The sequence below is a fragment of the Klebsiella sp. CB_Kp196 genome, assembly GCF_040061575.1.
In the GTDB taxonomy this organism is placed as follows: domain Bacteria; phylum Pseudomonadota; class Gammaproteobacteria; order Enterobacterales; family Enterobacteriaceae; genus Klebsiella; species Klebsiella michiganensis.
Genome location: NZ_JBEAFH010000059.1, coordinates 1 through 113,744, shown reverse-complemented (window position 1 = coordinate 113,744; position 113,744 = coordinate 1). Strand labels below are relative to the sequence as shown.

General features: G+C 56.8%; 97 protein-coding genes and 1 pseudogene. 69 read left to right on the top strand and 29 right to left on the bottom strand.

Annotation, left to right across the window (positions count from 1 at the left end):
• Positions 1-82: 82 nt before the first annotated feature.
• On the bottom strand, positions 83-772 hold the full coding sequence (ung, locus tag ABLU87_RS22055) for a uracil-DNA glycosylase (RefSeq protein ID WP_014230405.1): 690 nt from the start codon (positions 770-772) through the stop codon (positions 83-85).
• Between the two features lie 311 nt (positions 773-1,083).
• Here ung and grcA point away from each other — a divergent pair, with 311 nt between their 5' ends.
• Positions 1,084-1,467: an autonomous glycyl radical cofactor GrcA gene (gene grcA, locus ABLU87_RS22050; RefSeq protein ID WP_004104596.1), complete on the top strand. Its 384-nt coding sequence runs from the start codon at positions 1,084-1,086 to the stop codon at positions 1,465-1,467.
• A gap of 45 nt (positions 1,468-1,512) precedes the next feature.
• On the opposite strand, the gene srmB is transcribed toward grcA, so the two are convergent.
• Positions 1,513-2,844, bottom strand: a complete 1,332-nt coding sequence (gene srmB, locus ABLU87_RS22045) for an ATP-dependent RNA helicase SrmB (protein ID WP_004853282.1) — start codon at positions 2,842-2,844, stop codon at positions 1,513-1,515.
• Between the two features lie 132 nt (positions 2,845-2,976).
• Here srmB and ABLU87_RS22040 point away from each other — a divergent pair, with 132 nt between their 5' ends.
• Positions 2,977-3,717: a tRNA1(Val) (adenine(37)-N6)-methyltransferase gene (locus ABLU87_RS22040; RefSeq protein ID WP_032750910.1), complete on the top strand. Its 741-nt coding sequence runs from the start codon at positions 2,977-2,979 to the stop codon at positions 3,715-3,717.
• On the opposite strand, the gene nadB is transcribed toward ABLU87_RS22040, so the two are convergent.
• Positions 3,702-5,321 (bottom strand): L-aspartate oxidase, encoded by a 1,620-nt coding sequence (gene nadB / locus ABLU87_RS22035; protein ID WP_049082391.1) that lies wholly within the window; start codon positions 5,319-5,321, stop codon positions 3,702-3,704. The two genes, ABLU87_RS22040 and nadB, sit on opposite strands and share 16 nt — an antisense overlap.
• A 424-nt stretch (positions 5,322-5,745) precedes the next feature.
• Here nadB and rpoE point away from each other — a divergent pair, with 424 nt between their 5' ends.
• From rpoE to acpS, 11 genes are all read left to right on the top strand, one after another.
• Positions 5,746-6,321 (top strand): RNA polymerase sigma factor RpoE, encoded by a 576-nt coding sequence (gene rpoE / locus ABLU87_RS22030; RefSeq protein ID WP_004104583.1) that lies wholly within the window; start codon positions 5,746-5,748, stop codon positions 6,319-6,321.
• Between the two features lie 32 nt (positions 6,322-6,353).
• Positions 6,354-7,004 carry an anti-sigma-E factor RseA gene (gene rseA / locus ABLU87_RS22025; protein ID WP_004853279.1) on the top strand — a complete coding sequence of 217 codons (651 nt, stop codon included), beginning with the start codon at positions 6,354-6,356 and terminating at the stop codon, positions 7,002-7,004.
• The gene (gene rseB / locus ABLU87_RS22020; RefSeq protein ID WP_004853278.1) at positions 7,004-7,960 is read left to right on the top strand and encodes a sigma-E factor regulatory protein RseB; all 957 of its coding nucleotides are present in this window, start codon (positions 7,004-7,006) and stop codon (positions 7,958-7,960) included. Before rseA ends, rseB begins: the two co-directional genes overlap by 1 nt.
• The gene (rseC, locus tag ABLU87_RS22015; RefSeq protein ID WP_014230402.1) at positions 7,957-8,436 is read left to right on the top strand and encodes a SoxR-reducing system protein RseC; all 480 of its coding nucleotides are present in this window, start codon (positions 7,957-7,959) and stop codon (positions 8,434-8,436) included. Before rseB ends, rseC begins: the two co-directional genes overlap by 4 nt.
• A gap of 185 nt (positions 8,437-8,621) precedes the next feature.
• Positions 8,622-10,421, top strand: coding sequence for a translation elongation factor 4 (gene lepA / locus ABLU87_RS22010; protein WP_004853275.1), 1,800 nt, complete (start codon positions 8,622-8,624; stop codon positions 10,419-10,421).
• A 15-nt stretch (positions 10,422-10,436) separates the two neighbouring features.
• Complete coding sequence (gene lepB / locus ABLU87_RS22005; protein WP_049083409.1) at positions 10,437-11,411, top strand: signal peptidase I; 975 nt, start codon at positions 10,437-10,439, stop codon at positions 11,409-11,411.
• Positions 11,412-11,637: 226 nt separating this feature from the next.
• Positions 11,638-12,318, top strand: coding sequence for a ribonuclease III (rnc, locus tag ABLU87_RS22000; RefSeq protein WP_004104573.1), 681 nt, complete (start codon positions 11,638-11,640; stop codon positions 12,316-12,318).
• Positions 12,315-13,220 carry a GTPase Era gene (gene era, locus ABLU87_RS21995; protein WP_004104571.1) on the top strand — a complete coding sequence of 302 codons (906 nt, stop codon included), beginning with the start codon at positions 12,315-12,317 and terminating at the stop codon, positions 13,218-13,220. The genes rnc and era overlap by 4 nt, the downstream gene beginning before the upstream one ends.
• A gap of 198 nt (positions 13,221-13,418) precedes the next feature.
• Positions 13,419-14,156: a DNA repair protein RecO gene (gene recO, locus ABLU87_RS21990; RefSeq protein ID WP_004853269.1), complete on the top strand. Its 738-nt coding sequence runs from the start codon at positions 13,419-13,421 to the stop codon at positions 14,154-14,156.
• Between the two features lie 11 nt (positions 14,157-14,167).
• A complete protein-coding gene (gene pdxJ / locus ABLU87_RS21985) occupies positions 14,168-14,899 on the top strand; it encodes a pyridoxine 5'-phosphate synthase (RefSeq protein ID WP_116280724.1) in 732 nt (243 codons plus the stop codon).
• Entirely contained in the window at positions 14,899-15,279 is a 381-nt protein-coding gene (gene acpS, locus ABLU87_RS21980) for a holo-ACP synthase (RefSeq protein ID WP_014230399.1), read from the top strand. Before pdxJ ends, acpS begins: the two co-directional genes overlap by 1 nt.
• Positions 15,280-15,325: 46 nt before the next feature.
• Here acpS and ABLU87_RS21975 read toward each other — a convergent pair whose 3' ends face one another.
• Both ABLU87_RS21975 and ABLU87_RS21970 read right to left on the bottom strand, forming a co-directional pair.
• Positions 15,326-15,586 (bottom strand): YfhL family 4Fe-4S dicluster ferredoxin, encoded by a 261-nt coding sequence (locus tag ABLU87_RS21975; protein WP_004114478.1) that lies wholly within the window; start codon positions 15,584-15,586, stop codon positions 15,326-15,328.
• 166 nt (positions 15,587-15,752) lie between these two features.
• Entirely contained in the window at positions 15,753-16,601 is an 849-nt protein-coding gene (locus ABLU87_RS21970; RefSeq protein WP_014230398.1) for a MurR/RpiR family transcriptional regulator, read from the bottom strand.
• A gap of 209 nt (positions 16,602-16,810) precedes the next feature.
• On the opposite strand from ABLU87_RS21970, the gene yfhb reads away from it, so the two are divergent.
• Together yfhb and tadA are read left to right on the top strand one after the other, a co-directional pair.
• Complete coding sequence (yfhb, locus tag ABLU87_RS21965; protein ID WP_004853258.1) at positions 16,811-17,446, top strand: phosphatidylglycerophosphatase C; 636 nt, start codon at positions 16,811-16,813, stop codon at positions 17,444-17,446.
• A gap of 58 nt (positions 17,447-17,504) precedes the next feature.
• Positions 17,505-18,011 carry a tRNA adenosine(34) deaminase TadA gene (gene tadA, locus ABLU87_RS21960; RefSeq protein ID WP_014230397.1) on the top strand — a complete coding sequence of 169 codons (507 nt, stop codon included), beginning with the start codon at positions 17,505-17,507 and terminating at the stop codon, positions 18,009-18,011.
• Here the strand turns inward: tadA and mltF are convergent.
• Complete coding sequence (gene mltF, locus ABLU87_RS21955) at positions 18,008-19,624, bottom strand: membrane-bound lytic murein transglycosylase MltF (RefSeq protein ID WP_014839219.1); 1,617 nt, start codon at positions 19,622-19,624, stop codon at positions 18,008-18,010. The genes tadA and mltF overlap by 4 nt on opposite strands.
• Before the next feature lie 174 nt (positions 19,625-19,798).
• Here mltF and purL point away from each other — a divergent pair, with 174 nt between their 5' ends.
• The 5 genes from purL (at position 19,799) to glnB (ending at position 28,131) form a co-directional block, all read left to right on the top strand.
• Entirely contained in the window at positions 19,799-23,686 is a 3,888-nt protein-coding gene (purL, locus tag ABLU87_RS21950) for a phosphoribosylformylglycinamidine synthase (protein ID WP_122116711.1), read from the top strand.
• A gap of 562 nt (positions 23,687-24,248) precedes the next feature.
• Positions 24,249-25,685: a HAMP domain-containing sensor histidine kinase gene (locus tag ABLU87_RS21945; protein ID WP_025106584.1), complete on the top strand. Its 1,437-nt coding sequence runs from the start codon at positions 24,249-24,251 to the stop codon at positions 25,683-25,685.
• Between the two features lie 13 nt (positions 25,686-25,698).
• A complete protein-coding gene (gene qseG / locus ABLU87_RS21940; protein ID WP_032750903.1) occupies positions 25,699-26,403 on the top strand; it encodes a two-component system QseEF-associated lipoprotein QseG in 705 nt (234 codons plus the stop codon).
• Complete coding sequence (gene glrR / locus ABLU87_RS21935) at positions 26,390-27,727, top strand: two-component system response regulator GlrR (protein WP_014230390.1); 1,338 nt, start codon at positions 26,390-26,392, stop codon at positions 27,725-27,727. Before qseG ends, glrR begins: the two co-directional genes overlap by 14 nt.
• A gap of 65 nt (positions 27,728-27,792) precedes the next feature.
• Positions 27,793-28,131, top strand: coding sequence for a nitrogen regulatory protein P-II (glnB, locus tag ABLU87_RS21930; protein ID WP_002914032.1), 339 nt, complete (start codon positions 27,793-27,795; stop codon positions 28,129-28,131).
• Positions 28,132-28,189: 58 nt separating this feature from the next.
• Here glnB and hmpA read toward each other — a convergent pair whose 3' ends face one another.
• Positions 28,190-29,380, bottom strand: coding sequence for an NO-inducible flavohemoprotein (hmpA, locus tag ABLU87_RS21925; RefSeq protein ID WP_122116709.1), 1,191 nt, complete (start codon positions 29,378-29,380; stop codon positions 28,190-28,192).
• Positions 29,381-29,705: 325 nt separating this feature from the next.
• Here hmpA and glyA point away from each other — a divergent pair, with 325 nt between their 5' ends.
• Complete coding sequence (glyA, locus tag ABLU87_RS21920) at positions 29,706-30,959, top strand: serine hydroxymethyltransferase (RefSeq protein ID WP_009654385.1); 1,254 nt, start codon at positions 29,706-29,708, stop codon at positions 30,957-30,959.
• 55 nt (positions 30,960-31,014) lie between these two features.
• Here the strand turns inward: glyA and ABLU87_RS21915 are convergent, their stop codons facing one another.
• Positions 31,015-31,437, bottom strand: a complete 423-nt coding sequence (locus tag ABLU87_RS21915) for a DoxX family protein (RefSeq protein WP_014230382.1) — start codon at positions 31,435-31,437, stop codon at positions 31,015-31,017.
• A gap of 73 nt (positions 31,438-31,510) precedes the next feature.
• Positions 31,511-32,707 carry an ROK family transcriptional regulator gene (locus tag ABLU87_RS21910; RefSeq protein WP_122116708.1) on the bottom strand — a complete coding sequence of 399 codons (1,197 nt, stop codon included), beginning with the start codon at positions 32,705-32,707 and terminating at the stop codon, positions 31,511-31,513.
• A gap of 112 nt (positions 32,708-32,819) precedes the next feature.
• Here ABLU87_RS21910 and ABLU87_RS21905 point away from each other — a divergent pair, with 112 nt between their 5' ends.
• From ABLU87_RS21905 to ABLU87_RS21890, 4 genes are all read left to right on the top strand, one after another.
• Positions 32,820-36,095, top strand: a complete 3,276-nt coding sequence (locus ABLU87_RS21905) for a DUF5107 domain-containing protein (RefSeq protein ID WP_122116707.1) — start codon at positions 32,820-32,822, stop codon at positions 36,093-36,095.
• A gap of 70 nt (positions 36,096-36,165) precedes the next feature.
• Positions 36,166-37,602, top strand: a complete 1,437-nt coding sequence (locus ABLU87_RS21900) for a sugar porter family MFS transporter (RefSeq protein WP_025106590.1) — start codon at positions 36,166-36,168, stop codon at positions 37,600-37,602.
• A complete protein-coding gene (locus ABLU87_RS21895; protein WP_122116706.1) occupies positions 37,602-38,438 on the top strand; it encodes an aldose 1-epimerase in 837 nt (278 codons plus the stop codon). The genes ABLU87_RS21900 and ABLU87_RS21895 overlap by 1 nt, the downstream gene beginning before the upstream one ends.
• Before the next feature lie 77 nt (positions 38,439-38,515).
• Positions 38,516-39,649 carry a 3-phenylpropionate MFS transporter gene (locus ABLU87_RS21890; protein ID WP_004853228.1) on the top strand — a complete coding sequence of 378 codons (1,134 nt, stop codon included), beginning with the start codon at positions 38,516-38,518 and terminating at the stop codon, positions 39,647-39,649.
• Here the strand turns inward: ABLU87_RS21890 and csiE are convergent.
• Positions 39,646-40,923 carry a stationary phase inducible protein CsiE gene (csiE, locus tag ABLU87_RS21885; protein ID WP_048260586.1) on the bottom strand — a complete coding sequence of 426 codons (1,278 nt, stop codon included), beginning with the start codon at positions 40,921-40,923 and terminating at the stop codon, positions 39,646-39,648. The two genes, ABLU87_RS21890 and csiE, sit on opposite strands and share 4 nt — an antisense overlap.
• 124 nt (positions 40,924-41,047) lie before the next feature.
• Here csiE and ABLU87_RS21880 point away from each other — a divergent pair, with 124 nt between their 5' ends.
• Both ABLU87_RS21880 and ABLU87_RS21875 read left to right on the top strand, forming a co-directional pair.
• The gene (locus ABLU87_RS21880) at positions 41,048-41,686 is read left to right on the top strand and encodes a DUF1007 family protein (protein ID WP_025106593.1); all 639 of its coding nucleotides are present in this window, start codon (positions 41,048-41,050) and stop codon (positions 41,684-41,686) included.
• Positions 41,677-42,657 carry a nickel/cobalt transporter gene (locus tag ABLU87_RS21875; protein WP_122116705.1) on the top strand — a complete coding sequence of 327 codons (981 nt, stop codon included), beginning with the start codon at positions 41,677-41,679 and terminating at the stop codon, positions 42,655-42,657. Before ABLU87_RS21880 ends, ABLU87_RS21875 begins: the two co-directional genes overlap by 10 nt.
• Before the next feature lie 54 nt (positions 42,658-42,711).
• Here the strand turns inward: ABLU87_RS21875 and suhB are convergent, their stop codons facing one another.
• Positions 42,712-43,515 carry an inositol-1-monophosphatase gene (gene suhB / locus ABLU87_RS21870; protein ID WP_004853221.1) on the bottom strand — a complete coding sequence of 268 codons (804 nt, stop codon included), beginning with the start codon at positions 43,513-43,515 and terminating at the stop codon, positions 42,712-42,714.
• Positions 43,516-43,635: 120 nt separating this feature from the next.
• Between suhB and trmJ the strand changes: the two genes are divergently transcribed.
• From trmJ to sseB, 11 genes are all read left to right on the top strand, one after another.
• On the top strand, positions 43,636-44,376 hold the full coding sequence (trmJ, locus tag ABLU87_RS21865; protein WP_025106595.1) for a tRNA (cytosine(32)/uridine(32)-2'-O)-methyltransferase TrmJ: 741 nt from the start codon (positions 43,636-43,638) through the stop codon (positions 44,374-44,376).
• A gap of 237 nt (positions 44,377-44,613) precedes the next feature.
• Positions 44,614-45,105, top strand: coding sequence for a Fe-S cluster assembly transcriptional regulator IscR (gene iscR, locus ABLU87_RS21860; RefSeq protein WP_004853217.1), 492 nt, complete (start codon positions 44,614-44,616; stop codon positions 45,103-45,105).
• A gap of 176 nt (positions 45,106-45,281) precedes the next feature.
• On the top strand, positions 45,282-46,496 hold the full coding sequence (iscS, locus tag ABLU87_RS21855; protein WP_004134936.1) for a cysteine desulfurase: 1,215 nt from the start codon (positions 45,282-45,284) through the stop codon (positions 46,494-46,496).
• A gap of 26 nt (positions 46,497-46,522) precedes the next feature.
• Positions 46,523-46,909, top strand: a complete 387-nt coding sequence (gene iscU / locus ABLU87_RS21850) for a Fe-S cluster assembly scaffold IscU (protein WP_002913991.1) — start codon at positions 46,523-46,525, stop codon at positions 46,907-46,909.
• A gap of 19 nt (positions 46,910-46,928) precedes the next feature.
• Positions 46,929-47,252: an iron-sulfur cluster assembly protein IscA gene (gene iscA, locus ABLU87_RS21845; RefSeq protein ID WP_004104506.1), complete on the top strand. Its 324-nt coding sequence runs from the start codon at positions 46,929-46,931 to the stop codon at positions 47,250-47,252.
• Between the two features lie 75 nt (positions 47,253-47,327).
• Positions 47,328-47,843: a co-chaperone HscB gene (gene hscB, locus ABLU87_RS21840; RefSeq protein WP_004104505.1), complete on the top strand. Its 516-nt coding sequence runs from the start codon at positions 47,328-47,330 to the stop codon at positions 47,841-47,843.
• Between the two features lie 15 nt (positions 47,844-47,858).
• On the top strand, positions 47,859-49,709 hold the full coding sequence (gene hscA / locus ABLU87_RS21835) for a Fe-S protein assembly chaperone HscA (RefSeq protein WP_032750897.1): 1,851 nt from the start codon (positions 47,859-47,861) through the stop codon (positions 49,707-49,709).
• Between the two features lies 1 nt (position 49,710).
• Positions 49,711-50,046 (top strand): ISC system 2Fe-2S type ferredoxin, encoded by a 336-nt coding sequence (fdx, locus tag ABLU87_RS21830; protein WP_004104503.1) that lies wholly within the window; start codon positions 49,711-49,713, stop codon positions 50,044-50,046.
• 1 nt (position 50,047) lies between these two features.
• Positions 50,048-50,248, top strand: a complete 201-nt coding sequence (gene iscX / locus ABLU87_RS21825; protein ID WP_004104502.1) for a Fe-S cluster assembly protein IscX — start codon at positions 50,048-50,050, stop codon at positions 50,246-50,248.
• 106 nt (positions 50,249-50,354) lie between these two features.
• Entirely contained in the window at positions 50,355-51,641 is a 1,287-nt protein-coding gene (gene pepB / locus ABLU87_RS21820) for an aminopeptidase PepB (RefSeq protein WP_122116704.1), read from the top strand.
• Positions 51,642-51,752: 111 nt separating this feature from the next.
• Positions 51,753-52,529 (top strand): enhanced serine sensitivity protein SseB, encoded by a 777-nt coding sequence (sseB, locus tag ABLU87_RS21815; RefSeq protein ID WP_025106598.1) that lies wholly within the window; start codon positions 51,753-51,755, stop codon positions 52,527-52,529.
• 39 nt (positions 52,530-52,568) lie between these two features.
• Here the strand turns inward: sseB and sseA are convergent, their stop codons facing one another.
• The 3 genes from sseA to ABLU87_RS21800 all read right to left on the bottom strand — a co-directional run bounded on the left by sseA (position 52,569) and on the right by ABLU87_RS21800 (position 55,970).
• A complete protein-coding gene (gene sseA, locus ABLU87_RS21810) occupies positions 52,569-53,414 on the bottom strand; it encodes a 3-mercaptopyruvate sulfurtransferase (RefSeq protein WP_014230369.1) in 846 nt (281 codons plus the stop codon).
• A 124-nt stretch (positions 53,415-53,538) separates the two neighbouring features.
• Positions 53,539-54,723 carry a M20 family metallopeptidase gene (locus tag ABLU87_RS21805; protein WP_025106599.1) on the bottom strand — a complete coding sequence of 395 codons (1,185 nt, stop codon included), beginning with the start codon at positions 54,721-54,723 and terminating at the stop codon, positions 53,539-53,541.
• 35 nt (positions 54,724-54,758) lie between these two features.
• A complete protein-coding gene (locus tag ABLU87_RS21800) occupies positions 54,759-55,970 on the bottom strand; it encodes a hypothetical protein (RefSeq protein WP_048260593.1) in 1,212 nt (403 codons plus the stop codon).
• Positions 55,971-56,370: 400 nt separating this feature from the next.
• On the opposite strand from ABLU87_RS21800, the gene ABLU87_RS21795 reads away from it, so the two are divergent.
• The 13 genes from ABLU87_RS21795 to ABLU87_RS21735 all read left to right on the top strand — a co-directional run bounded on the left by ABLU87_RS21795 (position 56,371) and on the right by ABLU87_RS21735 (position 74,347).
• Positions 56,371-61,317, top strand: coding sequence for an alpha-2-macroglobulin (locus ABLU87_RS21795; protein ID WP_122116703.1), 4,947 nt, complete (start codon positions 56,371-56,373; stop codon positions 61,315-61,317).
• A complete protein-coding gene (gene pbpC, locus ABLU87_RS21790; RefSeq protein WP_122116702.1) occupies positions 61,318-63,642 on the top strand; it encodes a peptidoglycan glycosyltransferase PbpC in 2,325 nt (774 codons plus the stop codon).
• A gap of 170 nt (positions 63,643-63,812) precedes the next feature.
• Positions 63,813-64,244 (top strand): nucleoside-diphosphate kinase, encoded by a 432-nt coding sequence (gene ndk / locus ABLU87_RS21785; RefSeq protein WP_004114414.1) that lies wholly within the window; start codon positions 63,813-63,815, stop codon positions 64,242-64,244.
• 413 nt (positions 64,245-64,657) lie between these two features.
• Positions 64,658-65,824: a bifunctional tRNA (adenosine(37)-C2)-methyltransferase TrmG/ribosomal RNA large subunit methyltransferase RlmN gene (locus ABLU87_RS21780; protein WP_004123586.1), complete on the top strand. Its 1,167-nt coding sequence runs from the start codon at positions 64,658-64,660 to the stop codon at positions 65,822-65,824.
• A 277-nt stretch (positions 65,825-66,101) separates the two neighbouring features.
• Positions 66,102-67,073, top strand: a complete 972-nt coding sequence (gene rodZ, locus ABLU87_RS21775; RefSeq protein WP_049069719.1) for a cytoskeleton protein RodZ — start codon at positions 66,102-66,104, stop codon at positions 67,071-67,073.
• Between the two features lie 26 nt (positions 67,074-67,099).
• Positions 67,100-68,221 carry a flavodoxin-dependent (E)-4-hydroxy-3-methylbut-2-enyl-diphosphate synthase gene (gene ispG / locus ABLU87_RS21770; RefSeq protein WP_128334637.1) on the top strand — a complete coding sequence of 374 codons (1,122 nt, stop codon included), beginning with the start codon at positions 67,100-67,102 and terminating at the stop codon, positions 68,219-68,221.
• A gap of 91 nt (positions 68,222-68,312) precedes the next feature.
• Positions 68,313-69,587 (top strand): histidine--tRNA ligase, encoded by a 1,275-nt coding sequence (hisS, locus tag ABLU87_RS21765; protein WP_025106604.1) that lies wholly within the window; start codon positions 68,313-68,315, stop codon positions 69,585-69,587.
• A gap of 34 nt (positions 69,588-69,621) precedes the next feature.
• Positions 69,622-70,242 carry a YfgM family protein gene (locus ABLU87_RS21760; RefSeq protein WP_025106605.1) on the top strand — a complete coding sequence of 207 codons (621 nt, stop codon included), beginning with the start codon at positions 69,622-69,624 and terminating at the stop codon, positions 70,240-70,242.
• A 10-nt stretch (positions 70,243-70,252) separates the two neighbouring features.
• Positions 70,253-71,431 (top strand): outer membrane protein assembly factor BamB, encoded by a 1,179-nt coding sequence (gene bamB / locus ABLU87_RS21755; protein ID WP_004104478.1) that lies wholly within the window; start codon positions 70,253-70,255, stop codon positions 71,429-71,431.
• Between the two features lie 115 nt (positions 71,432-71,546).
• On the top strand, positions 71,547-73,025 hold the full coding sequence (gene der, locus ABLU87_RS21750) for a ribosome biogenesis GTPase Der (RefSeq protein ID WP_014230361.1): 1,479 nt from the start codon (positions 71,547-71,549) through the stop codon (positions 73,023-73,025).
• 158 nt (positions 73,026-73,183) lie between these two features.
• Entirely contained in the window at positions 73,184-73,561 is a 378-nt protein-coding gene (locus ABLU87_RS21745) for a TonB family protein (protein WP_122116701.1), read from the top strand.
• 58 nt (positions 73,562-73,619) lie between these two features.
• Positions 73,620-74,012: a cell envelope integrity TolA C-terminal domain-containing protein gene (locus ABLU87_RS21740; protein ID WP_048260601.1), complete on the top strand. Its 393-nt coding sequence runs from the start codon at positions 73,620-73,622 to the stop codon at positions 74,010-74,012.
• Between the two features lie 119 nt (positions 74,013-74,131).
• The gene (locus ABLU87_RS21735; protein ID WP_004853184.1) at positions 74,132-74,347 is read left to right on the top strand and encodes a zinc ribbon domain-containing protein; all 216 of its coding nucleotides are present in this window, start codon (positions 74,132-74,134) and stop codon (positions 74,345-74,347) included.
• Here ABLU87_RS21735 and ABLU87_RS21730 read toward each other — a convergent pair.
• From ABLU87_RS21730 to xseA, 3 genes and pseudogenes are all read right to left on the bottom strand, one after another.
• Complete coding sequence (locus ABLU87_RS21730) at positions 74,344-74,688, bottom strand: protealysin inhibitor emfourin (RefSeq protein WP_009654386.1); 345 nt, start codon at positions 74,686-74,688, stop codon at positions 74,344-74,346. The genes ABLU87_RS21735 and ABLU87_RS21730 overlap by 4 nt on opposite strands.
• Complete coding sequence (locus tag ABLU87_RS21725; RefSeq protein ID WP_122116700.1) at positions 74,685-75,713, bottom strand: M4 family metallopeptidase; 1,029 nt, start codon at positions 75,711-75,713, stop codon at positions 74,685-74,687. The genes ABLU87_RS21730 and ABLU87_RS21725 overlap by 4 nt, the downstream gene beginning before the upstream one ends.
• Positions 75,714-75,784: 71 nt before the next feature.
• Positions 75,785-77,168: pseudogene (gene xseA, locus ABLU87_RS21720) on the bottom strand (exodeoxyribonuclease VII large subunit); the annotation flags it as partial.
• Positions 77,169-77,326: 158 nt separating this feature from the next.
• Here xseA and guaB point away from each other — a divergent pair.
• Positions 77,327-78,793: an IMP dehydrogenase gene (gene guaB / locus ABLU87_RS21715; RefSeq protein WP_014230355.1), complete on the top strand. Its 1,467-nt coding sequence runs from the start codon at positions 77,327-77,329 to the stop codon at positions 78,791-78,793.
• Between the two features lie 68 nt (positions 78,794-78,861).
• Positions 78,862-80,439, top strand: a complete 1,578-nt coding sequence (gene guaA, locus ABLU87_RS21710; RefSeq protein WP_122116698.1) for a glutamine-hydrolyzing GMP synthase — start codon at positions 78,862-78,864, stop codon at positions 80,437-80,439.
• Positions 80,440-80,575: 136 nt separating this feature from the next.
• Here guaA and ABLU87_RS21705 read toward each other — a convergent pair whose 3' ends face one another.
• Positions 80,576-81,772, bottom strand: a complete 1,197-nt coding sequence (locus ABLU87_RS21705) for an MFS transporter (RefSeq protein WP_122116697.1) — start codon at positions 81,770-81,772, stop codon at positions 80,576-80,578.
• Between the two features lie 98 nt (positions 81,773-81,870).
• Here ABLU87_RS21705 and ABLU87_RS21700 point away from each other — a divergent pair, with 98 nt between their 5' ends.
• The gene (locus tag ABLU87_RS21700) at positions 81,871-82,758 is read left to right on the top strand and encodes a LysR family transcriptional regulator (RefSeq protein ID WP_122116696.1); all 888 of its coding nucleotides are present in this window, start codon (positions 81,871-81,873) and stop codon (positions 82,756-82,758) included.
• A gap of 14 nt (positions 82,759-82,772) precedes the next feature.
• On the opposite strand, the gene ABLU87_RS21695 is transcribed toward ABLU87_RS21700, so the two are convergent.
• Positions 82,773-82,964, bottom strand: coding sequence for a YfgG family protein (locus tag ABLU87_RS21695; protein WP_183129310.1), 192 nt, complete (start codon positions 82,962-82,964; stop codon positions 82,773-82,775).
• A 370-nt stretch (positions 82,965-83,334) separates the two neighbouring features.
• Between ABLU87_RS21695 and ABLU87_RS21690 the strand changes: the two genes are divergently transcribed.
• On the top strand, positions 83,335-85,554 hold the full coding sequence (locus ABLU87_RS21690; RefSeq protein WP_122116694.1) for an EAL domain-containing protein: 2,220 nt from the start codon (positions 83,335-83,337) through the stop codon (positions 85,552-85,554).
• Positions 85,555-85,593: 39 nt separating this feature from the next.
• On the opposite strand, the gene ppx is transcribed toward ABLU87_RS21690, so the two are convergent.
• Together ppx and ppk1 are read right to left on the bottom strand one after the other, a co-directional pair.
• The gene (gene ppx, locus ABLU87_RS21685; RefSeq protein ID WP_064358819.1) at positions 85,594-87,135 is read right to left on the bottom strand and encodes an exopolyphosphatase; all 1,542 of its coding nucleotides are present in this window, start codon (positions 87,133-87,135) and stop codon (positions 85,594-85,596) included.
• 3 nt (positions 87,136-87,138) lie between these two features.
• Entirely contained in the window at positions 87,139-89,199 is a 2,061-nt protein-coding gene (gene ppk1 / locus ABLU87_RS21680) for a polyphosphate kinase 1 (protein ID WP_004123499.1), read from the bottom strand.
• A 177-nt stretch (positions 89,200-89,376) separates the two neighbouring features.
• Between ppk1 and ABLU87_RS21675 the strand changes: the two genes are divergently transcribed.
• Positions 89,377-91,050, top strand: a complete 1,674-nt coding sequence (locus ABLU87_RS21675) for a hypothetical protein (RefSeq protein WP_025106611.1) — start codon at positions 89,377-89,379, stop codon at positions 91,048-91,050.
• Positions 91,051-91,053: 3 nt separating this feature from the next.
• Here the strand turns inward: ABLU87_RS21675 and ABLU87_RS21670 are convergent, their stop codons facing one another.
• Together ABLU87_RS21670 and ABLU87_RS21665 are read right to left on the bottom strand one after the other, a co-directional pair.
• Positions 91,054-92,151 carry a glycoside hydrolase family 88 protein gene (locus tag ABLU87_RS21670; RefSeq protein WP_025106612.1) on the bottom strand — a complete coding sequence of 366 codons (1,098 nt, stop codon included), beginning with the start codon at positions 92,149-92,151 and terminating at the stop codon, positions 91,054-91,056.
• Positions 92,126-93,580, bottom strand: a complete 1,455-nt coding sequence (locus ABLU87_RS21665) for an MFS transporter (protein ID WP_049083717.1) — start codon at positions 93,578-93,580, stop codon at positions 92,126-92,128. The genes ABLU87_RS21670 and ABLU87_RS21665 overlap by 26 nt, the downstream gene beginning before the upstream one ends.
• Before the next feature lie 421 nt (positions 93,581-94,001).
• Between ABLU87_RS21665 and ABLU87_RS21660 the strand changes: the two genes are divergently transcribed.
• Positions 94,002-95,360, top strand: coding sequence for a glycosyl hydrolase family 28 protein (locus ABLU87_RS21660; RefSeq protein ID WP_025106614.1), 1,359 nt, complete (start codon positions 94,002-94,004; stop codon positions 95,358-95,360).
• A gap of 43 nt (positions 95,361-95,403) precedes the next feature.
• On the opposite strand, the gene purN is transcribed toward ABLU87_RS21660, so the two are convergent.
• Both purN and purM read right to left on the bottom strand, forming a co-directional pair.
• Positions 95,404-96,045, bottom strand: a complete 642-nt coding sequence (gene purN, locus ABLU87_RS21655) for a phosphoribosylglycinamide formyltransferase (RefSeq protein WP_348865988.1) — start codon at positions 96,043-96,045, stop codon at positions 95,404-95,406.
• A complete protein-coding gene (gene purM / locus ABLU87_RS21650; protein WP_004853107.1) occupies positions 96,042-97,079 on the bottom strand; it encodes a phosphoribosylformylglycinamidine cyclo-ligase in 1,038 nt (345 codons plus the stop codon). Before purM ends, purN begins: the two co-directional genes overlap by 4 nt.
• A 265-nt stretch (positions 97,080-97,344) precedes the next feature.
• Here purM and bglK point away from each other — a divergent pair, with 265 nt between their 5' ends.
• The 5 genes from bglK to ABLU87_RS21625 all read left to right on the top strand — a co-directional run bounded on the left by bglK (position 97,345) and on the right by ABLU87_RS21625 (position 102,669).
• The gene (gene bglK / locus ABLU87_RS21645; RefSeq protein WP_009654911.1) at positions 97,345-98,238 is read left to right on the top strand and encodes a beta-glucoside kinase BglK; all 894 of its coding nucleotides are present in this window, start codon (positions 97,345-97,347) and stop codon (positions 98,236-98,238) included.
• Between the two features lie 9 nt (positions 98,239-98,247).
• On the top strand, positions 98,248-99,678 hold the full coding sequence (locus ABLU87_RS21640) for a 6-phospho-beta-glucosidase (protein WP_025106615.1): 1,431 nt from the start codon (positions 98,248-98,250) through the stop codon (positions 99,676-99,678).
• 182 nt (positions 99,679-99,860) lie between these two features.
• Positions 99,861-100,487: a uracil phosphoribosyltransferase gene (upp, locus tag ABLU87_RS21635; protein ID WP_004123492.1), complete on the top strand. Its 627-nt coding sequence runs from the start codon at positions 99,861-99,863 to the stop codon at positions 100,485-100,487.
• 95 nt (positions 100,488-100,582) lie between these two features.
• The gene (uraA, locus tag ABLU87_RS21630; protein ID WP_122116693.1) at positions 100,583-101,872 is read left to right on the top strand and encodes a uracil permease; all 1,290 of its coding nucleotides are present in this window, start codon (positions 100,583-100,585) and stop codon (positions 101,870-101,872) included.
• A gap of 95 nt (positions 101,873-101,967) precedes the next feature.
• Entirely contained in the window at positions 101,968-102,669 is a 702-nt protein-coding gene (locus ABLU87_RS21625; RefSeq protein ID WP_211800913.1) for a DnaA inactivator Hda, read from the top strand.
• A gap of 26 nt (positions 102,670-102,695) precedes the next feature.
• On the opposite strand, the gene arsC is transcribed toward ABLU87_RS21625, so the two are convergent.
• Together arsC and bepA are read right to left on the bottom strand one after the other, a co-directional pair.
• Positions 102,696-103,055: an arsenate reductase (glutaredoxin) gene (arsC, locus tag ABLU87_RS21620; RefSeq protein ID WP_004853095.1), complete on the bottom strand. Its 360-nt coding sequence runs from the start codon at positions 103,053-103,055 to the stop codon at positions 102,696-102,698.
• A 9-nt stretch (positions 103,056-103,064) separates the two neighbouring features.
• A complete protein-coding gene (gene bepA / locus ABLU87_RS21615; RefSeq protein ID WP_004853093.1) occupies positions 103,065-104,528 on the bottom strand; it encodes a beta-barrel assembly-enhancing protease in 1,464 nt (487 codons plus the stop codon).
• A 229-nt stretch (positions 104,529-104,757) separates the two neighbouring features.
• Here bepA and ABLU87_RS21610 point away from each other — a divergent pair, with 229 nt between their 5' ends.
• Entirely contained in the window at positions 104,758-105,825 is a 1,068-nt protein-coding gene (locus tag ABLU87_RS21610) for an AI-2E family transporter (RefSeq protein ID WP_004123481.1), read from the top strand.
• Positions 105,826-105,903: 78 nt separating this feature from the next.
• Here the strand turns inward: ABLU87_RS21610 and bcp are convergent, their stop codons facing one another.
• Both bcp and ABLU87_RS21600 read right to left on the bottom strand, forming a co-directional pair.
• Positions 105,904-106,374 (bottom strand): thioredoxin-dependent thiol peroxidase, encoded by a 471-nt coding sequence (bcp, locus tag ABLU87_RS21605; RefSeq protein WP_004104423.1) that lies wholly within the window; start codon positions 106,372-106,374, stop codon positions 105,904-105,906.
• Between the two features lie 3 nt (positions 106,375-106,377).
• On the bottom strand, positions 106,378-106,947 hold the full coding sequence (locus ABLU87_RS21600) for a glycine cleavage system transcriptional repressor (RefSeq protein ID WP_004123480.1): 570 nt from the start codon (positions 106,945-106,947) through the stop codon (positions 106,378-106,380).
• Positions 106,948-107,100: 153 nt separating this feature from the next.
• On the opposite strand from ABLU87_RS21600, the gene dapA reads away from it, so the two are divergent.
• The 6 genes from dapA (at position 107,101) to ypfH (ending at position 113,628) form a co-directional block, all read left to right on the top strand.
• Positions 107,101-107,979 (top strand): 4-hydroxy-tetrahydrodipicolinate synthase, encoded by an 879-nt coding sequence (gene dapA, locus ABLU87_RS21595; RefSeq protein WP_004853086.1) that lies wholly within the window; start codon positions 107,101-107,103, stop codon positions 107,977-107,979.
• Between the two features lie 16 nt (positions 107,980-107,995).
• Complete coding sequence (gene bamC, locus ABLU87_RS21590) at positions 107,996-109,030, top strand: outer membrane protein assembly factor BamC (protein WP_004853085.1); 1,035 nt, start codon at positions 107,996-107,998, stop codon at positions 109,028-109,030.
• 108 nt (positions 109,031-109,138) lie between these two features.
• Entirely contained in the window at positions 109,139-109,852 is a 714-nt protein-coding gene (purC, locus tag ABLU87_RS21585) for a phosphoribosylaminoimidazolesuccinocarboxamide synthase (RefSeq protein WP_004104417.1), read from the top strand.
• A gap of 120 nt (positions 109,853-109,972) precedes the next feature.
• The gene (locus tag ABLU87_RS21580) at positions 109,973-110,839 is read left to right on the top strand and encodes a neutral zinc metallopeptidase (protein WP_014839185.1); all 867 of its coding nucleotides are present in this window, start codon (positions 109,973-109,975) and stop codon (positions 110,837-110,839) included.
• A gap of 12 nt (positions 110,840-110,851) precedes the next feature.
• On the top strand, positions 110,852-112,852 hold the full coding sequence (locus ABLU87_RS21575; protein WP_196942056.1) for a GNAT family N-acetyltransferase: 2,001 nt from the start codon (positions 110,852-110,854) through the stop codon (positions 112,850-112,852).
• 77 nt (positions 112,853-112,929) lie between these two features.
• Positions 112,930-113,628, top strand: a complete 699-nt coding sequence (gene ypfH, locus ABLU87_RS21570; protein ID WP_004853078.1) for an esterase — start codon at positions 112,930-112,932, stop codon at positions 113,626-113,628.
• Positions 113,629-113,744: the final 116 nt, after the last annotated feature.

The window sequence follows — 113,744 nt, the reverse complement described above, 5'->3', positions numbered from 1 at the left end:
ACCCCACAGCCCCGAAAAAAAGCCAGTCAGTTGCTTAACTGACTGGCATTACAGCGTAATGCTGGCATTTTCATTTTCAGAGCTATTCGCTTTCAGCCGGTAGCCTGGGCAGCCAGTCAATGGGCGCTTCGCCGCGTTCGGTCAGCCACTGATTCGCCTGCACGAAATGATTACTGCCAAAGAACCCGCGGTGGGCGGAGAGGGGCGACGGGTGCGGCGCTTTGAGCACGCAGTGGCGCTGGCGATCGATTATCGCGCCTTTCTTCTGCGCATGCGAACCCCACAGCAGAAAGACGACGCCTTCCCGATGCTGGTTAATCAGCGAAATGACTTTATCGGTAAAAGTTTCCCAACCGAGGCTGGCGTGAGAGTGCGCTTGTCCGGCACGTACCGTTAATACGGTATTGAGCAGCAACACGCCCTGGCGCGCCCAGCTTTCGAGATAACCGTGAGTCGGGCGCTGAAAGCCTGGTATCGTCCCTTCCAGTTCCTTGTACATATTCAGCAGCGATGGCGGGATCTGAATGCCCGGTAGAACCGAGAAGGCGAGGCCGTGCGCCTGCCCTGGTCCATGGTAAGGATCCTGGCCGAGAATCACCACTTTAACGTCGCTTAGCTCAGTATAACGAAACGCGTTAAAGACATCTTTTTGCGGGGGATAGATGGTGATTCCCGATTGCCGCTCGTCAGCAACGGTTTTCAGGGTATTAACAAAATAGGGTTGCTGCTTCTCTTCTGCCAGCACGTCATGCCAGGTTAATGGGGCGGTCATTTTGCTCTCCTGCAAAGTGTCATTGCCATAGCTTAACTGCATCTTTCAACATCACAAAATTTGCCCCACGCGATTGACGCTCTTTATGCAAAAAAAATTGAAAACTTACAAATTTATTTGGTAGGTGGCATGGCGTAACTTGATGTAAAACAATAATATCCGCCTATGACCACTTTTATGATGTGGTTTTTGTTGATTTAAATCAAAGAATGCCGGGTGTACGGCTGATATATATACACTCATAGAACAATGGTTTTACCAATTGGCCGCGAAGGCCAATAATCGAACAAACCCTGCCTGGGAGGCATAAAATGATTACTGGTATCCAAATTACTAAAGCTGCAAACGACGACCTGCTGAACTCTTTCTGGCTGCTGGATAGCGAAAAAGGCGAAGCCCGCTGCCTGTGCGCGAAAGCCGGTTTTGCTGAAGATGACGTGGTTGCAGTGAGCAATCTGGGTGAAATCGAATACCGTGAAATCCCGGTAGACGTGAAGCCTGAAGTCCGCGTTGAAGGCGGTCAGCACCTGAACGTTAACGTGCTGCGTCGCGAAACTCTGCTGGACGCGGTTGAACATCCGGAAAAATACCCGCAGCTGACCATTCGCGTGTCTGGCTATGCGGTACGCTTTAACTCTCTGACTCCGGAACAGCAGCGCGACGTTATCGCCCGTACTTTTACTGAAAGCCTGTAAGATTCCGTTTTAATGTGAAAACGCCGGGATATCCCGGCGTTTTTTTTACTCTTCGTTTGACTTCTGCGGAGCATCCGCTGCGCTTGGTTTACGACGCTTACCAATGTTTTTGGTATCGCGATGGCGTTTTTTCACGCGCGGTTTCTCTTTTTCTTTCTCTTTCTTCTCTGCACGCTTGGCTAAAACCTTCTTGGAAGGTTTACCGGTTTGCTTCTCGCTGGGGGCGCGAGTGGTCGGGCGCAGTTCATCGATGACGCGGGCTTTTAACGGCTCTTCAATATAGCGGCCAATTTTACCCAGCAGCAGATGGTCGTGGGCTTCGACCAGAGAGATGGCCGTTCCCTTTTTACCCGCGCGTCCGGTACGACCGATACGGTGCAGATAGATGTCGGCCGTGCGCGGCAAGTCGAAGTTGAAAACGTGACTGACGTCCGCGATGTCGATCCCGCGCGCGGCAACGTCGGTGGCGATTAACACGTTAATACGGCCATCGGTCAGGCGGCTAATCGCTTCATTACGTTTTGCCTGTACCATCTCACCTTCCAGCCAGCAGGTGTTGATACCCGCTTCACGCAGCCAGCCCGCCAGCTCATGCACGCGCTCGCGCTTACGGACGAAGACGATAGAACGCGTCGCTTCCGGCTGCTTTAGCAGATGGACCAGCAGAGCGGTCTTATGCTTGACGTCATCGGCGCGGTAATACCACTGGTGAATCTTTTTACGCTCGCGGGTGGAGGGAGTCGCAGAGACTTCCACCGGTTCTTCCAGCAGACGCTCAGCAAAATCTTTAATGGCGTCACCTTCGAGGGTGGCGGAGAACAGCATGGTCTGCTTACGCCAGCGGGTTTCACCGGCAATGTGTTCGATATCCTGCGCGAAGCCCATGTCCAGCATGCGGTCCGCTTCATCAAGGATCAGCGTTTCAACGGCGCGGCAATCAAAGTTTTCTTCTTTAATATATTGCAGCAGGCGACCGGTCGTGGCGACCACGATGTCCTGGTTCTCGCTGAACACTTCGGCATGGTTCATATAGGCGACACCGCCGGTGATCGTGGCGATATCCAGATGAGTATGTTTTGCCAGCTCACGCGCATGGTCGGCAACCTGCATCGCCAGTTCGCGCGTGGGGGTCAGGATAAGAATGCGCGGCGGACCAGACTTCTTGCGCGGAAAATCGAGCAGATGCTGCAACGCTGGCAGGAGATACGCCGCCGTTTTACCGGTGCCGGTCGGGGCTGAACCGAGAATATCACGGCCATCAAGCGCAGGCGGAATAGCGGCGGCCTGAATGGCTGTCGGGCGTGTGAAACCTTTATCCTGGAGGGCGTCCAGCAGGTTTTCGTCGAGTTCAAGTTCGGAAAAAGTCGTTACAGTCATGATCTACCTCTGAGTGGACCGCCGATTATAGACGTTACGGACGCAATGTTCATCTGTTTGTAAGGCTATCTGTTCTCCGGTATTGTGCATAGCCTTAAGCTCAGGAGTTTTTTGCCCGCAAGGTTATCGAGGATGTCCCAGTCGAAGTTCGCGCTGCCGCGCAATGGTTTTACGTTTAAGCAGTTTTTTGTCGCCCACGATCGCTGTGCGATGAAAGTGGGTACCGACGGCATTTTACTCGGCGCATGGGCCCCCATCGCTCAGGTTAAGCGCGTGCTGGATATCGGCGCGGGCAGCGGTCTGTTAGCGCTGATGCTCGCGCAGCGAACCGGCGAGACGGTGATTGTGGATGCCGTGGAGCTGGATGAAGAGGCGGCAGAACAAGCGCGAGAAAACGCCGCGGATTCTCCCTGGGCCGAGCGTCTGCAGATTCATCAGGCGGATATTCAGCAATGGCAGCCGCAGCAAACCCGGCGCTATGAGCTGATTGTCAGCAATCCGCCTTTTTTCGCTGAAGGCGTACCTTGCGCCACCTCGCAGCGCGAGCAGGCTCGCTATACCTCCTCCCTCGATCACGCAACATTATTAACCTGCGCCGCCGAGCTTATTACGGAGGAGGGGTTTTTCTGCGTCGTGCTTCCGGTCGACATTGGTAACGCCTTTGTGCAGCGGGCGCAGAATATGGGCTGGCATCTGCGTCTGCGTACCGACGTGGCGGAAACGGAAGTGCGCCCGCCGCATCGGGTTCTGTTGGCTTTTTCGCCGACGGCGGGGGAGGAGTGCTTTAGCGACAGATTGATCATCCGTGGGCCAGAGCAGCAGTATTCCGAAGGATTTACCGCTCTGACCCAGGACTTTTATCTTTTTATGTGAGCCAGCGGCGAGAGCACCGACGCCCCGCTCTCCGGCAACTGGTCAGGATAGTCCAGCGTATAGTGAAGCCCGCGGCTCTCTTTACGCAGCATGGCGCAGCGCACAATCAGCTCGGCAACCTGCACCAGGTTTCGCAGCTCCAGTAAATTATTGGAGACGCGGAAGCGGGCGTAGTATTCGTCCAGCTCCTGCTGCAGCATAGTAATGCGGCGCAGGGCGCGCTCAAGACGGCGGGTGGTGCGCACGATGCCGACATAATCCCACATCAGCAAGCGCAGCTCATGCCAGTTGTGCTGAATCACGACCAGTTCATCAGGTATTTCAACCTGGCTTTCGTCCCATGATGGCAGTTCATTGACCGCCTGCGCGAACGGCAGACGCTTAACGATATCTTCGGCGGCGGACCACCCGTAGACGAGGCACTCAAGCAATGAGTTTGATGCCATCCGGTTAGCGCCGTGTAATCCGGTATAGCTTACTTCACCGATGGCATACAGCCCGTCGACGTCGGTGCGCCCGTGATCGTCAACCATGACGCCGCCGCAGGTGTAGTGCGCGGCAGGAACCACGGGCACCGCTTCTTTTGTCAGATCGATGCCCAGCCCCAGCAGCTTCTCGTAGATCATCGGGAAGTGGTGGCGAATAAATTCTGCCGGTTTATGGCTGATATCCAGATACATGCAGTCAGCGCCAAGGCGCTTCATCTCATGATCGATGGCTCTGGCGACGATATCGCGCGGAGCCAGCTCGCCGCGCTCGTCAAAGTCCGGCATAAACCGCGTGCCGTCAGGGCGTTTCAACAGCGCGCCCTCGCCGCGCAGCGCTTCCGTCAGCAGGAAGTTGCGCGCTTGCGGATGGTACAGCGCGGTTGGGTGGAACTGATTAAATTCGAGGTTGGCGACCCGGCAGCCGGCACGCCAGGCCATCGCGATACCATCGCCGGAAGAGACGTCAGGATTCGTCGTATATTGATAAACTTTAGCCGCGCCGCCGGTAGCCAGCACCACGGCCTTTGCGCTACAGGTTTCAACCGCTTCTTTATTACGATTCCAGATCCACGCGCCCACCACCCGGCGCGTGCCGGGCAGGCCGATTTTATCGGAGATAATAAGGTCAACGGCGTTACTGCGTTCCAGTATGCGGATATTAGGATGGGCCAGCGCCTGGCTCACCAGGGTAGTCTCAACGGCTTTACCGGTCGCATCGGCGGCGTGGAGAATTCTGCGGTGGCTGTGACCTCCCTCGCGGGTCAGATGGTAGCTCTCTTCGCCGTTCGCCTGAACCTGAGTATCAAACAGCACGCCCTGATCGATTAGCCACTGAACGCAGGGTTTAGCGTTGCTCGCCACGAATGAGACCGCATGGCGATCGCAAAGACCCGCTCCGGCTATCAACGTATCCTCGATGTGCGATTCAACGCTATCGGTTTCATCAAATACGGCGGCAATACCGCCCTGAGCGTAGAAAGTAGAACCTTCACTGATAGGGCCTTTGCTGAGAACCGTGACCGCGCAGCGTTCCGCCAGGCGTAAGGCAAGGGATAATCCGGCAGCGCCGCTGCCAATAATCAGCACATCACAGGAGGAATCGGAAGTTGTTTTCATGGCCTTTGTTTAATTTACTAAACACAATAAGCGAACAATAGCACCAGCCAGCGAGAAATCGTACATTTTTTTTACTCAGCGTTGTGAGGACTAAACATAGCGGCGTAATGAGGCGGGCTGTAAATGGAAAAAAGGTTTTGCGAAGCGGCTCGTGAGCTTCAGATTTTATAGTGAAATAAAAGCCGGGTTACGTTACCCTTCTGGCGGGTCTTGCGCTTTTTCTTATTATCTTACATATCGTTTAGCAACCGGGACATATAATGAGAGATAACAATCCGTCAGCCGGTGCCGGACGAAAAACAAAGGCGTAACGGAACTTTATTGTTTTCAGACACTCCAACCCTCTGCTTGCTCACTTGATGCAGTAATTGGGTGGTGTTTTTGAATACGCATGGGAATTGGGTTTGGGGAGACATTACCTCGGATGAGCGAGCAGTTAACGGATCAGGTCCTCGTTGAACGGGTCCAGAAAGGAGATCAGAAAGCATTTAACCTGCTGGTGGTGCGCTATCAGCATAAGGTTGCAAGTCTGGTCTCCCGCTACGTGCCGCCGGGCGATATCGCTGACGTTGTTCAGGAATCGTTCGTTAAAGCATGGCGTGCGCTGGATTCTTTCCGGGGGGATAGCGCTTTTTACACCTGGTTATATCGCATCGCCGTAAACACGGCGAAGAATTATCTGGTTGCTCAGGGACGCCGTCCGCCATCCAGCGATGTTGATGCGAATGATGCTGAAAACTTCGAAAGTGGCGGGGCATTGAAAGAAATTTCGAACCCTGAGAACTTAATGTTGTCAGAAGAGCTGAGACAAATAGTTTTTCGTACCATTGAATCGCTTCCGGAAGATTTACGCATGGCAATTACCTTGCGGGAGCTGGATGGCATGAGCTATGAAGAAATAGCCGCCATCATGGATTGTCCGGTGGGCACAGTGCGTTCGCGCATCTTCCGGGCGCGAGAAGCTATTGATAATAAAGTTCAACCGCTAATCAGGCGTTGACGATAGCGGAATACTGGAAAAGGGTATCAGGCATGCAGAAAGAAAAACTTTCGGCCTTAATGGATGGTGAAACGCTGGATAACGAACTGCTCAACGAGCTGGAGCGTTCATCTGAAATGCAAAAAACCTGGGAGAGCTACCATCTCATCCGCGATACGCTGCGAGGCGATACGAGTGAGGTGCTCCATTTTGATATCTCAGCTCGCGTCATGGCCGCCATTGAAAACGAGCCCGTTCGTCAGACGGTTCCTCTAATTCCTGAATCTCAGCCCGCACCGCACCAGTGGCGTCAGATGCCTTTCTGGCAAAAAGTACGCCCGTGGGCCAGCTCGCTTACCCAGATGGGCGTTGCCGCGTGCGTATCCCTTGCTGTGATTGTCGGCGTTCAGCAGTATAATGGCCAGTCTGATTCATCCCAGCAGCCAGAGGCGCCGGTGTTTAACACCATGCCGATGATGGGTAAGGCCAGCCCGGTCAGCCTGGGCGTGCCGGCGGATGCTTCGGCAGGTAGCGGTCAGCAGGCTCAGGTGCAGGAACAGCGCCGCAGAATTAATGCTATGCTGCAGGACTATGAATTGCAGCGTCGCCTGCATGCGGAACAGCTTCAGTTTGGCCAGGCCCAGACTCAGCAAGCCGCTGTTCAGGTGCCGGGCTATCAAACTTTAGGAACACAATCGCAGTAATGAAGCAACTTTGGTGTGCCATGTCGCTCATGGCAGGCAGCCTGTTCTTCTCCGTCAACGCCTCGGCTGATACATCGTCCGGGGCGTTGTTGCAGCAGATGAACCTGGCCAGCCAGTCCCTTAATTACGAGCTCTCTTTCGTCAGCATCAACAAGCAGGGTGTTGAGTCGCTGCGTTATCGACACGCTAAACTAAACAATCGCACCCTGGCACAGCTGCTCCAGCTTGACGGGCCGCGTCGGGAGGTGGTGCTGCGCGGAACGGAAATCAGCTATTTTGAGCCCGGACTCGATCCTTTCACCCTGAACGGCGACTATATCGTTGATTCGCTGCCTTCATTGGTCTACTCCGACTTTAAACGTCTGTCATCCTATTACGACTTCATTTCCGTGGGGCGGACGCGTATTGCCGATCGTTTATGCGATGTTGTGCGCGTCGTGGCTCGCGATGGCACCCGCTATAGCTATATCGCATGGTTAGATGCTGAAACTAAGCTGCCTCTGCGCGTTGATCTGCTTGATCGCGACGGCGAAACGCTTGAGCAGTTCCGCGTCGTCTCGTTCAACGTTGGCGATAACGTTAGCGCCAGTATGGAAACCCTGTCTAAGGCCAACCTGCCTCCGCAGCTGTCGGTGCCGGAAGGGGGAAATAAGGCCAACTTTAACTGGGCGCCAACCTGGCTGCCGCAGGGCGTGGCCGAAGTCTCCAGCAGCCAGCGTCGTCTGCCCACTTTCGATGGCCCGGTAGAGTCCCGTTTGTATTCCGACGGGCTGTTTAGTTTCTCTGTCAATATCAATCGCGCCACGGCAAATAGCAGCGATCAGCTGCTGCGTACCGGCCGTCGTACCGTGGCGACTACCGTGCGTGATAACGCAGAGATAACCATCGTTGGCGAGCTGCCGCCGCAAACGGCGAAGCGTATTTCCGATAGTATTAAATTCAGGGCAGTACAATGATTAAAGAGTGGGCGACGGTCGTTTCCTGGCAAAATGGCGTTGCGCTGGTGCACTGCGATGTGAAAGCCTCCTGCAGCAGCTGTGCTTCTCGCGCCGGTTGCGGAAGCCGGGTGCTGAATAAGCTTGGGCCGCAAACCAGCCATACCCTTAGCGTCCCCTGCGAACAGCCGCTGTCGGCCGGGCAAAAAGTCGAACTGGGCATTGCCGAAAGCAGCCTGCTCGGGTCGGCGGTATTGGTTTATATGGCGCCGTTAGTCGGTTTGTTCGTGATGGCATCGATATTCCAGGTGCTGTTTGCCAACGACTTTGCCTCGCTTTGCGGGGCAATTTTGGGCGGCGTTGGCGGGTTTCTGGTCGCTCGCGGTCTTTCGCCTGGCTTAGCCTCCCGGCAGTCGTGGCAGCCGGTTATTATCAGCGTCGGTTTACCGCCAGATTTAGTCCGCATCGAGACGCCTTCCTCCCAGCTGGGTCAGTGATTTCACTGGCCCTTATCTTTATTTACAACTCCCGCAAGAACTCATCATTTACTCCGGTTATGCTAGCGGTAAGAGCATTTCCTGGTTTCGTGGATGTAGTGTAGAATGCGGCGTTTTCGGATTAAAAAACGTCAGGCACAGAACAGCGGCCTCATGATTCGCGTAAGGCATAATTAACTCTAAATATGAAGAATATACGTAACTTTTCAATCATCGCTCACATCGACCACGGTAAGTCGACATTGTCTGACCGTATTATCCAGATTTGCGGTGGCCTTTCCGATCGTGAAATGGCAGCCCAGGTTCTGGACTCCATGGATCTTGAACGTGAGCGCGGTATCACTATCAAGGCGCAGAGCGTCACCCTGGATTACAAAGCAACTGATGGCGAAACCTATCAGCTGAACTTTATCGACACCCCCGGCCACGTCGACTTCTCTTATGAAGTTTCTCGTTCGCTTGCCGCCTGTGAAGGCGCTTTGCTGGTGGTTGATGCCGGCCAGGGCGTCGAAGCCCAGACGCTGGCTAACTGCTATACGGCGATGGAAATGGACCTTGAAGTCGTACCGGTCCTGAACAAAATCGACCTGCCCGCAGCCGATCCGGAACGCGTAGCGGAAGAGATTGAAGACATCGTTGGTATTGATGCCACCGATGCGGTGCGCTGTTCAGCGAAGACCGGCGTTGGCGTACCGGACGTGCTGGAGCGCCTGGTGCGCGATATTCCGCCGCCGGAAGGCGATCCGGAAGCGCCGCTGCAGGCTCTGATTATCGACTCCTGGTTTGATAACTACCTCGGCGTCGTTTCTCTGGTGCGTATCAAAAACGGCACCATGCGCAAAGGCGATAAAATTAAGGTGATGAGTACCGGGCAGGTGTATAACGCCGATCGCCTGGGCATCTTCACGCCGAAGCAGGTGGACCGTACCGAGCTGAAATGCGGCGAGGTAGGCTGGCTGGTTTGCGCCATTAAAGACATCCTCGGCGCGCCGGTCGGCGATACGCTGACGCTTGCGCGCAACCCGGCAGATAAAGCGCTGCCCGGCTTTAAAAAGGTGAAACCGCAGGTCTATGCCGGCCTGTTCCCGGTCAGCTCCGATGATTATGAAAACTTCCGCGACGCGCTGGGCAAACTGAGCCTCAACGATGCCTCTCTGTTCTATGAGCCGGAAAGCTCTACGGCGCTGGGCTTCGGTTTCCGCTGCGGCTTCCTGGGACTTCTGCATATGGAGATCATCCAGGAGCGCCTGGAGCGTGAATACGATCTGGATCTGATCACCACGGCGCCGACGGTAGTCTATGAAGTCGAAACCACCTCGAAAGAGGTTATCTACGTCGACAGCCCGTCGAAGCTGCCGCCGCTGAACAATATTCAGGAGCTGCGCGAGCCGATCGCGGAGTGTCACATGCTGCTGCCGCAGGAGTTTTTGGGCAACGTCATCACCCTGTGTATCGAAAAACGCGGCGTACAGACCAACATGGTCTATCACGGCAATCAGGTTGCGCTGACTTATGAAATCCCGATGGCGGAAGTGGTGCTCGACTTCTTCGACCGACTGAAGTCTACCTCCCGCGGCTATGCGTCGCTGGACTACAACTTCAAGCGCTTCCAGGCTTCCAACATGGTGCGTGTGGATGTGTTGATTAACGGCGAGCGTGTGGATGCGCTGGCGCTGATTACGCATAACGACAATGCGCCGTACCGCGGCCGCGAACTGGTAGAGAAGATGAAAGAGCTGATCCCGCGTCAGCAGTTCGATATCGCTATCCAGGCTGCCATCGGCAACCATATTATTGCCCGCTCAACCGTCAAACAGCTGCGTAAAAACGTCCTGGCGAAATGCTATGGCGGCGACGTCAGCCGTAAGAAAAAGCTGCTGCAGAAGCAGAAAGACGGTAAGAAACGCATGAAGCAGGTCGGTAACGTTGAGCTTCCGCAGGAAGCGTTCCTCGCCATTCTGCACGTTGGTAAAGACGGCAAATAACCCTAAGGAGTTGGCATGGCGAACATGTTTGCCCTGATCCTGGTCATCGCTACTGTGGTGACGGGTCTGTTGTGGTGCCTGGATAAGTTTATCTTTGCGCCAAAACGTCGCGAAAGTCAGGCCGCTGCGCAGGCAGCGACCGGCGACCAGTTGGACAAGAAAACGCTGAAAAAGGTCGGCCCGAAACCGGGCTGGCTGGAAACCGGCGCGTCAATCTTCCCGGTACTGGCGATTGTGCTGGTGGTTCGCTCATTCATTTATGAGCCCTTCCAGATCCCCTCCGGCTCGATGATGCCGACGCTGCTGATCGGCGATTTTATTCTGGTTGAGAAGTTTGCCTACGGCATTAAAGATCCGATTTACCAGAAGACGCTGATCGAAACCGGACATCCGAAGCGCGGCGATATTGTCGTCTTTAAATATCCGCAAGATCCGCGCCTGGATTATATCAAGCGTGCGGTCGGTTTACCGGGTGATAAAGTGACTTACGATCCGATTGCCAAGCAGGTCACTATCCAGCCGGGCTGTAGTTCTGGCCAGGCCTGCGGCAACGCGCTGCCGGTCACTTACTCCAACGTTGAGCCGAGCGATTTCGTACAGACCTTCTCCCGCAGCAACGGCGGCGAAGCGACCAGCGGTTTCTGGCAACTGCCGAAAGGCGAGACGAAAGCCGATGGCATCCGTCTGACCGAACGTAAAGAGACGCTGGGCGAAGTGACCCACCGTATATTGACCGTACCGATTGCTCAGGACCAGGTGGGGATGTATTACCATCAGTCCGGTCTGCCGCTGGCGACCTGGATTGTCCCGCCGGGGCAGTATTTTATGATGGGTGACAACCGCGATAACAGCGCCGATAGCCGTTATTGGGGCTTTGTGCCGGAAGCGAATCTGGTGGGTAAAGCAACCGCAATCTGGATGAGTTTCGAAAAACAGGAAGGCGAATGGCCTACCGGCGTACGTTTATCGCGTATCGGTAGTATCCAGTAAATTTTTCCTGCTTTATTCACGCTGCCGACGCAATAACGGCAGCGTGAATTATTTAAAATTTAAATCTATTCAAACTAACGACATCCCTTGTCGTTGCGTATAGAATATCCCCCCGAAGTTTTAGGTTGTCTCTCGTAAGATTGACACAGCACACGAAACCGCGTTGGTTTTTACTCAGGTCGGTTTCGTGTGCTGCATTTTTGACGCATTCATCTATTGGTAACGCATGAACCCCATCGTAATTAATCGGCTTCAACGGAAGCTGGGCTACACTTTTCATCATCAGGAGCTGTTGCAACAGGCATTAACTCACCGCAGTGCCAGCAGCAAACATAATGAGCGCCTGGAATTTTTAGGCGACTCAATATTGAGCTTTGTGATCGCGAACGCGCTCTATCATCGTTTCCCTCGGGTAGACGAAGGCGATATGAGCCGCATGCGCGCGACCCTGGTACGAGGCAACACGCTGGCAGAAATTGCCCGCGAGTTCGAATTAGGTGAATGTCTGCGTCTTGGGCCAGGTGAACTGAAAAGCGGGGGCTTTCGCCGTGAATCTATACTGGCGGACACCGTTGAAGCGTTAATCGGCGGGATTTTCCTCGACAGCGATATTCAGAACGTTGAGCGCCTTATTCTCTCCTGGTACCAGAGTCGTCTGGATGAAATCAGCCCGGGCGACAAGCAAAAAGATCCGAAGACGCGCTTGCAGGAGTATCTGCAGGGGCGCCATCTGCCGCTGCCGTCTTACCTGGTGGTACAGGTTCGCGGTGAAGCGCACGATCAGGAATTTACTATCCACTGCCAGGTTAGCGGCCTGAGTGAACCGGTGGTTGGCACGGGTTCTAGCCGTCGCAAGGCGGAGCAGGCTGCCGCCGAACAGGCGCTGAAAAAGCTGGAGCTGGAATGAGCGAAGAAAAGAACTACTGCGGATTTATTGCCATCGTTGGTCGTCCAAACGTGGGCAAATCCACATTGCTGAACAAGCTGCTCGGGCAGAAGATCTCGATCACTTCCCGAAAAGCGCAGACGACGCGTCACCGCATCGTTGGTATTCATACTGAAGGTCCGTATCAGGCGATCTACGTCGATACCCCGGGCCTGCATATGGAAGAAAAACGCGCGATTAACCGTCTGATGAACAAAGCGGCAAGCAGCTCCATTGGCGACGTTGAGCTGGTTATTTTCGTCGTTGAAGGTACCCGCTGGACGCCGGACGACGAGATGGTGCTCAACAAGCTGCGCGATGGCAAAGCGCCGGTGATTCTGGCGGTCAACAAAGTCGATAACGTACAGGAAAAAGCCGATCTTCTGCCGCACCTGCAGTTCCTTGGCAGCCAGATGAACTTCCTTGATATCGTACCGATTTCCGCGGAAACGGGGCTGAACGTTGATACCATCGCCGGTATCGTGCGTAAGCATCTGCCGGAAGCGATTCATCACTTCCCGGAAGATTACATCACCGACCGCTCTCAGCGCTTTATGGCTTCCGAGATCATTCGTGAAAAGCTGATGCGTTTCCTCGGCGCTGAACTGCCGTATTCCGTTACCGTGGAAATCGAACGTTTTGTAACCAACGAGCGCGGCGGCTACGATATCAACGGTCTGATTCTGGTTGAGCGTGAAGGGCAGAAGAAGATGGTGATTGGCAACAAAGGGGCCAAAATCAAAACCATCGGTATCGAAGCGCGTAAAGACATGCAGGATATGTTTGAAGCGCCGGTTCACCTCGAGCTGTGGGTGAAAGTGAAGTCCGGCTGGGCTGATGACGAACGCGCGCTGCGCAGTCTCGGTTACGGCGACGATCTCTAAGTTTGGATACTCTATGGCTTTCGAGGTGCAGGACAAAACACAACGTGTTTTGAACAGCGCTTGCGCTGGCTGCGAAGGAGCGAGGCCAGAGGCTGAGTCACGCGGCAAGACCGCGAGTCCCCGGGAGCTTACTTCAGTAAGTGACTGGGGTGAGTGGGCGCAGCCAACGCACCTGCGGCTTGAAAGACGACGAGTATGATGGAAGGCTGGCAACGCGCTTTCGTACTGCATAGCCGTCCCTGGAGCGAAACCAGCCTGATGCTGGACGTCTTCACGGAAGAATCCGGCCGCGTGCGCCTTGTGGCTAAAGGCGCACGTTCCAAACGTTCGAACCTCAAAGGCGCGCTTCAGCCTTTTACTCCCTTACTGCTTCGCTTTGGCGGGCGCGGCGAAGTCAAAACGCTGCGCAGCGCGGAAGCCGTCTCGCTGGCGCTCCCTCTCAGCGGCATCACGCTCTACAGCGGCCTTTACGTCAACGAACTTCTCTCTCGCGTGCTTGAGCATGAAACGCGCTTTTCCGAACTCTTCTTCGATTATTTGCACTGTATCCAGTCTCTGGCTGGCGCAAGCGGCTCGCCGGAACCGGCGCTACGGCGTTTTGAACTGGCGCTGCTGGGGCATCTGGGATATGGCGTGGATTTCCTGCACTGCGCCGGCAGCGGAGAAGCGGTTGACGACGCAATGACCTATCGCTACCGTGAAGAAAAAGGCTTTATCGCCAGCGTGGTTATTGATAACAACACCTTTACCGGGCACCATCTTAAGGCGCTGGCGAGCCGTGAATTTCCGGACAGCGATGCGCTGCGCGCGGCAAAGCGTTTCACCCGTATCGCCCTGAAGCCCTATCTGGGCGGGAAGCCGCTAAAAAGTCGCGAGCTTTTTCGTCAGTTTTTGCCCGCGCGGGCAGCGCGAGCCGATAAAACAAATAACGATTAACGAGGATTGTCATGGCTGAATTACTGTTGGGGGTCAATATTGACCACATTGCGACATTACGCAACGCTCGCGGTACCGCTTATCCGGATCCGGTCCAGGCGGCCTTTATCGCCGAGCAGGCCGGCGCTGACGGTATTACCGTCCATCTGCGCGAAGATCGTCGCCATATTACCGATCGCGATGTCCGTATTTTGCGCCAGACGCTGGATACCCGCATGAACCTTGAGATGGCGGTGACGGAAGAGATGCTGAAGATTGCCTGTGAGACTCAGCCCCATTTTTGCTGCCTGGTGCCCGAAAAACGTCAGGAAGTGACCACCGAAGGTGGACTGGACGTGGCGGGCCAGCTCGACAAAATGCGCGACGCCTGTAAACGCCTTGCCGATGCCGGTATCCTGGTTTCGCTGTTTATTGACGCGGACAACGCGCAAATTAAGGCGGCAGCGGACGTTGGCGCGCCTTATATCGAAATTCACACCGGATGCTATGCTGATGCGCAAACTGACGCTGAGCAGGCAAAAGAGCTGGAGCGTATTGCCAAAGCGGCGACCTATGCCGCCAGCCTGGGGCTGAAGGTTAATGCCGGTCACGGTTTGACCTACCATAACGTGAAGGCCATTGCCGCGCTGCCGGAAATGCACGAGCTGAACATCGGCCACGCGATTATTGGCCGTGCGGTGATGAGCGGCCTGAAAGAGGCGGTGGCGGACATGAAGCGCTTGATGCAGGAAGCGCGCGCCTGATGGCCATTCTCGGACTGGGTACTGATATTGTAGAAATTGCCCGTATTGAAGCGGTAATTGCCCGCAGCGGCGATCGTCTGGCGCGTCGCGTCCTGAGCGATAGCGAGTGGGCGATATGGGAACAGCATCAGCAGCCGGTCCGTTTTCTGGCCAAGCGTTTTGCCGTTAAAGAAGCGGCGGCCAAGGCGCTTGGTACCGGCATCCGCAATGGGCTGGCGTTTAATCAGTTTGAGGTTTACAACGACGAGCTGGGTAAGCCAAAGCTGCGATTGTGGGGCGAAGCGAAGAGTCTGGCCGAGCGCATGGGCGTAAGCAGCATTCACGTGACGCTGGCCGACGAGCGTCACTATGCCTGCGCCACGGTGATTATCGAAAGCTAGAGTGTTACAGGCCGGAGAGGTCGGTTAACGCCGCCATCCGGCAATATCACAGTTTGTCCGCGTGGTGCAGCAGGACAAACTTATCCCACAGCTGCTCTTCATTTTCGTTATGGGCCGGATCTTTCAGAATGGTATTTGGGATCGGGCACACCTTCTGGCAGGTCGGCGTATCATAGTGGCCAACGCATTCGGTGCAGCGATCGCTGTTAATTTCATAAATGCTATCACCCATGGATATCGCCTCATTCGGGCACTCCGGCTCGCACATATCGCAGTTGATGCATTTTTTGGTGATTAACAGCGCCATCAGGAAATTCTCAGAAACAACACAAACAGGGCGGGCATTATACGCCCATTTTTCGCCCGGGCCAGCTCTTTTCAACCGCGGTGCGACCATCCGCAGCGGAGAAATTTTGCCCGGCCTGAGCCAATAAGAGAGTGTGTGCTTTTGACAGCGGGCAGGGCACTCGGGGTTACACCAGCTTTTTCACCAGCGCTTCGCTATGGCGAATCCGCTCCGGAGCGTGCTCAAGATCCTGCTGCACCAGCCCCATAAACAGAAGATCGGTCAACATCATTTGCGCGCTGGTGGAGGAGATCGCGGCGCTACGCGTGGCCTGCTCTTCCGCAATGGTGTACAGGCACAGCGTCGCCTGCTGCTGAAGCGCGTTGGGGTTAAAGCCGGTGATCGCCAGGATCTGGCTTCCTACCCGCAGCGCTTCACCGGCCGCCATATTGATCTCGCGTCGTTCACCGGAATAGGAGATGGCCAGCAGCAGATCGTCCGGAGACATCGCCTGTACCGTCGCCAGCAGGGCGTGCATATCCTGTTCTGATACCGCGTTAATGCCGATTTTCATCAGCTTCCAGCTAAAGTTTCTCGCCACCAGGCCCGACGCGCCGATGCCGGTAATGATGACCCGACGGGCGTGGCGCAACAGCGTGACGGCTTCCAGCAGCTTCTCTTCGGTGTTGACGTCCAGCGAGGCGTGCATGGCCGCGACGTTATCCTTAATCAGCTTTTCGCCAACCAGGCGCAGGGGATCGTCGCCGCGAATCTGGTTATGCACCGGTACGGATTGCGGAGTCGGCGCGCTTGCCAGGGCTTCGCTCAACGCCAGCTTTAACGCCGGGAAGCCTTTGAACCCCATCTTCTGCGCAAATTTCACTACGCTTGACTGGCTGACGCCGGCTTCGCCCGCCAGCTGCTGCGAGCTGAGGTGGCGGGTTTGATCCGGTTGAGCCAGAATGAAATCGGCCAGTTTTTTATCGCTTGCGGCCAACGTCGGATAGCGCTGGCGAATACGGGTCAAACAGTTCATAGCGGCTCCGGAGGACAGCTTCACCCTCGGCTGAAAGAATTTTGTATTCGATTATAAGAGGATTATCGCGAATTAAAAATTCTGTGCCTAAGATTTCTCGGCAAAGACGTTTTCTTAATACGGATTCAACAGCAGCGTATGTTTTCGCTATTGGCGACGTAAGGCTGTTAAACTATTGGTTATCATGCGATCGTTCAGGGGAGTGGGTTTTGAATAGCAGCACGCGGAGAGTGGTTTTCTTTGATCTGGATGGAACCTTGCATCAGCAGGATATGTTCGGCAGCTTTTTGCGCTATGCCCTGCGCCATCAGCCGCTGAACGCGCTGCTGCTGCTTCCTTTATTGCCGGTTATCGCGGCCGGACTGATGTTATACGGTCGCGCCGCGCGCTGGCCGATGAGCCTGCTGCTCTGGGCATCAACCTTCGGACGCAGCGAGCAGCAGCTTAAACGCCTGGAGGCCAATTTTGTTCGCTGGTTTCGCCAGCACGTCACGGCATTCCCGGTTGTTCAGGCGCGGCTTAAACATTATCTGACCAGCACGGACGCTGACGTCTGGCTGATCACCGGTTCGCCGCAGTCGCTGGTTGAACAGGTCTATTTTGATACCGCCTGGCTGCCGCGGGTGAATCTGATCGCCAGCCGAATGGAGCGACGCTACGGCGGCTGGGGGTTAACCCTGCGCTGTCTCGGTAATGAAAAAGTGACGCAGCTGGAACAAAAGATCGGCGCACCGCTGCGCTTGTATAGCGGCTACAGCGACAGCGAGCAGGACAACCCGCTGCTCTCTTTTTGCCAGCACCGCTGGCGGGTAACGCCGCAGGGCGATCTTCAGCAGTTAGAATAGTGTGTAATACATAGCGCCCATGTATAATGCGCCCCGCTTTTCTGCAGGAGTGCCCGCTTTGTCTGACCATGAATTAAATGATGAATACTGGATGCGTCACGCCCTGACGCTGGCCAAACGCGCCTGGGAAGAGGGCGAGGTGCCGGTCGGCGCCGTGCTGGTGCATAATCATCAGGTCATCGGCGAGGGCTGGAACCGGCCCATCGGCCGCCACGATCCCACCGCGCACGCCGAGATTATGGCGCTGCGTCAGGGCGGGCTGGTGTTGCAAAACTATCGCCTGATTGACGCAACGCTGTACGTTACTCTCGAGCCCTGCGTGATGTGCGCCGGCGCAATGGTGCATAGCCGTATTTCCCGGCTGGTGTTTGGCGCCAGGGATGCGAAAACCGGCGCCGCAGGGTCGCTGATTGATGTGCTGCATCATCCGGGCATGAACCATCGGGTAGAAATAGCGGAAGGTGTTATGGCGGAGGCCTGTTCCGGCATGCTGAGCGATTTCTTCCGCTGGCGGCGGGAAGAGAAAAAAGCGCTAAAGCGAGCTGGCCAACAGGCGCAAGATTAATGCCCCATTCCGGGGATTTTTAATTTTGCGTTATCGACCAGCGTTTCGGCGCGAAAGTTAAAAAAGGACCTGGTGTACTGCTCTTCTTTATCCAGCTCATCCGGCATGACCGCCGGATAGTGTTCGCCTAAGGCCGCCATCTGCGCGTCTTTTTTCTCTTTTTCAGAGAGATAGCCCACGAGGCTAATATGATATTTGCGGATATTTTCGACGTAGGCGTAGGCTTCGTGCCCGCGTGCAAAGCCGTACTTCAGTCGGCTGTAGTAGTTTTTCTGGCTTAGCAGCGGCAGACGCTGCTTCACATCGGCCCAGCTATTCGGGTTGCCTTTCTGCTTTTTGGTCAGCGCCATCGCGTCAAGCATGTGCGCGTAGCCCATATTATAAGCCGCCAGCGCAAACCAGATGCGTTCGTCCTGTGGGACCGACTCCGGCACTTTATTCATCATGTCCTGTAAATAACGCATGCCGCCGTCGAGGCTTTGCTCGGCGTCGGTGCGATCGGTCAGGCCCAGGCTTTGCGCCGTATTGCGGGTCAACATCATTATCCCGCGAACGCCCGTCGGAGAGGTAGCCTGCGGATCCCAGTGCGATTCCTGCCATGAGATAGCCGCCAGCAGCCGCCAGTCTATCTGTCGGGCGTATTTTTCAAACATCGGCTGCAGGTCAGGTAGAACGCTCTCCACGGCGCGCAGGAAGGTGCGGGTGTCAACGTAGTCAAAATCGTTGCCGTGGCCGAGGTATTTCTCCTCCAGCCTCGCCAGGGTGCCATCTTCGTTAATGTTATTGAAGAAATCGAGCATTGCCGCCGGCAGGGAATTATCCTCACCTTTTTCGCTAAACCAGGTGACCGGCTGTTCGTCGCTGATATCGAGGGCGACGGCCAGCTCCGGGTGGACGCGCTGGAACAGACTGACGGCGACCGAATCAGCGACGGTATAGTCGAGTTTGCCATCGATAACCGCCTGCATCAGCGCCGTCGTGCCGCGCTTATCGTCCACGTGCCACTCAAGGTCGGGATATTTTTGCTTTTTCAATGCCTGGAGATCGTTAATCGCCACGTGCCCGGGAGCGATGGCCAGCTGCGCGGCGGTGATGTTTGCCAGGGTGCGCGGACGCAGGTTGCCTTTGCGATACACCAGCTGTTGCGAAACGGAATAGTAGGTCGGCCCGACCTGATAGTTTTTCACCCGCTCGGAGTTGTAGACCAGCCCGGCTGCCAGCATGTCGGCTTTGCCTTCATCGAGGTCGTCGAATAGCTGGCTGATATTCTGCCTGACGGTGACTTTGAGCTCGACGCCGAGGTAGTCGGCAAACTGCTGCGCCAGCTCATAATCAAAACCGTAGGTCTTGTCATTGATGGTCGCGAAGGTCATCGGCGAATTAATGGTGCTGATTCGCAGTTCTCCGCGCGCCATGATCCCCGCCACGCGGTTTTCTGGTTTTCCCATCCACGGGAGAGACGGCCACAGGGCAGCCGCCAGCAGGAGGGTCACAATGCCGATGAGCAGATAATTAATCTTTAGTTTTTTCAGATAGTTAATCTTCTGCAGCTTCGCGTTCCTCAGCAGATTATGACCAGAAAAAGTAAAAGGTTGTCCTGGAATGAGCGGCATTTTGCTTAAGAATGCGCCAGTTGGCAACTTATTCGCGAGATGAGTCACATTAATTGATAAACCCCGGCAATCATTTTATTTCTACGCAAACGGTTTCGTCGGGGCGCAGGATTCACTATAATGGCGCCCGTTTCCCCCCTGGCTCACCATGAAAGCTTCGAAGACGAGAGACTTATGATGGAAATTTTGCGTGGTTCACCTGCACTGTCGGCATTCCGTATCAATAAACTGCTGGCACGTTTCCAGGCGGCCAACCTTCCGGTCAGCACCCTTTATGCCGAGTACGTTCATTTTGCCGACCTCAGCGCCCCGCTCAGCGGCGACGATCGCGAGAGCCTGGCAAGATTGCTCAAGTATGGCCCGAACTTAAGCAGCCATACCCCGACCGGCAAGCTACTGCTCGTTACCCCCCGTCCCGGCACCATCTCTCCCTGGTCTTCTAAAGCTACCGACATCGCCCATAACTGCGGCCTGTCACAGGTTTTGCGCCTGGAGCGCGGCGTGGCGTATTACGTCGAAGCGAGCAGCCTGAATGACGAACAGTGGTCGCAGGTGGCGGCCGAACTGCATGACCGCATGATGGAAAGCGTCTTTGGCGCGCTGGAAGAGGGTGAAAAACTCTTCGCCCACCATCAGCCAACCCCGGTCACCAGCGTTGATCTGCTGGGCCTGGGCCGTCAGGCGCTGATTGACGCCAACCTCCGTCTGGGGCTGGCGCTGGCGGATGATGAAATCGACTATCTGCAGGATGCTTTCCAGAAGCTGGGTCGCAACCCGAACGATATCGAACTCTATATGTTCGCGCAGGCTAACTCCGAGCACTGCCGACACAAGATTTTTAACGCCGACTGGGTCATTGATGGCGAAAAGCAGCCGAAGTCGCTGTTCAAAATGATCAAAAACACCTTCGAGAAAACCCCGGACTACGTGCTGTCTGCTTATAAAGACAACGCCGCGGTAATGGAAGGTTCAGCCGTGGGGCGCTACTTCGCCGACCACGAAACCGGCCGCTACGACTTCCACCAGGAAGACGCGCATATTCTGATGAAGGTCGAAACCCATAACCACCCGACGGCGATCTCTCCGTGGCCGGGCGCGGCGACCGGTTCCGGCGGCGAAATTCGCGATGAAGGCGCCACCGGGCGCGGCGCGAAGCCGAAAGCGGGTCTGGTGGGCTTCTCGGTTTCCAACCTGCGTATTCCGGGGTTTGAGCAGCCGTGGGAAGAGGATTTCGGTAAGCCGGAGCGTATCGTCACCGCGCTGGATATCATGACCGAAGGCCCGCTGGGCGGCGCGGCGTTTAACAACGAATTTGGTCGTCCGGCGCTCAACGGTTACTTCCGTACCTATGAAGAGAAAGTGAGCAGCCACAACGGCGAAGAGCTGCGCGGCTATCACAAGCCCATTATGCTGGCGGGCGGTATCGGCAACATTCGCGGCGAACACGTGCAGAAGGGCGAGATCGTCGTCGGCGCGAAGCTGATTGTTCTCGGCGGTCCGGCGATGAACATCGGTCTTGGCGGCGGCGCGGCCTCTTCAATGGCTTCCGGCCAGTCCGATGCCGATCTCGATTTCGCCTCCGTACAGCGCGACAACCCGGAAATGGAACGTCGTTGCCAGGAAGTTATCGACCGCTGCTGGCAGCTGGGCGACGCTAACCCGATTCTGTTTATCCACGACGTCGGCGCCGGCGGTCTGTCGAACGCGATGCCTGAACTGGTCAGCGACGGCGGACGCGGCGGTAAATTCCAGCTGCGCGATATCCTCAGCGATGAGCCGGGCATGAGCCCGCTGGAGATCTGGTGTAACGAATCGCAGGAACGTTATGTGCTGGCGGTCGCGCCGGAGCAGCTGCCGCTGTTTGATGAGCTGTGCCGCCGCGAACGCGCGCCGTATGCGGTGATTGGCGAAGCGACCGAAGCGCTGCATCTGAGCCTCGACGATACTCATTTTGACGATCGCCCGATCGACCTGCCGCTTGACGTGCTGCTGGGCAAAACGCCGAAAATGACCCGCGACGTGCAGACGCTCAAAGCCCAGGGCCAGAGTCTGGAACGCCAGGGAATCACTATTGCCGATGCGGTGAATCGCGTGCTGCACCTGCCAACCGTGGCGGAGAAAACCTTCCTCGTCACCATCGGCGACCGTACCGTCACCGGTATGGTGGCGCGCGATCAGATGGTGGGTCCGTGGCAGATCCCGGTGGCTAACTGCGCGGTGACCACCGCCAGTCTCGACAGCTACTATGGCGAAGCCATGTCTATTGGCGAGCGCGCGCCGGTGGCGCTGCTGGACTTTGCCGCTTCCGCCCGTCTGGCGGTCGGCGAGGCGCTGACCAACATCGCGGCGACGCAGATTGGCGCGCTCAATCGCGTGAAGCTGTCGGCAAACTGGATGGCCGCAGCCGGTCACCCGGGCGAAGACGCCGGTTTATATGAAGCGGTAAAAGCGGTTGGCGAAGAGCTCTGTCCGGCCCTGGGACTGACCATTCCGGTGGGTAAAGACTCCATGTCGATGAAAACCCGCTGGCAGGAAGGCGCTGAACAGCGCGAGATGACCTCTCCGCTGTCGCTGGTGATTTCCGCCTTTGCCCGCGTGGAAGACGTACGCCGTACCGTCACCCCACAGCTCGCGACCGAAGACAACGCCCTGCTGCTGATTGATTTAGGCAAGGGGAACAATGCGCTGGGCGCGACCGCGCTGGCGCAGGTTTATCGTCAGCTTGGCGATGTGACCGCCGACGTGCGCGATGTCGCGCAGCTGAAAGGCTTCTGGGACGCAATGCAGGCGCTGGTGGCCAAAGGTAAGCTGCTGGCGTGGCACGACCGGTCTGACGGTGGCCTGCTGGTCACGCTGGCCGAGATGGCCTTTACCGGCCACTGCGGCGTCAAGGTTGATATCGCCGCGCTCGGCGAGGATCGTCTGGCCGCGCTGTTTAACGAGGAGCTTGGCGGGGTGATTCAGGTTCGTGCCGCCGACCGCCAGGCGGTGGAAGCGCTGCTGGCCGCTCATGGTCTGGCGGATTGCGTTCACTATCTTGGCCAGGCCACGACGGGCGATCGCTTTGTCATCGAGGCCGACGGTCATCCGGTATTCAGCGAAAGCCGCACAACGCTGCGCATGTGGTGGGCAGAAACCACCTGGCAAATGCAGCGTCTGCGCGATAACCCGGAGTGCGCCGACCAGGAGCACGAGGCGAAAGCCAACGATGCCGATCCGGGCCTTAACGTGAAGCTCTCCTTCGATATCAATGAGGATATCGCTGCGCCTTATATTGCCACCGGCGCGCGTCCGAAGGTTGCGGTGCTGCGCGAGCAGGGCGTGAACTCCCATGTCGAAATGGCCGCGGCGTTTCATCGCGCGGGCTTTGATGCCATCGACGTGCACATGAGCGACCTGCTGGCGGGGCGTACCGGTCTTGCTGACTTCCAGGCGCTGGTGGCCTGCGGCGGCTTCTCCTACGGTGACGTTTTAGGCGCGGGTGAGGGCTGGGCGAAATCGATCCTGTTCAATGAGCGGGTTCGCGACGAATTTGCCACCTTCTTCCATCGTCCGCAAACCCTGGCGCTGGGCGTATGCAACGGCTGCCAGATGATGTCTAACCTGCGCGAGCTGATCCCGGGCAGCGAGCTGTGGCCGCGCTTTGTGCGTAACCAGTCGGACCGCTTTGAAGCGCGCTTCAGCCTGGTTGAAGTGACCCAGAGCCCGTCGCTGCTGCTGCAGGGGATGGTGGGGTCAATGATGCCGATTGCCGTATCTCACGGTGAAGGACAGGTGGAAGTCCGCGATGGCGCGCATCTGGCGCAGCTGGAAAGCAAAGGCCTGGTGGCGCTGCGCTTTGTCGACAACGTCGGTAAGGTGACGGAAAACTATCCGGCTAACCCGAACGGTTCGCCGAACGGTATCACCGCGGTGACCAGCGAAAGCGGGCGCGCGACCATCATGATGCCGCACCCGGAACGCGTGTTCCGCACCGTGTCGAACTCCTGGCATCCGGAAAACTGGGGCGAAGACAGCCCGTGGATGCGTATTTTCCGCAACGCGCGTAAACAGCTGGGCTAAAACCGCTCACAAATCGCATTAAGCCTCCTGCCCGCGCAGGGGGCTTTTTTATTGGTGAGGCGTATCGACAGCAGGTGTCGGGGATCGCCGACAAACGCGCTATAGCAGTGTCGTCAAAAGGTGACACTTAACATATTGATTTATAATAGCATTGCTAAACCATTCATCCGGTGTTGCTAATCAGCGACACTTTGCGCATAAACCGACCATCATCATTCATGTCCATGAATAGTAAAAAGGTATTATATTTCATTGTGTTAATAAAATGTTTTGAGATGTGGCATAGTTCGTGCATAATTATAACCAGTGGCTCATTCACCTTCTTATGTCAGCCCCTTCGGGACGCGCTACATAAACTTCGAATGACGCACAAACAGGTGCCTGCCGTCCAACTCCTGATAACAGCTCTGCTTTATCAGTCATCGGGCGAAACGTCGAGTAAGGCACCGCCTCATTTCTTAATAAAGCCAGGCTCCTGTAGCCTGGCTTTATTATTTCCGGCGTAGATGTTTATTGCGTCCTCGGTTAGCATCGTCATGAGCTAATGATTGAGACCCTATCCGTGAAGCGACTCTCCCTTTTCCCCCGTTCGCTGCGCCAGCTGGTCACGCTATCCTTCGTGCTGATCCTGCTGCCGCTGCTGGTGCTGGCATGGCAGGCGTGGCAAAGCCTCAACGCGCTGAGCGCGCAGGCGGCGCATATCAACCGTACTACCCTTATCGACGCCCGCCGCAGCGAAGCGATGATTAACGCATCGCTGGAGATGGAACGTAGCTACCGTCAGTACTGCGTGCTGGACGATCCGACGCTGGCGCGGGTCTACCAGAATCAGCGCCAACGCTACAGCGAAATGCTTGATGCTCACGCGGGCGTCCTGCCCGATGAGAAAATCTGGCAGGCGCTGCGTCAGGATCTCGACGATCTGGCCGAGCTACAGTGTAAAAATAGCGGTCCGGCGGCGAAGTCAGCCGCCAGCCTGGAAGCGTTTGCCTCGGCCAATAGCGACATGGTGCAGGCAACCCGAACGGTGGTCTATTCGCGCGGGCAGCAGCTGCAGCAGGAAATCGCCGAGCGCGGGCAGTTCTTCGGCTGGCAGGCGCTGGTGCTGTTCCTGCTCAGCCTGGCGCTGGTGCTGCTGTTCACCCGCATGATTATCGGCCCGGTGAAGGGCATTGAGAGAATGATCAACCGACTGGGGGAGGGGAAGTCGCTGGACGACGCCGCGCTGTTTACCGGTCCGCGCGAGCTGCGCTCCGTTGGTAAACGCATTATCTGGCTGAGCGAACGCCTTGCCTGGCTGGAATCCCAGCGGCATCAGTTTCTGCGCCATCTTTCTCATGAGCTGAAAACGCCGCTGGCCAGCATGCGCGAAGGGACGGAGCTGCTTGCCGACCGGGTGGCCGGGCCGCTGACGCCCGAGCAGCAGGAGATCGTTGAAATTCTCGATAACAGCAGCCGCAACCTGCAAAAGCTGATCGAGCAGCTGCTGGATTACAACCGTAAACAGGCCGATGGCCCGATTGCGCGCGAGACGGTAAACCTGGCCGAACTGGTGGAAAATGTGGTTTCTGCCCATAGCCTGCCGGCAAGAGCTAAAATGATGCATACCGAACTGTTGCTCAGCGAGCGTTTATGCGAAGCGGAGCCCGCTCTGCTGGTGAGCGTCCTGGATAATCTCTACTCCAATGCGGTGCACTATGGTGCTGAATCCGGTAACATTCGCATTCATAGCTATCGGCACGGCGAGCAGGTGCGCATTGACGTCATTAACGACGGCGAGCCGATCCCGCCCGCAGAGAGAAACATGATTTTTGAGCCTTTTTATCAGGGAAGCCACCAGCGTAAAGGGGCGGTAAAAGGCAGCGGTCTGGGGCTGAGCATTGCCCGCGACTGCGTACGGCAAATGCAGGGCGAGCTGAGCCTGGTTGATGATAAATCAGGGCTAATCTGTTTTCGTATCACGCTCCCCGTCGCCGAGTCTGGACAAAATAACGTATAACTATCGGGTGAATATGTCCCACTTCTTCGCACTTGTCCGTCCCCTCAGGGGATGGCTGCTGTCAGGCATGTCCTGCCTGGCGCTGGCGGGATGTTCCGCCTCTACATCACCACACGCCGCGGATGGCAAAACGCTCTCCGCGCTGCCGCAGCATCAGGTCGCCGATTTTCTTTCGGTGGAGTGCGCCGACATCTGGAGCCTGCAAAGCGAGGCCAGTGATAAAAACCCGCTTTACTGGCTGCGGGGAATTGACTGCGCGGATCGCCTTGCTCCGGTACAGGCGCGGGCTGAAGCCCGGCAGCACGATGCCAACAGCTGGCAGGATGCCTTTAAACGCGGCATTTTACTGGCCGATGCCAAAATTACGCCCAACGAACGTCGCGATCTGGTGGCCAGTCTGGATGCCTTCAGCCCGCAAATCGCCGCCCAGGTTCGCCCGCTTTATCAGCTCTGGCGCGATGCCCAGGGCCGGCAGCTTCAGCTGATTGAGGAGCGCTCCCGCTACGCCAAATTGCAGCAGTCAAGCGATGCGGAGCTGGAGACGCTGCGTCAGCAGGAAATTGAACTTCGCAGTCAGCTCGAACTGACGACCCGCAAGCTGGAGAATCTCACCGACATCGAGCGCCAGCTCTCCAGCCGTAAACCCGGCGGGAACTTCAGCCCGGACGCCGGGCACGGCGGCGAGAAGGTCCCGGAGGTGATTCATGACGATCCGTAAACCCGCCCGCCTGCTGCTGGTGGACGACGATCCGGGGCTGCTGAAGCTGCTGGGCATGCGTCTTGTCAGCGAAGGATACAGCGTACTGACCGCCGAGAGCGGGCCGGAGGCCCTGCGCACCCTGAGCCGCGACAAAGTCGACCTGGTGGTCAGCGACCTGCGGATGGACGAGATGGACGGCCTCCAGCTGTTCAGCGAAATCCAGAAGGTTCAGCCGGGAATGCCGGTGATCATTCTCACCGCGCACGGTTCCATTCCGGACGCCGTTGCCGCGACCCAGCAGGGCGTATTTAGCTTTCTCACCAAGCCGGTGGATAAAGACGCTCTGTATAAAGCGATTGATGACGCGCTGGAGCAGAGCGCGCCCACCACCGATGAGCGCTGGCGCCAGGCGATTGTGACCCGCAGCCCGCTGATGGAGCGTCTGCTGGAGCAGGCCGGGATGGTGGCGCAGTCGGACGTCAGCGTACTGATTAACGGCCAGAGCGGTACCGGCAAGGAGATTGTCGCCCAGGCAATTCATAACGCCAGCCCGCGCCGCGATAAACCTTTTGTCGCCATTAACTGCGGCGCGCTTCCCGAGCAGCTGCTGGAGTCAGAGCTGTTTGGCCACGCCCGCGGCGCTTTTACCGGCGCGGTCAGCAATCGCGAGGGGCTATTCCAGGCTGCAGAAGGCGGGACCCTGTTTCTTGATGAAATCGGCGATATGCCGGTGGCGCTGCAGGTTAAACTGCTGCGCGTCCTGCAGGAGCGTAAAGTGCGCCCGCTGGGCAGCAACCGCGATATCGACATTGATGTGCGGATTATTTCTGCGACCCATCGCGACCTGCCGAAGGCCATGGCGCGCGGCGAGTTTCGCGAAGATCTGTTTTATCGTCTCAACGTGGTGAATCTGAAAATCCCGCCGCTGGCCGAGCGTACGGAAGATATTCCGCTGCTGGCGAACCATCTGCTGCGCCAGTCCGCCGATCGCCACAAACCCTTTGTTCGCGCGTTCTCCACCGATGCGATGAAGCGGCTGATGGCCGCAAAATGGCCGGGCAACGTGCGCCAGCTGGTGAACGTGATTGAGCAGTGCGTGGCGCTAACCTCTTCGCCGGTCATTAGCGACGCCCTGGTGGAGCAGGCGCTGGAAGGGGAAAACACCGCGCTGCCGACCTTTGTTGAGGCGCGGAATCAGTTTGAGCTCAATTACCTGCGCAAGCTGCTGCAAATCACTAAAGGCAACGTCACGCATGCGGCGCGGATGGCGGGGCGCAACCGCACCGAATTTTATAAGCTGCTGTCGCGCCACGAGCTCGACGCTAACGACTTTAAAGAGTAGCTCCGCGTGATGACGCAAGTTATGATACGGTTAGCAACCGGTTACGCGACTAAAACAGGAACACCATGAAAAAGATTGATGCGATTATTAAACCCTTCAAACTGGATGACGTGCGTGAAGCGCTGGCCGAAGTCGGCATCACCGGGATGACGGTAACGGAAGTGAAAGGTTTTGGCCGCCAGAAGGGGCATACCGAGCTGTATCGCGGCGCGGAGTATATGGTCGATTTTCTGCCGAAAGTGAAAATCGAAATCGTTGTCACCGATGATATCGTCGATACCTGCGTGGATACCATTATCCGTACGGCGCAGACCGGCAAAATCGGCGACGGTAAGATCTTTGTTTTCGATGTCGCGCGCGTGATTCGTATCCGCACCGGCGAAGAAGACGACGCGGCGATTTAAGCTGACAAACCGAATGGCGGCCCGATAATTTCCGGGCCGCCTGCATCCATCGCTCTGTTTACAGCACCTTGTGCGGGCCGAAGCACTCGTAATGAATGTTGCCGCTGCTCACGCCCAGATCTACCAGCTGCTTCGCGGCAAACTGCATAAACGCCACCGGGCCGCAGAGATAGAACTGCATCTGCGGGTCGCCGATCTTGTCGGCCAGGGCCGATAAATCCATCAAACCTTCGCTGTCAAACGCGCCGGCGTCACGGTCCGTTTCGCTCGGGCTGCGGTACCAGACGTGAGAAGTAAACTTCGTCAGGGTTTCACCCAGCGCTTTCACTTCCTCCGCGAAGGCGTGCACGTCGCCATTCTCTGCCGCGTGGAACCAGTTCACCTGCGCCGGATGCTGTGCTTTTGCCAGCGTGTCCAGCATCGCCAGCATCGGCGTCTGACCGACGCCGCCGGAGAGCAGCGTGACCGGCGTTTCCGGCGCCACGTTGAGGAAAAAATCGCCGGCCGGCGCGGCCAGGTAAATCACGTCGCCTTCTTTCGCAGAATCATGCAGCCAGTTTGAAACCTGGCCGCCGTTTTCACGCTTAACCGCAATGCGATAGCCTTTGCCGTCGGGTTTGCGGGTCAAAGAGTACTGACGAATTTCCTGATGCGGAAAGCCTTCCGGCTTCAGCCAGACCGCCAGGTACTGGCCCGGATGGTATTCAGCGACCGCGCCGCCGTCGACCGGCTCAAACTCAAAGCTGGTAATCAGCGCGCTGCGCGGCGTTTTTCTGACGATGCGGAACGCGCGGGTGCCTTCCCAGCCGCCGGTTTTACTGGCGCTTTCGCTGTAGATTTGCGCTTCACGATTAATAAAGACGTTGGCCAGCACGCCGTAGGCCTTGCCCCAGGCATCCAGCACTTCCTGACCCGGGCTGAACATCTCGTCAAGGGTGGCCAGCAGGTGGGTGCCGACAATATTGTACTGCTCGGGCTGGATCTGGAAGCTGGTGTGCTTCTGGGCGATTTTTTCCACCGCCGGCAGCAGGGCGGGCAGGTTCTCAAGATTGCTGGCATAGGCGGCAATGGCGTTGAACAGCGCCTCGCGCTGGTCGCCGTTGCGCTGATTACTCATATTAAAGATTTCTTTGAGTTCGGGATTATGAGTAAACATGCGGTCGTAAAAATGGGCGGTCAGTTTCGGACCGGTTTCAACCAGCAGAGGGATGGTGGCTTTCACCGTAGCGATGGTTTGCGCGTCGAGCATAGCAGCTTCCTTTATAGGTTATCTTAATGATGCATATTAAATGCATCTTATAAAAATAACCCTGCTTTGTAAATGGTTCTTTAACACTTTGCCGTAAGGCAGTTACAACATGAATTATTTGCATCACAAACCTGAAAAGAAATCCGTTGATAATCGAAGGTGCTTTATTGCTCAAAGCCTTGTGTAACGCCGAGCCAATCGTTTGCGTAAAATCCTTTGTCAAGACCTGTTATCGCAGAATGATTCAGTTATACTGTGGGCCGTTGTCCAGGTGGACCGCCTTTTTAGGCCGAAATTTTATTGTTAGCTGAGTCAGGAGATGCGGATGTTAAAGCGTGAAATGAACATTGCCGATTATGATGCCGAACTGTGGCAGGCTATGGAGCAAGAAAAAGTACGTCAGGAAGAGCACATCGAACTGATCGCCTCCGAAAACTACACCAGCCCGCGCGTTATGCAGGCGCAGGGCTCTCAGCTGACCAACAAATACGCTGAAGGATATCCGGGCAAGCGCTACTACGGCGGCTGTGAATACGTCGATATCGTAGAGCAGCTGGCTATCGATCGCGCCAAAGAGCTGTTCGGCGCTGACTACGCTAACGTGCAGCCGCACTCCGGCTCCCAGGCTAACTTCGCGGTCTATACCGCTCTGCTGCAGCCGGGCGATACCGTTCTGGGTATGAACCTGGCGCAGGGTGGTCACCTGACTCACGGCTCCCCGGTCAACTTCTCCGGCAAACTGTACAACATCATTCCTTACGGCATCGATGAGTCCGGTAAAATTGACTATGAAGACATGGCTAAGCAGGCTCAGGAACATAAACCGAAGATGATTATCGGTGGTTTCTCCGCTTATTCCGGCGTGGTTGACTGGGCAAAAATGCGCGAAATCGCTGACAGCATCGGCGCATACCTGTTCGTCGACATGGCCCACGTTGCCGGTTTGATCGCCGCTGGCGTTTACCCGAACCCGGTTCCGCATGCCCACGTCGTGACCACCACTACCCACAAGACCCTGGCCGGTCCGCGCGGCGGCCTGATCCTGGCGAAAGGCGGCAGCGAAGAGCTGTACAAAAAACTGAACTCTGCCGTATTCCCGAGCGCCCAGGGCGGCCCGCTGATGCACGTTATCGCGGCGAAAGCCGTTGCGCTGAAAGAAGCGATGGAGCCGGAGTTCAAAGTTTACCAGCAGCAGGTAGCGAAAAACGCGAAGGCAATGGTAGAAGTGTTCCTGAACCGCGGCTACAAAGTGGTTTCCGGCGGTACTGAAAACCACCTGTTCCTGCTGGATCTGGTCGATAAAAACCTGACCGGTAAAGAAGCGGACGCTGCGCTGGGCCGTGCTAATATCACCGTCAACAAAAACAGCGTGCCGAACGATCCGAAGAGCCCGTTTGTGACCTCCGGCATCCGTATCGGTTCTCCGGCGGTCACCCGTCGCGGCTTTAAAGAAGCGGAAGTGAAAGAGCTGGCCGGCTGGATGTGCGACGTGCTGGACAACATCAATGACGAAGCGGTCATTGAGCGCGTGAAGGGTAAAGTGCTGGATATCTGCGCACGCTTCCCGGTTTATGCGTAAGCGTTAGCGTTGACATCAAAAAGGCCGCTGATGCGGCCTTTTTTGCGTTTGTTGATTAGCGGCGGTCGAGCGAAATCGCCCCGGGACCGGTTATCGCCAGCAGCAGGAAGGCGCCGGCAATACTGATGTTTTTCCAGAAGTTAATCATGTTCGGCAGAACCGCATCGCCGGTCATATTCCAGTAGTGATGGCCAATCACCGCGGTACCGAGGGTATAAAAAATAAAGATCACCGCCAGCGGGCGGGTGAAAAAGCCCAGCACAATTAAAATGGCCGCCGGCACTTCCATAATAATGGCAATGATGGCCGCAAGCGTTGGCATCGGCGCGCCGGAGGAGGCCATGTACTGCACCGTGCCGCTAAAGCCGAGCAGCTTGGGATAGCCGAAAAGAATAAACAGCACCACCACCGCGATACGCGCAATCAGCAGCAGCAGAGAGCGGGAGGAGCCAAAGTCAAAATAGCGTAGAGTGTTCATAATCAGCTCGTTATGAGAGACGTGTGATTTAAACGTAATACACAAATTTGCGCTCCGCCACGTCCGCTGACGATTAACGCAGCGTTTGCAGCTGTTCCTCCACGTACAGATAACCGATCCCCATCAGCTGCTGGGCGCGGGTCAGTTTGCCAAAGCCGATTTGAGTGGCGTGCGCTCGCGGCGTATCGCCGTGGTCAAAGGGATTAAAGCCGGTTTGTTTAACGATACTTTCCAGCCATTGTTCGCCAAAGGCGCAGCTGCGTCCGTATAGCCAGATCTGATTAATATTCAAAATATTTAAGAAATTATAAAGGCTTAAGCCAATGGCGTTGGCCGCGCTATCAACCCATGCGCGAATATGCACGTCTCCCTGTTCCCAGGCTTCAATGAGCGATGCCGTGGTTAATTGCTCGGGAGAGCGCTGCGCTTCCGGCTGCGTTTTGAGCCACATCCGCGCCTGCTTTTTCAACGCGCTGAGGGACGCTACGGTTTCGAGGCAACCGTATCTCCCGCAGTCGCAGGCCTTGCCGTCAGGATTCACAATCGTGTGTCCTATCTGCCCGCTGCCGTAGAGGCTTCCTCGATAAATCTGATCGTTAATCACAAATGACGAGCCGATACCGTAATCGACGTTAATCACGCAAAAATCCAGCTGTATACCCTGATGCTGCCACTTCTCCGCCAGCGCCAGCATCACGCAGTCATTATCCACCCGCACCTGCACGCCGAGCTGTTCCTCCAGCAGATACTTTATTTCAATCGGCGTTTTCCAGCGCGCCTGGGGCATGGTTTGTGACACCCCGTTTACCGGATCAACCTGCCCATGAACGCCAAGCGCGAGATTGATGCTGTGCTGCGGGTAGCGGCGGTGTATACGTCGCCAGCATTCCACGATGGCCTCCAGAAGGGCCTGCGGCGTGGGGGCATCGATGGGCAAATGCTGGTGGCCGTCAACCGCCAGCAGTCGGGCATCGGCAAGCTGATACTCAATGCTGGTCGGCGTGATATTCATGCATAGCGTCCAGGCACCGTGTTCGGGGATCTGGTAGCTTCCGCTGTTCACGCCGCGCTTGCTCATTTTTTCCGTGGAATGGCCGATCAATCCCTCGCTAAGCAGTTCGGCAAGAATGTTGCTCACAGCCGGAATAGAGAGCCCGGTGAGCTGGGAAAGCTGGGATTTACTGAGCTGTTTCTCCCGCCAGAGGTGGGAGAGAAAAATAGATTTGTTGGCCTGCCTGACCCGGGCGTTATTCAAACCGGTGCGCTGCATACACTTAACTCCCTTAACTATATTGCGTGAGCGTTGCGCATTTTAGCAGCTAAATGGCGATATAAACTCCTCCTATAGCAAGTTTTACTTTATTTCGTTTAGTGGAGGCGTCATGTACGGTTCGGTTAAGGTCTGGCAGGAAACAATTACATTACCTACGTGGACGACGGGGGCGGAGGATCCGAACCCCATGTTTCTGGAAAAGCGCGTTTATCAGGGTTCCTCCGGCAACGTCTATCCCTACGGCGTGATAGATACCCTGACCGGCGAGCGTGAAATGCGCGATTATCAGGCAGTATGGATGGAGAATGATTTCATTCGTATCATGCTGCTGCCGGAGCTTGGCGGACGTATTCACCGGGCGTATGACAAAGTCAAACTGCGCGATTTTGTCTATTACAATGAAGTCGTTAAGCCCGCCCTGGTAGGGCTACTGGGGCCCTGGATCTCCGGCGGTATCGAGTTCAACTGGCCGCAGCATCACCGCCCGACGACCTTTATGCCGGTCGATTTTTCGATCCAGCGCGGGGAAAACGGCGTGCAGACCGTATGGATGGGGGAAGCGGAGCCCATGCGCGGTTTGCAGGTCATGACCGGGTTTACTCTCTATCCTGACCGCGCGCTGATTGAAATCACCGGTAAGGTTTTTAATGGTAACGCAACGCCGCGTCATTTCCTGTGGTGGGCCAACCCGGCGGTCAAAGGCGGCGATGCTCACCAGAGCGTGTTTCCACCCGACGTCACCGCCGTATTCGATCACGGCAAGCGCGATGTTTCCGCTTTTCCCATCGCCACCGGCACCTACTACAAAGTGGACTATTCTGCGGGCGTCGATATCTCCCGGTATAAAAACGTTCCGGTACCCACCTCGTATATGGCGGAGAAATCGGACTACGACTTTGTCGGCGCTTATCACCACGACGAGCGCGGTGGGCTGCTGCATGTTGCCGACCATCACGTCTCGCCGGGCAAAAAACAGTGGAGCTGGGGCTATGGCGACTTTGGCCAGGCGTGGGACCGCAATCTGACCGACGAAAATGGCCCCTATATCGAGTTGATGACCGGCGTCTACACCGATAACCAGCCTGACTTTACCTGGCTTGCGCCTTATGAAGAGAAGGTGTTTGTGCAAAACTTCCTTCCCTACAGCGAGCTGGGGATGGTGCAAAATGCCAATACGCAGCTGGCGCTGAAGCTGGTTCGTGAGACGGAGCAGCTGCAGCTCGGCGTTTACGCCATTGCGCCGCTGGAAAATATTGTTGTTGAACTCAGCGCGGAAAAGCAGCCGCTGTATGAAACTCAGCTTACGCTGAAGCCCGGCGAGAGCTGGCAGCATACGCTGCCGGAAAATGACGCCCGGCGCTTAACCATTAAGGTGAAAACCGCAGACAACCAGCCGCTGCTGGATTATCAGGAACATATTACTCAGCAGACGCCCCTGCCCGAACCTGCCTGCGCGCCGGCGATGCCGGAAGAGATTCACAACGGCGATGAGCTCTATTTTATCGGCCAGCATCTTGAACAATACAATCATGCAAGCCGCTATGCCGCGGATTACTATCGCCGGGCGATAGCCCTCGATCCGCAGGATTACCGCAATAATGTTGCCCTCGGGACGCTGGCGTTTAATTGCGCCGACTGGGGGCTGGCGGAGCAATGTGCCCGGGCCGCGCTACTTCGCGCCCATCGTCTGAATAAAAATCCGCGCGATGGCGAAGCCAGCATGCTGCTTGGCAGCGCGCTGGAAAGGCAGGGCGATGAAGCTGGAGCATGGGATTGCTATTACAAAGCGTCCTGGAGCGGTAACTGCCGCGATGCCGCCTGGTGGGCGCTGGCAAGGCTGGCGATGAAGCGTGGCGATACCGCCGACGCGCTGGAAAAGGTCAACACCAGCCTGCAGTTTAACGCCAGCAACCATCTGGCTATGGGGCTGAAAGCGCTGGCGTTAGCGAACAGCGGGCGGACGAAAGAGGCACAGGCGTATATTGTCGTCTGCCTCGAACAATACCCGTTGAGCTATCCGCTGCACTGCGCGCGCTGGATGATTGCGCCGGGCGATGAGTCGCGCGCGGGCCTGCTGCGCGTAACGGGGCGCAGAGGGATCAACGGCAGCCTGCTGGCGGGCTGGCTGCTCTCCATCGGTCAGAAGCAGGCGGCGAAGGAGGTGCTTGAGGTTCTGGATTGCCAGGAGGCGCTGCCGATGCTGTGGCGCGCCTCGTTAAGCGATGATGCGAATAAACGGCAACGGTTAATTGCCGAAGCCGAGTGCTGCCATGCGCGAAAAGTGCGTTTCCCCAATACGCTCGATGAAGTCCAGATGCTGCAAACCCTGAGCGATAGCGCTTTTGCCCGCTATCTGCTCGGTTGCTTCTGGTACAGCAAACGTCGCTATGAAGAGGCGGTAAGCTGCTGGCGCGAGACGCTGGAAAAATCTCCCGACTATGCGCCCGCTCATCGTCTGCTGGGGGTCTACGCCTGGAACAAACAACAGGATGCCGCGCAGGCGCTGGCTTATCTGCAGCGGGCCGTAGAGCTTGAGCCCGAAAACGCGCGCTTCCTCTTTGAGCTTGATTTCCTGAAAAAATCACTGGGTACGCCGGTAAACGAACGACTGGAAACGCTGGCGGCGCGCAAAGCGGTGGTGCTGAAACGGGATGACCTGACCGCTGAGCTGTTAAGCCTGTGGAACGCGGCCGGCCATTATGCCGATGCCGCCGCTATTCTCGGTACGCGCGTATTTCATCCCTGGGAAGGCGGGGAGGGGAAAGTTACCGGCCAGTATTTGCTCAATCAGCTCCATCGCGCTTTACAGTTGATCGAACGTAAGGCGTTCACGCAGGCCGCTCGCTGCCTGAATGAAGCGTTACGCTATCCCGATAACCTGGGAGAGGGGCGGCTGCCCGGGCAGACGGACAACGATATCTGGTATTTGCTGGGCTATTGCGCGGAACAGACTGGGGATGCGCACCGGGCAGCGGAATATTACCAGCTTGCCCTGCAAGGGGGCTCAACGCTGGACGCCGGGCGTTACTACAACGATCAGCCCGCCGATTACCTTTTCTGGCAGGGCATCGCGCTGCGTAAGAGCGGTAATCCGGCGCAGGCCGAGCAGCACTTCCAGAATTTTATCGCCTGGGCCAGGCAGCATCGGGATGACGTTCCGCAAGCCGACTTTTTTGCCGTCTCTCTCCCGGATCTGGTGGTGCTCGATGTTTCAGCGCAGCAGCAGCATCAGCAGCACTGTTTGTTTATTGAAGCGCTGGGCCATCTGGGGCTGGGCAACGTATCCGCCAGCCAGCAGGCGATGCAGCGGCTGCTGCAGCTGAACCCGGCTCATGATAAGGCGCATCTGATTCGTCATGCCCTGCAAAGCGGCATGTTTTCCTGAACCTGAAACGGGCGGGCCTGGCCCGCCTGAACCCTACTGTTCCCTGCGTTTCCCTTATAGAGGAATCATTATGAATAACGCGCAGACACATCTGAAAATGGGCTACGTCTGGACTATCTGTCTGGTCGCCGCCTGCGGTGGTTTACTCTTTGGCTATGACTGGGTGGTGATTGGCGGCGCAAAGCCGTTTTATGAAGCCTGGTTTTCCATTACCGACCCGGCGCAGTCCGGCTGGGCAATGAGCTCAGCGCTGGTGGGCTGCGTTTTCGGCGCATTAATCTCGGGATGGTGCGCCGATAAACTGGGGCGCAAGCTGCCCTTAATACTTTCCGCCGTGCTGTTCAGCGCCTCGGCGTGGGGGACGGCGGTTGCCAGCAGTTTCGACATGTTTGTGGTTTACCGCATTGTGGGCGGCGTGGGCATTGGTCTGGCATCCGCGCTCAGCCCGCTTTACATCGCGGAAGTCAGCCCGGCAGAAAAAAGAGGGCGCTTTGTTGCGATAAACCAGCTCACTATCGTGATTGGCGTGCTGGCCGCTCAGCTTATCAACCTGATGATTGCGGAACCCGTAGCGACGGGGGCGACGCAGCAGATGATTGTGGAGACCTGGAACGGGCAGATGGGCTGGCGCTGGATGTTCGGCGCGGAACTGGTGCCTGCGCTGGCGTTTTTGGTGCTGATGTTTTTTGTTCCTGAGTCGCCGCGCTGGCTCATGAAGGCCGGTAAGCCGGATCGCGCCCGGGCCGCGCTGGAGCGCATTGGCTCCGCCGACTATGCCGACAGGATATTACGCGACATCGCGCACACGCTGGAAAAAGATAACCATAAAATCTCCTACGGCGCGCTGCTGGCTCCGCAGGTTAAACCGATCGTTATCATTGGTATGGTCCTCGCCGTCTTCCAGCAGTGGTGCGGAATTAACGTCATCTTTAACTACGCGCAGGAGATTTTTGCCTCGGCGGGATTCGATATTAACAGCACGCTGAAATCGATCGTCGCAACGGGGATCGTCAACCTGGTGTTTACCCTCGCCGCGCTGCCGCTGGTGGATAAAATCGGCCGCCGTAAATTAATGCTGCTCGGTGCCTCAGGGTTGACGCTGATCTATGTTCTGATTGCCGCCGCCTATGGCATGGGCATCATGGGCTGGCCCGTTCTGCTGCTGGTGCTGGCGGCGATTGCTATTTACGCCTTGACCCTGGCGCCGGTTACCTGGGTACTGCTGGCGGAAATCTTCCCCAACCGCGTTCGCGGACTCGCGATGTCCTTAGGCACCCTGGCGCTGTGGATTGCCTGTTTCTTGTTAACCTACACTTTCCCGCTGCTTAATGCCGGACTGGGCGCGGCGGGCAGTTTCCTGCTGTATGGCGTCATTTGCGCTGCCGGCTACCTCTATATTCTGCGCAACGTGCCGGAAACGAAGGGGGTCACTCTCGAAGCCCTGGAAGAGCAGCTGGCGCAACGTCATGCGGGCGCTCAGGCGATGAAGCAGGAGCAGACGCGCTAATGGCGGAAGAGTGGATTCTGGAAAACGCGCATCTGCGGATGCGCGTCGCTTCTCTGGGCGGCAAAGTGCAAAGTTTATACTCGCGGCATTATCAGGCGCCGGTGCTGTATGAAAACCCCGCCGGCGGCATGTTTCCGATGCTGCCGCTGGCCAATCGCGTCGCCGGGAACCGCTTTATTTTTCAGGGACGTGAGATAGTTCTGCCTCGCCACCACGCCGACGCGCATTTTTTTCTCCACGGCGACGGTTGGCTGCAGCGCTGGGATATGATTGCGCGCGGCGGCGACTATTGCGTGTTACAGCTGCGTCGGCAGCATGCCTGCGGTTTCGATTACCTGGCGCAGATCCGCTACCAGCTGCTGCGTAACCAGCTGGTGGCTGCTCTGACGCTTACCCACTGCGGTAGCACGCCCATCCCCTATGGCTACGGTTTTCATCCGTTTTTTCCTTTTGATAAGCGCGGTACGGTGCAGTTTGCAGCCGCCGGCTACTGGCCGGAAGGGGAGCAGCATCTTCCTCTCGGCTGGCAAGGCCAGTTGCCCGGCTACGCCGATTTCAGCCACGCGCAGTACGGTGAGGATCGCTGGCTGAACGTGGGCTATTCCGGCTGGAGCGGGCGGGCGAGGGTGAGTAGTGATGTGATGGATATCACAATTCTTTCGCAAACTCCGTGGTTGATGCTTTTCAGAATGCAGGGCGAGCCGTTCCTTTGCCTCGAGCCGCAAAGTCATCCGGTAAACGCCCATAACATGGACGGACAGCCGGGGCTGCGGGTTTTAGGCGCCGGAGATACGCTGAGTTTTTCGCTGAAAATAGACGTACAGGGGCGCGAATAGCGCCATATCTGGGGCGAGGGTATCTTGCGCCCGCCCCGCTTTATCGCCAGACTGTCGCCTCCATTCGGGAGGGAATCATGGTCTTACACTCCACGCGCTGGCTGGCGCTAAGTTACTTCACCTATTTTTTTAGCTACGGCATCTTCCTGCCTTTCTGGAGCGTCTGGCTTTCCGGACTTGGCCTGACGCCGGAAACCATCGGCATGCTGCTCGGCGCCGGGCTGGTGTCGCGCTTTCTTGGCAGCCTGCTGATTGCGCCGCGGGTCAGCGACCCGTCCCGTCTTATCTCTTCTCTGCGCATTCTGGCGCTGCTGACGCTGCTCTTTGCGCTCGCATTTTGGATCGGCCACCAGGTTGCCTGGCTGATGGTGATTATCGTCGGCTTTAACCTCTTTTTCTCGCCGCTGGTGCCGCTGACCGACGCGCTGGCGAATACCTGGCAAAAGCAGATCACCATGGACTACGGGCGCGTGCGCCTGTGGGGGTCGATAGCTTTCGTCATTGGCTCGGCGCTGACCGGGAAGCTGGTCAGCCTGTATGACTACCGGATGATACTGGTGATGCTCAGCGTCGGTATTGCCTCCATGCTGCTCGGCATGCTGCTGAAGCCGTCGGTGCAGCCGCAGGGCGAATCCCGCCAGCAGGAAGCGGCCGGCCTGGCGGCCTGGCTTACGCTGGTGAGGCAAAGCTGGCGCTTCCTCGCCTGCGTCTGTTTGCTGCAGGGCGCGCACGCCGCCTACTACGGATTTAGCGCTATCTACTGGCAGGAAGCGGGGTATTCCGCCTCCGCCGTGGGCTACCTGTGGTCGCTTGGCGTCGTGGCGGAAGTGGTGATTTTCGCGCTGAGCAAAAAAGTCTTCCGCCGCTTTAGCGCCCGCGATCTGCTGCTGCTGTCCGCGGTGTGCGGGCTAATTCGCTGGACGTTGATGGGCTGGACGACGGCGCTACCCTGGCTTATCGTCGCGCAGATCCTCCACTGCGGCACCTTTACGGTGTGCCATCTGGCGGCGATGCGCTACATTGCGGCGCGTCAGGGCAGCGAAGTGATCCGCCTGCAGGCGGTCTACTCCGCCGTCGCGATGGGCGGCAGCATTGCGGTGATGACGGTCTTTGCCGGTTTCCTCTACCAGCATCTGCACCAGGGCGTTTTCTGGGTGATGGCGCTGGTGGCCTTACCGGCGCTGGTGGTGCGGCCAAAAGCGGTGGCTTAGGCCTCCAGCATTTTGCAAATCTGCTGCTGCTGATGATCGCTGAACGTCTCTTCGGCGTGAAACAGCGGCGGCGAAAACAGCGGCAGCGCCGTGGCATAGGGAGTGACGATCAGCGTCACTTCCTTCGGCGCGCCCTCTTTCTGAAAGGTGCTCACGCTCAAATACTTTATATTGAGCGGCAGCAGGGTTAACTCGCGCAGCTGCTGCTCCAGCGACTGCTCAAGGTCCGGGTTATCATCGGTCAGCAGAACCACCTGTTTCTCCTGCAGATCGCTTTTTTGCATCAGCCAGGCGCCGAAGATCACCGCGATTAAACTGACTTCCTCCTGGCTAAAGCGTACCTGCCAGCTGGCTTCAAACTCCTCCAGCGCAGCCTGCGTTGTGCGCATCAAGCGGGGATAAAGACGGCCAATCTCCTCCGGCAGCGCGTTATCGATACCGATAGCGAAAACGCTGCGGTGTAGCGCCTGCGAAAGGTGAATATAGAGCTGATCGCTCAGCCCCTGTTCATCGCTAAACGGACGGCCCGCCAGGTCCTGAAAGCGGTGAATCAGTCCGGAAATGGCCAGATGCAGACGGCGATCGTGCTGATGACCATCGCGGATAGGATCGGGGGTTTTCAACAGCATAAACAGCAGGGCCAGAAACAGCTGCTCTCCGGCATGGGGCGTTGCCGCAACCCGCCGCTGCCAGTGGCGGACAATCTCCTCGGCGAGGGAGAACTCGGCGGCGGCTTGCGCCCAGCGCTGCTGCTCGTGGGTGAAAGTGGGGCTCTGTCCAAGGTGGTGCTGCAGCAAACAATACTGTAAATAAAGACGCAGAAAATGCACGTCGCGGCAGTCAAACTGCCGGTTCAGGGCGCGCGAGCAGCGGTTGACCAATGCCTGAAGATTGGTGTCGTCATACAGCGTGCGTGCGATACCCTGCTGTTTAAGCTGCGTTTTCAATGCCGGGGTAAAATGGTGGCTGACAAAATGTGGGCACAGGCGCAGCCCGCGGCGCAGGCCGTGCAGCAGGCATAAGCGTTGATCGAGCGCGGCGCCTTCCATCCGATAGCTGCCGTCCGCTTGTGAAGCAAGGGTCAAGCGGTGATAACGCTGAATCTCGCGTCCCGTCTCCGCAATGTCCTGCCGGGCGGTATCCTCATCAACCTGGGTGAGGTTACCCAGCCATTCGGGCGTCACGGACTGCCCGGGCAGATAAAACATCAGGAGCACCTGGCTACGGCGCTGTGGACTGGAAAGCACAGATGGTGGTTCAATCACTGTCATCATCCGGTTAGTTCCAGTTAGGGTTTTCGTTAAGAGTAGTTAATGTATTGAGGGTGAACAGGGCATTTCCGGGTCTTTACATCAGGATTGCTGGCGGGGTTCACAGAATTTTTCACGCGAGGAACAGATGAAGAGAGTGAAACAATGCGTCAGCGTAGCGTTTTTCATGTTTTTATCGCTATCTGCGGCGGCGCATCCGCACAGTTTCATCAGTTTGCAAACGGAGGCCGTGGCGGAAAATGGGCTGCTCACCGGCTTTAAAATGCGCTGGACGATGGATGAAATCACCTCCGCCGATCTGCTCTATGATGCGGGCAACGCTAAACCCGGTAGCGAAATCTGGAAAAAGCTGGCGGCGGAAGTGATGGCGAACGTGCTGGGCCAGCACTATTTCAGCGAGCTATGGCACAACGGCCAGCGGGTGAAGTTTGATAATCGGCCCGCTGGTTATGGCCTTGAACGCAGCGGTCATCAGGCGGTGCTCACCTTTACCCTGCCGCTGGCGAAGCCGCAGCCTCTGGCCGGGCAAACCTTCACCTTTTCCACCTACGACCCGACCTATTATGTTGATATGTATTACGACAAAGACGCAGACTTCACACTACCGACGGCGATGAAGACAAGCTGCACGGCAAAAGTGATGACGCCGAAGCCTAACGAAAAAATGTTGTCCTACGCGCAGTCGCTGGATAAGGCGGATGCGCCGCCGGAGGATATGGAACTGGGGAATTACTTCGCGCAAAAGGTGACGCTGCAATGTCAGTGATTTTTGCTCAAACCGGCCGTTCGCCGCGCTGGTGTCAGCTGTGGCCGCTGGCGCTGTTTCTGCTGCTGGCAGCCGGAGCTGGCTTCTGGCTATGGCGGGCCTGGCCGCAGGTGCTGCTGCAAAGCGCGGTCTGGCAGCGCGCGCTGAATGTCGAACTGAGTCGGCTTCTGCAGGCGGTTGCGGAGAATCCTGCCGCCGCCGGGCTGTCGCTGCTGGGGTTTAGCTTCGCCTACGGCATCCTGCATGCGCTGGGGCCGGGGCACGGCAAGGTGGTCATAACCACCTGGCTGGCAACCCATCCGTCGAAGCTGAAATCGAGCATCGGCCTGACGCTGGCCGCTTCGTTGCTGCAGGGACTGGTGGCCATCGCCTTAGTTGTGGTGGTACTGACGCTGCTGCGGCTGCCGGCAAGACAGCTGCATCTGAGCAGCTTCTGGCTGGAAAAGGGAAGCTATCTGCTGGTCGGCGCGCTGGGCCTTTTGCTGTGCTGGCGGGCGCTGAAAAAGCTGCGGATGCTGCTGCGCCGACCGACATTCACCGCCTTCACCGCGCATCACGTTCATCACGCCAGCTGCGGCTGCGGGCACCAGCATCTGCCGGCGCCGGAACAGCTGCAAAGCGGCGATGACTGGCGGGCGCGGCTGGCTATCGTGCTGTCAATGGGGATGCGGCCCTGCTCCGGAGCCATTATGGTGCTGTTGTTCAGCAAGGTTATCGGCGTATTTGGCTGGGGCATGGCGGCCGCGATGGCGATGGCGGCGGGAACCTCGCTGACGATTAGCGCGCTGGCGCTGCTGGTTCATGGTTTCCGCCAGCTGGCGGTCAGGCTGAGCGCGAATCGGGCGCCGGCGCTGTGGAAGCAGATCGGTTGGGCAACGCTGGCGCTGGCCGGCGGCGTGATTTTACTGGCGGCGGCTATCGTGATGTGGAGTAGCGCGATGCCATCGGGCGGCGGCCTGCGGCCGTTTTAATGCGATAAAAAAAGGAAGCCGCGGCTTCCTTTTGGTTTTTCATGCGGTGAGAAATTAACGCTTCAGCGCTTCACTCAGATGCTCGCGCATATTGGCCAGCATCGCTTTAACGACGCGCGGGTTACCTGCAACGATGTTGCCGGTCAGCAGGTAGTTATGGCCGCCGGTAAAGTCGCAGACGATAGCGCCTGCTTCACGGGCGATCAGCTCGCCTGCCGCGAAATCCCACGGTTTCAGCGCGATTTCAAAGTAACCGTCAACCCGGCCAGCGGCAACGTAGGCCAGATCCAGGGCAGCGGAACCGGTGCGGCGGAAATCCGCGCATTCGGTGAACATGTTGCCGAGGATGTTCATGTAAGAGGTCGCGTGCTGTTTTGCTTTGAACGGGAAGCCGGTGGCGATGATCGTGCCATCCAGATCGCGAGCGCTGCTGCCGCGCAGGCGGTAGCCGTTCAGCTGCGCGCCCTGACCGCGGGTCGCGGTGAACAGTTCGTTACGCATCGGATCGTAAACCACGGCCACTTCAGTACGGCCTTTAATGCGTACGGCGATGGAGACGGAGAAGTGCGGCAGACGTTTGACGAAGTTGGTGGTGCCATCCAGTGGATCGATAACCCATTGAACATCCTGATCTTCACCAGCGTGCTCACCGCTTTCTTCGGTGATGATGGTGTGCTGCGGGTAAGATTTGCGAATGGTTTCGATAATCATCGCCTCGGCGGCTTTATCGACGTTAGTCACAAAATCATTGCTGCCTTTCTGGCTGGTTTCTACGGAGTCAGGGGTTTCGTAGTGCTTGGCAATTAAATTACCCGCCTTGCGCGCTGCGCGCACGGCGATGTTCAGCATCGGATGCATCGGTATCTCTCACTGGATGTTAAAGAACGGGAAAAAACGGCGCATATAGTAACAGTGAAATCTCCTTATGTCTTCGTTTTATGATAGCATGCACGAATAATCTTTAGCCGAAGAACCATAATGCTGCAAAATATTCGAATCGTACTGGTAGAAACCTCACACACCGGCAATATGGGCTCCGTCGCCCGCGCAATGAAAACCATGGGGTTAACCAACCTGTGGCTGGTCAATCCTCTGGTCAAACCCGATTCTCAGGCCATCGCTCTGGCGGCCGGTGCCAGCGACGTCATTGGCAATGCCCACATCGTTGATACCCTTGATGAAGCGCTGGCGGGCTGTAGCCTCGTCGTGGGGACCAGCGCGCGCTCCCGTACGCTGCCGTGGCCGATGCTCGACCCGCGTGAATGCGGCCTGAAAAGCGTTGCCGAAGCACAGCATGCGCCGATCGCGCTGGTATTTGGCCGCGAACGCGTCGGCCTGACTAACGAAGAGCTGCAGAAGTGTCACTACCATGTGGCAATCGCTGCCAACCCGGAATACAGCTCGCTGAACCTGGCGATGGCGGTGCAGGTTATCTCCTATGAAGTGCGTATGGCCTGGCTGGCGGCGCAGGAGCAAAATGAACCTGTTGTCGAGCATGAAGAAACCCCGTATCCGCTGGTGGATGATTTAGAGCGTTTCTACGGTCATCTGGAGCAGACGCTGCTGGCAACCGGGTTTATCCGCGCCAGCCACCCGGGCCAGGTGATGAACAAGCTGCGCCGTTTGTTTACCCGCGCCCGCCCGGAAAGCCAGGAGCTGAACATCCTGCGCGGCATGCTGGCGTCAATTGAGCAGCAGCAGAAAAATAAAGAGTCATAGTGCACGCCGTTGCCCGGCGGCGCGGTACTGCGGGCTCCCTCTCTCCTTGTGGGAGAGGGCCGGGGCGAGGGCACCAGGCAGCGCTGAAGTGAAACGGCACGGAAAGCCAAATACCTGACTAAAACAGTCAAGTAAATAGTTGACCAATTTACTCGGGAATGTCAGACTTGCCCTTGCTATGCAATACCCATATTAATAAAAAGCCCGGGCAGGGGCGAGTTTGAGGTTAAGTAAGACATGAGACTGACATCTAAAGGGCGTTATGCCGTGACCGCGATGCTTGACGTTGCGCTCAACTCTGAATCGGGTCCGGTTCCGTTGGCTGATATTTCAGAGCGTCAGGGAATTTCGCTTTCCTATCTGGAACAGCTGTTCTCTCGCCTGCGCAAAAATGGCCTGGTTTCCAGCGTACGTGGTCCAGGCGGCGGTTATCTGTTAGGTAAAGAAGCGGGTAGCATCGCGGTTGGCGAAGTTATCAGCGCAGTGGACGAATCCGTTGACGCCACCCGTTGTCAGGGTAAAGGCGGTTGCCAGGGCGGCGATAAGTGTCTGACTCACGCGCTGTGGCGCGATCTGAGCGAGCGACTGACCGGTTTTCTGAATAACATCACGCTGGGCGAACTGGTGAATAACCAGGAAATCCTTGATGTCTCCGGCCGTCAGCACAACCATGAATCCCAGCGTAGCACCCGCGCTCAGGACGCCATCGACGTCAAACTGCGCGCGTAGTTCTCGTTCAGTTTCATCTTGCAGCTATCGGCTGCAAGCTGAAACGAGCTGAGTAAAAAAGATAAAAAAGATTTTCGAATCAGGCCAGGATGTTCCGACATCCTGTGTACTCGGTCGTACATCCAGCCGGTTGCCTGATTCCTTGCATTGAAGCGATGTACGGAGTTTATAGAGCAATGAAATTACCGATCTATCTCGATTACTCCGCAACCACGCCGGTGGACCCGCGTGTTGCCGAGAAAATGATGCAGTTCCTGACCCTGGACGGGACCTTTGGTAACCCGGCCTCGCGTTCACACCGTTTTGGCTGGCAGGCTGAAGAGGCGGTAGATATCGCCCGTAATCAGATTGCCGAGCTGGTCGGCGCTGACCCGCGCGAAATCGTTTTTACCTCCGGCGCGACGGAATCCGACAACCTGGCGATTAAAGGTGCAGCCAACTTTTATCAGAAAAAAGGCAAGCACATCATCACCAGCAAAACCGAACATAAAGCCGTGCTGGACACCTGCCGTCAGCTGGAGCGCGAAGGGTTTGAAGTGACCTACCTCGCCCCGCAGCGTAACGGCATTATCGATTTAAAAGAGCTGGAAGCCGCGATGCGTGATGACACCATCCTTGTTTCCATTATGCACGTGAATAACGAAATCGGCGTGGTGCAGGATATCGCTACCATCGGCGAGATGTGCCGCGCCCGCGGTATCATTTACCACGTTGACGCGACCCAGAGCGTGGGCAAACTGCCTATCGACCTGAGCCAGCTGAAAGTTGATCTGATGTCCTTCTCCGGCCACAAAATCTATGGCCCGAAAGGCATCGGCGCGCTGTACGTGCGTCGTAAACCGCGTATTCGTATCGAAGCGCAGATGCACGGCGGCGGTCACGAGCGCGGCATGCGCTCCGGGACGCTGCCTGTCCACCAGATCGTCGGTATGGGTGAAGCTTACCGTATCGCGAAAGAAGAGATGGAAAGCGAAATGGCCCGCCTGCGCGGCCTGCGTAACCGTCTGTGGGACGGCGTAAAAGATATGGAAGAGGTCTACCTGAACGGCGATCTCGAGCAGGGCGCGCCGAACATTCTCAACGTCAGCTTTAACTACGTTGAAGGCGAGTCGCTGATTATGGCGCTGAAAGACCTGGCGGTCTCTTCCGGTTCCGCCTGTACTTCCGCAAGCCTCGAGCCGTCCTACGTGCTGCGCGCGCTGGGGATGACCGACGAGCTGGCGCATAGCTCTATTCGTTTCTCTTTAGGTCGTTTTACTACCGAAGAAGAGATTGACTACACCATCAATCTGGTTCGCAACTCCATTGGTCGTCTGCGCGAACTTTCTCCGCTGTGGGAAATGTTCAAGCAGGGCGTGGATCTGAACAGCATTGAATGGTCACATCACTAATTCGGCACCAATAAGGAGAATTCATCATGGCTTACAGCGAAAAAGTTATCGATCATTACGAGAATCCGCGCAACGTCGGCTCCTTCGACAATAGCGACGAAAACGTCGGCAGCGGCATGGTTGGCGCACCGGCGTGCGGCGACGTGATGAAGTTGCAGATTAAAGTCAACAATGAAGGTATCATTGAAGACGCGCGTTTCAAGACCTACGGCTGCGGTTCCGCTATTGCTTCCAGCTCCCTGGTGACCGAGTGGGTGAAAGGGAAATCGCTGGACGAAGCTCAGGCGATCAAAAACACCGATATCGCAGACGAGCTTGAGCTGCCGCCGGTGAAAATTCACTGCTCTATTCTGGCGGAAGACGCGATTAAAGCCGCGATTGCGGATTACAAAAGCAAACGTGAAGCAAAATAATTAAGAGTTGAGGTTTGTTATGTCGATTACTTTAAGCGACAGTGCAGCAGCGCGAGTCAACACCTTTCTGGCCAACCGCGGTAAAGGGTTTGGTCTGCGCCTGGGAGTCAGAACTTCCGGCTGCTCGGGTATGGCTTATGTACTGGAGTTTGTTGACGAGCCGGCGGCAGAAGACACCGTGTTTGAAGACAAAGGCGTGAAGGTCGTGATCGACGGCAAGAGTTTGCAGTTCCTCGACGGCACGCAGCTGGACTTCGTCAAAGAAGGTCTTAACGAAGGGTTTAAGTTCACCAACCCGAACGTGAAAGACGAGTGCGGCTGCGGCGAAAGCTTTAACGTATAATCGCAATGTAATCTAAACCCCACTGCGGACGTCCGTAAGTGGGGTTTGCTTTATCTCGTTAACCCTGAGGTTGCTATGGACTATTTTACCCTCTTCGGGTTACCGGCCAGCTATACCCTTTCGTTAGAACCCCTGGCTGCCCGGTACCAGGAGCTACAGCGCCAGTATCATCCCGATAAGTTCGCCAGCGGCAGCGCGGCCGAACAGCTCGCCGCGGTGCAGCAGTCCGCCACCATTAATCAGGCGTGGCAAACCCTTCGCCATCCGCTGACCCGCGCCGAATATCTCCTTTCACTTCACGGTTTCGATCTCGCCAGCGAGCAGCATACCGTGCGCGATACCGCGTTCCTGATGGAACAGCTGGAACTGCGCGAAGAGCTCGATGAGATAGGCAAGGCGAAAGATGAAGCGCGGCTGGAAAGCTTTATCAAGCGGGTCAAAGCGCAATTTGATACCCGGCATCAGCTGATGGTTGAACAACTGAATAACGAGACGTGGGAGGCGGCGGCGGATACCGTGCGCAAGCTGCGTTTTCTCGATAAACTGCGAAGCAGTGCGGAACAACTCGAAGAAAAACTGCTCGATTTTTAATTTTCGGAAGCAATTATGGCCTTATTACAAATTAGTGAGCCCGGACTGAGCGCCGCGCCGCACCAGCGACGTCTGGCGGCGGGTATCGACCTGGGCACCACCAATTCACTGGTGGCTACCGTGCGTAGCGGCCAGGCCGAAACTCTGCCCGACCATCAGGGGCGCTATTTGCTGCCGTCGGTGGTGAACTATCAGGCTTCGGGTTTGACGGTGGGCTATGACGCGCGACAAAACGCCGCTCTGGATCCGGTCAACACTATCAGCTCCGTCAAACGCATGATGGGCCGCTCTCTGGCCGATATCGAGGCCCGCTACCCACATCTGCCTTATCAGCTGCAGGCCAGCGAAAACGGCCTGCCGATGATTCAGACTACGGGAGGTTTGCTCAATCCGATCCGCGTATCTGCCGACATTCTAAAAGCGCTGGCCGAACGCGCCACCGAGGCGCTGGCGGGCGAGCTCGACGGCGTGGTGATTACCGTGCCGGCCTACTTCGATGATGCTCAGCGGCAGGGAACCAAAGACGCGGCGCGTCTGGCGGGCCTGCACGTGCTGCGTCTGCTGAACGAGCCAACCGCGGCGGCGATAGCCTACGGCCTGGACTCCGGTCAGGAAGGGGTCATCGCGGTTTACGATCTCGGCGGCGGTACTTTTGATATCTCCGTGCTGCGCTTGAGCCGCGGCGTGTTTGAAGTCCTGGCCACCGGCGGCGATTCCGCGCTCGGCGGCGACGATTTCGATCATCTGCTGGCCGATTATCTGCGCGAGCAGGCTGGCCTGAACGATCGCAGCGATAACCGCCTGCAGCGCGAGCTGCTTGACGCGGCGATCGCGGCGAAAATCGCCCTCAGCGATGCCGAGACGGCGCGAGTGAACGTCGGCGGCTGGCAGGGGGAGGTGACCCGTAGCCAGTTTAATGCGCTGATCGCGCCGCTGGTCAAACGCACCTTGCTGGCCTGCCGTCGCGCGTTGAAAGACGCCGGCGTTGAGGCGCAAGAGGTGCTGGAAGTGGTGATGGTGGGCGGCTCGACCCGCGTGCCGCTGGTGCGCGAACGCGTCGGCGAATTCTTTGGCCGTACGCCGCTGACCTCTATCGACCCGGATAAAGTTGTCGCCATCGGCGCGGCGATTCAGGCGGATATCCTGGTGGGCAATAAGCCGGACAGCGAACTGCTGCTGCTTGATGTCATTCCGCTCTCTCTGGGGCTGGAAACCATGGGTGGCCTGGTGGAAAAGGTTATCCCGCGTAACACCACCATTCCGGTGGCGCGCGCGCAGGAGTTCACTACCTTCAAAGATGGTCAGACGGCGATGTCTATCCACGTTATGCAGGGCGAGCGCGAGCTGGTGCAGGACTGCCGCTCCCTGGCGCGCTTTGCGCTGCGCGGCATTCCGGCATTACCGGCGGGCGGGGCGCATATTCGCGTGACCTTCCAGGTGGATGCTGATGGCCTGCTGAGCGTGACGGCGATGGAGAAATCGACCGGCGTTGAGGCCTCTATCCAGGTGAAACCGTCCTACGGTCTGACCGATGGCGAGATCGCCAGCATGATTAAAGATTCGATGAGCTACGCCGAACAGGATGTCCAGGCGCGTATGCTGGCCGAGCAAAAAGTTGAAGCCGCGCGCGTACTGGAAAGTCTGGTCAGCGCGCTGGCCGCCGACGCCGCGCTGTTAAGCGCCGCAGAGCGTCAGGCTATCGATGACGCCGCGGAGCAAGTGCGCGCCGCAGCGGCAGGCGATGATGCCGATGCAATCAAAGAAGCGATTAAAAATATCGACACACAAACCCAGGAATTTGCCGCACGTCGTATGGATCAATCGGTCCGTATCGCGCTGAAAGGCCAATCCGTGGACGAGGTTTAAAATGCCAAAAATTGTTTTTCTGCCCCACCAGGACCTGTGTCCGGATGGCGTAGTTGTGGAAGCTGAGACCGGTGAGACCATTCTTGATGCAGCGCTGCGTAGCGGTATTGAGATTGAACACGCCTGCGAAAAATCCTGTGCCTGCACCACCTGCCACTGCATCGTGCGTGAAGGCTTTGACTCGCTGGCGGAAAGTACCGAAGATGAAGACGACATGCTGGATAAGGCCTGGGGGCTTGAGCCCGACAGCCGTCTGAGCTGCCAGGCGCGGGTGACTGACGAAGATTTGGTCATCGAAATTCCGCGTTACACCATCAACCACGCACGCGAGCATTAATATGGGACTGAAATGGACCGATAGTCGTGAAATCGGCGAAGCGCTGTACGACGCTTTCCCGGATCTCGACCCGAAAACCGTTCGCTTCACCGATCTGCATCAGTGGATTTGCGATCTGGAAGAGTTTGATGACGATCCGAACGCATCCAATGAAAAAATTCTTGAGGCGATTCTGCTAGTCTGGTTAGACGAAGCAGAATAATTTTCGCGTCATGATTTATCCGGTGGTTTAAGCCGGATGAATTAACGAGCGAGAGAACTTTACGGGCTGCCATACGGCGGCCCGTTTGCTAAGAAGGATAATGATAATGACCGAAGCTATGAAAATTACGCTTACCGCTCAGCCAGCCGATGCGCGCTGGGGAGAAAAAGCATCTTACAGCATTAATAACGACGGCATCGCCCTGCATCTGAACGGCAAAGACGACCTCGGTTTGATTCAGCGCGCGGCGCGAAAAATTGACGGCATGGGCATCAAACATGTCGCGCTTGACGGCGAGGGCTGGGATACCGATCGCGCATGGGCGTTCTGGGCCGGTTATAAAGGCCCGAAAGGCAGCCGCAAAGTGGAGTGGCCGGCCCTCGACGATGCGCAGAAAAGCGAACTGGATAACCGCCTGACCATTATTGACTGGGTCCGCGACACCATCAACGCCCCGGCGGAAGAGCTGGGGCCGGAACAGCTGGCGCAGCGTGCGGTAGACCTGCTATGCAGCGTGGCCTGCGATAACGTCTCTTATCGCATCACCAAGGGCGAAGATCTGCGCGAACAGAACTACCTGGGCCTCCACACCGTAGGCCGCGGCTCCGAGCGTCCGCCGGTCCTGCTGGCGCTGGACTATAACCCAACCGGCGACAAAGAAGCCCCGGTGTACGCCTGCCTGGTCGGTAAAGGCATCACTTTTGACTCCGGCGGATACAGCATCAAGCAGAGCGCGTTTATGGACTCGATGAAGTCCGATATGGGCGGCGCGGCGACGGTGGCCGGCGCGCTGGCGTTCGCCATCACGCGCGGCCTGAACAAGCGCGTGAAGCTGTATCTGTGCTGCGCCGATAACCTGATTAGCGGTAACGCCTTCAAACTGGGCGATATTATTCACTATCGCAACGGCAAAACCGTGGAAATCATGAACACCGATGCGGAAGGTCGCCTGGTGCTGGCGGACGGCCTGATCGATGCTTCGGCGCAAAAGCCGGCGCTGATCATCGATGCCGCCACGCTGACCGGCGCGGCGAAAACCGCGCTGGGCAATGATTATCACGCGCTGTTCAGCTTTGATGATGCGCTGGCGAATCGCCTGCTGGCGAGCGCGCAGGCTGAAAACGAAGCTTTCTGGCGCCTGCCGCTGGCTGAGTTCCACCGCGGCCAGCTGCCGTCCAACTTTGCTGAACTGAACAATACCGGCAGCGCGGCCTATCCGGCCGGCGCCAGCACCGCGGCGGGCTTTCTGTCCCACTTCGTGGAGAATTATCATGAAGGCTGGCTGCATATCGACTGCTCGGCGACCTACCGCAAATCTGCGGTTGAGCAGTGGTCGGCGGGCGCGACCGGCCTCGGCGTGCGCACTATTGCTAATTTGCTGACCGCGGAATAACCCTTTCCCCTGACCCTCCCCCTGATGTTTCAGGGGGAGGTCACGTTCGGCTTTCTCCCGCTTCCTTCGTGGAGAGAGCCGGGGTGAGGGGATTTTCGTTGTGGAACTACTATGTCCGAAACTAAAAATGAGCTAGAAACCCTGCTGGAGAAGGCGGCTACCGAGCCAGGCCATCGTCCGGCGTTTTTCCGTACGCTGCTGGAAGCTACGGTGTGGGTACCCGGAGCCGCCGCTCAGGGCGAGCAGGTCGTTGAAGACAGCGTGCTGGATCTGCAGCACTGGGAAAAAGATGATGGCACATCGGTCATTCCTTTTTTCACCTCGCTGGAAGCGCTGCAGCAGGCCGTTGAGGACGAACAGTCTTTTGTGGTGATGCCGGTGCGCACGCTGTTCGCCATGACCCTCGGCGAAACGCTCTATCTCAATGCCAAACTCGCCACCGGCAAAGAGTTTGCGCCGCGTGAGATTAGCCATCTGCTGGGGGAAGAGGGCAGCCCGCTCAGCACCCAGACCGTGCTTGAAGGCGGAGAGTCGCTGCTGCTGTCTGAGGTTGCCGAGCCGCCCGCGCAGATGGTGGACTCGCTGACCGCGCTGTTTAAGACCCTGAAAACGGTGAAGCGCGCGTTTTTATGCTCTATCAAAGACAGCGCCGATGCGCCAGCCAACCTGCTGATTGGCATTGAAGCGGAAGGCGATATTGAGGAGGTTATTCAGGCGACCGGCAGCGTGGCGACCGATACGCTTCCCGGCGACGAGCCGATTGATATCTGTCAGGTGGTGGAGGGGGAGAAGGGGATTAGCCACTTTATGATCGCCCACATCACGCCGTTTTATGAAAAGCGCTGGGGCAGTTTCCTGCGCGACTTTAAGCACAATCGGATTATTTAACTCAACGGGGGCTCAGGCCCCCGTTATTCTCTTTACTGCCTACTGCGCCGGTTCAATCGGCAAATCCGTCCGCGCCCCCCATTCGCTCCATGAGCCGTCGTACAGGCTAACGCCGTTAACGCCGAGGGTGGTGAGCGCCAGCACGACGACCGCCGCCGTTACGCCGGAGCCGCAGCTGGCAATAATCGGCCGTTCAAAATCGACGCCCTGACGCGCGAAGATCTCGTTGAGTTCATCGGTGGTTTTCAGTTCGCCGTTAATCACCAGTTCCGTCCACGGTACGTTTAGCGCGCCGGGAATATGCCCGCTGCGCAGTCCCGGTCGCGGCTCTGCCACCTGGCCATTAAAGCGTCCTGCCGGGCGCGCATCGACGATCTGCGCCGATCCTTCGTGGCTGACCAGCAGCACATCCGTCAGGCGCTTGATCGCCAGCGGATCGACGCGGCCGTCAAAATCACCTTCCGGCAGTTCGGGGAGGCCCTGCTCCAGCGGTAGCCCATCGCGGCGCCAGCCCTCCAGCCCACCGGCGACAATCGACACCTTTTCAACGCCGAACGTGCGCAGCATCCACCAGGCGCGCGGTGCGGAGAAGAGATTGCCTTCATCGTATACCACCAGATGCTTATCGCTGCTGACGCCAAGTTCGCGCATGGCGACGGCAAACGCCTCCGCGCGCGGCATCATGTGCGGCAGCGGGCTGGTGTGGTCAGAGAGGGCTTCGATATCGAAAAAGACGGCGCCGGGAATATGGCCTGCCTGATACTCAGCGTTAAGATCGCGCTCTTCCTGTCCCGGGGGGGCCATCCGCGCGTCGATAATCTGGATTTCCGGGTCATCAATATGCTCTGCCAGCCAGTCGGCAGCGACAAAAAACGAGGTAGACATGAGTGCCTCCGTGTCATCAACAATAGAGTGATTGTTGTTGTTTTTTGCGATATCGACAAGGCATTTTCAAGGAGAGGCGGCGGGAATGTGATATTCCCCCGAGCGGCGTCGGGGGAGAGTTGGCTTAAAACGCGTTTTGCTGCAGGTAGCGCCAGGCGTACTGCGCGTACAGTTCAGCGCCGCTTTTCATCACCTGCTCGTCGATATTAAAGCAGCCGTGATGGTGCGCGTAGTCGCTGCCTTTCTCTTTATTGCCCGAGCCGAGCAGCGCAAAGGCGCCGGGGATATTTTGCATATAAAAACTAAAATCTTCTCCGCCGGTGGTCGGTTTTTCATTGAAAAGGACGCCATCGCCGAACGCGTCGCGGATAACCGACTGCGCCAGCAGCGCGCTGCGCTCTTCGTTGATCACCGGTAGCGTACCGTAGCAGTAGTCAACCTGAGCGGTCGCCCCATATACCGCGGCGGTATGCTCGGCATAGCGGGTAATGGCCGTTTCCAGGCGCTGGCGCGCTTCCAGGCTGAAGCAGCGCACGGTACCGTCAAGAACGGCGTTCTCGGCAATGACGTTAAAGCGCGTGCCGACATCCATTTTGCCGATGGTGACTACCGCGGACTCCAGCGGGGAGGTTTCTCGCGCCACAATAGCCTGCAGATTCATCACGAAAGCGGAAGCGACCACCGCCGCATCGACGCAGGCCTCCGGCATCGAACCGTGGCCGCCGCGGCCGCGGAAGGTCACTTTCAGCAAATCGGCTGAGGCAAAGGAGGAACCGACGTTGCAGGAGATTTTGCCGGACGGCGTGCCGGACCAGATATGCATCCCGAAAACGTTATCCACGTTATCGATAGCCCCCTGCTGAATCATCGCCTTCGCCCCCTCGGCAATCTCTTCCGCAGGCTGAAAGATCAGCCGGACGTTGCCCGCCAGCTGCTCGCGGACGTCATATAACGCACGGGCGGCAGTCAGCAGCATGGCGGTATGGGCGTCATGGCCGCAGGCGTGCATTTTCCCGGGAGTTTGTGATTTATAGTCGAGCGGGTCGTTCAGCTCCACCACCGGTAACGCATCCATATCGGCGCGCAGAGCCACGGTTTTACCCGGCTGGCCGCCGGCGATGTCGGCGATGATTCCGGTGGGATGCGTCCGGCGGTAAGGGATACCGATGGCCTCCAGTCCGGCGGCGACGCGATCCGTGGTGCGCTTCTCCTCCCAGGGAAGTTCCGGATGGGCGTGCAGGTCGCGACGAAAAGCGATCATCGCCTGTTCTTCTCTGGCGATAATCGCGGTGATGTCAGGATTAATCATCAATGGCTCCATCATTTGCTAAAAATTCAACGCGCTCAGCCGATAGCGGGGGTCAGATAGCCGACCAGAATTCCGGCTAACACCACCGACACCATGGTGACGGAGACGAATCCGCCGACCAGCATCGGGCCCAGCATATGGTGGGTCAGCATCTGGCGCTCTTTTTCATCGTGGGTGAGGGCGTTAATGGCCTCGTTGGTAATAATATAGTCGGCGGGGAAACCGTACAGCGCGGTCAATGAGATGGCGAAAGCCATCGGGCCGCTGACGCCAAGCAGTTTTCCGACCAGCCAGGAGACAACAAACATCCCGATCGCCGCCGTGGCGATTAACACCACCATCGGGAAAAGCAGGCGCAGCAGCATCTCCGGCGTGGCTTTGTTTAAGGTATCAAAGATAAATAGCATCAATGCCATAATGGCGAAGCCAAAGCCGTTCGCCTTATGCAGCATATGTTTTTCAAGAAAGCCTAACGAGGTAAACACCACGCCAAAAAACAGGCACAGCACGAAGGGGCTGATATTCACGATCGGCTTCGCGAGGTCGGCGACAAGCCAGGCCAGACAGCCGACCAGCGCCAGCCGCAGGAATTTAAAGTAGTTGCTGTTGTAGCTAACGGGGATTTTACTGAACAGGCGCGGCATTTTCTCCTCACCAACGGTGAGCATCGCGTGCTCATCGGCGATGTTATCGGGTCGGTGCTCGCCGCTGCGGTAGCGGGCAAGCAGCGTTTTACCTTCGCGCTGCAGCATGATGGCGGTGAGCGGATATCCGGCAAACCCCTGCATCACGTAAATCAAAATGGCAAAAACCGACAGGTCGACCAGGCCGGCGCTGCTCGCGCCCTGCGACATAATCAGCGATGAGACGATACCGCCGACCAGCGGAGGAATGGTGACCAGCGCGGTGTTGCGGTCGAACAGCGCCAGGCTCACCGCAAAGACCGCCGCCGCGATCCCGGCAATGCCGGCGAGGGAGATGACCACGGTCTTCCACTGCTGCGCCAGCTCTTTTAGCGACAGCAGGGTGCCCATATTGGTGATTAACAGATACATCAGCATTATGGCAACCGGCGTGCCGATTCCGGCCCGGCTGATAATATCTGCCGGGAAAAATGTCCAGTACCCGATTAAAAACAGGACCGCACAGACAAATACGGAGGGAATCCAGGCTTTTGTGCGGGTTGAAACAACGTCGCCGATATAAAGAATTAAAATAATAATCGACAGTGCGACCATCTGAGACATAAATAACTTCCATATTATTAATCCCATATATATTTATATGAGATGGGTTGATGTTGTGTTATCTGGTAAACGCTGGAACGTACAGTCAATATCATCGCCGGCGTAATAATTTATATTTTAAAGGCAATGATATCCCGAACAATAAATAGAAAGCGCGCGCCTTGTCAATTTATATGGGCAGAGAGAGTGGGATTTCAGAATAAAAAGTATCGATAGCTGAGGATATTAAAAGTTGATATAAGAAAAATCGTAGCGCGGTATATCCGTTAAATTAATCCACTCCAGCTATCCGTGATCCCTACCAATATTGCTTGCTAGCGCGCTATTGGTAATTCTGCCGCTAACGCATAATAATGTGTTCACTGAAATTATCTGGCCTGCGGGCCGAGGGGTTAGAAGGATGAAACCATTTCGTTTGGCGGCGCTATCTCTGGCGCTACTTACCGCGCTATCGTTGACCGCCTGTGACGACAGCGGCAAACCGCAGGCGGTCGCGTCGGCGCCATCCGCGGCGTCAGATAGCGCGCCCGCAAAGCCGGACAGCGCCCAGCTGGCGGCGCTGGCTGAAAAAAGCAAAGGCAAAGCGTTAACGCTGCTGGATGCTTCTGAGGTTCAGCTCGACGGCGCGGCGACGCTGGTGTTGACCTTCTCTATTCCTCTGCAGCCGGATCAGGATTTCTCCCGCAGCGTGCATCTGGTCGACAAAAAAAGCGGCAAAGTCGATGGAGCATGGGAGCTGGCGCCCAACCTTAAAGAGCTGCGTCTACGCCATCTTGAGCCAAAACGCGAGCTGATCGTTTCGCTCGACCCCACCCTGACCGCGCTGAATAAAGCGACCTTAGACAGCAGCGTTGAAAAAACCATTACCACCCGCGATATCGCCCCGAGCATCGGCTTTGCCAGCCGCGGCTCGCTGCTGCCGGGGAAAGTGGTGGCCGGACTGCCGGTAATGGCGCTGAATGTCGATAACATCGACGTCAATTTTTTCCGCATCAAACCTGAATCGCTCTCCGCCTTCGTCAGCCAATGGGAATACCGCAATTCCCTGAGCAACTGGGAGTCGGACGAGCTGCTGAAGATGGCCGATCTGGTCTACACCGGCCGTTTTGACCTTAACCCGGCGCGCAATACGCGCGAAAAACTGCTGCTGCCGCTGGCGGATATCAAGCCGTTGCAGGAGCCGGGCGTCTATATCGCGGTGATGAACCAGGCGGGCCGCTACAGCTATAGCAACGCCGCGACGCTGTTCACCCTCAGCGATATCGGCGTATCCGCGCACCGCTACCACAACCGGCTGGATGTCTTTACCCAGAGCCTGGAGAACGGCGCGGCACAGTCCGGTATCGATGTGCAGCTGCTGAACGCCAAAGGGCAAACCCTGGCGCAGGCGAAGAGCGACGCTCAGGGGCACGTGACGCTGCAAACGGACAAAGAAGCGGCGCTGCTGCTGGCGCGTAAGGACGGGCAAACCACTCTGCTGGATCTCAAGCTCCCGGCGCTGGACCTGGCTGAATTTTCCATCGCCGGCGCGCCGGGCTTCAGCAAACAGCTATTTATGTTTGGCCCACGGGATCTCTATCGTCCGGGCGAAACGGTTATTCTCAACGCGCTACTGCGCGATAGTGACGGTAAACCGCTCCCCGAGCAGCCGGTGAAGCTGGAAGTCGTGCAGCCGGATGGCCAGGTTATTCGTTCGACGGTCAGCAAACCGGTTAACGGCCTGTATCAGTTGACTTATCCGCTCGATAGCGGCGCGGCGACCGGGATGTGGCACATTCGCGCCAGCACCGGCGACAACCAGCCGCGCGAGTGGGATTTTCACGTTGAAGATTTTATGCCTGAGCGCATGGCGCTGAATCTCACGGCGCAAAATGCCCCGGTTTCGCCGGCTGCGGATGTCAGCTTTGCCGTGAGCGGGGCGTATCTGTACGGCGCGCCGGCCAGCGGCAACTCGCTGCAGGGTAAACTGTTCCTGCGTCCGCTGCGCGATGCGGTGCCTGCGCTGCCGGGCTTCCAGTTTGGCGACATTGCCGAAGAGAACCTTTCCCGCAGCCTGGATGAAGTGCAGACCACCCTGGACGATCGCGGACATGCGGAAGTCACCGCCGCCAGCCAGTGGCAGGAGAGCCGCTCGCCGCTGCAGGTGATCCTGCAGGCCAGCCTGCTGGAGTCCGGCGGCAGACCGGTCACGCGCACCGTCAGGCAGCCGATCTGGCCGGCCGAAACGCTGCCGGGTATCCGACCGGAATTTGCCCTGAAAGAGGTTTACGACTATCGCACCGACAGCACTATCAAGCAGCCGGTGGTGGATGAAAACGGCACCGCCGCGTTTGAGATTGTGTATGCCGACGCCAAAGGTGAGAAGAAAGCGGTCTCCGGGCTGCAGGTTCGGTTGATTCGCGAACGCCGCGACTACTACTGGAACTGGTCCGAGAGCGAAGGCTGGCAGTCGCAGTTCGATCAAAAAGATCTTCAGGAAGGCGAGGAGTCGCTGGATATTTCAGCCGGACAAACGGCGAAAGTGAGCTTCCCGGTCGAGTGGGGTTCTTATCGCCTGGAAGTTAAAGGGCCGGATGATGCGGTCAGCAGCGTGCGCTTCTGGGCCGGATACAGCTGGCAGGATAACAGCGATGGCCAGGGGGCGGCGCGTCCGGATCGCGTCACCATGAAGCTGGACAAACCGGCCTATAAACCGGGCGATACGATCAAGCTGCATATCGCCGCTCCGGCAGCCGGTAAAGGCTACGCGCTGGTGGAATCAAGCGAAGGGCCGCTGTGGTGGCAGGAGATTGACGTCCCGGCGGAAGGGATGGAGCTATCGATCCCGGTGGATAAAGCGTGGAATCGTCACGACCTGTACCTCAGCACCCTGGTGATTCGTCCGGGGGATAAATCCCAGTCCGCGACGCCAAAACGGGCGGTGGGTCTGCTGCATCTGCCGCTTGGCGATGAAAATCGCCGTCTGAACCTGACGCTGGAAGCGCCGGATAAAATGCGCCCCAACCAGCCGCTGAAGGTCAACGTTAAGGCCAGCGTCAAAGAAGGCGAGACGCCGAAACAGGTTAACGTGCTGCTCTCCGCCGTCGATAGCGGCGTACTCAATATCACCGACTATGCAACGCCGGATCCGTGGAACGCCTTCTTTGGCCAGAAACGCTACGGCGCCGATATTTACGATATCTATGGTCAGGTGATCGAAGGGCAGGGGAGACTCGCCAGCCTGCGCTTCGGCGGCGACGGTGATGAACTCAAACGCGGCGGCAAACCGCCGGTTAATCACGTGACGATTATCGCTCAGCAGGCGCAGCCGGTGGTGCTGGATGAGAAAGGCGAAGGGACGGTGACTTTGCCGATTGGCGACTTTAACGGCGAACTGCGGGTTATGGCCCAGGCGTGGAGCGCAGAGGATTTTGGCAGCAGCGAAGGAAAAACGATCGTGGCGGCGCCGGTTATTGCCGAGCTGAATATGCCGCGCTTCCTCGCCAGCGGAGATACCACTCGCCTGGCGCTGGATCTCAGCAATCTGACCGATAAGCCGCAGACCCTCAACGTTGCGCTGGCCGCCAGCGGTCTGCTGCAGCTTGAAGGGGGAGAAATACCGCCGGTGCATCTGGCTCCCGGCGCGCGCAGCACCCTGTTTGTGCCGGTTCGCGCGCAGCAAGGCTTTGGCGATGGTCAGGTGAATGCCACCATCAGCGGCCTGAACCTGCCGGGTGAAACCTTCGCGCCGATGCAGAAGCAGTGGCAGCTGGGCGTGCGTCCGGCTTTCCCGGCGCAAACCGTGAATTCCGGCGCTGTCCTCCAGCCGGGTGAAAGCTGGCAGGCTCCGGCGGCGCAAAGCGAGGGCTTCTCGCCGGCCACGTTGCAGGGGCAGCTGGTGTTCAGCGGTAAGCCGCCGCTGAACCTGGCGCGCTATATACGCGACCTGAAAGCCTATCCTTACGGCTGCCTGGAGCAGACCACCAGCGGGCTGTTCCCGTCGCTCTATACCAACGCCGCCCAGCTTAAAGCCCTGGGGATCGGCGGCGATAGCGATGAAAAGCGACGCGCGGCGGTGGATATCGGCATTTCTCGTCTGCTGCAGATGCAGCGCGATGATGGCGGTTTCGCCCTGTGGGATAAAGAAGGGCCGGAGGAGTACTGGTTGAGCGCCTACGCGATGGACTTCCTCGTCCGGGCGGGCGAGCAGGGCTACAGCGTACCAACGAACGCCGTCAATAACGGCAACCAGCGCCTGCTGCGTTATTTACAGGAGCCGGGGCTGATGACCGTCCGCTATAGCGATGATGCCCAGGCCAGCCGCTTTGCCGCTCAGGCCTACGCCGCGCTGGTACTGGCCCGGCAGCAGAAAGCGCCGCTCGGCGCGCTGCGCGAAATCTGGAGCCGTCACGACCAGGCGCGTTCCGGTCTGCCGCTGCTGCAGCTGGGCGTGGCCCTGAAATTGATGGGCGATGCGCCGCGCGGCGACGAAGCCCTGAAGCTGGCGCTGACGACGCCGCGGCAGGACGCGAACCGCTGGCTCGGCGATTACGGCAGCGAGCTGCGCGACGATGCGCTGAAGCTGGCGCTGCTGGAGGAGAACAAACTGCTGCCGGAAGCGCAAAATACGCTGCTCAGCCATCTGGCGGACGAAGCCTACGGCCAGCGCTGGCTCTCGACGCAGGAGAGTAACGCCCTGTTCCTGGCCGGGCGTACGCTGCAGGATCTCCCCGGCAGCTGGCAGGCGCAAACCTCCGTGCAGGCCGAACCGCTCTCCGGCGAGAAAGCGCAAACCCGCAACCTGACCGGCGACCAGCTGGCGGCCTTGCAGGTGACCAATACCGGCCAGCAGCCGCTGTGGCTCCGTCTCGACAGCAGCGGCTATCCGCAGAACGCGCCGCAGCCGGGGGGCAACGTGCTTGGCATTGAACGGCAAATTTTCGATACCCAGGGCCAGCAGAAATCGCTCTCTTCGCTGCGCAGCGGCGAACTGGTGTTGGTGAAGCTGGAAGTGACGGCTAAGCGTAACGTCCCGGACGCGCTGGTGGTGGATTTACTCCCGGCGGGGCTGGAGTTGGAAAACCAGAATCTGGCCAACAGCAGCGCCAGCCTGCAGGAGAACGGCGAGGTGGTGCAGAATCTGCTTAACCAGATGCAGCAGGCCGATATTCAGCACATTGAGTTTCGCGACGATCGCTTCGTCGCCGCGGTGGCTATCAATGAAGGCCAGCCGGTGACGCTGGTTTATCTGGCGCGCGCGGTGACGCCGGGCACCTATCAGGTACCGCAGCCGCAGGTCGAGTCAATGTACGTGCCGCAGTGGCGGGCAACCGGCGCGGCCAGCGGACCGCTCACCGTTGTACCCTAAATGCGGGCACTGAAGCGCATTAAACGCCGCTGGCGCTGGCTGGCGGCGTTTATTTTTTTGCTGTGGCTGCTGCTGCTGGCCGCCGATCGCCTGTGGCCGCTGCCGCTGCGCGAGGTGACGCCTGCCCGAGTGGTGGTGGCGGAAGACGGGACGCCGCTGTGGCGTTTCGCCGACGCGCAGGGCGTCTGGCGCTATCCGGTGACCCTGGCTGACGTTTCGCCGCGCTATTTACAGGCGCTGATCCAGTATGAAGATCGCTGGTTCTGGGATCACCCCGGCGTTAATCCGTTCTCGATCGTTCGCGCTGCCTGGCAGGATCTCACTTCCGGGCGGGTGATCTCCGGGGGCAGCACCCTGACCATGCAGGTGGCGCGCCTGCTCGATCCGCATCCCCGAACCTTCGGCGGCAAGCTGCGTCAGCTATGGCGCGCGCTGCAGCTGGAGTGGCATCTGTCAAAAAGCGAGATCCTCACGCTCTACCTCAACCGGGCGCCGTTCGGCGGTACGCTGCAGGGGATCGGCGCAGCCAGCTGGGCCTATCTCGGTAAACCGCCCGCGCAGCTTAGCTATGGCGAAGCGGCGCTGCTGGCGGTACTGCCGCAGGCGCCGAGCAGGCTGCGTCCGGATCGCTGGCCGGAGCGAGCGCAGGCGGCACGCGATAAAGTGCTGCTGCGGATGGAAAATCAGGGCGTGTGGCCATCGCTGCCGGTACGAGAAGCTATCGAGGAGCCCGTCTGGCTCTTTCCGCGGCAGATGCCGCAGCTGGCGCCGCTTTTTGCCCGCCGCGCGCTGGCGAGCAGCCGCGCAGAGAAGGTGGTAACGACGCTGGATGCCGGACTGCAGCGGCAGCTGGAAGACCTGGCGCTGAACTGGAAATCGCGCCTGCCGCCGCGCAGCTCTTTAGCGATGATCGTGGTCGACCATACCAATATGAAGGTGCGCGGTTGGGTAGGGTCGGTGGATATCAACGATGATAGCCGCTTTGGTCATATTGATATGGTCTCGGCGATCCGCTCCCCGGGCTCGGTTCTGAAGCCGTTTGTTTATGGTATGGCGCTGGATGAGGGGCTGATCCATCCGGCTTCGTTGTTACAGGATGTGCCGCGACGGTTTAGCGACTACCGGCCGGGGAATTTTGACAGCGGTTTTCACGGGCCGGTGAGCGCCAGCGACGCGCTGGTTCGCTCGCTGAACCTTCCGGCAGTGCAGGTGCTGGAGGCCTACGGGCCGAAGCGTTTTGCCGCCAGGCTACGCAATGCCGGATTGCCGCTGATGCTGCCCGCCGGCGCGGAGCCGAATCTGTCGCTGATCCTCGGCGGCGGCGGCGCGCGTCTGGCGGATATCGTGGCGGCGTACAGCGCGTTCGCCCGCCATGGTAAGGCGGGACAATTGCGCATCACGCCAGACTCACCGCTGGTTGAGAGGCCGCTGCTGTCGCCGGGCGCCGCGTGGATCGTGCGGCGCATACTGGCCGGCGAAGCGCAGCCGGTGCCCGATGCGTCGCTGGTGCAGGTGGTGCCGCTGGCGTGGAAAACCGGAACCAGCTACGGCTATCGCGATGCCTGGGCGATCGGCGTGAACGCTCGCTATCTGATAGGTATCTGGACCGGGCGACCCGACGGCACGCCGGTCGTCGGGCAGTTTGGCTTCGCCAGCGCGGTGCCGCTGCTGAACCAGGTGAATAATATGCTGCTGGCGCGCCCGGCGATGAGCCGCGGCGGATTGCCGGCCGACCCTCGCCCTTCGTCGGTCAGCGCCGGGACGGTTTGCTGGCCCGGCGGGCAGAATTTACCCGCGGGCGACGCGAACTGCCGCCGACGGCTGGCCACCTGGCTGCTCGATGAGAGCCAGCCGCCGACCCTGCTGCTGCCCGGCCAGGAAGGTATTCGCGGGATTCGCTTCCCGGTGTGGCTGAATGAGAAAGGGCTGCGGGTGGCGGCAGATTGCCCCGGCGCGGTAGAGAAAAGCCTCGACGTCTGGCCGCTGCCGCTTGAACCCTGGCTACCCGCAGGCGAACGGCGTCGCGTCAGGCTGCCTGCGGTTTCGGCGGCGTGTCCGCCGGTGCAAACCGCGGATGCCGCTCCGCTGGTGCTCTCCGGTCTTCGTGAAGGCGCGGTGGTTAAACGGCTGCCCGGCGAGCAAAAGGTGATGCTGCCGCTGCAAACGACCGGCGGGGAGGGGCGCCGCTGGTGGTTTCTTAACGGTGAGCCTCTGCAGGCGGAAGGCGCCGGCGCGACCCTTAACATCGAACGCCCTGACCGTTATCAGCTGGTAGTGATGGACGAGGCGGGGCAAATTGTTGCCGCGAACTTCACCGTGCAATAAACGTAACGTGCCTTAATTGGCGGGATTTGTTGTTTAAGGTCGCTTTTTTTTAAAAAAATGTTACCTAAACACATAGGCAATCGCCTTAGATGATGATTATAATTCGCGCCGTATTTATCGGTCTCATCTGCTCATCTGCAAAACAGAACAACATATATAAAGAGGTTATCATGGCTATTGAACGTACTTTTTCCATCATCAAACCAAACGCGGTGGCAAAAAACGTTATTGGCGGCATCTTTTCTCGCTTTGAAGCTGCAGGGTTCAAAATTGTTGGCACCAAAATGCTGCATCTGACCGTTGAACAGGCTCGCGGCTTCTATGCTGAGCACGAAGGTCGCCCGTTCTTTGACGGTCTGGTTGAATTCATGACTTCCGGCCCGATCGTGGTTTCCGTGCTGGAAGGCGAAAATGCGGTTCAGCGTCATCGTGACCTGCTGGGCGCAACCAACCCGGCGAACGCGCTGGCGGGTACCCTGCGCGCAGACTACGCTGACAGCTTCACCGAGAACGGCACCCACGGTTCCGATTCCGTTGAATCCGCTGCGCGCGAGATCGCGTTTTTCTTTGCTGAAGGCGAGGTTTGCCCGCGCACCCGCTAATCTCCCGCGTCTTTCACGCTACCGCTTTGTTGGCTTCATTCGCGCACCCCGGTCACATAGTTATCTATGCTCCCGGGATTTGCGAATTCGCCGCCTCGCCGTGACGTAAAATATTTTGGAGATACCCATCCTCGTCGTCTTTTCGACTATCGCGGTGTTGGCTGCGCGCGTTCACCCCGGTTGCTTATCTGTGCTCCCGGGGCTTCGCTTGCTTACCGCCTTGCGACAATCGAAAATCCTTAGAGGATCTGCCAGGCAGTTACAGATTTTTTCATCATTGCTGCGTGCAAACGTGGTATTGATGGACCAGAATTTGTAGAATACAGCGCCCCGGATGAGCAGTCGCTCCCGGGGCGTTTCTTTTTTCAACCCTCCAGGGGCCATAACGTGTAATAACGAGGCCGGAATCAATTATGTCTGAACAAATAGTCACACCTGATAGCGCCGCTCTGACGGTGCCGAACAAAGATGCCAAAATCAACCTGCTGGATTTGAATCGTCAGCAGCTGCGCGAGTTTTTCAAAAACATGGGCGAAAAGCCTTTCCGCGCCGATCAGGTGATGAAATGGATGTATCACTACTGCTGCGATAACTTTGATGAGATGACCGATATCAACAAAGTTCTGCGCGGCAAATTAAAGGAAGTCGCGGAGATTCGCGCCCCGGAAGTCGTTGAAGAGCAGCGCTCCAGCGACGGTACCATTAAGTGGGCGATTGCCGTTGGCGATCAGCGCGTCGAAACCGTGTATATCCCGGAAGACGATCGCGCCACCCTGTGCGTTTCTTCCCAGGTGGGCTGCGCGCTGGAGTGTAAATTCTGCTCTACGGCCCAGCAGGGCTTTAACCGCAACCTGCGGGTTTCGGAAATTATCGGCCAGGTCTGGCGCGCGGCGAAAATCGTCGGCGCGGTGAAGACCACCGGCGTACGTCCGATTACCAACGTGGTGATGATGGGGATGGGCGAGCCGCTGCTGAACCTGACTAACGTGGTGCCGGCCATGGAGATCATGCTCGACGACTTCGGCTTTGGTCTCTCTAAACGTCGCGTCACGCTCTCCACTTCCGGCGTGGTGCCGGCGCTCGATAAGCTTGGCGATATGATTGACGTCGCGCTGGCCATCTCTCTGCACGCGCCGAACGATACCATTCGTGATGAAATCGTGCCGATCAACAAGAAATACAATATTGAGACCTTCCTGAACTCGGTGCGTGGCTATATTTCGAAGTCCAACGCCAACCAGGGACGCGTCACTATCGAATACGTCATGCTGGATCACGTCAACGACGGCACCGAGCATGCGCACGAGCTGGCCGCGCTGCTGAAAGATACGCCGTGCAAGATCAACCTGATCCCATGGAACCCCTTCCCGGGCGCGCCGTATGGCCGTAGCTCCAACAGCCGTATCGACCGTTTCTCCAAGGTGTTAATGGAGTATGGTTTCACCACGATCGTGCGTAAAACCCGCGGCGACGATATTGATGCCGCCTGCGGTCAGCTGGCCGGCGACGTTATCGACCGTACCAAGCGTACGCTGCGTAAACGTATGCAGGGCGAAGCCATCGACGTGAAGGCGGTCTGATAATCAATGATGCAGCGCACAGCCCTGGCGGTGCGCTGCATATTTATGTGGAATCGCCGGGCGAAATACGCTGTTGTGGTTAATAATTACGGTGCGTTTTTGTCGACTTTGAGGCAGTATGTAGCGGTACAACAACCGCTTAGCATTCAATATTGATAAGTCTCTGTGATACCAGGTCATACGGACTTATACTGTTTGTCTGACGTTGAGCAGATGTCTCGCGGCGCGGGGTCACCGGCGCTGAATTTTAAATTTCACGTACCAGTAGTTGTAGCGAATGAATACTGAAGCCACTCAAGACCATCAAGAAGCAAACACCACGGGCGCGCGTCTGCGTAATGCCCGCGAACAACTCGGGCTCAGCCAGCAGGCGGTGGCTGAACGCTTATGCCTGAAGGTTTCCACGGTTCGTGATATTGAAGACGATAAGGCACCCGCCGATCTTGCTTCAACCTTCCTGCGCGGCTATATCCGCTCTTATGCCCGCCTTGTGCACATTCCTGAAGAAGAGCTGCTGCCGATGATGGCCAAGCAGGCTCCGATCCGGGCGGCGAAAGTTGCCCCCATGCAGAGCTTCTCGCTGGGTAAACGCCGTAAAAAGCGCGACGGCTGGCTAATGAGCTTTACCTGGCTGGTGCTGTTCGTGGTGATTGGCCTCAGCGGCGCCTGGTGGTGGCAGGACCACAAAGCGCAGCAGGACGAGATCTCCACGATGGCCGATCAATCCTCCGCCGAACTGAATGCGGGCGATAGCAACAGCCAAAGCATCCCTCTGGATAATCAATCTGCGAATTCTGCATCGGATACCGCCGCCAACAGCGCGCCTGTAGAAACGTCTCCGGCGCCAGCGGCGTCGACTCCGGCCCCGGCTCCGGCCGAGAATAACGCCGTTGTCGCGCCTTCTCAGGCCAACGTCGATACGGCGGCAGCGCCGGCAACTTCGCCGTTACCGACCGACCAGGCAAACGTGACCGCTGCGGCGGCCTCCGCCCAGGATCTGGTGCTGAATTTTACCGCCGACTGCTGGCTGGAAGTGAGCGATGCGACCGGTAAAAAGCTGTTCAGCGGTTTACAGCGTAAAGGCGGTAACCTCAATCTGAGCGGTCAGGCGCCTTATAAGCTGAAAATCGGTGCCCCGGCGGCGGTACAGATACAGTATCTGGGTAAACCAGTCGATTTGAGTCGTTTTATCAGAACTAACCAGGTTGCACGTCTGACCCTCAATGCCGAACAATCACCGGCGCAGTAACAGACGGGTAACGCGGGAGATTTTTCATGCATAACCAGGCTCCGATTCAACGTAGAAAATCAAAGCGAATTTACGTTGGGAATGTGCCGATTGGCGATGGCGCTCCCATCGCCGTACAGTCGATGACAAACACGCGCACCACCGATGTGGCGGCGACGGTAAATCAAATTAAAGCCCTTGAGCGCGTTGGCGCGGATATCGTGCGCGTTTCGGTGCCGACGATGGACGCGGCGGAAGCGTTCAAGCTTATCAAACAGCAGGTTAGCATACCGCTGGTTGCCGATATCCACTTCGATTACCGCATTGCCCTGAAGGTAGCGGAATACGGCGTTGATTGCCTGCGCATTAACCCGGGCAATATCGGTAACGAAGAGCGTATCCGCATGGTGGTGGACTGCGCTCGCGATAAAAACATCCCTATCCGCATCGGGGTGAACGCCGGCTCTCTGGAAAAAGATCTCCAGGAAAAATACGGTGAACCCACCCCGCAGGCGCTGCTGGAATCGGCAATGCGCCATGTCGATCACCTCGATCGTCTCAACTTCGATCAGTTTAAAGTCAGCGTGAAAGCTTCCGATGTGTTCCTGGCGGTTGAATCCTACCGCCTGCTGGCGAAACAGATCGATCAGCCTCTGCACCTCGGGATCACCGAAGCGGGCGGGGCGCGCAGCGGCGCGGTGAAGTCCGCGATCGGCCTCGGCCTGCTGCTGTCTGAAGGGATCGGCGATACGCTGCGCGTCTCCCTGGCGGCGGATCCGGTTGAAGAGATCAAAGTGGGCTTCGATATTCTCAAGTCGCTGCGCATTCGCTCTCGCGGGATCAACTTCATTGCCTGCCCGACATGTTCACGTCAGGAGTTTGACGTTATCGGTACCGTTAACGCGCTGGAGCAGCGGCTGGAAGATATCATTACGCCGATGGATATTTCGATCATTGGCTGCGTGGTAAACGGTCCCGGCGAGGCGCTGGTTTCCACCCTCGGCGTGACCGGCGGCAACAAGAAAAGCGGCCTGTACGAAGACGGCGTACGTAAAGACAGACTGGATAACGACGATATGATCGATCAGCTGGAAGCGCGTATTCGCGCTAAAGCATCGATGCTTGATGAGGCGCGTCGCATCGATATTCAGCAGGTTGAAGCGAAATAACGTGTTGGGAAGCGATACGCTTCCCGTGTATGATTGAACCTGCGGGCGCGAGGCGCCGGGGTTCATTTTTGTATATATAAAGAGAATAAACGTGGCAAAGAACATTCAAGCCATCCGTGGCATGAACGATTATCTGCCGGGCGAAACCGCTCTCTGGCAGCGCATTGAAGGCTCACTGAAGCAGGTGCTTGGTAGCTACGGTTACAGCGAAATCCGTTTGCCGATTGTAGAGCAGACCCCGTTATTCAAACGCGCTATCGGCGAAGTGACCGACGTGGTTGAAAAAGAGATGTACACCTTTGAGGACCGTAACGGCGATAGCCTGACTCTGCGTCCGGAAGGTACCGCTGGCTGCGTACGCGCCGGCATCGAACATGGTCTCCTGTACAATCAAGAACAGCGCCTGTGGTATATCGGGCCGATGTTCCGCCACGAACGTCCGCAAAAAGGGCGTTATCGCCAGTTCCACCAGATTGGCGCGGAAGCGTTCGGTCTGCAGGGGCCGGATATTGATGCCGAGCTGATTATGCTGACCGCCCGCTGGTGGCGCGAGCTGGGCATCTCCAGCCACGTTGCGCTGGAGCTGAACTCTATCGGTTCGCTGGAGGCTCGCGCTAACTATCGCGACGCGCTGGTGGCCTATCTTGAGCAGTATAAAGATAAGCTGGACGAAGACTGCAAACGCCGCATGTACACTAACCCGCTGCGCGTGCTGGATTCTAAAAACCCGGACGTCCAGGCGCTGCTGAACGACGCCCCGACGCTGGGCGACTATCTTGATGAAGAGTCCAAAGCGCATTTTGCGGGACTTTGCGCGCTGCTGGATGATGCCGGTATCCGCTATACCGTGAATCAGCGTCTGGTGCGCGGTCTCGACTATTACAACCGCACCGTGTTTGAGTGGGTCACCACCAGCCTCGGTTCCCAGGGCACCGTCTGCGCCGGCGGCCGTTACGATGGTCTGGTTGAGCAGCTTGGCGGTCGCGCAACCCCTGGCGTCGGCTTTGCGATGGGGCTGGAACGTCTTGTTTTACTGGTTCAGGCAGTGAATCCGGAATTTAAAGCCGATCCTGTTGTCGATATATACCTGGTAGCCTCCGGAACTGACACCCAGTCCGCAGCAATGCGTCTGGCTGAACAGGTACGCGATGCGTTACCCGGCGTTAAGCTGATGACCAACCACGGCGGCGGCAACTTTAAGAAGCAGTTTGCGCGCGCTGATAAATGGGGCGCTCGCGTTGCGCTGGTGCTGGGCGAGTCAGAAATCGCTGACGGAAACGTGGTAGTGAAAGATTTACGCTCAGGAGAGCAAACTACCGTAACGCAGGATAGCGTTGCCGCGCATTTGCGCACACTTCTGGGTTAATCTCCCGGGAATCATTAGTCAGGAGAAGGACTGCGTGGAACTTTACAATAACGAAAACGATCAGGTCGACGCGCTGAAGCGTTTCTTTGCTGAAAATGGCAAGGCGCTGGCCGTTGGGGTGATTTTGGGCGTTGGCGCGCTGGTTGGCTGGCGCTACTGGACCTCCCATCAGTTGGATACCGCCAGAGGCTCGTCTCTGGCTTATGAAAATGCGATTTCCGCCCTCAAATCGGATAAACCAGAAGCGCTGAACGCTGCGCAGAAATTTGCCGCCGACAGCAAAAACACCTATGGTGCGTTTGCTTCTCTTGAGCTGGCGCAGCAGTTTGTTGAGAAAAACGACCTGCAGAACGCTGAAAAGCAGCTTCAGCAGGGGCTTACGGCCGCTTCTGATGATAACCTGAAATCGGTTATCAATATGCGTCTTGCTCGCGTCCAGCTGCAGCTTAAGCAGCCTGATGCCGCGCTGAAAACCCTGGATGCCGTGAAAGGCGAAGGCTGGACCGCGATTGTCGCTGACCTGCGCGGCGAGATCCTGCTGAGCAAAGGCGATAAGCAAGGGGCGAAAGCAGCATGGGAAGCGGGCGCGAAAAGCGATGCCTCACCGGCGCTCAGCGAAATGATGCGTATGAAAATAAATAATTTGTCCATCTGAGAGGGACTCGATGCAATTGCGTAAATTACTTCTGCCAGGGCTGCTTTCCGTTACCTTATTGAGCGGCTGTTCGCTGTTTAACAGCGAAGAAGATGTGGTGAAAATGTCGCCACTGCCGACGGTGGAAAACCAGTTTACGCCGTCCACCTCCTGGAGCACCTCCGTTGGCGGCGGTATTGGCGAATTCTACTCTAACCTGCACCCGGCTTTTGCTGATGGCGTCGTGTATGCCGCCGATCGTAAAGGTACCGTTAAAGCCCTTAATTCAGGCGACGGCAAAGAGGTATGGTCGGTTAATCTGGCTGAGAAAGACGGCTGGTTCTCCCGCGCGCCTGCGCTGCTCTCCGGCGGCGTGACCGTCTCCGGCGGCCACGTTTATATCGGTAGCGAAAAAGCGAAAGTTTATGCGCTGAACACCAGCGACGGTACCGTCGCGTGGGAAGCGAGCGTGGCGGGTGAAGCGATTTCTCGTCCGGTCGTCAGCGACGGTATGGTGCTGATTCATACCACTAACGGTCAGCTTCAGGCGCTGAACGAAGCCGATGGCGCGGTGAAATGGACCGTTAACCTTGATATGCCAGCGCTCTCCCTGCGCGGCGAATCCGCTCCGGCTACCGCCTACGGCGCAGCTATTGTGGGCGGCGACAACGGTCGCGTCAGCGCGGTGCTGATGCAGCAGGGCCAGATGATTTGGCAGCAGCGTATCTCTACCGCGACCGGTCCGACCGAAATCGACCGGCTTAACGACGTTGACACGACGCCGGTTATCGTGAACGGCGTGATTTACGCGCTGGCCTACAACGGTAACCTGACGGCGCTGGATCTGCGCAGCGGCCAGATTATGTGGAAACGCGAGCTGGGTTCAGTGAACGATTTCATTGTCGACGGCAACCGTATTTACCTGGTTGACCAGAATGACCGTCTGCTGGCGCTCACCACCGACGGCGGCGTGACGCTGTGGACGCAAAGCGATCTGCTGCACCGTCTGCTGACTGCGCCTGTGCTGTATAATGGCAATCTGGTTGTTGGCGATAGCGAAGGCTATATGCACTGGGTCAACCCTGAAGATGGTCACTTTGTGGCTCAGCAGAAGGTGGACAGCTCAGGCTTCCTGACCGATCCGGTTGTTGCTGACGGCAAACTGCTGATTCAGGCGAAAGACGGCACGCTGTACGCGATTACGCGTTAACAACAGCGGTAGTCTATTTTTGAGAAACGGCCCCTGGCAGACAGGGGCCGTTTTGGCTTTTTTAAAAACGCCGTGAAAACGGGCGTTGTATCGATTTTTGTATGAGGCATTTAACATGATACCTGTGGTCGCGCTTGTCGGGCGCCCTAACGTTGGAAAATCCACGCTCTTTAACCGCTTAACGCGCACTCGCGATGCGTTGGTCGCGGATTTCCCGGGGCTGACTCGTGACCGTAAGTACGGTCGTGCTGAAGTGGAAGGCCGCGAATTTATCTGTATCGATACCGGCGGGATCGACGGTACCGAAGATGGCGTAGAAACGCGAATGGCGGAACAGTCGCTGCTGGCGATTGAAGAAGCGGACGTGGTGCTGTTTATGGTCGATGCGCGTGCGGGCCTGATGCCGGCGGATTCGGCAATTGCGAAACATCTGCGCTCCCGTGAGAAACCGACTTTCCTGGTGGCAAACAAAACTGACGGTATCGATGCCGATCAGGCGATTGCCGATTTTTGGTCGCTGGGGTTAGGCGAGATTTATCCTATCGCCGCTTCCCATGGCCGCGGCGTCACCAGCCTGCTCGAGCACGTGCTGCTGCCGTGGGTTGACGAAGTGAACCCGCCGGAAGAAGTGGACGAAGACGCGGCATACTGGGCGCAGTTCGAAGCCGAGCAGAATGGCGAAGCGCTTGAAGAGCCGGAAGATGATTTTAACCCGCAGGATCTGCCGATTAAGCTGGCGATTGTGGGCCGCCCGAACGTGGGTAAATCAACGCTCACCAACCGTATCCTGGGTGAAGATCGTGTGGTGGTTTACGATATGCCGGGAACCACTCGCGACAGCATCTACATCCCGATGCAGCGCGATGAGCGTGAATACGTCCTTATCGATACCGCAGGCGTGCGCAAGCGCGGAAAAATTACCGATGTCGTCGAAAAATTCTCGGTGATCAAAACGCTGCAGGCGATTGAAGACGCCAACGTGGTGCTGCTGGTGATTGATGCGCGCGAAGGGATTTCCGATCAGGATCTCTCCCTGCTGGGCTTTATCCTCAACAGCGGTCGTTCGCTGGTGATTGTCGTCAATAAATGGGACGGCCTGAGCCAGGAGGTAAAAGAGCAGGTGAAAGAGACCCTGGACTTCCGTCTGGGCTTTATCGACTTTGCCCGCGTGCACTTTATCTCCGCGCTGCACGGCAGCGGCGTAGGCAATCTGTTTGAATCCGTGCGCGAGGCGTACGACAGCGCAACCCGTCGCGTGGGTACCGCTATGCTGACCCGCATCATGACCATGGCTGCTGAAGACCATCAGCCGCCGCTGGTGCGCGGCCGTCGCGTGAAGCTGAAATATGCCCACGCCGGTGGTTATAACCCGCCGATCGTGGTTATTCACGGTAACCAGGTTAAAGATCTGCCGGATTCTTATAAACGCTACCTGATGAACTACTTCCGTAAATCGCTGGAAGTGATGGGTACGCCGATTCGTATTCAGTTCAAGGAAGGGGAAAACCCGTTTGCCAACAAACGCAATACCCTGACGCCGAACCAGATGCGTAAGCGTAAGCGCTTGATTAAGCACATCAAGAAAAGCAAATAAGCTATCCGCCAGCACCAAAAACCTAAAGCCCGCATCCGCCGGGCTTTTTTATTATCGCCATTGTACATGCGCAGAATAATAATAAACTCGCTTGAGGCCGGGTTATAAATGTGAGAAAAACCAGGGAGGATAAATATTTTTGTGACAATGAGGTCAGAATGAAACGCCTTTTAACCCTCCTGATACTGTTTCTTATTCCCATAGCCTGTGCCGCTGAATCACAACCGATTGAACCGCGCGTTAAGCCTGCTTATCCCGCGAAAGCCGAAAAAAAAGGGATACCGGGTCAGGTTAAAGCGCAATTTGACGTTGATGAGAATGGGCGTGTGACTCACGTTCGGTTATTAAGCTCCGATCCTTCCGGAATGTTTGATAATGAAGTCAGGGCCGCAATGGAAAAATGGCGATACGTCAAAGGGAAGCCTTCCAGCAATAACATCATTACCATTCATTTCAAGCCGGGGCCGCCTTGCGTAGAGGTGCCAGCGCCAAACCAGCCCGGCAGTATTCAAAGTAGCGGCGTCCCTTTTCGCTAAAGTAGAACGCAGATAAATGAGCGTAGGGAGAATCGTGTCAAACGATGGGGGCAGGGATATGAAAAAAACAATAGTGATGGTCGGTTTGGTTATTTTAGCCAGCAGCTGTACGCCGTTTCATCCTTCTGACTGTCATAAAACATCAGCGCTTGGGAGCTGTAGCTCCGGACGCTTCAGCGATGACGATAAATATGGCAAACAGGCGAGAGCGATAAAAGAGTCTATTGATTCCCGGTTATCCAATCGCTACGGCTGGACGGGGAAAAAATGCAGAATACATCTGAGATTTAGCGATGAGGGGAAACTGAATAGCGTGACAACGAGTGAAGGTCATAAAGCCTATTGCGCCGCGCTGGTTGATGCCGCTAAACGGGCCACTTTTCCGCCGTTTACCGATAAGCAGGTCTATGATGCTTTTGCTCAGTCCCGATTCAGTATGCAGGGTGAATAAAATTAAAGGTGGCGGACCGCCTGGGGGCGAATAACCTGCTGGAGGATAATGACTGGCAGCAGCCACAGATTGTGCAACCGTGATAAAATAAAGCGATATACCCGTCCTCAGGAGTCACCATGGAATTTGATTGCCCCGTGTGCCATGCGCAGCTTGCTGTTCAGGGCAATAGCGCCCGCTGCGAGCGTTGTGCGAAAGAGTATGTTGTCGAAGCCCGCTGCCCGGACTGCCACAAGCCGCTGGAGGTGTTAAAAGCCTGCGGCGCGGTGGATTATTTTTGCCAGAATGGCCACGGGCTGATTTCGAAAAAACGCGTCGAGTTTGTGCCGATTTAATCTTTATCGCTGACGCAGCCTTCGCCGTCGCGCCAGAGTTCAACCAGTGAATCTGGCGCACGATCCTCCGGGATGAGAATAATCAGGCTGTGGTAGTGCTGCTCGCTGACGATCTGGATGCGAAAAAAACGCTGGTCGCCCCGGCCAGGCGAGTCGGGCTGGCCCGGCGGCTTGCCCAGCGGTAGCGACTGTTGGAGAATCGTCGCGATCCGCTGCTTCTGTTGCTCGTTGAGCTTCGCCACGACGATCTTACGCATCCCGCTGAGCGCCGGGATCCAGGCAACGCCACCCTCGCGCGCCAGCTCAATCACCGCGTCATCGCTAAGATCGGCAAGATTCATAGCACCACTCCGACCCGCTCCCAGGCCTGAGTAATCGCCTCTGCGGTCTCTTTGCCAGAGCGTTTCTCGCCGTGGCGAATCGTCAGTCTGGCAAAGGCTGAGAAATCGGCGTCTTTCGCCAGAGATTGATCGCACACCGCGTCGTACCAGGCGTATCCCGCTTTCTCCCATGCAAAACCGCCGAGGGCGCTGGCGGCGAGATAAAAGGCGTGATTAGGAATGCCGGAGTTGATATGCACGCCGCCGTTATCCTGCTGGGTATGAACAAAATCTTTCATATGGGCGGGCTGCGGATCTTTGCCAAGGACAGGGTCATCGTATGCGGTACCCGGCTGCGACATTGAGCGCAGACCTTTGCCGTGGATGCCTTTCGCGAGTAGCCCCTCGCCAATGATCCAGTCCGCTTTGTCTGCCGTCTGCTGGCGCTGATACTGTTTGACCAGCGAACCGAAAACATCGGAAAGCGATTCGTTCAGCGCGCCGGATTGTTCGAAATAGATGAGACCGGCTTCGCTCTCCGTCACGCCGTGGCTTAGTTCGTGCGCCACCACGTCAATGGCGATAGTAAAACGATTAAAAATCTCGCCATCCCCGTCGCCAAACACCATTTGTTGGCCGTTCCAGAATGCGTTTTGATATTCGTGACCATAGTGGACGCTGCCGGTGAGCTTCAATCCGCGGTTATCCAGCGAATCGCGCTGGTAGCTCTTCCAGAAAAAATCATGGGTGATGCCGAGATAGTCATAGGCTTCATCAACGGCAACGTCGCCGTTGGAGGGCTGTCCCTCAAAACGGACCTGAGCACCCGGTAGATCCTGGGTCTGCCCGGCATCATAAATATCGCGTTCAAGCAGGCCCGGCGTGGTGACGTGGGGCGCGGCAGGACGCCCCGGAACGTGCGCCATCAGGGTCTGAACGTGGCTGAGGGTATTCTGCGCGCAGCGCTGCTGCTGAAGGGAACCGCGATCGACAATGCGGCGTAAAATGTAGGGCGGAATCACATAACGAGGATAAGTATCTGGCATATCACGCTCCTTAGCCGGATAGAACCGTTTAAAAAGGGCATGACAGCAGTATAGTTATCCTCGGTCGAAATGGCAGGCTTATCCGGCTTTTTTGCGGGAACGGGTTTTCTTCACCGGCGTGATGTTCTTCACTTCGCTCTCTACCCAGCCATCGTTCAAACGGGTAGTGAGAACGTCTCCCTCGCGCACCTGTTTCGTTTGTTTCAGCACCTTGCCGTCGCTGGCGGAAGTGACGCTATAGCCGCGGGCCAGCGTCGCCAGCGGGCTGACGGCTTCCAGGTGCGTGACCATATTACCGAAGCGTTCACGTTGCTCGCCAAGACGCGCGCGGATGTTTTCCGCCAGCCGGTATTCCAGCTGTTGAATACGGCTCTGGGCGCGGTGAATTCGCGGCTGTGGGTTTTGTTGATTCAGGCGCTGCGCGGCGCGCTGCTGGCGCTGGTCGGCGCGCTTTATTTGCGTCTCAAGAGCGAAACGCATGCGCTGACGCAATCTTTCAAGCTCCGTTTGCTGACGGGCCAGCCGCAGCTGAGGATGCTGCTGCTGCAGGCGGTGAAAAACCTGGGTAAAGCGACGATGGCGGTTGGCAAGGAAGTAGTCCATTGCCATTTCAAGGCGCTGCTGCCTGGACTGGAGCTGGCGCAGCAGCTCCTGCTGGTTGCGGCTGACCATTTCCGCCGCCGCGGAAGGCGTCGGGGCGCGCAGGTCGGCGACAAAATCGGCGATAGTGACGTCAGTCTCATGGCCTACGGCGCTGACGATGGCAATAGGGCTGGCAAAAATCGCCCGCGCCACTCGCTCATCGTTAAAGCTCCATAAATCTTCCAGCGAACCGCCGCCGCGCCCGACAATCAGCACGTCGCACTCCTGGCGCGCGTTGGCCAGCTCAATCGCGCGAACGATCTGCCCCGGCGCATCTTCCCCCTGGACGGCGGTCGGGTAAATAATCACCGGCAGGGAAGGATCGCGGCGCTTGAGCACGTGTAAAATATCGTGCAGCGCAGCACCGGTTTTAGAGGTGATGACGCCGACGCAGTGCGCGGGGGAGGGGAGCGTTTTTTTATGCTGCTGATCGAACAAGCCTTCCGCCGCCAGCGCGGTCTTGAGCTGCTCATACTTCTGCTGAAGCAGACCTTCGCCCGCAGGCTGCATGCTTTCCACGATGATCTGATAATCGCCGCGCGGCTCGTACAGCGTGATATTGGCGCGGACCAGCACCTGCTGCCCGTGCTGCGGACGGAACGTCACGCGGCGGTTGCTGTTGCGGAACATCGCGCAGCGCACCTGGGCGTTATCGTCTTTTAGGGTGAAGTACCAGTGGCCGGAAGCGGGTTGGCTGAAATTGGAGATCTCGCCGCTGATCCATACCTGACCCATTTCACGTTCGAGCAGCAGTCGAACCGACTGATTGAGGCGGCTAACCGTGTAAATTGAGGGGGATTGAGATGGCAACATGTGAGCAAGATCAAATTCTAAATCAGCAGGTTATTCAGTCGATAGTAACCTGCTGGGAGGGGATCGCAAGTATTATTTGCAAAAAAGGGTAGATGCAATCGGTTACGCTCTGTATAATGCCACGGCAATATTTATCCACCCTGGTCGAGATATTGCCCATGCTACGTATCGCTAAAGAAGCCCTGACGTTTGACGACGTCCTCCTCGTTCCCGCTCATTCAACCGTTCTGCCAAATACCGCCGATCTCAGCACTCAGCTGACGAAAACCATTCGTCTGAATATTCCAATGCTCTCTGCTGCAATGGATACCGTGACGGAAGCGCGTCTGGCAATTGCCCTGGCACAGGAAGGCGGCATCGGCTTTATTCATAAAAACATGTCCATCGAGCGCCAGGCGGAAGAAGTTAAGCGCGTGAAGAAGCATGAGTCCGGCGTGGTTACCGACCCGCAGACCGTCCTGCCGACCACCACTCTGCGCGAAGTGAAAGAGCTGACTGAACGCAACGGTTTTGCTGGCTATCCGGTGGTGACCGAAGACAACGAGCTGGTCGGCATCATCACCGGTCGCGACGTGCGTTTCGTCACCGACCTGAATCAGCCGGTGAGCGTTTATATGACGCCGAAAGAGCGTCTGGTGACCGTTCGCGAAGGCGAAAGCCGCGAAGTGGTTTTTGCCAAAATGCATGAAAAACGCGTTGAGAAAGCGCTGGTTGTGGATGATAGCTTCCATCTTCTCGGCATGATCACCGTTAAAGATTTCCAGAAAGCGGAGCGTAAACCAAACGCCTGTAAAGATGAGCAGGGTCGCCTGCGCGTCGGTGCGGCGGTGGGTGCGGGCGCCGGTAACGAAGAGCGCGTGGATGCGCTGGTTGCCGCGGGCGTAGATATTCTGCTGATCGACTCCTCTCACGGCCACTCTGAAGGCGTATTGCAGCGTATCCGCGATACCCGTGCGAAATATCCTGACCTGCAAATCATCGGCGGCAACGTGGCGACCGGCGCGGGCGCACGTGCGCTGGCGGAAGCCGGCTGCAGCGCGGTGAAAGTGGGTATCGGCCCTGGCTCCATCTGTACGACTCGTATCGTGACCGGCGTGGGCGTTCCGCAGATCACCGCCGTTTCTGACGCGGTTGAAGCGCTGGAAGGCACCGGTATCCCGGTTATCGCCGACGGCGGTATTCGTTTCTCCGGCGATATTGCGAAAGCGATTGCCGCAGGCGCAGCCGCCGTCATGGTTGGCTCAATGCTGGCCGGTACCGAAGAGTCCCCGGGCGAAATCGAACTCTATCAGGGCCGTTCGTACAAATCATACCGCGGTATGGGTTCCCTTGGCGCGATGTCTAAAGGTTCCTCCGATCGCTACTTCCAGACCGATAACGCCGCCGACAAACTGGTACCGGAAGGTATCGAAGGTCGCGTCGCCTATAAAGGCCGCCTGAAAGAGATCATTCACCAGCAGATGGGCGGCCTGCGCTCCTGTATGGGCCTGACCGGTTGTGGTACCATCGACACCCTGCGGACCAAAGCGGAATTCGTGCGCATCAGCGGCGCGGGTATCCAGGAGAGCCACGTTCACGACGTGACTATCACCAAGGAATCCCCGAACTACCGCATGGGCTCCTGATTTTCATCGCCCGGCCACGCGCCGGGCGATTTATTTAACCTGTATCACTTGCCTCGGAATTATCGTCAATGACGGATAACATTCATAAACATCGTATTCTTATCCTGGACTTCGGTTCTCAGTACACCCAGCTGGTTGCGCGTCGCGTTCGTGAATTAGGTGTCTACTGTGAACTGTGGGCATGGGACGTGACTGAAGCTCAAATTCGTGAGTTTAATCCTAACGGCATTATTCTTTCCGGCGGCCCGGAAAGCACCACCGAAGATAACAGCCCGCGCGCGCCGCAGTATGTCTTTGAAGCCGGCGTGCCGGTATTCGGCGTATGCTACGGCATGCAGACCATGGCGATGCAGCTGGGCGGCCACGTTGAAGCCTCTAATGAACGTGAGTTTGGCTATGCGCAGGTTGAAGTGCAGACCGATAGCGCCCTGATTCACGGTATCGAAGATGCGCTGAGCGCGGATGGTAAGCCGATGCTGGACGTCTGGATGAGCCACGGCGACAAAGTCACCGCCATCCCGTCTGACTTCGTCACCGTTGCCAGCACCGAAACCTGCCCGTTCGCCATTATGGCCAACGAAGAGAAGCGCTTCTACGGCGTGCAGTTCCACCCGGAAGTGACCCACACCCGTCAGGGCCTGCGCATGCTGGAGCGTTTTGTACGTGAGATTTGCCAGTGTGAAGCGCTGTGGACCCCGGCCAAAATTATCGACGATGCCATCGAGCGCATTCGTCAGCAGGTTGGCGACGATAAAGTGATCCTCGGCCTGTCCGGCGGCGTGGATTCCTCCGTCACCGCCATGCTGCTGCACCGCGCCATCGGTAAAAACCTGACCTGCGTCTTTGTGGATAACGGTCTGCTGCGTCTGAATGAAGCCCAGCAGGTTATGGATATGTTTGGCGATCGCTTCGGCCTGAACATCGTTCACGTCGAAGGCGAGGCGCGTTTCCTGGCTGCGCTGGCGGGCGAAAACGATCCGGAAGCGAAGCGTAAAATCATCGGCCGCGTGTTCGTTGAAGTGTTTGACGAAGAAGCGCTGAAGCTGGAAGACGTGAAATGGCTGGCGCAAGGGACCATCTACCCTGACGTCATCGAGTCCGCGGCTTCCGCAACCGGTAAAGCGCACGTCATCAAATCTCACCACAACGTGGGCGGCCTGCCGAAAGAGATGAAGATGGGCCTCGTTGAACCGCTGCGCGAGCTGTTCAAAGATGAAGTGCGTAAGATTGGCCTCGAACTGGGTCTGCCGTACGATATGCTGTACCGCCACCCGTTCCCGGGGCCGGGTCTGGGCGTGCGCGTGCTGGGTGAAGTTAAGAAAGAGTACTGCGACCTGCTGCGCCGCGCGGATGCAATCTTTATTGAAGAGCTGCACAAAGCCGACCTGTACAACAAAGTGAGCCAGGCGTTCACCGTGTTCCTACCGGTCCGTTCCGTCGGCGTTATGGGCGATGGCCGTAAGTACGACTGGGTCGTTTCCCTGCGTGCGGTTGAAACCATCGACTTTATGACCGCTCACTGGGCGCATCTGCCGTACGATTTCCTCGGCCGCGTATCCAATCGCATCATCAATGAAGTCAACGGTATTTCCCGCGTGGTGTACGACATCAGCGGTAAGCCGCCGGCGACCATTGAGTGGGAATAAACTTTATTCTTTGCGTTAATTGAATAAAAAATAATGCCATTAATGATTGACGTCATTAATGGCATTTTTCTTAACAAGATCGCCGGATTACGGCATTCCCTGAGACGATGAATACCGATACACCGGGTTTCTACTGTCAGCCCCGTTCTTCAATCGCCGCTGGCGTATTCTCCCGCTGACACCATGCAATGGCCATCGCCAGAGCTGCCACCACCAGGGCCAGCGCGGCGGAAACCGCTAAACTACCCCTTATCCCGAGATGATCATTCAGCCACGCGTAGGCAAACGGCGAGGCGGCGGCCAGCAGCTGCGCGGGAATCAACAGAATACCGGTTCGCCGGGCATAATCCTCGGTGGCAAAAAGCTGCAGCGGCAGAGTGGCTTTAAATACGGTCGTCAGGCCGTTGATCGCGCCGTAACCCAGCACAAATCCGCCGGCCGCCCACGACAGATATGGCCCGCTCAGGCCGAGCGCAAAGCAGAGCGGCATCAACAGGGTGGTCAGTATCGTTAGCCGCAACGGCGTAAGGACAGAACCGGATGCCACTTCGAGAAAGCGCGCGCCGGTTTGCCCAATCCCCCACAGCATTCCCACCGCGACAGAAAGCCCGACGCTGGCGATATACTCGGGGAGATGCGTCGAGGTACCGTTGGAAACAAAGGTAACCAGCGCAATCAGCGACGCGTACAGGAGGGCAGGGCGTTTATCGCGGGGGGAGAGCCGCTGGCGTTGCATTATCCGTTTCGGTGACGGCAGTCGATGATTTGGCATTTTCCACAGCAGCATCGCGCTAAGCAGGCCAAACAGGGCATAAACCAGCAGCGCATGCCGCCAGTCCATCTGCGTCAACAACCCGGCGCCGAGCGGCCAGAACAGAGCCGAAGCCAGGCCGCCGGCCAGCGTCACGCGTGAGATAGTTAATCTGGCGCTTTGCCCATAGATATTCACCAGCGCGGCGAACAGCGCGTCGTAGAGCGCCAGACGCATCCCGGCGCCGGTCAGAACCCAGGCGGCGAACCAGCCCGGCAGACTCTGGACGTAAGCCATTACCAGGCAGCCCGCTGAAATCATCAGCGTACCCGTGACCACCACCCGTTGCCCCCCAAAGCGGGCCAGTAGCCGGGCGACAAACGGGGAGAGCATCGCCATCATCAGCATGGCGATAGTCAGGCCAAAGTAGATTTCCGTTGCGGCCCAGCCGGTCTCCTGAGCAATAGCTCTGGCGAAAGTGCCGGGCATATAAAATGAGATTCCCCAGTTTATTAGCTGGTTGCACCCGGCGGCAAGCGTGACGGCGCCCGGCGCGGAGAGTGGTTTTGCAGATGTTTTCATGATCGTCCATTTTGTTACGCTGTTGTCGGCAGCATACCCTGCACGCTATTGTGGAGGCAGGCCGGTCCATTTATGACCCTTATAAGAGAAACTTTGTGATGATGACGCTCAATCTGGGAAATCTGGCGACGTTCCGCCTGGTGGTACAGCGCGGAAGCTTTTCCGCCGCAGCTGACCTGCTGGGGCTGTCGCAGCCTGCGGTAAGTCTGCAGGTACGTCAGCTGGAACAATTTCTCCAAACCAGACTGCTTGAGCGAACAGGACGAGGCATCAAAGCGACGGCGGCCGGCATCGCCCTGCTGGCGCACAGCGAGCGGATTGAACTGGCGGTGGGCGCGGCAGTGCAATCGGTTAGCGAATTCAATCGAGAAATCAGCGGCTCGATAACGTTGGGTACCGGGGCGACCGCCTGTATCCACCTGTTACCGCCGCTGCTGCAGAAGCTGCATCAGGATCACCCTCTGCTGACGGTGAGGGTCACGGTTGGCAATACCCTGGAAGTGGTTCGGGCTATCGAGGAGAACCGGCTTGATCTGGGCCTTTGTACGCTTCCGGCGAACGGACGCAGCCTGGCGGTGACGCCGGTTTTAGATGAAGAGTTTGTCGGTATTTTTAGCGATGCTCAGGACGACCTGCCCTCGCCGCTGACGCCAGAGGTTCTGCAATCATTGCCGCTAATTGCTTTTGAAGCGGGGAGCGGAACCCGGGATCTGATTGACGGCTGGTTTCGCCATAATGGACTGATGGTCGTGCCAGTCATGCAGTTAGGCAGCATTGAGGCGATTAAGCGCATGGTGCGCGCGGGGCTGGGATACAGCATCGTGCCGCGTATGGCGGTAGAGGAGCCGCAGGATCGCGTCGGCCTGAACGTACAATCGTTGACTCCGCGTCTCTATCGGCAGTTAGGCATCGTCATGCGGCAGGATAAAATCATCACTAAAGGCATCGCTGAAGTGCTGCGTTTGCTCTCTCAGGCCGGTTGCTGAACAACGTACCGCGCTTATTTTTGTAGCGGCGTTTTTAGCGGATCTGAAGGTTCAACGGTGATAGTGGATTGCTGCGATTGCTTTTTGTCCTGATGATGGTACCAGGCACCGATGGAGGAGTAGACAAAGCGTCCAAAGAAGAAGATAAAGCTGATAAGCAGTACGATACGGGTCATGCGACGGTTAAATCGATGTCGTTTACGCATACTGGGTGCCTGACTCACAAAAGGTTCCTTAAAGTATACCCAAAGGATGGGCGATGTGCGTATTAAGGCACAGTAACGCGGAAGGGTCAATTGATGAGGATGTAAAAATCCCAGGGGTAAAACATTAATTAATGTTATATAAGATAATCCTCGTATTTACATGCTTTCTGCTTATCGCAAATTGATGTTAAAAAAAAGACATTATTAATATTAGCGACGTGATTTTTTGATTTATATCAATCGTCTATTCTCACCGACAACTAAAATCACCAGCCAGTTCCGCGTTGTTATTCCTTGCGCGATTATGACGGTTGGTTGGATGCCTGCCTGAATATACCCTGCAGGATTTAGGGTTATCCGTAGAGCATCTATGAACATTATTAAACTTTACAGACGATATCGGGATAAATGGTGGTCGCTGCCGCTCATCTTACCCATCCTTTTACTCCCCTTGGCAAGATGGGCGAACACCGTTGCTGTACTGAATGGTAATGAAGTTTATCTTTACTATTTACCTCTGGCGTTAGTGCTGAGCCTAATGCTGTTTTTCGGCTGGGCTGCTTTACCAGGGATCGTTGTCGGTTTGCTGCTTTCCATTACGCGCGGCATGACGCTGGAAGATTCCATCGGCGTGATTTTCCATTTTCTTATTCCGACCGTCCTTTGCTGGGGCGGGTATCGCGTTTTTGTTCCGCGAAGACAGCAAATCTCGCATGGCAATGTGCGACTGATGCCTCAACGATTGTTCTGGCAAATGTTGCTGCCATCGCTGATCTTTCTTATCCTTTCCCAGCTCGCCGAGTATCTGGGGATCCATCCCCGCGCGACCGGGTTGATTGGGGTCAACCCCTTAAGTTTGCGTTCGCTTATCACCTTTCAGGCCCTGATGGCCGGATGCCTGACCGGGGTGCCACTATGCTACTTTCTGATTCGAATGATCCGCAACCCGCTCTATATTCGGGGTTTTATTTCTCAGATTCGTCTGCAGATCGATCCGAAAATAAAGTACTTTGAGTTTATTATATGGGCGGCAGTGCTGTTAGTTTTATTAGTGCTGCTATTAATGCCGCTGAGTAGTACGAGCACTATTTTTAGTACAAATTATACCTTGTCCTTGCTTATGCCGGTGATGCTGTGGGGGGCGATGCGCTTTGGCTATCGCTTCATTTCATTAGTCTGGTCCCCTGTTTTAATTGTTATTATCCACTTTCACTATCAATATCTTCCGCAGTCACCGATTTACAGTAATCAGCTGGCTATTACCTCCTCCAGCTATCTGGTGTTTTCATTTATTATCGCCTATATGGCGATGCTGGCGACGCAGCAGCGAATTTTTTATGCGCGGATGCGGCGGATGGCCTTTATTGATCCGGTTGTACGCTTGCCCAATATCCGCGCGCTGAGCCGGGCGTTAAATAAATCCTCCTGGTCAGTGCTGTGCTTCTTACGCATTCCCGAGCTGGAAATATTGGGCCGCCATTACGGCGTTCTGTTGCGCATTCAGTACAAGCAGCTGCTGGCCGAGTCGCTTGGCGATCTGTTGCAGCCCGGGGAGGATATCTATCAGATGGCCGGGCATGAGCTGGTGGTCCATCTGAACAGTGAAGAGTATCAGCAGCGAGTCCCTCTGCTGTTTGAACAGCTCAAAAAGTTTCGCTTTGTCTGGAACGGTATGCCGCTGCAGCCGCCCGTGGGATTCAGCTATTGCCACGTTCGCTCTCCGGTGATGCATCTGCATTTACTGCTTGGAGAACTCAGCGGCGCGGCTGACCTTTCCCTGGCGACCGGAAGTCCTGAAAATTTACAGCGTCGCGGCGCCATTAATACCCAGCAGGAGCTGAAAGACAAAGTCACGATAATGAATCAGCTGGTGAAGGCGCTGGAGCACGATCGCTTCGTTCTGATGGCACAACCGATCGTCGGCATCCGGGGGGATAGCTATCATGAAGTTCTGCTGAGGATGCTGAACGACAACGATGAAATCATCATGCCGGATGCTTTTTTACCGGTGGCGCACGAGTTTGGACTGTCGGCGCGCATCGATAGCTGGGTCCTCGAACATACGCTGATCTTTATGGACAAGCGGCGCAAAAAGCTTCCTGGAATGCGTCTGGCGATAAATATCTCGCCGTTTTCAGTGAGTAACAGTTATTTTCATCAGCAGGTAAAAACGCTGCTGGAGCATTATGACATTGAACCCTGGCAGATTATTTTTGAGCTGACGGAGAACCATTCACTGACCAATCCCGAGCAGGCGCGGAAAACCCTGGCGCAGCTTCAGGACCTGGGCTGTCGGGTAGCGATTGATGACTTTGGCACCGGCTATGCCAGCTACGCGCGGCTGAAAACGATGAATGCGGATCTGCTGAAAATCGACGGTAGTTTTATTCGTAATCTGGTGACCAGCAGTCTGGACTATCAGGCCGTTGCCTCTATTTGCCTTCTGGCGAGGATGAAAAACATGCAGGTGGTGGCCGAATATGTCGAAACGCCCGAGATTCGGCAGGCTGTGGTTTCGCTGGGGATTGATTATATGCAGGGCTATGATATCGGCAAACCGGCCCCGCTTGAGGCGCTGGTTGAGGATTGATAAGCGAATGGGCCGGACGTCCGGCCCATATGCGCGAAACTAGCTTGCCGCGTCAGGCTTCTCTTCTTCGCTGATTTTCAGCCACCAGTCAGGTACCCCTTCCCAGTATTCCTGCTCTTTTTCCAGATCGAGCAGCACCAGCGCATTCTGGCTAAACCAGTCGTGCGGGAAGGTTAGCGTCCAGTGGTTTGCCTCGGTTTTCAGCGTAAGGCTCGGCGGCGTTGTCGTTGCCTGACGCTGGTTATTCAGCAGCACGCCAAGGCGCAGCAGCTGAATTAACGGCAGAAACTGCTTCTTCTTAAACAGCGTGAAACGCGGTAAATCATCCAGCTTAATCGCTTTACGGTGATAGCGAACTAAGGTGGCCATCAGCATCTGCTGTTCCTGATTAAAGCCCGGCAGATCGCTGTTTTGCAGGATATAAGCCGAATGACGGTGCATGCCGCTGTGGTTAATATTCAAGCCGACTTCATGCAGCATGGTCGCCCATTTCAGCAGCGCCGCCAGATGGGGGTTCGCGAGCTTGGGATTCTGCTCCTGCCATTGCTCATAAATATGCGTGGTGGTCTCCAGCACCCGACGCGCCTGCTCGCGATCGATATTGTACTGGTTCGCCAGGCTCTGCGCGGTGCGGCTACGGATATCCTGGTGACGGAAACGTCCTTCCATCTCGTACAGTACGCCTTCGCGCAGCGCGCCGTCGGACAAGCGCAGCTCTTTAATCGCCAGCGCGTCAAACACCCCGCACAGGATAGCCAGACCGGGCGCAAAAACGGCTTTCCGATCTTCAGACAGCCCGGGCAGGCTTAGCGAGTCGAAGTTTTTATACTTCAGCAGCTCTTCGACCAGCATCTCGAGGCGCTCGGGAGTGATGAACCCGTCTTTCTCGCCCATGGCCACCAGCACTTCGTGAGCGGCTTTAATGGTGCCCGACGCGCCCAGGGCGACGTTCCACCCCTGGATGCGGAACTGCCAGGCCAGAGTTTCCAGCTTCTGCACGGCGGAAAGACGCGCGCGCTGGAAATTCTCTTTGTTGATGACGCCGCCAGCAAAGTAGGCCTGAGAGAAGCTCACGCAGCCCATACGGCGGCTTTCCACCAGGCGAGGCTCGAAATCCTCGCCGATAACCAGCTCGGTAGAGCCGCCGCCGATATCGATGACCAGCTTACGGCCTCGCTCCGGCTGCGTGTGCTCCACGCCCATAAAAATCAGACGCGCTTCTTCGTTGCCGGGAATGATTTCGATCGGGTAGGGGATGACCTGCTCCGCGCGTTTGAGGAAATCTGCGGCGTTTGTCGCCTGGCGCAGCGTGTGCGTGCCGACGATACAGACGCTTGATGGGTCAAAACCCTGCAGGCGCTCGGCGAACAGCGACAGGCAGTTCAGCCCGCGCGCAATAGCCTCTTCGCTCAGTACAGAGTTTTCATCCAGGCCGTCGGCCAGATGTACGCGCTGCTTCAGACGACCGATGATCTGCATTGCCCCGTCAACGACACGGGCGATCACCATATGAAAACTGTTCGAACCGAGGTCGACCGCAGCGAACTCCTGCGGCCGAGGGGCATTTTCGTTTATTGGCATAGGTTAATCGGGCTGTTCAAGTGATTTGAGGTAGTCGTATATCGCCATCTGTGCGCGCACTTTGCGGCGATTGCCGCGCGGCACGTAGCGATTACTCAGTTCTTTATCAAGATAGCGTGCTTTCACCGTATCGTTGAAGAGGAGATCGAAAATATCCAGCACCCGCTGTTTCAGGCGCGGATCCAGCAGCGGCGCGGCCACTTCGATACGATAGTCAATATTGCGCGTCATCCAGTCCGCGGACGATAGCCAAACCTGCTTATCGCCGCCGTTTTCAAAGCAATAAACGCGGTCATGCTCAAGGAAACGGTCAACAATGCTGGTCACGCGAATATTTTCGCTGATTCCTTCCAGACCGGGGATCAGCGAGCACATACCGCGAATAAGCAAATTAACCGGCACGCCGGAGCTGGAAGCGGCGTAGAGACGGTCTACCAGCCCCTTATCGACCAGGTTGTTCAGCTTCAGCATGATGCCCGATGGCTGACCATTTTGCGCGTTGGCGATTTCACGATCGATCATCTCATAAAGCAGGCGACGCGAGTTTTGCGGCGACACCAGCAGATAATCGAAGCTGACCGGGCGGTAGGGGTTTTCGATAAAGTTAAATACCCGGCGGACTTCATTGGTGATGCGCGCATCGGCGGTCAGCAGCGAGTAGTCGGTGTAAAGACGCGCGGTTTTTTCGTTGAAGTTGCCGGTACCGATATGCGCATAGCGCACGACTTCATCGCCCTCTTTGCGCGAAACCAGGAACAGCTTGGCGTGGATCTTGAGGCCCGGCGCGGAGAAGATAACGTGCACGCCAGCTTCGGTCAGGCGTTTAGCCCAATGAATATTGGCTTCTTCATCGAAACGCGCCTGCAGCTCCACGACCACCGTCACTTTCTTACCGTTGTGGGCGGCGTGAATCATCGAGTCGATAATCCGTGAATCTTTCGCGACGCGGTAGATGTTGATTTTGATAGCCAGCACGCTTGGGTCGAAAGAGGCCTGGCGCAGCAGCTCAAGGACGTGTTCAAACGTATGGTACGGGTAGTAAAGCAGCACGTCGCGTTCGCGGATTGCGTCAAAGCCGTTGCGGAATTTATCAAACCACAGATGACGCAGACGCGGCATCGGTTTGTTGACCAGATTGGCTTTGCCGACGTTCGGGAAGCCGATAAAGTCTTTAAAGTTGTGGTAACGACCGCCCGGCAGCATTGAATCGTAGTTGGAGATGGAGAGCTTATCGCGCAGCATTTCGACCATCGCGTCGGGCATATCGCGCTGATAAACGAAGCGCACCGGCTCGGCGGTCAGGCGCTGTTTCAGGCTGGAGGACATCAGCTCCATCAGGCTCGATTCCATCTCGTGCACCAGATCGTATTCGGCGTCACGGGTCATTTTCATCGAGTAGGCGTTCAGCGCGTCGTAATCAAAAAAGCCCTTGAAGATATCATCCAGGCAGTAGCGCAGGATATTATCTAACAGAATCATCGGCTTGCGGCGGCGAGGCGCTTCCGGCGGCAGGTTCACAAAACGCGGCACCTTGTCTGACGGAATTTCAAGCAGCGCGTAATTGATGGTATCCCCGCGAATAATCTCGACGGCCAGGTAGGTGTAATCATCCTTCAGGAACTGCACCAGATCCGTTTCGCGGTTAATCAGTATTGGCGTGATGTGCTGACGAAGATACAGCTTGAAGTAGTTACGCAGCCAGGACTGCTGGTTGACGGAGAGCTGGCGTTCGTTGATCAGGAAAATCTGGTTACGCGCCATTTCCAGCAGCAGCTCGTTGTATAAGCCGTCAAACTCCTGATCGGCCTTGAGCACGCGGGCCTGAATTTTGCCCAGCAGATGGCGAGAGTGTGCGGTACTGCCTTGTTCTTCGCTGATGATGATGCGGCGCTTCAGCTCGGCAAAGCGCACTTTATAAAATTCATCGAGGTTATTGGAGTAAATCCCTAAAAAGCGCATGCGCTCGATCAGCGGGTTGCTTTTGTCCGCCGCTTCCTGAAGTACGCGCTCGTTAAAGGATAACCAGCTGAGTTCTTTTTCGATGTATAGCTTTTCCTGGCCCATTACAGCTCACACTCCGGTAGATGTATGTTGCTTTTTCATTATGGCGAGCTTTGCCACTGAATGTCCAATTATGTCAAAGAAGTATGACTGTTTTCTTTCAGTATATAGCGAAGAAAAACAGACGATTTTCGCGACTTACGTTATGTTCAAGGCAAGGTGAGATTCAGGAGCAAAACCATGTGGGAGACGCGAGCGTTAGAACTGAATAATCAGGATATATGGAACTGGTCATCGGTATGCAATCTGGTCAGGTATGCCTCTCAGCATGGCTTTAATACTATCGTGGTGGGGCAGGCAGATCTCTTCGGTAAGCTGGTGTCCCCGAAGGGATATACGCCTTTTCACTATAACGATAGCGTTTCCAGCCAGCAGAGAGCGCGCTGTATCTACCTTAATCGTCTCGCCATGTATTGCCGCGAACAGGGGCTGCGATTTTATTTACAGGCAAAAGAGCTGGATTTCCCAACGGAATTGCTGTTGTCGCATAAGTATCTACTGGATAACCAGCAAGGGATCCTTTTTGATGTGGATTTCTGGAGCCGCTGGCTGACAGACAAAATTCGCGGCGTTTGTCAGGGAATTCCAGCTTTAACAGGGCTAATTATTGCGCTTTCCAGCACCGATGGTTTATTGCCGATTACGCGCCCTAAATGGGATATAAACGCCAGGGATGAGCCTGAAAATACCCGGCAACCGTCGCAAAGCTTTGTGCTCTATCGCCGTTGTTTTCAAGCGCTCAGCCAGGTGGTTACCGCACAAAATAAACATCTGGTTTTGCGGGTTTTCCCTGCAAGTAATGATGATCTTGGTACCGTTCTCGATGCTATCGAGCCGCTTCCGCCAAGCGTTTCGGTATCGATCAAGTTAACGCCAGAACGTTTCTGGCCAGCATTTCCAAATAATCCCGCACTGCTTCAGGTCACTATGCGAGACGTCTGGGTTGATATTGATTTAGCAGGCGAAGAGGTGGGCTGGGGCGTTATGCCTTTCTTGCGCATTGATGAGTTAAAAGGCCGACTGCTGTGGTGCCAAAGCGCGAATCCCAGAATCACCGGTGCGATATGCAAAACCAGTTGGGAGAGCGTTGATAACCACTGGATACCGGAAACGTTAAGCGAATGCAATCTGTTTGCCTGTAGCCAGCTGTTAGGTCATGGTGCGGGAAAGACCCAGGAGCAGCTGTTGGATCTCTGGCTGGCTGAGCGTTACGGCTGGTGCCCCGATGTTACAGTCGCCCGCCGTTTTCAGCAGCTACTTGAGCAGGCAACGGAGGTGCTTTACCAGGCGATTTATGTTCGCGATCACGTTTTTCACCGCCATAGTCAGCTACCGGAAAGCTATGGTCAGGCAGTATGGAGTTTGTACAGCCAGCTGGCGCGTAATCACTGGCTGCCGGGGTCGGCCCAGGATATCCACTTCACGCGTGACAATCCGCAAATATCGATGGAAAACCTCACGCGAATTGCGCAAGAGAAGGATGAGGTAGCGGCAGATGCCCTGAAGCTATGCGCGCAGGCGCTGGAGTTTGCCGAGAATGCCGCGTTTCCCACGGCGCTCTATCGGCTCTGGCAGAATGAATGGCGGGGGCTCGCACTCTACTGTCAGCTGTTCACGCATGCACAGAAAGCTTTTTTTACGCTGCATTTTGCTCGTGAGGTGGAGAATAGCTGGAGTATGAGAGAAATCTGCCATATCAACGTGCAGGCGTTGTATCAGGGGGCATCCGAAATGGAGATGCTTTGCCAGCAGATGAACGAAGCATCGCCTGGGTTTTATATCATGTTCGATGCGGGTCGGGTTCGTAGCCTGGCTGATAGCCTGAGTAGCGAACTATCGGCACTCAGGCATTAGGTATTAACGCGTGCGGTATAAAGCCTCGACCAGGCTGAGCATCGCCAGCGCCTGGCCATATGGCATCGCAGTTAGGGGGATTCGTCGGTAATGGTCAAGGTCGTGTCCCATTGCCGTGCCAAATGAAACCTGGGTTAATTCTCCCTCCGGCGAGATATGCTCAATAATGCCTGCGATTGCTCGTTCGGCAACGGGTAGATAGCTGTCGTCCAGGTAGCCGAGACGTATCGCTTTCAGGATACCGGCTGCAAATCCCCCTGTTGCTGAGGCTTCAGCGTAGCTTGTTGCATCATCTAATAGCGTCGGCCATAGCCCGTTTTCACATTGACAGCGGGCGAGGGCGGATACCTGGCCCTGCAGGATGTTACAGAGCTGGCGATAGAAGGCGTCATGCTCATCAAGATTGAGCATTTCCAGTAGTTCAGGAATCGCCAGTGTTATCCAGCTATTGCCACGAGCCCATCGGGCACCGGCAAAATGATGCCTGCCGTCGAAATTCCAGCCGTGAAACCATAAACCACTTTTTCTATCCGTAAGGTAGTGAATGTGCTGTAGAAATTGAAATTTTGCTTCTTCTACCCAGTAAGGTTTTTGCAATAAAAGCCCAATCCTGGCCAGAGGCAGGACCGCCATCATCAAGGTGTCATCCCAGATTTGCTGATAATGCGCGTTTTCGTAGGTGACATGCTGCATGCAGCCTTCATCAGTGCGCGGAATCTGACGATAAAGCGCATCACCCCACACTTCCAGATACGCGCGCCATTCGTGACGAGCGTCCTGCTGGTAGCGACTGGAAAGCGTCAAAAAAGGGATCGCGGTATTAATATTCTTCTCCGGCGTTCCTTCGGCGAAACGGGCGCTGAACCAGTCGTCAATAATCTGCCTGGCGCGAGATGAGCCGGTAAGTTCATGGTAGCGGTAGAGACCAAACAAGCCGATACCATGTGTCCATTCCCATCCAGCCCAGCCTTTTGTATCAATCACGCGCCCGTCAGGCAGGCGCTGCAGGAATTGACCATTGTCATCCTGAATTGCGGTGAGGCTATCGATCAGTTTTTCGATAAGACGGATGATTTCAGGATGGCTTATTTTCTGCGACATAGTGATTCCTTTGCGCTGTCGTTTCAGCTGTATGCTGCCAGTGGGTATTCATATGCGGATGCCCGGTAAGTAACTCTACGGTTTGTCGTACCTGCGTTGATGCATCTTCGGGTTTACCGCCAGACCGCAGACGCTCTAGCTCGAAGGTAAGCGTCTTATGACACTCCTGGCTTAGACGAAAGCGAAACGCGCCGTACATCGCCAGCAGAGTGAGTAAACCCGGTCCGATAAGGAATACCCACCAGATGCCGTTTAGCGCGGCGGCATCTTGCGACTCTGCGCCTTTGGTAAAGCCAAACGCCTCCAGCGCCAGTCCAACAATAAACAGGGCCAGGGCCTGGGAAAATTTGCGCGTTAGCATCATGACGCCCGCGTAAATGCCTTCACGTCTGACGCCGGTATAAGCTTCATCCACATCAGGTAAAAAGTTGTAGACGTTCCATGGGATAAGATAGGTTCCGCCGCGTGCGATACCCATCACGATGGCCCCGCCGAATAAGAACCCTGATAAATGGCTAATGGAGGCGGAAAGCTGGCTGAACCACAGTAGAGCGCACATAATCAGTGCAATTGCCAGTTTGTAGGCGTTGCCGTTGCCGATGCGAATACAAAGCCAGGTAAAGAAAGGGATGGCAAAAAATTGAAATAGCGTCATCAGGCTCATTGCCTGGGAAGCTAAGGATGCGCCGACCTGAAGTACATATGTAAGATAGTGCATAAACAGCGAGCCGAAAATATCCAGGGCGACGGCTCCGCCAACGTACATCATGATGTGAATACGAAAAGTACGTAAACGGAAAGTTGAAGCCATTTCTCGATACAGCGAAATAATTGTTTTCCCCATCCCGCACTGAGTCGAAGGCGGCGGGAGATTCTCCCGTTCCCAGGTTCCCCGCCAAACGAAGATCCACGGTAGGGCGAAGAGTACGGAAAAGACCAGGCCGATATATAAAAATGCCTGCGATTTATCGGCGACGTGCGCCAAAATTTGTCCTGGGATAAGTGCAGATAAAAACGCTGTCGCCTGGGCAAATAGCATCCGCGCGCCAGACATTTTTGAACGCAGATCGTAACGCGAGGTCATCTCCGCAGGCAGCGTATCGTAGGGCACCATCAAGAGGGTAAAAACGGTGCTGAATAACAAATAAGTACCAAGATACCAGGAATAGCCAAAACCGCTTACCCACATCAGGGCAAAGCAAAAGGAGAGCGGCGCGCCGATAATAAAGAATATTCGGCGTCGCCCCCAGCGCGTGCGAATATTGTCGGTGATATAACCCATGATCGGGTCGGTGATGCCATCCCAAATTTTGGCGATCGCAAAGATGGATGCGGCGGCGGCGGGAGAAAGGCCCGCCACTTCAATATAAAAATAAAGCAGCCAAAGCCCGGTGATCGTCATTGCCCCGCTGCCGAAGATATCGCCCATCCCCCAGCAGAGAATATTGCGTGTTTTTACTTCCCGTGGTGCCGTTACTGTCCTCGTCATTTTCCTGTCTCTTCTGTCAGTAAAGAGGAAGTAGCACAGTAAAAGAGGTGAAAATTTTGCGGAATCGTCATTAAGGCGCTTTTGTTAAGAACTGAGAGCGGGGCGGAGAAAGCGGATTAAATGAAATAAATAGCGTGATATGGCCGGCAGTATTAGGACGGGCGAAAAAATGAAATGTGATAGCCATCGCTATTTCTGCGGAAGGAGCGAGAAGAAATGTGTCCGAAATCACAGATGAACTGCGGGAAAAAAGGACGTTGTGAGAACGGCGACAGATTACTTATGTCGATGCTGTTTTGCCCTACGGCGATCGATAATGACTGTGTTCAGATAGCATTCCCATTTCATCTCAGGAAATCCTATGAACATTTTTCTTTCAAACTGGCGCCCGCACGCAGATGGTATTACTCGCGACACTGAGATTTTTCAAAAAGCGCTGGATACCTTATCGCAAGCGGGCGGCGGTACGCTGGTGGTGGAAAGTGGAAAATATTACCTTGGCGGGTTACGCATGGGGTCAAACACCTGCCTGTGGTTGTCACCCGGTGCAGAACTCATCGTCAGCGATAATTATGCTGATTTCACCCAGGCGGTGGCCTTAAGCCGCGCAGAGTGCTCAGACCGGGCTTTCCTCTATGCCCAGGATGCCGAAAATATCTCGATTTGTGGGGGCGGTACTATTTACGGTAATGCAGATGGTTGGTTCTCCTCATCGGTTGATGATATGGGCTATCGCACGCCCGCCGAACAGCGGCCGCGCATGATTCTTCTGGAAAATTGCCAGCGGGTCAGGCTGGAAAATATCTGTATACACCATGCGCCGATGTGGACAATTCATCTTGTTTCATGTTCACAGGTGGTGATTGATGGCATTACCGTCGATAACGATCTGACAATGGCAAATACTGATGCGCTGGATATCGATAGCTGTCAGCAGGTACACGTTGCTAATAGTTTTTTTAGTGCGGCGGACGATGCAATTTGTCTGAAAACCACCGATAAACCGGCGGCTATCCAACGTCCTCTACGTCAGGTGACGATCGTCAATTGTACCCTGCGCTCAAAAAGCTGTGCTTTTAAAATCGGCACGGAAACCTGGCAAGATATTGAAGATATTGTGGTCAGCAACTGCACTATCTATGATTCGAATCGCGGTATCGGCCTGATTTCACGAGATGGCGGTCGGCTACGAAGAATGCTCTTTACCAGCATGACTTTTGAGTGTGTGGCGGCGCCAGCCTGTCACTGGGGGGAGGCGGACCCGATTTTCCTCTCCGCGCGCCGCAGGAATCCGCAGATCGAGCCCGGTGAGATTACGCAAATCCAGTTTCGTGGGCTTTGCGGAGAATGTGAAGGCGCCATCAATATGCACAGTGAAACCCCTTCCATGATCAACCGAATACGACTCGAGAGTATTCAGCTTACCCAGCGACTGCATTGCCACGGTTGGCAGGGGAATTATGATATTCGTCCGCCGTGTAATCCTTTTTCGCCAACAGGAATGGGTATCGATAACGCCTGGTGCCTCAACCCAGAAACGGGAAAGGCCTGGGGAGTCGAACCCTATCCCGGAGGGCTACCCGTCCTGTTTGCGCAGGGGGTTTCCGATTTAGTCATCACAGAACTTGATTGGCAGCGTCCAGTTCCCCTACCGGCAGGCTGGAATACGCAAGCGCTGTGTCTGGAAAAATGCGAGCGGTCATCCGTGCGGGAAACCTGAGCTAATGAAAAACGCCTCCAGCGGACGCCAGAGGCGGGGAAGTTTACTCTTCTGCCGCATATCCCTGCGGTGGAAGAGGAACATCATCAAGCCAGGCTTCGTTTCCTTCCGCGCGCAGGCGGCCGTCGACAAACCAGCTGATAGCAAGGGGATAGATATCGTGTTCCTGCGCCTGTACGCGGGCGGTAATGTCGTCCTCGGTATCTTCAGCGAAAACCGGTACCTTTGCCTGCAGAACCACCGGACCTCCGTCCAGCTCATCGGTCACAAAATGCACCGACGTCCCGTGCTCCTCATCGGCATTTTCCAGCGCCTGACGATGGGTGTGCAGCCCCGGATATTTTGGCAGCAGGGAAGGGTGGATATTCAGCATGCGCCCCTGGTAGTGGGCGACAAAAGCCGGGCTAAGAATACGCATGTAGCCGGCGAGAACCACCAGATCCGGCGCGTAAGCATCGATCTCGTGCATCAGCTCTCGGTCGAAAGCTTCCCGGTTGGCAAACTGGCTGGCGGCGAGCGCGTGAGCCGGAATATTGGCCGCGCGTGCGCGCTCAAGGCCGAACGCGTCGGCCTTGTTGCTGAAGACTGCACGCAGGGTGCCGTTGATTTTTTTCCGGGCGCAGGCGTCAATAATCGCCTGCAGGTTGCTACCGTTACCGGAAATCAGCACCACGATGTTTTTCATTCAATGACCACACGCTGTTCGGAATCAGAGGCTTTGATATACCCTATTTTCCACGCGCTTTCACCTTTGTCGTTCAGGAAGGCAATGGCTTTATCCGCCGCTTCCGCCGGCAGCGCGATGACCATGCCGACGCCGCAGTTAAAGGTGCGATACATTTCGTGGCTGCTAACGTTACCCGCGGTTTGCAGCCAGTTGAACACGTCCGGCCACTGCCAGGAGGATTCATCAATGACCGCCTGGGTGTTGTCCGGCAGCACGCGCGGGATGTTTTCCCAGAAGCCGCCGCCGGTCAGGTGGGCGATGGCGTGCACGTCAACGTTGGCGATCAGGTCGAGTACGGATTTCACATAAATGCGGGTCGGCGCCAGCAGATGGTCGGCCAGCGGCTTACCGTTGAGATCGGTGGTTTGCGGGTCAACGCCGCTGACTTCGATAATTTTGCGCACCAGAGAGTAGCCGTTAGAGTGCGGGCCGCTGGAAGCCAGCGCCACCAGCACGTCGCCATCGGCCACTTTGCTGCCGTCGATAATTTCTGATTTTTCTACCACCCCAACGCAGAAACCGGCCACGTCATAATCTTCGCCGTGGTACATGCCCGGCATTTCCGCCGTCTCGCCGCCCACCAGCGCGCAGCCTGACTGCAGACAACCTTCGGCAATGCCGCTGATTACGCTCGACGCAGTATCGACATCCAGTTTGCCGGTCGCGTAGTAATCAAGGAAGAACAGCGGCTCTGCGCCCTGAACCACGAGGTCGTTTACGCACATAGCGACCAGGTCGATACCGATAGTGTCGTGACGCTTGAGGTCCATCGCCAGACGCAGCTTGGTGCCGACGCCGTCGGTGCCGGAGACCAGAACCGGTTCGCGATACTTCTGCGGCAGCGCGCACAGCGCGCCGAATCCGCCCAGTCCACCCATCACTTCCGGGCGGCGGGTTTTCTTCACCACGCCCTTAATACGGTCGACGAGAGCGTTGCCTGCATCAATATCCACGCCGGCATCTTTATAGCTGAGAGAGGTTTTATCGGTCACTGCGAAGTCTCCACGCGTTTGCGGTAGCAATAAAAAACGGCGCAATTCTAACAGGGATAGCAAACGTTTGCGAGCCTGCTTTGCAGCCGATGTAAAACGGCCGTTAAGTGCGCAAATTTGATACTGTTCACGAAAATGAAACCGGGTACATTCTTCTGCTTGCCAGCGTTGTCGGGAATAATCATCATGCCAGTGAAACCGGTTTCTTTCCTGATTCCTGGAGAGATAAACCGCGAATGTGATGGATTCTGGAGGAAAGCTGAGGATGAACATTGCCGCATTTGATATCGGTGGCACGGCGTTAAAAATGGGGGTAATGACGCGCGAAGGCACGCTGCTGGAGAAAGGAAAGCAGAACATCGTCGACAGCGACGGCGACCAAATCCTGCAGGCGATGCTGGCGTGGATCGCCGCTCACCCGGCGTGTGAAGGGGTGGCAATCAGCGCGCCCGGCTACGTTAACCCGCACACCGGCTTTATCGAAATGGGCGGCGCCATCCGTAAATTCGATAACTTCGCCATCAAGCGCTGGCTTGAGCAGCAGGTGCGGCTGCCCGTGGCCATTGAGAATGATGCTAACTGCGTGCTGCTGGCCGAGCGCTGGCGGGGTAAAGCCGCCGACATGAGCAACTTTCTGGTCCTGACCATCGGCACCGGCATCGGCGGGGCGATTTTTTGTAATAACCAGCTGGTCCACGGCGCGCGCTTCCGCGCCGGCGAGTTCGGCTATATGCAAACCGCGCGTCCGGGCACCCGCGATGTGCGGCGCTATTCGATGAACGAAAACTGCACGCTGCGCGTGCTGCGCCATCGCTACGCTGAACATATCGGCAAGGCGCTGGATGACGTCACTGGCGAAGAGATTTTTGACCGCTACGATGCGGGCGACGCCGCCTGTCGACGTCTGGTCGCTGAATTCTTTAACGGCCTGGGTACCGGGCTTTACAACCTCGTCAACTTATTCGACCCGCAAACGATTTTGATCGGCGGCGGGATTGTGGAACGACCGGGCTTTCTGGCGCTGCTGCGCGAACATCTGGCCTGGTTTGGCATTGCGGAATATATCGACACCGTCAGCCACGGCAACGATGCCGGGCTGGTAGGCGCGGTTTACCATTTCAATCAGCAATACCGGTCGCAGAGCGGCGACTGCGCATAGGGAGAGAACATGTCCGGATTTAAAGAAGGTTTTCTGTGGGGCGGCGCGGTGGCGGCGCATCAGCTGGAAGGCGGCTGGAAAGAGGGTGGTAAAGGGGTGAGCGTCGCCGACGTAATGACCGCAGGCGCGCACGGCGTACCGCGCGAAATCACCGATGGCGTGCTGCCGGGGAAAAACTACCCCAACCACGAAGCGATTGATTTTTATCATCGCTATAAAGACGACATTCGGCTGTTTGCCGAAATGGGCTTCAAATGCTTCCGCACCTCTATTGCCTGGACGCGCATCTTTCCGCTGGGCGATGAGCAAGAACCTAACGAGGCCGGGCTGCAGTTTTACGACGACCTGTTCGATGAGTGCCTGAAGCACGGTATTGAGCCGGTGATTACGCTCTCCCACTTCGAAATGCCGTACCATCTGGTGACGGAGTACGGCGGCTGGCGTAACCGTAAACTGATTGATTTCTTCGTCCGCTTTGCCCGGGTGGTATTTACCCGCTACCAGCACAAAGTGAAGTACTGGATGACCTTCAATGAGATCAATAACCAGGCCAACTTCCACGAAGATTTTGCGCCGTTCACCAACTCCGGACTGAAATATCTGCCGGGGGAGGACCGCGAGCCGGTCATGTTTCAGGCGGCGCACTATGAGCTGGTCGCCAGCGCGCTGGCGGTTAAAGCCGCCCGCGAAATTAACCCGTCATTGCAGATTGGCTGCATGATAGCCATGTGTCCGATTTACCCGCTGAGCTGCGCGCCCAACGACATGATGATGGCGATGAACGCCATGCATCGCCGCTACTGGTTTACCGACGTTCACGTGCGCGGCCGCTATCCGCAGCACCTGCTGAACTACTTCGAGCGTCGCGGTTTTGCGCTGGACATCACCGAAGAAGACCGCGTGGCGCTGACTCAGGGCTGCGTCGACTATATCGGCTTTAGCTACTATATGTCGTTCGCCACGAAAGCAACGGATGATAATCCGCAGCTGGATTACGATGAAAGCAAGAGCCTGGTTTCCAACCCGTACGTGCAGAAGTCAGACTGGGGCTGGCAGATTGATCCGGTCGGGCTGCGCTACTCCCTGAACTGGTTCTGGGATCATTACCAGCTGCCGCTGTTTATTGTGGAGAACGGCTTTGGCGCCATCGACGTGCGCGAAGCGGACGGCTCGGTGGATGACCAGTATCGTATTGACTACCTTTCCGCCCATATCGCCGAGATGAAAAAAGCGGTTGTTGAGGATGGCGTCGACCTGATGGGCTATACCCCGTGGGGCTGTATCGACCTGGTTTCCGCGGGAACCGGTGAGATGAAAAAACGCTACGGCTTTATCTACGTGGATAAAGATAATGAGGGCAACGGTACGCTGGCGCGTAGCCGTAAGAAATCTTTTGCCTGGTATCAGCAGGTTATCGGCAGCAACGGCGAAAATCTATAAACGGCCGTAAAGCCCCATTCAGCCCCGCCTTCGCGGGGTTTTTTTATTTTGTCTTATACTGGCTCAGGCAGCGTAAAGCATTTTGGTTGATCCCGGTCAAACATATCGGCTATGGCGTAAAAGGAAAAAGGCGGTATAATCCGGCGATTTTTTTTGTGGCTGCCCCTCAGAGGAGAAAGAGAATGAAGATCGTGGAAGTGAAACACCCACTCGTCAAACACAAGCTGGGCCTGATGCGTGAGCACGACATCAGCACCAAACGCTTCCGTGAACTCGCCTCAGAAGTTGGCAGCTTACTGACTTATGAAGCTACTTCCGATCTGGCGACCGAAAAAGTCACCATCGAAGGCTGGAACGGCCCGGTAGAAATTGAGCAGATCAAAGGCAAGAAAATTACCGTAGTGCCGATTCTGCGCGCGGGTCTGGGGATGATGGAAGGCGTGCTTGAGCACGTGCCGAGCGCGCGCATCAGCGTGGTGGGCATCTATCGTAACGAAGAGACCCTTGAGCCGGTGCCTTACTTCCAGAAGCTGGTATCCAATATTGACGAACGCATGGCGCTGGTGGTTGACCCGATGCTGGCGACCGGCGGCTCCATGATCGCCACCATCGACCTGCTGAAAAAAGCGGGCTGCTCCAGCATTAAGGTGCTGGTTCTGGTGGCGGCGCCGGAAGGCATCGCCGCGCTGGAGAAAGCGCATCCGGACGTTGAGCTGTACACCGCGTCCATCGACCAGGGCCTGAACGAGCACGGATACATTATTCCGGGGCTCGGCGACGCCGGCGATAAGATTTTTGGTACGAAATAAATGATGAAGTAGAAAAAGCCGACTTTGAGAGTCGGCTTTTTTTTGAATAAAACACACCAACAGCAATCAACAAACGACTCTCAGAGGAAAATGCCATGACGCGCCGTGCTATCGGGGTGAGTGAAAGACCGCCGCTTTTACAGACAATCCCGCTTAGTTTGCAACATCTGTTCGCCATGTTTGGCGCAACGGTACTGGTGCCCGTTCTGTTCCATATCAACCCGGCCACGGTACTGCTGTTTAACGGCATCGGAACGCTGTTATATCTTTTCATCTGCAAAGGCAAAATTCCGGCTTATCTCGGATCGAGCTTTGCGTTTATCTCCCCGGTGCTGCTTCTGCTGCCGCTGGGCTACGAAGTCGCTCTCGGCGGCTTTATCATGTGCGGCGTGCTGTTTTGCATCGTCTCCTTTATTGTCAAAAAAGCCGGAACCGGCTGGCTGGACGTGATGTTCCCACCGGCGGCGATGGGCGCGATTGTCGCGGTTATCGGCCTGGAGCTGGCGGGCGTGGCGGCGAATATGGCCGGTCTGCTGCCCGCTGACGGGCAATCGCCGGACAGCAAAACCATTATTATTTCGATGGTGACGCTGGCGGTGACGGTTTTCGGTTCGGTGCTGTTCCGCGGTTTCCTGGCGATTATCCCGATTTTAATCGGCGTCCTGGTCGGCTACGCGCTCTCCTTCGTGATGGGCGTCGTCGAGACCACGCCCATCGCCGAGGCCCACTGGTTCGCGCTGCCGACCTTCTACACCCCGCGCTTTGAATGGTTTGCGATTTTCACCATTCTCCCCGCCGCGCTGGTGGTGATCGCCGAGCACGTTGGACATCTGGTAGTCACGGCCAATATCGTCAAAAAAGATCTGATCCGCGATCCGGGCCTGCATCGTTCAATGTTTGCCAACGGCCTGTCTACGGTGATCTCTGGCTTCTTTGGCTCCACGCCAAACACCACCTACGGCGAGAACATTGGCGTGATGGCGATCACCCGCGTCTACAGCACCTGGGTTATCGGCGGCGCGGCGATCATCGCGATTCTGCTCTCCTGCGTCGGCAAGCTGGCGGCGGCGATCCAGATTATCCCGCTGCCGGTAATGGGCGGCGTCTCGCTGCTGCTGTACGGGGTTATCGGCGCTTCGGGTATTCGCGTGCTGATCGAATCTAAAGTTGATTACAACAAGGCGCAGAACCTGATTCTGACCTCCGTTATCCTGATCATCGGCGTCAGCGGGGCAAAAGTGCATATCGGCGCCGCCGAGCTGAAAGGCATGGCGCTGGCGACCATCGTTGGCGTCGGGCTGAGCCTGATCTTCAAACTGATTAGCGTGCTGCGTCCGGAAGAGGTGGTTCTCGACGCTGCGGATAGCGAAGAAGCAAAACATTGATCCTTATACCGGGCGGCGATCCTGCCCGGTTCTCTCCTTGCGTATTTCTGTGCTAAACTCTCCGCGTTTTTCTGCAAGCCTATGTTGAGGTCCATCTGAACGCACCGGCACAGCTCTCTTTGCCACTGTATCTTCCCGATGATGAAACTTTCGCGAGTTTCTGGCCGGGCGATAACCCTTCTCTTCTTGCCGCCCTTCAGAACGTGCTGCGGCAGGAACATAGCGGATACATCTACATCTGGTCACGCGAAGGGGCGGGGCGCAGCCATCTCCTGCACGCGGCCTGCGCGGAGCTCTCTCAGCGCGGCGATGCGGTGGGCTACGTACCTCTGGATAAACGGACGTGGTTTGTTCCTGAAGTGCTGGACGGGATGGAGCACCTGTCGCTGGTTTGTATCGATAATATTGAGTGCGTAGCGGGCGATGAACTGTGGGAAATGGCGATTTTCGACCTCTACAACCGCATTCTCGAGTCCGGTAAAACCCGGCTGCTGATTACCGGCGACCGACCGCCGCGCCAGCTCAAGCTTGGCCTGCCGGATCTGGCTTCGCGTCTTGACTGGGGGCAAATCTACAAGCTGCAGCCGCTGTCGGATGAAGACAAGCTCCAGGCGCTTCAGCTTCGCGCCAGACTGCGCGGTTTCGAAATGCCGGAAGACGTCTGTCGGTTCCTGCTTAAGCGGCTGGATCGCGAAATGCGTTCGCTGTTTATGACGCTCGATCAGCTCGATCGCGCTTCCATTACTGCCCAGCGCAAGCTGACCATTCCTTTCGTGAAAGAGATCCTCAAGCTTTAGCGGGCCGCGGCCTGAGGATCGACAACTTAGTTAACGATTTCCAGAACCTGCTCCGGCGGGCGACCGATACGGGCCTCGCCGTGGCTAACGACGATAGGCCGTTCAATCAGCTTTGGATTATCAACCATCGCCTGGATCAGCGCATCTTCGCTCAGCTGCGGGTTAGCGAGATCGAGGGATTTATAGAGATCTTCTTTCTGGCGCATTAAGTCGCGCGCGCTGGCCATCCCCAGCATCTTCAGCAGCTGGCGCAGCGTGGCGGCATCCGGCGGCGTCTCCAGATAGAGCACCACTTCGGGGTCGATGCCGTTAGCCTTCAGCAGGCTCAGCGTGTCGCGACTCTTGGAGCAGCGCGGGTTGTGATAGATTTTGACCGTATCGGACATGAGGTCTCCTTACATTTTCTGGTACGGTTTGAAGCGTTCCTGCAGCTGACGCAGTTGATCGATACGCGCATCGTAGCGGGCCTGCTGCAGGCTGCCTAATTTTACCTGTGAGCTGGCGCTGCTGAGCAGGGTAATGGCCTGATCGAGTCGGCCAACCAGCGCCATGCCTTCCGCTCGGGCTGCCAGCTCCTGATCGCGATTTCCCAGTTTTGCTTCCGCTTGCGCCAGCAAATCCCAACCATTGACGTCATCTTTATTATTGAAGGTATAGCGGTTAAGGATCGTCGCCGCTTCCCCGGGCTGCCCGCCTTCCAGCAGTGCGTTGGCGAGGTTGAGCTGCAGCACCGGATTAGTACGCAGCTCGCGGGCGCCCTTCAGGCGATTAATCGCGTCTGTGGCTCTCTTTTGCCCGAGATCGATATCGGTCGCCAGGTCAAGGTACCAGGCGTTCTGCGGTTCGGCGCTCAGCAGCGGCTGCAGCGTTTTGCGCGCCAGATCGTAATTGTTATTGCCCATGGCCAGCAGCGCGCGGCCGTACTGGGCGGCGTGCTGCTCGCGAATATTGCCTTTTTCCCAGCTGCTCAGCAGGTCGTTGCCCAGCTTATTGTCGCCGGAGGTGTACATGCCCAGCGTTCTGGCCTTCGCCAGGTAGAAGTCAGCGGAGGACTGCACGACAACCGGGCGCATCTGGTTCGCACGGTTGCGGGCGTCGGCGAGACGGCTTTCCGGTAAGGGGTGGGTCAGCAGCATTTCCGGCGGCCGGGTGGAGTAGCGCGACTCGTCGAGCAGCTTACCCATAAACGCCGGCATCGCCTGCGGGTCGAACCCGGAGCGCTGAAGGACCTGAATGCCAATGCGGTCGGCCTCTTCTTCGTTTTGACGGGTAAAGCTGATCAGCCCCTGCTGGCTGCCCGCCAGGGTGCCGGTCAGCGCGGCCATCCCGGCCTGCGGGCTGGCCATCGCCAGCAGAATCGAGCCCAGCGCGCCGACCCAGGTCAGCGGAGCGTTACGCTTTTGGTCTTCCATCGCGCGGGCGAGATGGCGCTGGGTGACGTGAGAAATTTCGTGCGCCATTACCGACGCCAGCTCGCTTTCATTATCCGAGTAGCGGAACAGGGCCGAGTGCAGTACGACGTTACCGCCGAAGAAAGCAAAGGCGTTTATTTGATCGTTATTAATCAGATAAAAGTGGAACGGGGTGCGAACGGAATTGGCGTGCGACACCAGGCGCATGCCTAAACCGTTAATATACTGCACCAGCAGCGGATCGTTGATTAACGGCGCGCTGCCGCGCAGCTGGCGCACGTAGTAATCTCCCATCTGCATTTCCTGGCCGATGGAGAGCGTGCTTCCTGCGGAGGTGCCCATGTCCGGCAGAGTGTCTGCGGTATCGGCAAAAGCAGGTAATATTGAACCCAGCGTCAGCGACGCTATGACGGTCGCCACCAGCGTTTTCTTCAACTGCCTGAACATAACCTCTGTCCTGTAATGTAGGTGTGCCAGTTTGACCGATTGTGCGGCGTAATGTTCCCTGACCGCAAGCAGGTCCAGCGAGTTTAGCCGTCGTTCGCGGCGTTGCAAATATGATATTCATCCGGCCAGTAATGTTTGTGGTTTTACCCATAAAAAGCGAAGTCTTTTTTGTGACATTTCGATACAATTCCTGAGATTGTTACAGCTCCGCTCTTCAGGGAAGGGTTTTATGCTCCAGATGTTAATGCAGTGGTACCGTCGTCGGTTCAGCGACCCGGAGGCGATAGCGCTGCTGGTCATTTTGCTGGCTGGGTTCGGCATTATGTTTTTCTTCAGCGGCCTGCTGGCACCTTTGTTAGTGTCGATTGTTCTGGCCTATCTGCTGGAGTGGCCCACCGTCAGACTGGAGCGTATCGGGTTTTCACGTACCTGGGCCACCTCGGTCGTTCTGATTCTGTTCGTCGGCATTCTGCTGCTGATGGCGTTTGTGGTGATGCCGGTTGCCTGGCAGCAGGGCATTTATCTGATTCGCGATATGCCCGGGATGCTGAATAAGCTTTCCGATTTCGCCGCCACGGTGCCGCGCCGTTATCCGGCCCTCATGGATGCCGGCATTATCGACGCGATGGCGGAGAATATGCGCAGCCGCATGTTAACCGTCGGCGACTCGGTGGTGAAATATTCGCTGGCCTCTCTGGTCGGGCTGCTGACCCTGGCGGTCTATCTGGTGCTGGTGCCGCTGATGGTTTTCTTTCTGCTGAAAGATAAAGAGCAGATGCTTAACGCCGTACGCCGGGTGCTGCCGCGCAACCGCGGCCTGGCCGGGCAGGTATGGAAAGAGATGAACCAGCAAATTACCAACTATATTCGCGGTAAGGTGCTGGAAATGATCGTCGTCGGCGTGGCGACGTGGATTGGCTTTATCCTTTTTGGCCTCAACTATTCGCTGCTGCTGGCGGTGCTGGTAGGGTTCTCGGTATTAATCCCCTATATCGGCGCGTTTGTGGTCACCATTCCGGTGGTGGGCGTGGCGCTGTTCCAGTTTGGCGCGGGAACCGAGTTCTGGAGCCTGTTTGCGGTGTACCTGATTATTCAGGCGCTGGATGGCAACCTGCTGGTGCCGGTACTCTTCTCGGAAGCCGTTAACCTGCATCCGCTGGTGATTATTCTGTCGGTGGTTATTTTTGGCGGTCTGTGGGGATTCTGGGGCGTGTTCTTCGCTATTCCGCTGGCGACGCTCATCAAAGCGGTGGTGCACGCCTGGCCGGATGGCCTGATAGTGGAAGACGAGCATTAGCGCTAAGCCGCAAGGAATGCCCTAAAAAAAGACGCCGGGTGGTTGAGAACGACCCGGCGTCTTGCGTTTATCTTAGCGTCAGGCGTTTTCTTTCAGCCAGTTCAGCACCACGTCGTGGTGATTGCTGGTTTTGAAATCATCAAACACATGTTCGATTTTGCCGTTGGCGTCGATGAGGAAGCTAATACGATGGATACCGTCGTAGGTTTTCCCCATAAAGGTTTTTTCACCCCAGATACCAAACTGCTCGCATACCTGATGATCTTCATCAGACAGCAGAGTGAAGTTCAGCAGCTCTTTTTCGGCGAAACGGGAGAGTTTTTCTGGTTTATCCGTACTGATACCCAGTACTTCAACGCCTGCTTTTTTCAGGTCGTCCATATTATCGCGTAAACCGCACGCCTGTACGGTGCAGCCCGGGGTCATGGCTTTCGGATAAAAATAAACCAGAACACGCTGTCCCTGGAAGTCGGTCAAATTTACTTCCTCGCCGTCCTGGTCCGGTAAGCTAAATTTCGGTGCAATATCACCGGCTTTCAGTGGGTTCATCACTCAAACTCCATCCTGTTCATCATGCTGTGAATAATTAACAATGTTAATACTGCCTTGTGCATTCAGTTCTGTACATAGGGCTTTGAACGCTTGTTCGATATTTGATGCATTTTGCGTAGTCGGGCTGTGGGCGGTGATTTGAATAAAAAGCTGTGCTGACTCGTCGTTCGCTCCGGGCTGAGTGCGGGAAACCAGCTCGGCAATGTTCATTTTCCACGTATCGCACAGCGCCGTAAACCGCTCAATGATATGCGGCGAATCCGGCACCTCAACCTGAACCCAGACGGTGTTCTGCATCGCCTGAGGCGGTCTCGCGGTTGTACGCTTCATCACGATAAGCAGATCCAGCTCGGCGCCTTTCAGCGGCAGAGTGGATTCAATCAGGTTAATTGCATTCCACGAGCCGGAAAGCAGCATGATAAACGTAAACTCATCGCCAAGCATGGCCAGCCGACTGTCTTCAATATTACAGCCGCAGCTGCTGACGTGACGAGTGATCGTATTCACGATGCCTGGGCGGTCAGCACCCAACGCGGTAATAACCAGATAGTGTTGTAATGAGGCTGTCAAACCTGTTCTTCCTTTAAAAAGGTGAGGTAACGTTAGGAAAGCATAAAAAAAACCGGCATACAACATCCCTGATGGCATCGGGTCTCTTGCTTTTATTACGACTCCAAACGTAACATTGAGAATCTTGTCCCACTTATGCTCTGAGGATGGCCCATGTTTACGGGAAGTATTGTAGCGCTTGTCACGCCAATGGATGAAAACGGCAACGTCTGCCGGTCAAGCCTGAAAAAACTGATTGATTATCATGTCGCCAGCGGAACCTCGGCGATCGTTTCGGTAGGGACTACCGGAGAGTCCGCAACATTGAGCCATGAAGAGCATGGTGATGTGGTGATGCAGACGCTGGAGCTGGCCGACGGGCGTATCCCGGTCATTGCCGGTACCGGTGCAAATGCAACCGCAGAGGCGATTAGCCTGACCAAGCGATTTAACGATAGCGGCGTGGTTGGCTGCCTGACGGTAACGCCGTATTACAACCGTCCGACCCAGGAAGGGCTGTTCCAACACTTTAAAGCTATCGCAGAACATACTGACCTGCCGCAAATCCTGTATAATGTGCCGTCCCGTACCGGTTGCGATATGCTGCCTGAAACCGTTGGTCGTCTGGCGGAAATTAAAAATATTATCGGTATTAAGGAAGCGACGGGGAACTTAAGCCGCGTTCATCAGATCAAAGAGCTGGTTTCAGATGACTTTATTCTGCTGAGCGGCGATGACGCGACCGGAATGGACTTTATGCAGCTTGGCGGTCATGGCGTGATTTCCGTAACGACAAACGTTGCGGCGCGCGAAATGGCCGAGATGTGCCGACTGGCGCTAGCAGGTCAATTTGCCGAAGCTCGTGCGATTAACCAGCGTCTGATGCCATTGCATACCAAATTATTTGTCGAACCCAACCCTATTCCGGTCAAATGGGCCTGTAAGGCGTTGGGTCTTGTGGCGACCGATACGCTACGCCTGCCGATGACCCCGATTACCGAAAACGGTATTAAGGTTGTGACCGCAGCGCTGAAGCATGCCGGTTTGCTGTAAAGTTTAGGGAGATTTGATGGCTTACTCAGTACAGAAGTCGCGCCTGGCGAAGGTTGCGGGTGTTTCGCTGGTTCTACTCCTCGCGGCCTGTAGTTCTGACTCGCGCTACAAGCGTCAGGTGAGCGGCGACGAGGCCTATTTGCAGGCTACGCCGCTTAGTGAACTTCACGCGCCAGCAGGGATGATCCTGCCGATTCAGGTGGGTGATTATAATATTCCGGTTGCGACCAGCACCGGTAACACTGGCAAAGCCCTGGACATTCGTCCGCCGGCCCAGCCACTGGCGCTGGTCAGCGGCGCGCGTACGCAGTTTAACGGTGATACCGCGACGCTGATGGTGGAAAACGGGCGCAGCGGTTCGCTGTGGGCGCAGGTGGCAAGCATCGTGCAGTCGAAAAACTACACTATCGCGAAACGCGACGATGCCAGCCAGACGCTGAATACCGACTGGGTCGAATGGAATCGCCTCGATGAAGACCAGCAGTATCGTGGTCGCTATCAAATCTCAGTTAAGCAGCAGGGCTATCAGCAGGCGGTGATCGTGAAGCTGGTGAATCTGGAGCAGGCGGGTAAACCTGTTGCCGATCCGGCTTCGCTGCAGCGCTACAGTACCGCCATGCTGAACGTCATCTCCGAAGGTCTGGATCTGAACGCCACCAGCGCGCAGAACGCCGCGCAGAAAAACGCCGGGGCGACCTTCGACGTGCAGAGCGGCGCTGATGATACCGGCCTGCCGATGCTGATCGTTCGCGCGCCGTTTAACCTGGTGTGGCAACGCCTGCCGGGCGCTCTGGAAAAAGTGGGCATGAAGGTCACCGATAGCTCTCGTTCTCAGGGCAGCTTCTCCGTCACCTACAAACCGCTTTCCGACAGCGGCTGGACCGATCTGGGCGCCCGCGACCCGCAGCTGGTTTCCGGCGATTATAAACTGCAGGTCGGGGACCTCGATAACCGCAGCAGTCTGCAGTTCATCGACCCGAAAGGCCATACGCTGACGCAGTCGCAAAATGATGCCCTGGTCGCCGTATTCCAGGCCGCATTAAGTAAGTAATTAACAGGGCTGGAGCAATCCGGCCCTTTTTAATGTATAGTGACGCAAACGTGTGCGTCGGCAGAAAAGCACAAATTTTTATCGTTAATCATCACTGGAGTGACAAAGATGCAAAAGCAAGCTGAGTTGTATCGTGGTAAAGCGAAGACGGTATACAGCACCGAAAACCCGGATCTGTTGATACTCGAATTCCGTAACGATACGTCAGCAGGGGACGGCGCTCGCATTGAGCAGTTCGATCGTAAAGGCATGGTGAACAACAAGTTCAACCATTTCATTATGAGCAAGCTGGCGGAAGCGGGTATCCCGACCCAGATGGAAGCGCTGTTGTCCGATACCGAGTGTCTGGTTAAAAAGCTGGATATGGTGCCGGTGGAGTGCGTGGTGCGCAACCGCGCTGCCGGTTCGCTGGTGAAACGCTTAGGGATTGAAGAGGGCATCGAGCTGAACCCGCCGCTGTTCGACCTGTTCCTGAAGAACGACGCCATGCACGACCCGATGGTCAACGAATCCTACTGCGAAACCTTTGGCTGGGTGAGCAAAGAGAACCTGGCGCGTATGCAGGAGCTGACCTACAAAGCTAACGATGTGCTGAAAAAGCTGTTTGACGATGCGGGCCTGATCCTGGTGGACTTCAAGCTGGAGTTCGGTTTGTTCAAAGGCGAAGTGGTGCTGGGGGATGAATTCTCTCCGGACGGCAGCCGTCTGTGGGATAAAAAAACCATGGATAAAATGGACAAAGACCGCTTCCGCCAGAGCCTTGGCGGCCTGATTGAAGCCTACGAAGAAGTCGCTCATCGCCTGGGCGTGAAGCTCGACTAATCCCCCGACGCCAGAAGAAGTTTTCTTCTTCTGGCGCTCTTCTTGCTGTTTCCTGTGGTAATCCTCCGCTGAACCGCCTACGATCTTATTCATTGGTTAATATGATGAATTGAGGTGCTTATGCGCTGGCAAGGACGTCGCGAGAGCGACAATGTGGAAGATCGTCGTGGTCAATCTGGTTCACCGATGGGCGGCGGAGGCGGTTTTCGTCTCCCCAGCGGTAAAGGCGGCATTGTACTGCTGATTATTGTTCTGGTGGCGGGCTATTACGGCGTGGATTTAACCGGCATGCTGACCGGCGAGCCGGTATCTCAACAGCAAACCACCCAACGCTCCATTAGCCCGCAGGATGAAGAGGCCGCGAAATTCACGAAGGTGATTCTGGCGGACACGGAAGATACCTGGGGCGCTATTTTTAAAGATATGGGCCGTCAGTATCCGCAGCCCAAACTGGTGATGTACCGCGGCGCGACGCGGACCGCCTGCGGCACCGGTCAATCGGTCATGGGGCCTTTTTACTGCCCTGCGGACAGCACGGTGTATATCGACCTGTCATTCTACGATGAGATGAGAAACAAGCTTGGCGCCGGCGGCGATTTCGCGCAGGGTTACGTTATCGCCCACGAGGTTGGCCATCACGTACAAAAGCTGTTGGGTATTGAATCGAAAGTGCGCCAGCTGCAGCAAAACGCTTCGCAGGCGGAAGCGAACCGTCTGTCGGTAAAAATGGAGCTACAGGCGGACTGCTTTGCCGGCGTCTGGGGCTACAACATGCAGAAGCAAGACTACATGGAGACCGGCGATCTGCAGGAAGCGCTGAATGCCGCAGAGGCGATTGGCGACGATCGCCTGCAGCAGCAGAGCCAGGGGCGCGTCGTGCCGGACAGCTTTACCCACGGAACGTCGCAGCAGCGCTATACCTGGTTTAAACGCGGTTTCGATAGCGGCGACCCGGCGCAGTGCAACACCTTCGGCAACGCGCTGTAATGCTCTACTGTCATGGATGAACTGCATCACCTGACGGCGCAGATGGCGCGCGAAGGCGTTCGTCGTCTGCTGGTTCTCAGCGGTGACGATGCCTGGACCTTGCGTCAGGCGCAAAGAGTACGTACCGCGCTGGCCGGCGACGGGCTGTGGGTCGGCCCGCGTCCGATGCCCGAGCCGTACGTCTCGTCTGCTGCCCTGAAATCGCTGCTGGGCCGCGAATTCCAGCACGCCTTTTTCGATGCCCGCGAGGGTTTTGATGTGGCGGCCTTTGCCGCATTAGCCGGTACGCTGCGCGCCGGAAGCTGGCTGGTATTGCTTACCCCCGACTTTGCGCAATGGCCGGCCCGTCCTGATGCGGATTCTCTGCGCTGGAGCGACGCTCCCGACCCCATCCCCACGCCGAATTTTGTTTATCGTTTTTGCCAACAGGTTAGTGCGGATAATGCGTCCATTCTCTGGCGGCAGGGCAATGAACTTGCGGCGTCCGCGTTACCCGTGCGCCCGCCATGGCATCCCGCCGACGGACATCCGCAGGCGGAGCAGGCTGCCGTGCTTGCCGAACTGGCCCGGTTCCCTCCCGGTATTGCGGCGCTAACCGCCGAGCGCGGGCGAGGCAAGTCCGCGCTCGCGGGGATGTTTATTCGCCATCTGGGGGGAGATGCCATCGTCACGGCACCGGCGCGGGGAGCAGCGGAGGTGATGGCGACATTCGCCGGGGAGGCTTTCCGCTTTATGGCCCCCGACGCACTGCTGGCTTCCGGCTGCACCGCCGGATGGCTGATTGTCGATGAGGCCGCGGCCATCCCCGGGCCGCTGCTGCGCCAGCTTGTCTCCCGCTTCCCGAGGACGCTGTTGACCACCACCGTTCAGGGGTACGAGGGGACGGGACGCGGCTTTTTGCTTAAGTTTTGCGCCAGTTTTGCGCATTTACGGCAGTTTAGCCTGACGACGCCCATCCGTTGGGCAAGCGGCTGCCCGCTGGAGGCGGCGATTGCGCGGCTGCTGCTGTTCAACGACGAGACCTTTCAGCACGCGCCAGGCGGCGATATCGCGCTGGAAAGCGTCAGCCAGGAGAGCTGGCGGCGACAGCCTGCGTTACCGGAAGCGATGTATCAGCTGCTCTCCGGGGCCCACTATCGCACCTCGCCGCTGGACCTCCGGCGCATGATGGATGCGCCGGGGCAGCATTTTACCTGCGCCCGCGGCGGGGAGCGCATCGCCGGAGCGCTATGGCTGGTGGAGGAGGGCGGTCTTGAGCCGCCGCTTAGCCAGGCGGTGTGGGCCGGCTATCGCCGTCCGCGCGGCAATCTGGTGGCGCAGTCGCTGGCGGCGCACGGCGGTAGCCCACTGGCGGCTACGTTGGCGGGGCTGCGCATCAGCCGTATTGCCGTGCATCCGGCTCGCCAGCGCGAAGGGCTGGGGCAGCGGCTGGTGGCCCGGGCGGCGTCGCAGGCTGCGGACCGGGATTATCTCTCGGTGAGTTTTGGCTACACGCCTGAGCTGTGGCGTTTCTGGCAACGCTGCGGTTTTACGCTGGTGCGGCTGGGCACGCATCGGGAAGCCAGCAGCGGCTGTTACACCGCGATGGCGCTCTATCCTCTCAGCGAAGCGGGCCATCGCCTGGCAAGCGAAGAAGCCCAACGGCTGCAGCGCGACGAATTCTGGCTGCGCGAGTGGCGAGATGAACCTGTGCCGCTGACGGCGCTGAAAGCGACTATTCTTACTGAAGAAGACTGGCTGGAGGTGGCGGGTTTTGCTTTTGCCCATCGTCCGCTGCTGACCTCGGCGGGTAGCCTCAATCGCCTGCTTATATTGGTGGAGCTGCCGCTTCCGGCGCTGCGGGCCCGCCTGCAGCAGCAGGATGAGGCCGCGCTTTGCCGGACGTTAGGCTTATCCGGACGGAAAGCGCTGCTGGCCAGGCTGCGCGAAGAGGCGGCGCAGGCGCTGCTCAGCCTGGATGAAAACCGCGCCAACGACCTGCGCCGGCAGGTTAAAATGCTGCAATTTTTTTAACTAACTCCTTCAGTTAAATGGCATGGTCATATTTCGCCTGCGGCGTAAACTTCCTTGCAGACATTAAGGAGACAGCCATGAAACACGATCATTTTATTGTTCAGAGCCCCGCGACACCTGCACAGCAACTGCTGCTGCTGTTTCATGGCGTCGGCGATAACCCGGTGGCCATGGGGCAAATCGGTAGCTGGTTTGCGCCGCTGTTTCCCGATGCGCTGATTGTCAGTATCGGCGGCGCTGAGCCGTGCGGTCCGCCTCCGGGACGCCAGTGGTTTTCCGTGCAGGGCGTTAGCGAAGAAAATCGCCAGCAGCGGGTGGATGCCATCATGCCGACCTTTATTGAAACGGTGCGCTACTGGCAACAGCAGAGCGGCGTCAGCCCGCAGGCGACGGCGCTGATCGGCTTCTCACAGGGGGCGATTATGTCGCTGGAGAGCATTAAAGCCGAGCCGGGTCTGGCATCGCGGGTGATCGCCTTTAACGGCCGCTATGCGACGCTGCCGGAGACCGCGACGACCGCGACCACTGTTCACCTGATCCACGGCGGTGAAGATCGGGTGATCGATCTGGCGTGGGCGGTAGCGGGGCAGGAGGCGCTGCAGCAGGCCGGCGGTGACGTGACGCTGGATATTGTTGAAGATCTGGGGCACGCGATTGACGATCGCAGTATGCAGTTTGCCCTCGATCATCTGCGCTTTACCGTACCGAAGCACTATTTCGACGAAGCCCTCAGCGGCAGCACGCCGAAAGACAGCGATATTATTGAACTGCTGTGATAATAAACCCGGAGGCGGCGCGATGCGCCTGTCCGGGCTACCGGACCTGCAGACGAGCTGGAAACCCGTAGCCCGGGCAAGGCGCGTTAAGCGCCGCCCCCGGGAAAAGAGCGCAG

Coding starts and splice junctions, on each gene's coding strand:
- ung (WP_014230405.1), bottom strand. CDS start 772: ATGACCGCCCCATTAACCTGGCATGACGTGCTGGCAGAAGAGAAGCAG.
- grcA (WP_004104596.1), top strand. CDS start 1,084: ATGATTACTGGTATCCAAATTACTAAAGCTGCAAACGACGACCTGCTG.
- srmB (WP_004853282.1), bottom strand. CDS start 2,844: ATGACTGTAACGACTTTTTCCGAACTTGAACTCGACGAAAACCTGCTG.
- ABLU87_RS22040 (WP_032750910.1), top strand. CDS start 2,977: ATGTCCCAGTCGAAGTTCGCGCTGCCGCGCAATGGTTTTACGTTTAAG.
- nadB (WP_049082391.1), bottom strand. CDS start 5,321: ATGAAAACAACTTCCGATTCCTCCTGTGATGTGCTGATTATTGGCAGC.
- rpoE (WP_004104583.1), top strand. CDS start 5,746: ATGAGCGAGCAGTTAACGGATCAGGTCCTCGTTGAACGGGTCCAGAAA.
- rseA (WP_004853279.1), top strand. CDS start 6,354: ATGCAGAAAGAAAAACTTTCGGCCTTAATGGATGGTGAAACGCTGGAT.
- rseB (WP_004853278.1), top strand. CDS start 7,004: ATGAAGCAACTTTGGTGTGCCATGTCGCTCATGGCAGGCAGCCTGTTC.
- rseC (WP_014230402.1), top strand. CDS start 7,957: ATGATTAAAGAGTGGGCGACGGTCGTTTCCTGGCAAAATGGCGTTGCG.
- lepA (WP_004853275.1), top strand. CDS start 8,622: ATGAAGAATATACGTAACTTTTCAATCATCGCTCACATCGACCACGGT.
- lepB (WP_049083409.1), top strand. CDS start 10,437: ATGGCGAACATGTTTGCCCTGATCCTGGTCATCGCTACTGTGGTGACG.
- rnc (WP_004104573.1), top strand. CDS start 11,638: ATGAACCCCATCGTAATTAATCGGCTTCAACGGAAGCTGGGCTACACT.
- era (WP_004104571.1), top strand. CDS start 12,315: ATGAGCGAAGAAAAGAACTACTGCGGATTTATTGCCATCGTTGGTCGT.
- recO (WP_004853269.1), top strand. CDS start 13,419: ATGGAAGGCTGGCAACGCGCTTTCGTACTGCATAGCCGTCCCTGGAGC.
- pdxJ (WP_116280724.1), top strand. CDS start 14,168: ATGGCTGAATTACTGTTGGGGGTCAATATTGACCACATTGCGACATTA.
- acpS (WP_014230399.1), top strand. CDS start 14,899: ATGGCCATTCTCGGACTGGGTACTGATATTGTAGAAATTGCCCGTATT.
- ABLU87_RS21975 (WP_004114478.1), bottom strand. CDS start 15,586: ATGGCGCTGTTAATCACCAAAAAATGCATCAACTGCGATATGTGCGAG.
- ABLU87_RS21970 (WP_014230398.1), bottom strand. CDS start 16,601: ATGAACTGTTTGACCCGTATTCGCCAGCGCTATCCGACGTTGGCCGCA.
- mltF (WP_014839219.1), bottom strand. CDS start 19,624: ATGCCGCTCATTCCAGGACAACCTTTTACTTTTTCTGGTCATAATCTG.
- purL (WP_122116711.1), top strand. CDS start 19,799: ATGATGGAAATTTTGCGTGGTTCACCTGCACTGTCGGCATTCCGTATC.
- qseG (WP_032750903.1), top strand. CDS start 25,699: ATGTCCCACTTCTTCGCACTTGTCCGTCCCCTCAGGGGATGGCTGCTG.
- glrR (WP_014230390.1), top strand. CDS start 26,390: ATGACGATCCGTAAACCCGCCCGCCTGCTGCTGGTGGACGACGATCCG.
- glnB (WP_002914032.1), top strand. CDS start 27,793: ATGAAAAAGATTGATGCGATTATTAAACCCTTCAAACTGGATGACGTG.
- hmpA (WP_122116709.1), bottom strand. CDS start 29,380: ATGCTCGACGCGCAAACCATCGCTACGGTGAAAGCCACCATCCCTCTG.
- glyA (WP_009654385.1), top strand. CDS start 29,706: ATGTTAAAGCGTGAAATGAACATTGCCGATTATGATGCCGAACTGTGG.
- ABLU87_RS21915 (WP_014230382.1), bottom strand. CDS start 31,437: ATGAACACTCTACGCTATTTTGACTTTGGCTCCTCCCGCTCTCTGCTG.
- ABLU87_RS21910 (WP_122116708.1), bottom strand. CDS start 32,707: ATGCAGCGCACCGGTTTGAATAACGCCCGGGTCAGGCAGGCCAACAAA.
- ABLU87_RS21905 (WP_122116707.1), top strand. CDS start 32,820: ATGTACGGTTCGGTTAAGGTCTGGCAGGAAACAATTACATTACCTACG.
- ABLU87_RS21900 (WP_025106590.1), top strand. CDS start 36,166: ATGAATAACGCGCAGACACATCTGAAAATGGGCTACGTCTGGACTATC.
- ABLU87_RS21895 (WP_122116706.1), top strand. CDS start 37,602: ATGGCGGAAGAGTGGATTCTGGAAAACGCGCATCTGCGGATGCGCGTC.
- ABLU87_RS21890 (WP_004853228.1), top strand. CDS start 38,516: ATGGTCTTACACTCCACGCGCTGGCTGGCGCTAAGTTACTTCACCTAT.
- csiE (WP_048260586.1), bottom strand. CDS start 40,923: ATGATGACAGTGATTGAACCACCATCTGTGCTTTCCAGTCCACAGCGC.
- ABLU87_RS21880 (WP_025106593.1), top strand. CDS start 41,048: ATGAAGAGAGTGAAACAATGCGTCAGCGTAGCGTTTTTCATGTTTTTA.
- ABLU87_RS21875 (WP_122116705.1), top strand. CDS start 41,677: ATGTCAGTGATTTTTGCTCAAACCGGCCGTTCGCCGCGCTGGTGTCAG.
- suhB (WP_004853221.1), bottom strand. CDS start 43,515: ATGCATCCGATGCTGAACATCGCCGTGCGCGCAGCGCGCAAGGCGGGT.
- trmJ (WP_025106595.1), top strand. CDS start 43,636: ATGCTGCAAAATATTCGAATCGTACTGGTAGAAACCTCACACACCGGC.
- iscR (WP_004853217.1), top strand. CDS start 44,614: ATGAGACTGACATCTAAAGGGCGTTATGCCGTGACCGCGATGCTTGAC.
- iscS (WP_004134936.1), top strand. CDS start 45,282: ATGAAATTACCGATCTATCTCGATTACTCCGCAACCACGCCGGTGGAC.
- iscU (WP_002913991.1), top strand. CDS start 46,523: ATGGCTTACAGCGAAAAAGTTATCGATCATTACGAGAATCCGCGCAAC.
- iscA (WP_004104506.1), top strand. CDS start 46,929: ATGTCGATTACTTTAAGCGACAGTGCAGCAGCGCGAGTCAACACCTTT.
- hscB (WP_004104505.1), top strand. CDS start 47,328: ATGGACTATTTTACCCTCTTCGGGTTACCGGCCAGCTATACCCTTTCG.
- hscA (WP_032750897.1), top strand. CDS start 47,859: ATGGCCTTATTACAAATTAGTGAGCCCGGACTGAGCGCCGCGCCGCAC.
- fdx (WP_004104503.1), top strand. CDS start 49,711: ATGCCAAAAATTGTTTTTCTGCCCCACCAGGACCTGTGTCCGGATGGC.
- iscX (WP_004104502.1), top strand. CDS start 50,048: ATGGGACTGAAATGGACCGATAGTCGTGAAATCGGCGAAGCGCTGTAC.
- pepB (WP_122116704.1), top strand. CDS start 50,355: ATGACCGAAGCTATGAAAATTACGCTTACCGCTCAGCCAGCCGATGCG.
- sseB (WP_025106598.1), top strand. CDS start 51,753: ATGTCCGAAACTAAAAATGAGCTAGAAACCCTGCTGGAGAAGGCGGCT.
- sseA (WP_014230369.1), bottom strand. CDS start 53,414: ATGTCTACCTCGTTTTTTGTCGCTGCCGACTGGCTGGCAGAGCATATT.
- ABLU87_RS21805 (WP_025106599.1), bottom strand. CDS start 54,723: ATGATTAATCCTGACATCACCGCGATTATCGCCAGAGAAGAACAGGCG.
- ABLU87_RS21800 (WP_048260593.1), bottom strand. CDS start 55,970: ATGTCTCAGATGGTCGCACTGTCGATTATTATTTTAATTCTTTATATC.
- ABLU87_RS21795 (WP_122116703.1), top strand. CDS start 56,371: ATGAAACCATTTCGTTTGGCGGCGCTATCTCTGGCGCTACTTACCGCG.
- pbpC (WP_122116702.1), top strand. CDS start 61,318: ATGCGGGCACTGAAGCGCATTAAACGCCGCTGGCGCTGGCTGGCGGCG.
- ndk (WP_004114414.1), top strand. CDS start 63,813: ATGGCTATTGAACGTACTTTTTCCATCATCAAACCAAACGCGGTGGCA.
- ABLU87_RS21780 (WP_004123586.1), top strand. CDS start 64,658: ATGTCTGAACAAATAGTCACACCTGATAGCGCCGCTCTGACGGTGCCG.
- rodZ (WP_049069719.1), top strand. CDS start 66,102: ATGAATACTGAAGCCACTCAAGACCATCAAGAAGCAAACACCACGGGC.
- ispG (WP_128334637.1), top strand. CDS start 67,100: ATGCATAACCAGGCTCCGATTCAACGTAGAAAATCAAAGCGAATTTAC.
- bamB (WP_004104478.1), top strand. CDS start 70,253: ATGCAATTGCGTAAATTACTTCTGCCAGGGCTGCTTTCCGTTACCTTA.
- der (WP_014230361.1), top strand. CDS start 71,547: ATGATACCTGTGGTCGCGCTTGTCGGGCGCCCTAACGTTGGAAAATCC.
- ABLU87_RS21745 (WP_122116701.1), top strand. CDS start 73,184: ATGAAACGCCTTTTAACCCTCCTGATACTGTTTCTTATTCCCATAGCC.
- ABLU87_RS21740 (WP_048260601.1), top strand. CDS start 73,620: ATGAAAAAAACAATAGTGATGGTCGGTTTGGTTATTTTAGCCAGCAGC.
- ABLU87_RS21735 (WP_004853184.1), top strand. CDS start 74,132: ATGGAATTTGATTGCCCCGTGTGCCATGCGCAGCTTGCTGTTCAGGGC.
- ABLU87_RS21730 (WP_009654386.1), bottom strand. CDS start 74,688: ATGAATCTTGCCGATCTTAGCGATGACGCGGTGATTGAGCTGGCGCGC.
- ABLU87_RS21725 (WP_122116700.1), bottom strand. CDS start 75,713: ATGCCAGATACTTATCCTCGTTATGTGATTCCGCCCTACATTTTACGC.
- guaB (WP_014230355.1), top strand. CDS start 77,327: ATGCTACGTATCGCTAAAGAAGCCCTGACGTTTGACGACGTCCTCCTC.
- guaA (WP_122116698.1), top strand. CDS start 78,862: ATGACGGATAACATTCATAAACATCGTATTCTTATCCTGGACTTCGGT.
- ABLU87_RS21705 (WP_122116697.1), bottom strand. CDS start 81,772: ATGAAAACATCTGCAAAACCACTCTCCGCGCCGGGCGCCGTCACGCTT.
- ABLU87_RS21700 (WP_122116696.1), top strand. CDS start 81,871: ATGATGACGCTCAATCTGGGAAATCTGGCGACGTTCCGCCTGGTGGTA.
- ABLU87_RS21695 (WP_183129310.1), bottom strand. CDS start 82,964: ATGCGTAAACGACATCGATTTAACCGTCGCATGACCCGTATCGTACTG.
- ABLU87_RS21690 (WP_122116694.1), top strand. CDS start 83,335: ATGAACATTATTAAACTTTACAGACGATATCGGGATAAATGGTGGTCG.
- ppx (WP_064358819.1), bottom strand. CDS start 87,135: ATGCCAATAAACGAAAATGCCCCTCGGCCGCAGGAGTTCGCTGCGGTC.
- ppk1 (WP_004123499.1), bottom strand. CDS start 89,199: ATGGGCCAGGAAAAGCTATACATCGAAAAAGAACTCAGCTGGTTATCC.
- ABLU87_RS21675 (WP_025106611.1), top strand. CDS start 89,377: ATGTGGGAGACGCGAGCGTTAGAACTGAATAATCAGGATATATGGAAC.
- ABLU87_RS21670 (WP_025106612.1), bottom strand. CDS start 92,151: ATGTCGCAGAAAATAAGCCATCCTGAAATCATCCGTCTTATCGAAAAA.
- ABLU87_RS21665 (WP_049083717.1), bottom strand. CDS start 93,580: ATGGGCGATATCTTCGGCAGCGGGGCAATGACGATCACCGGGCTTTGG.
- ABLU87_RS21660 (WP_025106614.1), top strand. CDS start 94,002: ATGAACATTTTTCTTTCAAACTGGCGCCCGCACGCAGATGGTATTACT.
- purN (WP_348865988.1), bottom strand. CDS start 96,045: ATGAAAAACATCGTGGTGCTGATTTCCGGTAACGGTAGCAACCTGCAG.
- bglK (WP_009654911.1), top strand. CDS start 97,345: ATGAACATTGCCGCATTTGATATCGGTGGCACGGCGTTAAAAATGGGG.
- ABLU87_RS21640 (WP_025106615.1), top strand. CDS start 98,248: ATGTCCGGATTTAAAGAAGGTTTTCTGTGGGGCGGCGCGGTGGCGGCG.
- upp (WP_004123492.1), top strand. CDS start 99,861: ATGAAGATCGTGGAAGTGAAACACCCACTCGTCAAACACAAGCTGGGC.
- uraA (WP_122116693.1), top strand. CDS start 100,583: ATGACGCGCCGTGCTATCGGGGTGAGTGAAAGACCGCCGCTTTTACAG.
- arsC (WP_004853095.1), bottom strand. CDS start 103,055: ATGTCCGATACGGTCAAAATCTATCACAACCCGCGCTGCTCCAAGAGT.
- bepA (WP_004853093.1), bottom strand. CDS start 104,528: ATGTTCAGGCAGTTGAAGAAAACGCTGGTGGCGACCGTCATAGCGTCG.
- ABLU87_RS21610 (WP_004123481.1), top strand. CDS start 104,758: ATGCTCCAGATGTTAATGCAGTGGTACCGTCGTCGGTTCAGCGACCCG.
- bcp (WP_004104423.1), bottom strand. CDS start 106,374: ATGAACCCACTGAAAGCCGGTGATATTGCACCGAAATTTAGCTTACCG.
- dapA (WP_004853086.1), top strand. CDS start 107,101: ATGTTTACGGGAAGTATTGTAGCGCTTGTCACGCCAATGGATGAAAAC.
- bamC (WP_004853085.1), top strand. CDS start 107,996: ATGGCTTACTCAGTACAGAAGTCGCGCCTGGCGAAGGTTGCGGGTGTT.
- purC (WP_004104417.1), top strand. CDS start 109,139: ATGCAAAAGCAAGCTGAGTTGTATCGTGGTAAAGCGAAGACGGTATAC.
- ABLU87_RS21580 (WP_014839185.1), top strand. CDS start 109,973: ATGCGCTGGCAAGGACGTCGCGAGAGCGACAATGTGGAAGATCGTCGT.
- ABLU87_RS21575 (WP_196942056.1), top strand. CDS start 110,852: ATGGATGAACTGCATCACCTGACGGCGCAGATGGCGCGCGAAGGCGTT.
- ypfH (WP_004853078.1), top strand. CDS start 112,930: ATGAAACACGATCATTTTATTGTTCAGAGCCCCGCGACACCTGCACAG.